The organism is Gordonibacter sp. RACS_AR68 (genome assembly GCF_030418485.1).
GTDB lineage: Bacteria > Actinomycetota > Coriobacteriia > Coriobacteriales > Eggerthellaceae > Gordonibacter > Gordonibacter urolithinfaciens.
Map to the genome: position 1 here is coordinate 57,396 of NZ_JAIPUP010000003.1, position 113,039 is coordinate 170,434.

105 protein-coding genes, 1 tRNA gene, 3 pseudogenes and 1 riboswitch (1 of these 110 only partly in view) are annotated in these 113,039 nt (G+C 67.8%); of the genes and pseudogenes, 24 read left to right on the forward strand and 85 right to left on the reverse strand.

What is annotated here, in order from left to right:
- From thiI to K9U15_RS07480, 7 genes are all read right to left on the reverse strand, one after another.
- Nucleotides 1-180 carry the start of a tRNA uracil 4-sulfurtransferase ThiI gene (gene thiI / locus K9U15_RS07450; RefSeq protein ID WP_087189726.1) on the reverse strand. The gene continues 1,080 nt to the left of window position 1, outside the view, so 180 of the gene's 1,260 nt are visible here — the first part of the coding sequence; its start codon is at nt 178-180; its stop codon lies off the left edge, out of view.
- Between the two features lie 264 nt (nt 181-444).
- Nucleotides 445-705, reverse strand: a complete 261-nt coding sequence (locus K9U15_RS07455; RefSeq protein WP_015540438.1) for a DNA-directed RNA polymerase subunit omega — start codon at nt 703-705, stop codon at nt 445-447.
- 7 nt (nt 706-712) lie between these two features.
- A complete protein-coding gene (gene gmk, locus K9U15_RS07460; protein WP_087189725.1) occupies nt 713-1,285 on the reverse strand; it encodes a guanylate kinase in 573 nt (190 codons plus the stop codon).
- Between the two features lie 7 nt (nt 1,286-1,292).
- Nucleotides 1,293-1,601 (reverse strand): integration host factor, actinobacterial type, encoded by a 309-nt coding sequence (mihF, locus tag K9U15_RS07465; RefSeq protein ID WP_041239777.1) that lies wholly within the window; start codon nt 1,599-1,601, stop codon nt 1,293-1,295.
- 224 nt (nt 1,602-1,825) lie between these two features.
- A complete protein-coding gene (pyrF, locus tag K9U15_RS07470; protein ID WP_096226558.1) occupies nt 1,826-2,551 on the reverse strand; it encodes an orotidine-5'-phosphate decarboxylase in 726 nt (241 codons plus the stop codon).
- Nucleotides 2,545-3,495 (reverse strand): dihydroorotate dehydrogenase, encoded by a 951-nt coding sequence (locus K9U15_RS07475; RefSeq protein ID WP_227115571.1) that lies wholly within the window; start codon nt 3,493-3,495, stop codon nt 2,545-2,547. The genes pyrF and K9U15_RS07475 overlap by 7 nt, the downstream gene beginning before the upstream one ends.
- The gene (locus K9U15_RS07480; RefSeq protein ID WP_096228536.1) at nt 3,496-4,305 is read right to left on the reverse strand and encodes a dihydroorotate dehydrogenase electron transfer subunit; all 810 of its coding nucleotides are present in this window, start codon (nt 4,303-4,305) and stop codon (nt 3,496-3,498) included. It abuts the gene before it with no gap.
- Nucleotides 4,306-5,112: 807 nt separating this feature from the next.
- Between K9U15_RS07480 and K9U15_RS07485 the strand changes: the two genes are divergently transcribed.
- Entirely contained in the window at nt 5,113-5,589 is a 477-nt protein-coding gene (locus K9U15_RS07485; RefSeq protein WP_096226559.1) for a hypothetical protein, read from the forward strand.
- 5 nt (nt 5,590-5,594) lie between these two features.
- Complete coding sequence (locus K9U15_RS07490; protein WP_301155848.1) at nt 5,595-6,470, forward strand: alpha/beta hydrolase; 876 nt, start codon at nt 5,595-5,597, stop codon at nt 6,468-6,470.
- 13 nt (nt 6,471-6,483) lie between these two features.
- Here the strand turns inward: K9U15_RS07490 and K9U15_RS07495 are convergent, their stop codons facing one another.
- A complete protein-coding gene (locus K9U15_RS07495) occupies nt 6,484-7,044 on the reverse strand; it encodes a YdeI family protein (protein ID WP_096226560.1) in 561 nt (186 codons plus the stop codon).
- A 99-nt stretch (nt 7,045-7,143) separates the two neighbouring features.
- Nucleotides 7,144-7,467, reverse strand: coding sequence for a multidrug efflux SMR transporter (locus K9U15_RS07500; RefSeq protein WP_096226561.1), 324 nt, complete (start codon nt 7,465-7,467; stop codon nt 7,144-7,146).
- A gap of 23 nt (nt 7,468-7,490) precedes the next feature.
- Nucleotides 7,491-7,555: riboswitch (guanidine-III (ykkC-III) riboswitch) on the reverse strand.
- Nucleotides 7,556-7,805: 250 nt separating this feature from the next.
- On the opposite strand from K9U15_RS07500, the gene K9U15_RS07505 reads away from it, so the two are divergent.
- A complete protein-coding gene (locus tag K9U15_RS07505; RefSeq protein ID WP_123674623.1) occupies nt 7,806-8,135 on the forward strand; it encodes a type II toxin-antitoxin system MqsR family toxin in 330 nt (109 codons plus the stop codon).
- Entirely contained in the window at nt 8,129-8,557 is a 429-nt protein-coding gene (locus K9U15_RS07510) for a type II TA system antitoxin MqsA family protein (protein ID WP_227115570.1), read from the forward strand. Before K9U15_RS07505 ends, K9U15_RS07510 begins: the two co-directional genes overlap by 7 nt.
- A 17-nt stretch (nt 8,558-8,574) precedes the next feature.
- On the opposite strand, the gene K9U15_RS07515 is transcribed toward K9U15_RS07510, so the two are convergent.
- Complete coding sequence (locus K9U15_RS07515) at nt 8,575-9,078, reverse strand: GNAT family N-acetyltransferase (protein WP_096226564.1); 504 nt, start codon at nt 9,076-9,078, stop codon at nt 8,575-8,577.
- A 98-nt stretch (nt 9,079-9,176) separates the two neighbouring features.
- Between K9U15_RS07515 and K9U15_RS07520 the strand changes: the two genes are divergently transcribed.
- Complete coding sequence (locus tag K9U15_RS07520) at nt 9,177-9,902, forward strand: AAA family ATPase (protein ID WP_096226565.1); 726 nt, start codon at nt 9,177-9,179, stop codon at nt 9,900-9,902.
- 3 nt (nt 9,903-9,905) lie between these two features.
- Here K9U15_RS07520 and K9U15_RS07525 read toward each other — a convergent pair whose 3' ends face one another.
- From K9U15_RS07525 to K9U15_RS07560, 8 genes are all read right to left on the reverse strand, one after another.
- On the reverse strand, nt 9,906-10,238 hold the full coding sequence (locus K9U15_RS07525; protein WP_157780519.1) for a type II toxin-antitoxin system PemK/MazF family toxin: 333 nt from the start codon (nt 10,236-10,238) through the stop codon (nt 9,906-9,908).
- A complete protein-coding gene (locus K9U15_RS07530) occupies nt 10,235-10,534 on the reverse strand; it encodes a hypothetical protein (RefSeq protein ID WP_301155849.1) in 300 nt (99 codons plus the stop codon). Before K9U15_RS07530 ends, K9U15_RS07525 begins: the two co-directional genes overlap by 4 nt.
- Nucleotides 10,535-10,661: 127 nt before the next feature.
- Entirely contained in the window at nt 10,662-13,886 is a 3,225-nt protein-coding gene (gene carB, locus K9U15_RS07535; protein ID WP_096226568.1) for a carbamoyl-phosphate synthase large subunit, read from the reverse strand.
- Nucleotides 13,879-15,252, reverse strand: a complete 1,374-nt coding sequence (gene carA / locus K9U15_RS07540) for a glutamine-hydrolyzing carbamoyl-phosphate synthase small subunit (protein ID WP_096226569.1) — start codon at nt 15,250-15,252, stop codon at nt 13,879-13,881. Before carA ends, carB begins: the two co-directional genes overlap by 8 nt.
- Before the next feature lie 294 nt (nt 15,253-15,546).
- Entirely contained in the window at nt 15,547-16,203 is a 657-nt protein-coding gene (locus tag K9U15_RS07545) for a molecular chaperone TorD family protein (RefSeq protein ID WP_301155850.1), read from the reverse strand.
- A gap of 15 nt (nt 16,204-16,218) precedes the next feature.
- Nucleotides 16,219-17,079, reverse strand: a complete 861-nt coding sequence (nrfD, locus tag K9U15_RS07550; RefSeq protein ID WP_096226571.1) for an NrfD/PsrC family molybdoenzyme membrane anchor subunit — start codon at nt 17,077-17,079, stop codon at nt 16,219-16,221.
- Nucleotides 17,080-17,709, reverse strand: a complete 630-nt coding sequence (locus K9U15_RS07555) for a 4Fe-4S dicluster domain-containing protein (protein WP_301155318.1) — start codon at nt 17,707-17,709, stop codon at nt 17,080-17,082.
- Nucleotides 17,710-17,721: 12 nt separating this feature from the next.
- The gene (locus K9U15_RS07560; protein WP_301155851.1) at nt 17,722-20,820 is read right to left on the reverse strand and encodes a molybdopterin dinucleotide binding domain-containing protein; all 3,099 of its coding nucleotides are present in this window, start codon (nt 20,818-20,820) and stop codon (nt 17,722-17,724) included.
- Between the two features lie 243 nt (nt 20,821-21,063).
- Here K9U15_RS07560 and K9U15_RS07565 point away from each other — a divergent pair, with 243 nt between their 5' ends.
- Entirely contained in the window at nt 21,064-22,578 is a 1,515-nt protein-coding gene (locus K9U15_RS07565) for a helix-turn-helix transcriptional regulator (RefSeq protein ID WP_096226574.1), read from the forward strand.
- A gap of 70 nt (nt 22,579-22,648) precedes the next feature.
- Here K9U15_RS07565 and K9U15_RS07570 read toward each other — a convergent pair whose 3' ends face one another.
- The 5 genes from K9U15_RS07570 to K9U15_RS07590 form a co-directional block, all read right to left on the reverse strand.
- Nucleotides 22,649-23,281, reverse strand: coding sequence for a molecular chaperone TorD family protein (locus K9U15_RS07570; RefSeq protein WP_301155852.1), 633 nt, complete (start codon nt 23,279-23,281; stop codon nt 22,649-22,651).
- A gap of 143 nt (nt 23,282-23,424) precedes the next feature.
- Entirely contained in the window at nt 23,425-24,366 is a 942-nt protein-coding gene (gene nrfD, locus K9U15_RS07575) for an NrfD/PsrC family molybdoenzyme membrane anchor subunit (RefSeq protein ID WP_096226576.1), read from the reverse strand.
- Nucleotides 24,367-24,371: 5 nt separating this feature from the next.
- Nucleotides 24,372-24,995 (reverse strand): 4Fe-4S dicluster domain-containing protein, encoded by a 624-nt coding sequence (locus K9U15_RS07580; RefSeq protein ID WP_087189709.1) that lies wholly within the window; start codon nt 24,993-24,995, stop codon nt 24,372-24,374.
- Nucleotides 24,996-25,010: 15 nt separating this feature from the next.
- Nucleotides 25,011-27,242, reverse strand: coding sequence for a molybdopterin dinucleotide binding domain-containing protein (locus K9U15_RS07585; RefSeq protein WP_096226577.1), 2,232 nt, complete (start codon nt 27,240-27,242; stop codon nt 25,011-25,013).
- Between the two features lie 111 nt (nt 27,243-27,353).
- Nucleotides 27,354-28,127 (reverse strand): hypothetical protein, encoded by a 774-nt coding sequence (locus tag K9U15_RS07590; RefSeq protein ID WP_087189707.1) that lies wholly within the window; start codon nt 28,125-28,127, stop codon nt 27,354-27,356.
- A gap of 245 nt (nt 28,128-28,372) precedes the next feature.
- Here K9U15_RS07590 and K9U15_RS07595 point away from each other — a divergent pair, with 245 nt between their 5' ends.
- Entirely contained in the window at nt 28,373-29,881 is a 1,509-nt protein-coding gene (locus tag K9U15_RS07595; RefSeq protein WP_227115415.1) for a response regulator transcription factor, read from the forward strand.
- 44 nt (nt 29,882-29,925) lie between these two features.
- Here K9U15_RS07595 and K9U15_RS07600 read toward each other — a convergent pair whose 3' ends face one another.
- The 14 genes from K9U15_RS07600 to K9U15_RS07665 all read right to left on the reverse strand — a co-directional run bounded on the left by K9U15_RS07600 (nt 29,926) and on the right by K9U15_RS07665 (nt 46,843).
- Complete coding sequence (locus K9U15_RS07600; RefSeq protein WP_301155853.1) at nt 29,926-30,909, reverse strand: DUF559 domain-containing protein; 984 nt, start codon at nt 30,907-30,909, stop codon at nt 29,926-29,928.
- A gap of 435 nt (nt 30,910-31,344) precedes the next feature.
- Nucleotides 31,345-32,637: a dihydroorotase gene (locus K9U15_RS07605; protein ID WP_301155854.1), complete on the reverse strand. Its 1,293-nt coding sequence runs from the start codon at nt 32,635-32,637 to the stop codon at nt 31,345-31,347.
- The gene (locus K9U15_RS07610; RefSeq protein ID WP_087189704.1) at nt 32,621-33,565 is read right to left on the reverse strand and encodes an aspartate carbamoyltransferase catalytic subunit; all 945 of its coding nucleotides are present in this window, start codon (nt 33,563-33,565) and stop codon (nt 32,621-32,623) included. Before K9U15_RS07610 ends, K9U15_RS07605 begins: the two co-directional genes overlap by 17 nt.
- Nucleotides 33,566-33,568: 3 nt before the next feature.
- The gene (gene pyrR, locus K9U15_RS07615; protein WP_087189703.1) at nt 33,569-34,156 is read right to left on the reverse strand and encodes a bifunctional pyr operon transcriptional regulator/uracil phosphoribosyltransferase PyrR; all 588 of its coding nucleotides are present in this window, start codon (nt 34,154-34,156) and stop codon (nt 33,569-33,571) included.
- Between the two features lie 360 nt (nt 34,157-34,516).
- Nucleotides 34,517-35,224 carry an NPXTG-anchored protein gene (locus K9U15_RS07620; RefSeq protein ID WP_096226581.1) on the reverse strand — a complete coding sequence of 236 codons (708 nt, stop codon included), beginning with the start codon at nt 35,222-35,224 and terminating at the stop codon, nt 34,517-34,519.
- 181 nt (nt 35,225-35,405) lie between these two features.
- Nucleotides 35,406-36,200: a class B sortase gene (locus tag K9U15_RS07625; RefSeq protein WP_301155855.1), complete on the reverse strand. Its 795-nt coding sequence runs from the start codon at nt 36,198-36,200 to the stop codon at nt 35,406-35,408.
- Between the two features lie 536 nt (nt 36,201-36,736).
- Nucleotides 36,737-37,561, reverse strand: a complete 825-nt coding sequence (locus K9U15_RS07630) for a hypothetical protein (RefSeq protein WP_096226583.1) — start codon at nt 37,559-37,561, stop codon at nt 36,737-36,739.
- 64 nt (nt 37,562-37,625) lie between these two features.
- On the reverse strand, nt 37,626-38,549 hold the full coding sequence (gene amrS, locus K9U15_RS07635; protein WP_301155856.1) for an AmmeMemoRadiSam system radical SAM enzyme: 924 nt from the start codon (nt 38,547-38,549) through the stop codon (nt 37,626-37,628).
- Nucleotides 38,542-39,969, reverse strand: a complete 1,428-nt coding sequence (gene amrA / locus K9U15_RS07640; protein ID WP_301155857.1) for an AmmeMemoRadiSam system protein A — start codon at nt 39,967-39,969, stop codon at nt 38,542-38,544. The genes amrS and amrA overlap by 8 nt, the downstream gene beginning before the upstream one ends.
- A gap of 170 nt (nt 39,970-40,139) precedes the next feature.
- The gene (locus K9U15_RS07645) at nt 40,140-40,892 is read right to left on the reverse strand and encodes a formate dehydrogenase accessory sulfurtransferase FdhD (RefSeq protein ID WP_301155858.1); all 753 of its coding nucleotides are present in this window, start codon (nt 40,890-40,892) and stop codon (nt 40,140-40,142) included.
- Nucleotides 40,893-40,910: 18 nt separating this feature from the next.
- Nucleotides 40,911-41,789 (reverse strand): formate dehydrogenase accessory protein FdhE, encoded by an 879-nt coding sequence (locus K9U15_RS07650; protein WP_301155859.1) that lies wholly within the window; start codon nt 41,787-41,789, stop codon nt 40,911-40,913.
- A 199-nt stretch (nt 41,790-41,988) separates the two neighbouring features.
- The gene (locus tag K9U15_RS07655; RefSeq protein ID WP_087189695.1) at nt 41,989-42,756 is read right to left on the reverse strand and encodes a cytochrome b/b6 domain-containing protein; all 768 of its coding nucleotides are present in this window, start codon (nt 42,754-42,756) and stop codon (nt 41,989-41,991) included.
- Nucleotides 42,756-43,682, reverse strand: coding sequence for a 4Fe-4S dicluster domain-containing protein (locus K9U15_RS07660; protein WP_224768066.1), 927 nt, complete (start codon nt 43,680-43,682; stop codon nt 42,756-42,758). Before K9U15_RS07660 ends, K9U15_RS07655 begins: the two co-directional genes overlap by 1 nt.
- Nucleotides 43,683-43,693: 11 nt before the next feature.
- Nucleotides 43,694-46,843 (reverse strand): molybdopterin-dependent oxidoreductase, encoded by a 3,150-nt coding sequence (locus K9U15_RS07665; protein WP_147611925.1) that lies wholly within the window; start codon nt 46,841-46,843, stop codon nt 43,694-43,696.
- A gap of 421 nt (nt 46,844-47,264) precedes the next feature.
- Here K9U15_RS07665 and K9U15_RS07675 point away from each other — a divergent pair, with 421 nt between their 5' ends.
- Nucleotides 47,265-48,593, forward strand: a complete 1,329-nt coding sequence (locus K9U15_RS07675; protein ID WP_123674497.1) for a Na+/H+ antiporter NhaC family protein — start codon at nt 47,265-47,267, stop codon at nt 48,591-48,593.
- A gap of 232 nt (nt 48,594-48,825) precedes the next feature.
- Nucleotides 48,826-49,941 carry a selenide, water dikinase SelD gene (gene selD, locus K9U15_RS07680; RefSeq protein ID WP_123674496.1) on the forward strand — a complete coding sequence of 372 codons (1,116 nt, stop codon included), beginning with the start codon at nt 48,826-48,828 and terminating at the stop codon, nt 49,939-49,941.
- 263 nt (nt 49,942-50,204) lie between these two features.
- Here the strand turns inward: selD and K9U15_RS07685 are convergent, their stop codons facing one another.
- The 7 genes from K9U15_RS07685 to K9U15_RS07715 all read right to left on the reverse strand — a co-directional run bounded on the left by K9U15_RS07685 (nt 50,205) and on the right by K9U15_RS07715 (nt 56,547).
- Entirely contained in the window at nt 50,205-50,456 is a 252-nt protein-coding gene (locus K9U15_RS07685; RefSeq protein WP_096226591.1) for a putative Se/S carrier-like protein, read from the reverse strand.
- An 11-nt stretch (nt 50,457-50,467) separates the two neighbouring features.
- Nucleotides 50,468-51,091, reverse strand: a complete 624-nt coding sequence (gene yedF / locus K9U15_RS07690; RefSeq protein WP_096226592.1) for a sulfurtransferase-like selenium metabolism protein YedF — start codon at nt 51,089-51,091, stop codon at nt 50,468-50,470.
- A gap of 170 nt (nt 51,092-51,261) precedes the next feature.
- Nucleotides 51,262-52,407, reverse strand: coding sequence for an aminotransferase class V-fold PLP-dependent enzyme (locus K9U15_RS07695; protein WP_096226593.1), 1,146 nt, complete (start codon nt 52,405-52,407; stop codon nt 51,262-51,264).
- Between the two features lie 177 nt (nt 52,408-52,584).
- Nucleotides 52,585-53,367, reverse strand: a complete 783-nt coding sequence (locus K9U15_RS07700) for an acyl-CoA dehydratase activase (RefSeq protein WP_301155860.1) — start codon at nt 53,365-53,367, stop codon at nt 52,585-52,587.
- A gap of 264 nt (nt 53,368-53,631) precedes the next feature.
- A complete protein-coding gene (locus K9U15_RS07705) occupies nt 53,632-54,015 on the reverse strand; it encodes a DUF3343 domain-containing protein (RefSeq protein ID WP_227115420.1) in 384 nt (127 codons plus the stop codon).
- 4 nt (nt 54,016-54,019) lie between these two features.
- Complete coding sequence (locus K9U15_RS07710) at nt 54,020-55,297, reverse strand: double-cubane-cluster-containing anaerobic reductase (RefSeq protein WP_096226596.1); 1,278 nt, start codon at nt 55,295-55,297, stop codon at nt 54,020-54,022.
- A 428-nt stretch (nt 55,298-55,725) separates the two neighbouring features.
- Nucleotides 55,726-56,547: a formate/nitrite transporter family protein gene (locus K9U15_RS07715; protein WP_096228538.1), complete on the reverse strand. Its 822-nt coding sequence runs from the start codon at nt 56,545-56,547 to the stop codon at nt 55,726-55,728.
- Between the two features lie 467 nt (nt 56,548-57,014).
- On the opposite strand from K9U15_RS07715, the gene selA reads away from it, so the two are divergent.
- From selA to K9U15_RS07730, 3 genes are all read left to right on the forward strand, one after another.
- A complete protein-coding gene (gene selA, locus K9U15_RS07720; RefSeq protein ID WP_096226597.1) occupies nt 57,015-58,559 on the forward strand; it encodes an L-seryl-tRNA(Sec) selenium transferase in 1,545 nt (514 codons plus the stop codon).
- Nucleotides 58,556-60,496 carry a selenocysteine-specific translation elongation factor gene (gene selB, locus K9U15_RS07725; RefSeq protein ID WP_301155861.1) on the forward strand — a complete coding sequence of 647 codons (1,941 nt, stop codon included), beginning with the start codon at nt 58,556-58,558 and terminating at the stop codon, nt 60,494-60,496. The genes selA and selB overlap by 4 nt, the downstream gene beginning before the upstream one ends.
- 456 nt (nt 60,497-60,952) lie before the next feature.
- Nucleotides 60,953-61,049, forward strand: a tRNA-Sec gene (locus K9U15_RS07730).
- A gap of 147 nt (nt 61,050-61,196) precedes the next feature.
- On the opposite strand, the gene K9U15_RS07735 is transcribed toward K9U15_RS07730, so the two are convergent.
- The 12 genes from K9U15_RS07735 to K9U15_RS07790 form a co-directional block, all read right to left on the reverse strand.
- Nucleotides 61,197-62,375 (reverse strand): putative ABC transporter permease, encoded by a 1,179-nt coding sequence (locus K9U15_RS07735; RefSeq protein ID WP_123674301.1) that lies wholly within the window; start codon nt 62,373-62,375, stop codon nt 61,197-61,199.
- Nucleotides 62,372-64,855, reverse strand: a complete 2,484-nt coding sequence (locus K9U15_RS07740; RefSeq protein ID WP_301155862.1) for a glycoside hydrolase family 3 C-terminal domain-containing protein — start codon at nt 64,853-64,855, stop codon at nt 62,372-62,374. Before K9U15_RS07740 ends, K9U15_RS07735 begins: the two co-directional genes overlap by 4 nt.
- Before the next feature lie 60 nt (nt 64,856-64,915).
- Nucleotides 64,916-65,629: a LytTR family DNA-binding domain-containing protein gene (locus K9U15_RS07745; RefSeq protein ID WP_161959766.1), complete on the reverse strand. Its 714-nt coding sequence runs from the start codon at nt 65,627-65,629 to the stop codon at nt 64,916-64,918.
- Between the two features lie 127 nt (nt 65,630-65,756).
- Nucleotides 65,757-67,133, reverse strand: a complete 1,377-nt coding sequence (locus K9U15_RS07750) for an APC family permease (protein WP_096226614.1) — start codon at nt 67,131-67,133, stop codon at nt 65,757-65,759.
- A 173-nt stretch (nt 67,134-67,306) separates the two neighbouring features.
- Nucleotides 67,307-68,698 (reverse strand): serine/threonine-protein kinase, encoded by a 1,392-nt coding sequence (locus K9U15_RS07755; protein WP_301155863.1) that lies wholly within the window; start codon nt 68,696-68,698, stop codon nt 67,307-67,309.
- Between the two features lie 74 nt (nt 68,699-68,772).
- On the reverse strand, nt 68,773-69,192 hold the full coding sequence (locus tag K9U15_RS07760; protein ID WP_041239651.1) for a helix-turn-helix domain-containing protein: 420 nt from the start codon (nt 69,190-69,192) through the stop codon (nt 68,773-68,775).
- Between the two features lie 113 nt (nt 69,193-69,305).
- Nucleotides 69,306-69,800 (reverse strand): DUF5067 domain-containing protein, encoded by a 495-nt coding sequence (locus tag K9U15_RS07765; RefSeq protein WP_157780526.1) that lies wholly within the window; start codon nt 69,798-69,800, stop codon nt 69,306-69,308.
- A 258-nt stretch (nt 69,801-70,058) separates the two neighbouring features.
- Complete coding sequence (locus K9U15_RS07770) at nt 70,059-71,336, reverse strand: CynX/NimT family MFS transporter (RefSeq protein ID WP_173011805.1); 1,278 nt, start codon at nt 71,334-71,336, stop codon at nt 70,059-70,061.
- A gap of 304 nt (nt 71,337-71,640) precedes the next feature.
- Complete coding sequence (locus K9U15_RS07775) at nt 71,641-71,859, reverse strand: hypothetical protein (RefSeq protein ID WP_154270594.1); 219 nt, start codon at nt 71,857-71,859, stop codon at nt 71,641-71,643.
- 56 nt (nt 71,860-71,915) lie between these two features.
- Nucleotides 71,916-72,275 carry an oxidoreductase gene (locus K9U15_RS07780; RefSeq protein ID WP_154270593.1) on the reverse strand — a complete coding sequence of 120 codons (360 nt, stop codon included), beginning with the start codon at nt 72,273-72,275 and terminating at the stop codon, nt 71,916-71,918.
- A 15-nt stretch (nt 72,276-72,290) separates the two neighbouring features.
- A complete protein-coding gene (locus tag K9U15_RS07785; protein ID WP_301155864.1) occupies nt 72,291-74,630 on the reverse strand; it encodes a molybdopterin-dependent oxidoreductase in 2,340 nt (779 codons plus the stop codon).
- Between the two features lie 280 nt (nt 74,631-74,910).
- Nucleotides 74,911-76,047 carry a hypothetical protein gene (locus K9U15_RS07790; RefSeq protein ID WP_154270591.1) on the reverse strand — a complete coding sequence of 379 codons (1,137 nt, stop codon included), beginning with the start codon at nt 76,045-76,047 and terminating at the stop codon, nt 74,911-74,913.
- Nucleotides 76,048-76,643: 596 nt separating this feature from the next.
- Between K9U15_RS07790 and K9U15_RS07795 the strand changes: the two genes are divergently transcribed.
- Nucleotides 76,644-78,272 carry a response regulator transcription factor gene (locus K9U15_RS07795; protein WP_301155865.1) on the forward strand — a complete coding sequence of 543 codons (1,629 nt, stop codon included), beginning with the start codon at nt 76,644-76,646 and terminating at the stop codon, nt 78,270-78,272.
- A gap of 67 nt (nt 78,273-78,339) precedes the next feature.
- Here the strand turns inward: K9U15_RS07795 and K9U15_RS07800 are convergent, their stop codons facing one another.
- The 5 genes from K9U15_RS07800 to K9U15_RS07820 form a co-directional block, all read right to left on the reverse strand.
- The gene (locus K9U15_RS07800; RefSeq protein WP_154270590.1) at nt 78,340-79,200 is read right to left on the reverse strand and encodes an aldo/keto reductase; all 861 of its coding nucleotides are present in this window, start codon (nt 79,198-79,200) and stop codon (nt 78,340-78,342) included.
- A 170-nt stretch (nt 79,201-79,370) separates the two neighbouring features.
- Complete coding sequence (gene rsgA, locus K9U15_RS07805; RefSeq protein ID WP_301155866.1) at nt 79,371-80,441, reverse strand: ribosome small subunit-dependent GTPase A; 1,071 nt, start codon at nt 80,439-80,441, stop codon at nt 79,371-79,373.
- Nucleotides 80,441-80,857, reverse strand: coding sequence for an RNHCP domain-containing protein (locus K9U15_RS07810; RefSeq protein WP_197702159.1), 417 nt, complete (start codon nt 80,855-80,857; stop codon nt 80,441-80,443). The genes rsgA and K9U15_RS07810 overlap by 1 nt, the downstream gene beginning before the upstream one ends.
- Before the next feature lie 214 nt (nt 80,858-81,071).
- A complete protein-coding gene (locus tag K9U15_RS07815; protein WP_154270589.1) occupies nt 81,072-81,848 on the reverse strand; it encodes an SDR family oxidoreductase in 777 nt (258 codons plus the stop codon).
- A gap of 1 nt (nt 81,849) precedes the next feature.
- Nucleotides 81,850-82,455 (reverse strand): TetR/AcrR family transcriptional regulator, encoded by a 606-nt coding sequence (locus K9U15_RS07820; protein ID WP_154270588.1) that lies wholly within the window; start codon nt 82,453-82,455, stop codon nt 81,850-81,852.
- A gap of 660 nt (nt 82,456-83,115) precedes the next feature.
- Here K9U15_RS07820 and K9U15_RS07825 point away from each other — a divergent pair.
- The 6 genes from K9U15_RS07825 to K9U15_RS07850 all read left to right on the forward strand — a co-directional run bounded on the left by K9U15_RS07825 (nt 83,116) and on the right by K9U15_RS07850 (nt 89,895).
- Nucleotides 83,116-84,084, forward strand: a complete 969-nt coding sequence (locus K9U15_RS07825; RefSeq protein ID WP_096226621.1) for a helix-turn-helix transcriptional regulator — start codon at nt 83,116-83,118, stop codon at nt 84,082-84,084.
- A gap of 74 nt (nt 84,085-84,158) precedes the next feature.
- Nucleotides 84,159-85,484, forward strand: a complete 1,326-nt coding sequence (locus K9U15_RS07830; RefSeq protein WP_096226622.1) for an MFS transporter — start codon at nt 84,159-84,161, stop codon at nt 85,482-85,484.
- 42 nt (nt 85,485-85,526) lie between these two features.
- Nucleotides 85,527-86,051, forward strand: coding sequence for a sugar-binding domain-containing protein (locus K9U15_RS07835; protein WP_301155867.1), 525 nt, complete (start codon nt 85,527-85,529; stop codon nt 86,049-86,051).
- 123 nt (nt 86,052-86,174) lie between these two features.
- Nucleotides 86,175-87,356, forward strand: coding sequence for a glycoside hydrolase family 2 protein (locus K9U15_RS07840; protein ID WP_301155868.1), 1,182 nt, complete (start codon nt 86,175-86,177; stop codon nt 87,354-87,356).
- Entirely contained in the window at nt 87,356-88,579 is a 1,224-nt protein-coding gene (locus tag K9U15_RS07845) for a galactokinase family protein (RefSeq protein ID WP_301155953.1), read from the forward strand. Before K9U15_RS07840 ends, K9U15_RS07845 begins: the two co-directional genes overlap by 1 nt.
- On the forward strand, nt 88,579-89,895 hold the full coding sequence (locus tag K9U15_RS07850; protein ID WP_301155870.1) for a UDP-glucose--hexose-1-phosphate uridylyltransferase: 1,317 nt from the start codon (nt 88,579-88,581) through the stop codon (nt 89,893-89,895). The genes K9U15_RS07845 and K9U15_RS07850 overlap by 1 nt, the downstream gene beginning before the upstream one ends.
- 108 nt (nt 89,896-90,003) lie before the next feature.
- Here K9U15_RS07850 and K9U15_RS07855 read toward each other — a convergent pair whose 3' ends face one another.
- Nucleotides 90,004-90,495 (reverse strand): flavodoxin, encoded by a 492-nt coding sequence (locus K9U15_RS07855; protein ID WP_123674288.1) that lies wholly within the window; start codon nt 90,493-90,495, stop codon nt 90,004-90,006.
- 77 nt (nt 90,496-90,572) lie between these two features.
- Nucleotides 90,573-91,064 carry a LysR substrate-binding domain-containing protein gene (locus K9U15_RS07860; RefSeq protein WP_161959763.1) on the reverse strand — a complete coding sequence of 164 codons (492 nt, stop codon included), beginning with the start codon at nt 91,062-91,064 and terminating at the stop codon, nt 90,573-90,575.
- On the opposite strand from K9U15_RS07860, the pseudogene K9U15_RS14525 reads away from it, so the two are divergent.
- The 4 genes and pseudogenes from K9U15_RS14525 to K9U15_RS07875 all read left to right on the forward strand — a co-directional run.
- Nucleotides 91,015-91,278 (forward strand): annotated as a pseudogene (locus K9U15_RS14525) (aldo/keto reductase); the annotation flags it as partial. The gene K9U15_RS07860 and the pseudogene K9U15_RS14525 overlap by 50 nt on opposite strands.
- 38 nt (nt 91,279-91,316) lie before the next feature.
- Nucleotides 91,317-91,517: an aldo/keto reductase gene (locus K9U15_RS07865; RefSeq protein ID WP_206670922.1), complete on the forward strand. Its 201-nt coding sequence runs from the start codon at nt 91,317-91,319 to the stop codon at nt 91,515-91,517.
- 45 nt (nt 91,518-91,562) lie between these two features.
- Nucleotides 91,563-91,823 (forward strand): annotated as a pseudogene (locus K9U15_RS07870) (aldo/keto reductase); the annotation flags it as partial.
- Between the two features lie 260 nt (nt 91,824-92,083).
- Nucleotides 92,084-93,991 (forward strand): MFS transporter, encoded by a 1,908-nt coding sequence (locus tag K9U15_RS07875; RefSeq protein ID WP_301155871.1) that lies wholly within the window; start codon nt 92,084-92,086, stop codon nt 93,989-93,991.
- A gap of 57 nt (nt 93,992-94,048) precedes the next feature.
- Here the strand turns inward: K9U15_RS07875 and K9U15_RS07880 are convergent, their stop codons facing one another.
- The 5 genes from K9U15_RS07880 to K9U15_RS07900 all read right to left on the reverse strand — a co-directional run bounded on the left by K9U15_RS07880 (nt 94,049) and on the right by K9U15_RS07900 (nt 96,550).
- On the reverse strand, nt 94,049-94,567 hold the full coding sequence (locus tag K9U15_RS07880; protein WP_301155872.1) for a flavodoxin family protein: 519 nt from the start codon (nt 94,565-94,567) through the stop codon (nt 94,049-94,051).
- Nucleotides 94,568-94,593: 26 nt separating this feature from the next.
- Entirely contained in the window at nt 94,594-95,013 is a 420-nt protein-coding gene (locus tag K9U15_RS07885) for a cyclophilin-like fold protein (RefSeq protein WP_301155873.1), read from the reverse strand.
- A gap of 13 nt (nt 95,014-95,026) precedes the next feature.
- Entirely contained in the window at nt 95,027-95,515 is a 489-nt protein-coding gene (locus K9U15_RS07890) for a cyclophilin-like fold protein (RefSeq protein ID WP_096226628.1), read from the reverse strand.
- Complete coding sequence (locus K9U15_RS07895) at nt 95,512-96,165, reverse strand: flavodoxin (protein WP_227115431.1); 654 nt, start codon at nt 96,163-96,165, stop codon at nt 95,512-95,514. Before K9U15_RS07895 ends, K9U15_RS07890 begins: the two co-directional genes overlap by 4 nt.
- 109 nt (nt 96,166-96,274) lie before the next feature.
- Nucleotides 96,275-96,550, reverse strand: a complete 276-nt coding sequence (locus K9U15_RS07900; protein WP_227115432.1) for a hypothetical protein — start codon at nt 96,548-96,550, stop codon at nt 96,275-96,277.
- Between the two features lie 195 nt (nt 96,551-96,745).
- Between K9U15_RS07900 and K9U15_RS07905 the strand changes: the two genes are divergently transcribed.
- A complete protein-coding gene (locus K9U15_RS07905) occupies nt 96,746-97,360 on the forward strand; it encodes a Type 1 glutamine amidotransferase-like domain-containing protein (RefSeq protein ID WP_123674284.1) in 615 nt (204 codons plus the stop codon).
- Between the two features lie 87 nt (nt 97,361-97,447).
- Here the strand turns inward: K9U15_RS07905 and K9U15_RS07910 are convergent.
- From K9U15_RS07910 to K9U15_RS07990, 17 genes and pseudogenes are all read right to left on the reverse strand, one after another.
- Nucleotides 97,448-97,753: pseudogene (locus K9U15_RS07910) on the reverse strand (peptide chain release factor-like protein); the annotation flags it as partial.
- A 108-nt stretch (nt 97,754-97,861) separates the two neighbouring features.
- Nucleotides 97,862-98,803, reverse strand: coding sequence for a HipA domain-containing protein (locus K9U15_RS07915; protein ID WP_123674283.1), 942 nt, complete (start codon nt 98,801-98,803; stop codon nt 97,862-97,864).
- Nucleotides 98,804-99,138: 335 nt separating this feature from the next.
- Entirely contained in the window at nt 99,139-99,858 is a 720-nt protein-coding gene (locus K9U15_RS07920; RefSeq protein WP_123674282.1) for an aminoglycoside 6-adenylyltransferase, read from the reverse strand.
- 37 nt (nt 99,859-99,895) lie between these two features.
- Complete coding sequence (locus K9U15_RS07925) at nt 99,896-101,569, reverse strand: AMP-binding protein (RefSeq protein ID WP_123674281.1); 1,674 nt, start codon at nt 101,567-101,569, stop codon at nt 99,896-99,898.
- 12 nt (nt 101,570-101,581) lie between these two features.
- Nucleotides 101,582-102,133, reverse strand: a complete 552-nt coding sequence (locus K9U15_RS07930) for a helix-turn-helix domain-containing protein (RefSeq protein ID WP_096226635.1) — start codon at nt 102,131-102,133, stop codon at nt 101,582-101,584.
- Between the two features lie 182 nt (nt 102,134-102,315).
- Nucleotides 102,316-102,852, reverse strand: a complete 537-nt coding sequence (locus K9U15_RS07935) for a 2-oxoacid:acceptor oxidoreductase family protein (protein ID WP_096226636.1) — start codon at nt 102,850-102,852, stop codon at nt 102,316-102,318.
- A complete protein-coding gene (locus K9U15_RS07940) occupies nt 102,849-103,697 on the reverse strand; it encodes a thiamine pyrophosphate-dependent enzyme (RefSeq protein ID WP_096226637.1) in 849 nt (282 codons plus the stop codon). The genes K9U15_RS07935 and K9U15_RS07940 overlap by 4 nt, the downstream gene beginning before the upstream one ends.
- Nucleotides 103,698-103,700: 3 nt before the next feature.
- Nucleotides 103,701-104,774 (reverse strand): 3-methyl-2-oxobutanoate dehydrogenase subunit VorB, encoded by a 1,074-nt coding sequence (locus K9U15_RS07945; RefSeq protein ID WP_123674280.1) that lies wholly within the window; start codon nt 104,772-104,774, stop codon nt 103,701-103,703.
- A 7-nt stretch (nt 104,775-104,781) separates the two neighbouring features.
- Entirely contained in the window at nt 104,782-104,988 is a 207-nt protein-coding gene (locus tag K9U15_RS07950; RefSeq protein ID WP_096226639.1) for a 4Fe-4S binding protein, read from the reverse strand.
- A 67-nt stretch (nt 104,989-105,055) separates the two neighbouring features.
- The gene (locus tag K9U15_RS07955; protein ID WP_301155875.1) at nt 105,056-105,781 is read right to left on the reverse strand and encodes a ParA family protein; all 726 of its coding nucleotides are present in this window, start codon (nt 105,779-105,781) and stop codon (nt 105,056-105,058) included.
- Nucleotides 105,778-107,559: an AMP-binding protein gene (locus K9U15_RS07960; RefSeq protein ID WP_096226641.1), complete on the reverse strand. Its 1,782-nt coding sequence runs from the start codon at nt 107,557-107,559 to the stop codon at nt 105,778-105,780. Before K9U15_RS07960 ends, K9U15_RS07955 begins: the two co-directional genes overlap by 4 nt.
- A gap of 134 nt (nt 107,560-107,693) precedes the next feature.
- Nucleotides 107,694-108,278 (reverse strand): helix-turn-helix domain-containing protein, encoded by a 585-nt coding sequence (locus K9U15_RS07965; RefSeq protein ID WP_087189656.1) that lies wholly within the window; start codon nt 108,276-108,278, stop codon nt 107,694-107,696.
- Nucleotides 108,279-108,585: 307 nt separating this feature from the next.
- Entirely contained in the window at nt 108,586-109,965 is a 1,380-nt protein-coding gene (locus tag K9U15_RS07970) for a transcription antitermination factor NusB (RefSeq protein WP_301155876.1), read from the reverse strand.
- Nucleotides 109,958-110,914, reverse strand: coding sequence for a methionyl-tRNA formyltransferase (gene fmt / locus K9U15_RS07975; RefSeq protein WP_096226643.1), 957 nt, complete (start codon nt 110,912-110,914; stop codon nt 109,958-109,960). Before fmt ends, K9U15_RS07970 begins: the two co-directional genes overlap by 8 nt.
- Nucleotides 110,915-110,916: 2 nt before the next feature.
- Nucleotides 110,917-111,462: a peptide deformylase gene (def, locus tag K9U15_RS07980; protein WP_087189651.1), complete on the reverse strand. Its 546-nt coding sequence runs from the start codon at nt 111,460-111,462 to the stop codon at nt 110,917-110,919.
- A gap of 165 nt (nt 111,463-111,627) precedes the next feature.
- On the reverse strand, nt 111,628-112,566 hold the full coding sequence (locus K9U15_RS07985; protein WP_087189650.1) for an SPFH domain-containing protein: 939 nt from the start codon (nt 112,564-112,566) through the stop codon (nt 111,628-111,630).
- Nucleotides 112,566-112,991 (reverse strand): NfeD family protein, encoded by a 426-nt coding sequence (locus K9U15_RS07990; RefSeq protein ID WP_096226644.1) that lies wholly within the window; start codon nt 112,989-112,991, stop codon nt 112,566-112,568. Before K9U15_RS07990 ends, K9U15_RS07985 begins: the two co-directional genes overlap by 1 nt.
- Nucleotides 112,992-113,039 lie beyond the last annotated feature (48 nt).

A 113,039-nucleotide genomic window follows, 5' to 3' on the forward strand; every position in this document is an offset into this window, starting at 1 on the left:
GGTGCCCTCGCGCAGGAACACGCACAGCCTCCCCGAGATGCGATGGATCGTGACCACGGGGAACGGCGCGAGCAGCGCCTCGAGGTTCTTCAGAAGCCGCGTCTCGAACGAGGCGCGGTTGTGCCCCTTGAGGCCGATCTCGTGGTAGTGGACGAGGATGATGCGTTGGAAGTCAGTCATGGGAGTCCCCCGGGTTCGCAGGTTCGAACGGTTCGCGCGAGCGCAGACGCCGCGCGTGCAGGTCGCCCGATTCGCGCGAAGCGCGAAAACAAGCGCGCCGGTTGGCGTAGTAAGTCAGCGAAAAGCCCTGAGGTATTCGGAATTGCCGCGTTGCGCGGCCGAGCGTGCTTCCGCACGTGAGGGCAAGCGCAAAAGCGGCAAGGCCGGATGCCTCAGGGCTTTGCGGCGTCGACGCGTTCCGCCGGCCGGTAGGCCGGCGGAACCCTAATGGTTCTTGATGTCGATGGAGTTCGGGTCGTACGAAACTTCGCCGCGGGCGATCTCGTTGAACGCGAGCGACAGCGGCTTCTTGTCGGCCGCGCGGGCGATCTCGACCGCCGTCTGCAGCTGGATGGCGCGATCGCGCTGGCCGCGCATCATGTCGTTGATGTCGTGCGCACGCTTCGAAGCGAGGGCGCACAGCAGGAAGCGGTCGTTGTCGGTCCTGTCCAGCAGTACGTCGATCTTGGGTTCGATGATACTCATAGAGCGTTTAACCTCGTGCTTTCTCGGCTTGCTCGTTGACGTAGCGCACCAGGGCATCGGTCGCTTCGTCAAGGTTGTCGTTTACCAGCCGCATATCATACTCCATTTTGTGCGAAAGCTCCACCTCGGCCGCCTTCATGCGCGCCTCGATCACCTCGTCGCCCTCGGTGCCGCGTCCACGCAGGCGCTCCTCGAGCACCCGAAGCGACGGCGGCTCGATGAACACGAGACGGGCAGCGGGCATCTTCTCGCGCACCTGGAAGGCGCCCTGCACGTCGATCTCGAGGACGACCTGCTCTCCGCAGGCCATGTGCTCCTCGACGGTCGCGCGGGGCGTGCCGTAACGGTTGCCCGCGTAGGTCGCCCATTCCAAGAGCCCGTCGGTGTCCACGAGATCCTGGAACTCCTCGTCCGACGCGAATTGGTAATGGACGCCGTCCACCTCGCCCTCGCGCGGAGCGCGCGTCGTAACGGAACGCGACACCCAGGCATCGGGCACCTCGCGCAACAGACGGGCCACCAGCGTGCCCTTGCCGGCACCTGATGGCCCAGAGATAACGAACAGATTACCGTGTCGCATGCAGCGTTTAGCCCAAACGCTCCAGCAAAGCGGTCTGCTGGCGCTCGCCCAAACCGCGCAGGCGGCGGCTCTCGGCGATCTGCAGTTCCTTCATGATCTTCTCGGCTTTGGCCTTGCCGTAGCCCGGCATGGTCTCGATAAGCGTGGAAACCTTCATGCGGCCGACCACGGGATCGTTCTTCATCTCGAGAACCTTCGCCAAGGTGAGCTTGCCGCTCTTCAGCTCGTCACGAACCTCGGCGCGCTTGATGCGGGCCGCCTTCGCCTTCTCCAGAGCCGCCTGACGTTCTTCCGGGCTGAGTTGAGGAATAGCCATCGTGTATCTCTCCTTCTTGTTCAAAAGCGATTCCGTGATACTATCACGCCTTTGTCCGTCTTGCCTTGTCAATCGCCGTAATTACAAAAAATTCCCGCGCGATGCCACACATTGTAGGAGCAGGCCCGTGCACCGGACCCGTTTCGTCGCACAACCGTTACGAACGGTCGCCTGCCGAGGTCGAACGGGGTAAACCGCTCCCCCGCCATCGTGCGCGAACGGCTCTACAGCTCGGCCGCGATGGCCTCGAAGGCGGCCGCCGGATCGTCGGCCTGCGTGATGGGGCGGCCCACCACGATATGCGACGCGCCGTTGGCGAAGGCCTCGGCCGGCGTGGCCACGCGGCTCTGGTCGCCCTTCGCGCTGCCTGCAGGGCGCACGCCGGGCGTGACGATGTAGGCGTCCGGGCCCAGGATCTCGCGCAGGCGCGCTGCCTCCTGCGGCGAGGCCACCACGCCGGAGATGCCGGCGCGCTTGGCCTGCTCGGCGAGCACGACCACCTGGTCGGCCATGGCGCGGGAAACGCCCGTCTCGGCCAGCGCCGCGTCGTTCATGCTGGTGAGCACCGTGATGCCGAGGGTGGCCGGCACGTCGTGGCCGTACTCGGCCGCCGCGCGCTCCGCGCCCTTCTGGGCGGCGGCCATCATGTCCACGCCGCCTACCGTGTGCATGGTGAGCATGTCGGCCCCGCTGCCGGCTGCGGCGAAGGCGGCGCCCTCCACCTGGTGCGGGATGTCGTGGAACTTGAGGTCGAGGAACACCTTGAAGCCGCGCTCCTTGAGCGCGTAGACGATGGCCGGGCCGTTCGCGTAGAACAGCGTCATGCCCACCTTCATCCACGTGGCCTTGCCCTGCAGCTGGTCGGCAAGGTCGAAGGCCTCCTCGATGCCGCAGTCGAGCGCCACGATCACGCGGTCGCGCGCGGGGACCTCCTCGAACGAATTCACCATTCCAACGCTCCTATCAGCTCCTGCACGTCTTCCACGCCGTGCCTCTCGCAATACTGCGCCATTCCGTCGATGATTTCAACCGTGGCGTGCGGATTCACGAAATTCGCGGTGCCGACGGCCACCGCCGTGGCCCCGGCCAGCATGAACTCCACGGCGTCGGTCGCGCACGAGATGCCGCCCATGCCGAGCAGCGGCACGTCCACGGCCTTGTGCACCTCCCACACCATGCGCAGCGCCACGGGCTTGACGGCCGGGCCGGAGAGCCCGCCCACGCCGCGCGCGAGCACGGGACGGCGGCGCTCCGCGTCGACGGCCATGCCGAGCAGCGTGTTGATGAGCGAGAGGGCGTCGGCCCCGGCGGACACGGCCGCGCGGGCGATCTCGGTCACGTCGGTGACGTTGGGCGTGAGCTTCACGATGAGCGGCCGCTTCGTGGCGGCGCGGCAGCGGGACACGACGGCCTCGACGCTGTCCGTCTGGCAGCCGATGGTCATGCCGCCCGCGTCCACGTTCGGACACGATATGTTCACCTCGTAGGCGTCCACCGGCGCGTCCTCGAGCGCCTCTATCACCTGCACGTACTCGTCGAAGCTGTGGCCCGACACGTTCACGATCGTCGTCGCGCCGCGCTCGGCGAGCCACGGCAGGTCGTGCGCTTTCAGGTGCGCGACGCCGGGGTTCTGCAGGCCGATGGAGTTGAGCATGCCCGAGGGCGTCTCGGCGATGCGCGGCGTCGCGTTGCCCTCCCAGCCGTTCAGGGACACGCCCTTCGTGGTGACCGCGCCCAGGCTGGCCACGTCCACGAAGTCGCCGTACTCGCGCCCGGCGGCGAACGTGCCCGACGCCACCGTGACCGGGTTCTTCATCTCCAGGCCGCCCAGGTTCACGGCCATGCGCACGCTTGCGGGGGCCGTCGTGCGCGGACCCGCGCCCATCGTCGCCATCTACCACACCACCTTCCGCGCATCGAACACCGGGCCGTCGACGCAGGCCCGCTTCTTGCCGTCCACCGTGTCCACCACGCACGACAGGCAGGCTCCGACGCCGCACGCCATGCGCTTCTCCATCGACGCCTCGCAGGGCACGCCGGCCTCCGCGGCCATGCCGGCCACGATCTTCATGAGGGGCTCGGGGCCGCACACGGCCAGGTAGCCGTAGGGCTCCCCTGCGGCCGCCGCTTCCGCCAGAGCCTCCTCCACGAGCGAGGTGCAGAAGCCCTCGCGCCCGAAGCTGCCGTCGTCGGTGGCGCAGCGCGGGGGCTCGTCGAGCAGCGCCTCGTAGCGCGCGCGGCAGGTGAGCGCGGCCTCGGTCTGCGCGCCCAGCACGACGTCGGTGCGCACCCCCGCGCCGACCAGCTGCTCGCACAGCATGAAGAGCGGGGCCGCACCCACGCCGCCGCCCACGAGCAGAGCGCGGCGGGCGTCCGCGGGCGGCTGCCAGGCGCGCCCCACCGGGCCGATAAGCTCCGCGCCCGAGAGGTGCTCGGCCCGCTCGGGCTCGATGCGGGTCATGTGGTCGGTGCCGAAGCCCACGGCCTGGTAGAGGATCTCGAGCGTTCCCGCGGCCGCGTCGCGCGCGTACACCGAGAACGGGCGGCGCAGGATGTGCGCCTCCATGTTCGGCACCTTCATGTGCACGAACTGCCCCGGCTCGATGGCCGCCGCGATGTGCGGGGAGGCGAGCTCCATGAGGTATAGGTTGGGGCCGACTTCCCCGTTGGCGAGGATGCGCGCCCGCTCGTTGACGAGTGCCACGTTATTGCCTTTCGATCCGTCGCCGCCGGCCTGCCGCCTGCGACGCGTCTTCGTCTCTCGGTGGCCGATTGTAGCATCTGCGCGGGCCCGCACGCATCTGACAGGCCGAAATGCCAAGGAAAAGACCATGGGTTCCCGGCTCGTTTCGCAGGCTCGGTTCGAAGACGTCGATTCGGCGAGGCAACGGAAAAGCTGTTCCGACTCGCCGCGGCTCTTCACGACGACCGCTTTTTCCGCATAATCGCGGCAGATCTCCTCAAAACGCTTTCGACGCGATCGCGTGCGACCTTTCCAAACCAGCCAAAGAACGAACTCCGCGTCGAGCCGCTCAATGCAGCCGTCAGCCATATCGGGGCGAACGCGATGCGCATAGCGGCGGGAGCGACGCCACGCTTGAAGCAGGCAGGTGCGACGTGGAGAAGCGAAGATCACGATGACGTCCGCCGCCTCCAGCCTACGCGCAAGAGAGAGTCTATGATAAGTCCCATCAACGACCCAGGCGTCGTTGGCGTCGAGGAACGCCTCGGCAAGGTTCCGCGCCTCCCCTTTGTCACGCTCCTGCCAATTTGAAGTGTAGAACACCTGGTCGAGATGCTGCACCGGAATGCAGAGCGCATCGCCCAGCCTGCGGGCGAACGTGGATTTTCCAGAACCTGCGTATCCGATGACGGCAACCTTCACGTTCCGTTCGAGGCGGTGCCCTTCCCTCTCGTCGGGCGAATCGGCTTGCCAATCTACCATCGGCTTGGCCGGATCGCTAAGCCGAGGGGTATACTGCCATCGACAGGCGACGCGAGAACGGGAGCGATGATGGAGAAGATGCCGCCTTTGGCGAAGGTATTCGAGGCGTGGAGCGCGCTGGCAGACGGGCGCGTGTCGCTCGACGGCGAGGATCGGCGCGCGACGGTGGCCTCGTCGAACGGCGCGAAGGCGTACACGGTGACGTGGAGCGAGGACGGCGGAACCTACTCCTCGAACGACAACGCCACCTACTGGCAGGGCTACGCGGGCTACCCCGTCATCGCCGTGCTCATGGCGCAGGGACGGCTGCCCTTCGACAACGATATGGCCGAGGGGTTCGCCCACGTGGACTGGACCGAGCTGAACGAGCGGCAAAAGCGCGACTACGCGGCGGCCGTGCGCGAGGTGGTGGATGAGCGCGGCTTGGACGCAGCCCAGGCAGACGCTGCCGCCCATGAAGTGCTGGACGCGCTCGCGGCGCTGGACGTGACCGTCAAGCGCGGGGCCGCCCGCCCTCCGAGGGCTAAGTCGAAGGAGGCGTGAGCGCCGTGAAATCCCTCTACAAGAGCGCCGAGGGCAAGCGAGCCGTCCTCGACCTGTACGACGAGCAGCTCTCCCGCATCGGCTGTCCATTCGAGGACGTCTACGTGGACACGGCGTTCGGGCGCACGCACGTGGTGGTCACCGGCGACCCGGAGGCGGTCCCGCTGCTCTCGTTCCACGGCGGCAACTCCACGACAGCGCACAACCTCATCACGTCCCCCCTCCTGCTGCGCGGCGACTTCCGCGTGTTCGCGGTGGACACCATCGGCCACCCCGGCAAAAGCGATGAGACGTGCCTGCCGCCTTCCGGCTACGCGTACGGCGAATGGGCCGCGCAGGTGATCGACGCCTTGGGGTTCGCGCGCATGCGCTGCATCGGCGGTTCGTTCGGCGCGGGCATCCTGGCGAAGCTCATGTGCGCCGCACCCGAGAAGGTGGAGCGCGCGGTGCTGTTCGTTCCCTCCGGCATCAAGAACGCGCCGGTGTGGCACTCGATGAGCATGATGGGGCCAATGGTCATGCATTTGTTCACGCGCCGGGAGGAGTGGTTCGTGAAGACGCTCCTGCCCATGGCCGGCGCGCCCGACGTCATCGACGCCGAGACGCTGGCTACGGCGAGGGCCACCATCGACCATGCGAAGGTGAAGGCCGGCATGCCCACCGACGTCGACCCCGAGCGCATGGCCGCCTGCACGGCGCCGACGCTCGTGATGGCGGGCGACGCCGACCGCCTCTTCCCCGCCGCGCGCGTCCTCCCGCAGGCCGAGGCCATCATCCCGAACGTCACGTGCCGCCTCATGAGAGGCCGCGCCCACATGGGCGCCTTCACCGCCGAGCAGGAGTGCGAGATCGTGGAGTTCCTGAAGGAGGGCGCGCGATGAAGGCGCGGCCCTGCTACATGGGCTTCAGGTTGCGCTCGAGGCGGTCGAGCATCCAGGCGAGGCGCTTCTCGCGGCCGGCGTCGGTCTTGGCGTCGAAGTACGCGCGCGTGTAGGTGCGCCGCACCGACGGCGACATGGCGCGGAAGTTCGAGGCCGCAGGCTCGTGGCCGGCTATGATCGCCTCGAGGGCCGCCGTGTCCTCCTCGGTGACGTCCGGGGCCTTCTTCGCGTCCCAGCTGCCGTTGCGCTTAGCCGCCTCGATGGCGCGCTTGCCCGCGTCGGCCATGAGGCCGCGCCGCTCGAGCTCGCGCGCAAGCGCTTTGTTCTTTTCAGACCACACGCTCTTCGCGCGGCGCGGGGCGAAGTACTTGCGGTAGGACGCGTCGTCGATGCGCTGCATGCGCCCGTCGATCCAGCCGAAGCAGAGCGCCTCCTCCAGCGCCTCGGACGCCTTGAGCGTCTTCGGGCCGCCGGACTTGCCGAACACGAGCCACACGCCGCCGCTCGCCTCGCCGTTATCGCCTAACCACGCCCTGAACTCGTCGCGGGTTGAGAACGTCAGCTCGTCGTCCATAAGGCGAATCTCCTCGCTCGTCGTGGTGTGGCACGCCTTTCGCTTCAGTATAAAGGAGGATGCCCGCGCAGGGACGGGAATGCGGAGGATCGCCCGATGTCATCCCGCGTCGTGAACGAGCTTCAGACCGACGACGCACGCGATGAGGCCTGCTATGAGCAGCACCTTCGCCACCGATACGGGCTCGGTTCCCGAGAGCATGCCGTAGACGACCGTGAGCGAGGCGCCGATGCCCACCCAGACGGCGTACGCCGTGCCCGTGGGCAGCGATTTGACCGCGTACGACAACCCCGCCATGCTCATGACGAGCGCGACGAGGAACACGAGGGACGGGGCGAGTTTGGTGAACCCCTCCGCCCGTCCGAGCGCGGTGGCCCACACCGCCTCCAAGACGCCCGAAGCCACCAGAACGATCCATGCCATGAGAAGACTCCCTTCCGTGAAGCAACGCGCCGTCTTTGCGATCCTGGTACGGCTGCCCTCGTCAGGGAATCATATGAAACAATGAGACGAACCAAGTGTAGCAAGCCCCGTCGTCCGCTGCGTATGTCCGCATTCGAATTCAAATAGTATGCACAAACATATGTTCCCTTATCGTTCGAATCATATTACAATACGTACATAAGTTCTATTGGTGGCTGGAGCGACCTCCTAACCCTCTCGGGGACAGCCGTGCTTCGACAGGGAGGTGGCGACATGCCCAGCCCTCTTGCAATTCGCGTGCCCGTTCCGTATACTGCAGATGGTAGCAAGGTGCTACCATGAAAGGGAAGGAGCCGCGCTACGACCTCGCAGAGGTGAAACGGTTGGTCCGGGAGGGCCGGTACAGCGCTTCGAAGAAGAGCACGTCCTGGCTGCGAAACCACGGTTTCAGCCCAATCCTCGCGCGACGCATAATCCTTTCCCTTCAGGAAAAAGAGTTCGTGAAATCGCTCAAGTCGAGACGCGACGACGGCTCTTGGGCGGACGTGTATTGCTGCGACTACAATGAAGATGGCGTCTCCGTCTGCTTATACGTGAAGTTCATCGTCGAAGGCGACGTAGCTACCGTCATGCTCATGTCGTGCAAGGAATGGGGTTGCGCATGGTAATGATGACAAAGTGCCCAGTGTGTGGCGGCAAGATCATGGATATCCATGGACCGATCGAGTGGGACGTCAAAGGCGAGCAGATCGTCGTAGACGATGCCGACTACTGCCTGTGCGCCAGCTGCGGCGAAATCTACCTCGAAGGAGGGATGGATGGCATCATCCACCGGCGCGCGGTCGACCAGTACAAGCGCGACAACGGGCTGCTCTCGGGCGACGAGGTGAGGGAGCTCCGGCAGGCCCTGGGACTCTCGCAGGCCAAGTTCGAGAAGCTCATCGGAGCGGGGCCGAAGACAGTCGTGCGCTGGGAGAGGGGCTCGGTGTTCCAGAACCGCACCGCCGACACGCTCATGCGCGTCGTGCGCGACTTCCCCGAGGTGGCCGCCTACCTGATGAAGCGCGTAGACGAGCCGCACGCGTCGTGACGCGCAGGAGCGGCTGCTCAGTCGAGCGCCTTCGCATAGCAGGCCTCGAGCAGGCGCTCGCCCGCGATTTCGACGGCGTTCTCGCGCTCGATCAGCTGGAACCCGCGCTTCTCGTAGAAGGCGCGCGCGGACGCGTTGTCGGCGAGCACCCAGAGATAGGCGTCCTCGAAGCCCTCGGTTGCGAGCGCCTCGAGCGCCGCACCGAGCAGCTTCGAGCCGATGCCGCGCCCCATGCGCTCCGGTTGCACGTAGAGCGACACGACCTCGCCCCATCCCGCGAACGCCTCGACGCGGGCGGGCCCGTAGGTGCACACGCCGACTATCTCGCCGCCTTCGCGGGCGACGAACGTGCGATCGACGCTCTGCTCAAGGCCCAGCTGCCAGAACCCTTCAGACAGCGTGTCGAGAAAGTCCTGCGGCACGATGCCCCAGTAGGCGTGCCGCCAGCTGCGCACGTACACGCGCGCCACCGCTGCCAGATCATCGTCCGCTGCGAGCCGTTCAACTTCGATGCCGCTCATTCCCTATCCTCCCGCCTATCCGCGCGTCATGCGAGATGGCGCTTTTGGAGCTATAGTAGCATTTGCGAAAAGACATAAGCGGATGAGAGGAGCACGCCATGCGCGACAACGTCTTCGTCACCTCGCTCGCCATCGACTGGGCGGACGTTCCCGACAAGGGCGTCTATCCGTTCAACGTGCCGGCCATCGCGAGCCTGCGGGCGCTCGACCTGGGACAGCCCATCACGTTCTTCTGCGGCGAGAACGGCACGGGCAAGTCGACGCTGCTGGAGGCGATGGGCATCGCCTACGGCCTCAACCCCGAGGGCGGCTCGCGCAACTACACGTTCTCCGTGCACGACGGCCATTCTGAGCTCTGCGACCACGTGCGCCTGCTCAAGGGCATCTGCCGGCCGCGCGACAGCTTCCTCGTGCGCTCCGACACGCTGTTCAATCTCATATCGGAGATGGACGCGCTCGAGGACGACCAACGCTACTTCGGCGGACGGTCGCTGCACGCCCGCTCGCACGGCGAGGGCATCCTCGCGCTCGTGTCGCGCCGCTTCGGCGGCGAAGGCTTCTACGTGCTCGACGAGCCCGAGACGGGGCTCTCGCAGCTGGGGCAGGTGGCGCTTCTGGCCGAGATCGTGCGGCTGGCCAACGCGGGGTCGCAGCTGGTCGTGGCCACGCACTCCCCCATCCTGCTCTCGGCGCCGGGGGCGGTCATCTACCAGTTCGAGGACGAGGTGCGCCGCGTAAGCCTCGAGCAGACCATGGAATGGGACGCCCTCCACCGCTTCCTGGAAGACCCCGACCGCCTGCTCGCGGAGTTCCTGAACAGCTAAGGATTAACGCAGCTCCAGCATTCCCCGAATGGAAGCGAGGATAGAGCGCACGGTTTCATCGTCTGCGCATCCGAAGTACTCGTACCCGCGTTGCCTTACGTCTATGGTCCGCAACAACTCCACGCAGGCGAAGCCTATTGAGCGCCCTGAGCACTTCGCAGGCAAATGAAGCGGGTACCCGTTGTCCTTGGTGGTTGTCGGCACGACGGCAACCAGGTTCGCACGCGAATTGAAACCGTAACCGCTCACCACAACAGCTGGACGGATCTTTGCCGGCTCATGGCCGATCGACGGGTTGAAATCGACCATGATGACATCGCCTTGCTCGAGGATCACGGAATCACCTCGGCGCCCAAGTCCTTGCCCCAATCGCATTCCCCTGGTTGGTAGTCCCCCGTGTGTCCCGCAAAAAGCTCGTCCATGGAAACATAGGGGATATCTCGATAGGCGCGATGCTCGGCTTCCTCGGGACGAACGAGCATGAACGAGCCGCGCTCGTCATGTCCGAGGCTCATCGTCAAGCGCGCGCCCACATCGATCCCCATGCGCTCGCACATGTCCTTGGGAATGCGGACGGCACGCGACGTGCCCCAGGCGCAAAGCTGCGTTACCTTGTCGGCGATCCTTGACATCCACGCACCTTTCTAAAGATATCTTTATAGATATCTTATCACCGATCGTGCTGTATGGCAAGCTCCATGCGTGGTGCCGGCAGCTGCTGACGAGCGAAGCTGCCGGCACTAGGTCATCCGCGTCTCCCTACCCCCACTGGGGCAGGTCTTGCAGGGCCACGACGGACAGGCCGTTCGCGCGGGCCATCTCCATGCCGGCAACCATGGCCTGGGCGCCGGCCAGGTTCGTGACGTGGGTCACGCCGTGCTTCACGGCCTCGAGGCGCAGCTCGTAGCCGTCGGCGCGCGTGGCATGGCCGAACGGCGTGTTGATCATGAGCGCTATCTCGCCGGCGGCGATGCGGTCGAGCACGTTGGGGGCGCCCTCGTGCACCTTCTTCACTTCCTCGCAGTCCACGCCCGCCGCGCGCAGGGCGCGGGCCGTGCCTCCCGTGGCCACCACCTTGAAGCCCAGGCGCACGATGTCGCGCGCGATGGACACGATGGCGCGCTTGTCGCGGTCGCACACGCTGATGAACACGGTGCCGCCCTCGGGCAGCGCGTAGCTGATGGCCAGCTGCGTCTTCGCGAACGCGGCCGGGAAGTTGCCGGCGATGCCCATGACCTCGCCGGTGGACTTCATCTCGGGGCCGAGCACCGTGTCCGCGCCGGGGAAGCGGCCGAAGGGCATGACGGCCTCCTTCACGCTGTAGTGCTCGAGGCGCCGGTCGTCGGGAGGCAGGCCCAGGTCGGCGATCCTCTCGCCCGCCATGATGCGCGCGGCCATCTTCGCCAGCGGCACGCCGGTGGCCTTGGACACGAACGGCACGGTGCGGCTGGCGCGCGGGTTGGCCTCGATGATGTAGATGACCTGGTCCTTGATGGCGAACTGGATGTTGATGAGGCCCACCACGCCCAGGCGCAGCGCCAGGTCGCGCGCGACGCTTCGCAGCTGCGACACCAGCGCCTCCGACAGCGCGAACGGCGGCGTGCAGCAGGCCGAGTCGCCCGAGTGGATGCCGGCCATCTCGATGTGCTCGAGCACGCCGCCCACGTACACCGCCTCGCCGTCGCAGAGCGCGTCGAGGTCCACCTCCACCGCCCCCTCGAGGAAGCGGTCGAGGTACACCGGGTGGTCGGGCGATATCTTCGCGGCCTCGGCCATGTACTTCTCCAGCTGCGCGCCGTCGTAGACGATGCCCATGCCGCGCCCGCCCAGCACGTAGCTGGGGCGCACGAGCAGGGGGAACCCTATCTGGTCGGCCACGACGCAGGCCTCCTGGTAGGTGGAGGCCATGCCGGCGGCCGGGTAGGTGATGGCCATCTCGTCGAGGATGGCGCTGAAGCGGTCGCGGTCCTCGGCCAGGTCGATCGCCTCCGGCGAGGTCCCCATGATGGGTACCCCCGCCTCCGCGAGCGCGTTCGCCAGCTTGAGCGGCGTCTGACCGCCCAGCGTGACCACCACGCCGTCCGGGCGCTCGACGTCCACGATGTCCATGACGTCCTCGAACGTGAGCGGCTCGAAGTAGAGCTTGTCGGACGTGTCGTAGTCAGTGGACACGGTCTCGGGGTTGCAGTTCACCATGATGGTCTCGAAGCCGGCCTCGGCAAGCGCGTAGCTCGCATGCACGCAGCAGTAGTCGAACTCGATGCCCTGGCCGATGCGGTTCGGGCCGGCTCCCAGGATCATCGCGCGCTTGCGCGTCTTCGGCGCGACCTCGGTCTCGTCGGCGTCGTAGGTTTTGTAGTGGTAGGCCGTGGAGCTAGGGAACTCGGCCGCGCAGGTGTCGACGGTCTTGAACGCCGGCCTCACGCCCAGAAGCTTCCGGCACGTGCGCACGGTGAGCTCGTCGGAGCCCGTGAGGTGCGCGATCTGCGCGTCGGAGAGGCCCATGCGCTTGAGCAGGCGGAACGCGTCGGCATCCAGCTCGTCGAGGTGCATGCCGCGCAGGTTCTCCTGCACGCGCACGATGTCGGCCATGCGCGCAATGAAGAAGGGGTCGATGCCGGTGGCCGCGCACACGCGCTCCACCGTCCAGCCGCGGCGCAGCGCCTCGGCCAGGTAGAACACGCGGTCGGCCGTGGGACGCGCCACGAGGTCGTCGAACGCCTCGCCGTCCGGCAGGCCCGCGTCCTTCCCGTCCGCGCCCAGGCCCGCACGGCCGTTCTCGAGCGAGCGCATGGCCTTGCCGAGCGCCTCCTCGAACGTGCGGCCGATGGCCATGACCTCGCCCACGGCCTTCATGCGCGTGGACAGCGTGTCGTCGGTGCCCTGGAACTTCTCGAACGCGAAGCGGGGAACCTTCACCACGCAGTAGTCGATTGACGGCTCGAAGCACGCCGGGGTGGCCTTCGTGATGTCGTTCACGATCTCGTCGAGCGTGTAGCCCACGGCCAGCTTCGCCGCCGCCTTCGCGATGGGGAACCCGGTGGCCTTCGACGCGAGCGCCGAGGAGCGCGACACGCGGGGATTCATCTCGATCACGATCATGCGCCCGTTGTCGGGGTTGACGGCGAACTGCACGTTGGAGCCGCCGGTCTCCACGCCGATCTTCTCCAGGATGGCGAGCGACGCGGCGCGCATGCGCTGGTACTCCACGTCGGAGAGCGTCTGCGCGGGGGCCACCGTGATGGAGTCGCCCGTGTGCACGCCCATAGCGTCGAAGTTCTCGATGGAGCACACGATGATGCCGTTGCCGGCATGGTCGCGCATGACCTCCATCTCGTATTCCTTCCAGCCCTCGATGCTCTCCTCCACGAGCACCTCGCCGGCCGGCGACAGCTCCAGGCCCTGGCCCACGATCTCGTGCAGCTCGGCCGGATCGTGCGCGATGCCGCCGCCCGCGCCGCCGAGCGTGAACGAGGGGCGCAGCACCACGGGGTAGCCGAGCTCGGCCACGATGGCCTCGGCGTCGGCAAGGGAGTAGGCGTAGCCCGAGCGCGACGTCTCGATGCCGAGCTCCGCCATGCACTCGTTGAAGAGCTTGCGGTCCTCGCCGCGCTCGATGGCGGCCAGGTCGCAGCCGATCATCTCAACGCCGTACTTCTCCAGCACGCCGGCACGCGCGAGGTCGACGGCCGTGTTGAGGCCGGTCTGGCCGCCGAGCGTGGGCAAAAGCGCGTCGGGGCGCTCCTTGGCGATGACCTGCTCCACGAACTCGGGCGTGATGGGCTCCACGTAGGTGCGGTCGGCCAGGCCCGGGTCGGTCATGATGGTGGCGGGGTTGCTGTTCACGAGCACCACGCGGTAGCCGTCGGCCTTCAGCACCTTGCAGGCCTGCGCGCCCGAGTAGTCGAACTCGCACGCCTGCCCGATGACGATGGGGCCGGACCCGATGACGAGGATAGTGTCGATGTCGGTGCGCTTAGGCATGGGAGCCTCCTTCCGCCCCCGCCACGGTGGCAGCCTGCTCGCCGAACGTCCAGCCGGCCAGGCGGTCGGCGGCGATATCGATGTCCAGGTAGTCCTCGCGGCCGTCCATCAGGCGGCCGAAGGCGGTGAACAGGTAGTGCGCGTCTGTGGGCCCGGGCGAGGCCTCGGGATGGTACTGCACGCTGAACGCGGGGATGTCGAGGAAGGCGACGCCCTCGGCCGTGCCGTCGTTGAGGTTCACGTGCGTGAGGCGGATGCGGCCGAAGCGCTCGTTGTCCACGACCGGCGCGATGCCGGAGCGCGCCCAGAAGCGCAGGTCGTCCTCGTGGCCCTTGAAGCCGCCCGAGAGCTCCGGCACGAGCGCGCCCAGGCTGGGGAACAGAAGGCCGAAGCCGTGGTTCTGCGCCGTGATCTCCACGCGGCCCGTGAGCAGGTTCATCACGGGATGGTTGCCGCCGCGGTGGCCGAACTTGAGCTTCTCGATCCCGGCGCCGGCGGCCTTCGCGATCATCTGGTGCCCAAGGCAGATGCCGAACACGGGCACCTCTCCCAGCAACTTCTCCACCTGGGAGTACGTGCCCTCCACGGCCTCGGGGTCACCGGGGCCGTTCGACAGGAACACGCCGTCGGGTTCCATGGCCAGCACCTCTTCCGCCGGCGTGTCCCACGGCACGACCGTGAGCTCGTAGCCCGAGCGCACGAGGTTCTGGAGGATGGAGCGCTTCGCGCCGCAGTCGTAGGCGACCACGCGGTGGCGCGCGGACGCGGCCGGCACGACGGCGAACGCATGGCTCGCGGGCAGGTCGCCCGCGCCCACGGCGTACGGCTCCGCGCACGACACCGTGGCGGCGAGGTTCTGCCCCACGAGGGGCTCGCTCGCTCGCACCTTCGCCAAGAGGCTCGCCTCGTCCACGTCGACGGTCGAGAGCACCGCGCGCTGGGCGCCATGGTCGCGCACGTGGCGCACGAGCGCGCGGGTGTCCACGCCCTCCACGGCCACGACGCCGTGCTCGCGCAGGTAGTCGGGCAGGCTCTGCGCGCTGCGCCAGTTCGACGGCACCGCGCACATGTCGCGCACCACGAGGCCGCGCAGCGCGGGCTCTCCCGCCTGGGCGTCATCGGGGTTCACGCCGTAGTTGCCGATCTGCGGATACGTCATGGTGATTATCTGGCCGGCGTAGGACGGGTCGGTTATCACCTCGAGGTAGCCCTCGAGCGACGTGTTGAAGCAGATCTCGCCGTACACCTCGCCGGGCGCGCCGCACGCCGTGCCGCGGAACACCGCGCCGTCCTCCAGCACGAGCGCCGCCGGCCGGGGCGCGGGCTTCGACGTTCCCTCCAAGAGCTTGTTCGCTATCTCGCTCAAAATCATCCTTCCGCTCGGGCAGCATATACGAAAAAACGCCTTCGTCGGGGACAAAGGCGCACGTTATCCTGGGAAAGCTATGCTGCGCACCTTGTCGGTCTCTCCGTACCGCCTTAAAGGTCGAGGATTAGTATACGACTTTTGCAGGGATTATGAGCGCGATTTGCATTATTTTCGGTGTTTCGGCAAGAAATATGCAGTTTCGCAAAAAGGAAGCAAGCGCGGGGCCGCCGGCCCCGCGCCTGTTGATCGGCACCTTCTAGCATCGGCGACCCGCAGCTGCGCAGAGCACCATTATGCCCCGATCGACCCCACCGCATCCGCGGCCAAAGCGGCCGTGCGGGCGTAGAGGTCGTCGGCGCCGGCAGCCAGCAGGCGGGCGGCCCTCGGCAGCCACGCGTTCGCATGCTCGCGGGCGAACTGGCGCAGCAGCTCCGACGCGCGCTCGGACGCCGCCGGGTCCTCCCCCGCCGCTTCGGCGGCCGCGCGAGCCAAAAACGCCATGAACGCGAGCTCGGCGGCCAGCGAGTCGGGGCGCAGGCTGCCCACGGCCGGGCCGAAGCCCGCGAGCGCCCGGTAGTCGAAGCCGACGGCCCGGTAGCACCTCAGCACGTGGTCGGCCCGGGCGCCCGAGACGGGCGCGTACCGCACGCGGCCCTCCTCCTCGGCCGCGCCGCGCACGCTGCACTCGGAGAGCGGCACGTAGAGCGGGCCCGTCGGCACGAAGAAGCGCTCGCTGTAGCGCTGCCGCAGCGCCTCGTCGGCAACGACGCCGTCGAGGCGGCCGTCGCCGAGCGCCCGCGCCACGCGGGCCACGTCGTCCACGATCCGCGCGGAGGGCTCGTTCAGGAACGCCTCGGCGCAGGCCTCGGCGACGACGGCGAAGCCTCGCAGCTCTTCGGGCGAGCGCGCCTTCGGAGCATCCTTCATGATCGGCATCGGGTCAGCCATATTCCAGCCGCCTCCCTAGGCGAACATCGGCACGGCAGCCATGATGACGGCGTAGCGGAATGCGAAACCGCCCGTCAGGATGCACACGGCCTCGGCGACGCCAAACCAGCTGGGAGCCGCCTCGCCCTTGCGGGTACGCACGAGGGCCAGGGCAAACGGCGCCGCGAGGCCCACAGCCACGACCCCGCCCCAGAACACGACGGCATTGCTGCCGGTGAGTAGGTTCGCTACCGACTGGATCGCGTACGGAGCCGCACTGCCCGTCGTAGCGGACACCACCACCAGAAGCGCCACAAGCGCCACTACCTCGAGCACGGGCAGGACGAGCGCCACCTTGCCCGTCCAAGCAGGCAGCGCCGTGCCGCTCGGCAGCGTAAAGCGAGCTGCCAGCGCGTAGGCGGCGTAGCCCGTGTAGGCTGCCGACACCACGAACGCCACCGGCAGCACGGCCAGGTTCCACAGCGGGAACGCCGGCGCGGTGCTCAGGAGCACGCCCGTGTACAGCGACACGCCCACGCCCAACACGGCCGTCACCACCTCCAGCGCGCGCGGCACGTTGCGCTTCAGCACCAGCAGCACGCCACAGACGAACGCACCCACCAAAAACAGGCTGATGAGCACCACGCCCCAGGTCATGACAGACCCGAAGTTGCCCAGCAGGTTGAAGTAGCGCAGCGGGTTCAACAGACCCCCGCGCGCGTCGACCGCCAAGATGAGCGCGCCGAGCGCCACGGCGACGAACGCCACCGCCACGCCCGCGAGCTTTGCTTTCCTCGACGCATCATCCCTGCCTGCAGCCAGCACCGCGAACACGAACGTCCACGCGCCCATGCCGGCGAAGAACAAGTCGCAGGCGACTATGCCGTCCCAAACCATTTACTGCCTCCCCTCGTAGGGCGTCTTCACGTTGCCGCCCTTATGCACGGCGCTCACGCGCTCCATGCCCATCATCTTGTCCAAGCCCAGGTAGTGTACCGACGGGTTCATGCCCATATCGGCGAAGAGCACCTGGGCGTCGTCCGCCTCGGCAAGCCGTTTGGATACGTCGCTCTCCGGATCGTTCAAGTCGCCGAACAGGCGCGCGTGGGTGACGCACGTTCCTGCGCAAGCGGGCAGCAGGCCGTTTGCCGTGCGGTGGTGGCAGAACGTGCACTTGTGCACATCGCCCGTCTCGTCGTTGGTGTAGCGCACGCCGAAGGGACAGGCGGCCATGCAGTATTTGCAGCCGATGCACTTGCTCACGTCGATCTGCACCGTGCCGTCGTCGGCAACGTAGCTGGCGCCGGTCGGGCACACGCTCACGCACGCCGGGTTCTCGCAGTGGTTGCACAGCTTGGGCAAATTGGCGCGGCTGATGCGTCCGCCGTCGTCAACATCCCAGCTCTCCACCCACGTGTTGAATTTGGTGAGGGGTACGTCGTTCTCCTGCTTGCAGGCCACCGCGCACGCATTGCAGCCGATGCAGAGCGCGAGGTCAACGACCATGCCCAATCTCTGTTTGCTCATGGTAGGTCCTCCTTACGCTTTCTCGATCTTGAACATGCCGCCGGAGCGCCCGGGGCACGAGGCGTCGTTGTCGGCGATGATGCCCATCACGCCGTCCACCGTGACGGTGGGGTCAAGCATCGTGGTGACGAAGGTGCCGGTGGCGATGGCGGGATTGCCCTTCACCAGCGTGCCATCCACCTCGACATCCTGGGCGCCGTAGGCTCGGTGCCCGTAGCCAAACGACGAGCTGAACGCGCCCTTCACCTGACCAGCGCGCACCATGGCCTCGCCCGTGCTCACATCTCCCAAGGGGTTCGTGATCTTCACCGTGTCGCCGTCGGCAATGCCGAGGGCGGCGGCGTCCTCCTCGTTGATCTCAACGTAGTTGTGATCGCACAAATCGCGCATGATGGGGCTGTTCGCCAGCATCGACACCGAGCGGAAACGGGGCTTGTGCTCAGAGGCCGTGAAGGGGAATTCCTCGGTCGAGAACCGGTCGGTCATGCGCGACAGGTCGCTGAACGTCTGGGGACGGTAGTGCAGCGTGCCGGGCAGACGCTCGCCGGAATAGCAGTTCTTCGTCAGCGCGCGCTTCTCGCTGTACACGAAGGCACAGTAGTTGTCCTTGTACCACTTGCTACGGCCACCGTCGCCGTAGATATAGGACATGGGCCAGTAGCGCCCGCCGCGCGAGAGCACGCTCTGCACCTTCGGCCACTCCGCCTCCGACACTGCGGCCGAAAACGCCTCGGGCAGCTCGTCGAGGCCCTGCAGGCGCGCTTCCTCGGCGGAGAGGTCCTCCACCGGCGTCTCGCCGTAGGCAAGGTTCGCCACCGCTTTCAAGTAATAGTCACACGCGTCGTTGAGCGGCCAGGCGTTGCCGTCGACATCCTTGATAGCGCCCTCTCCCCAACCGGGCAGCTCGCATGCCTTGGCCACATCTGTGAGGAATGCCTCCCAGCTGGCATGGCGTCCGTCGGCCAACTCGATGCTCTCAGGCACCTTCACCTGCCAGCGCACCGTGGAGCCGTAGCCGGTGAAGGCGGTGCCCACCTGGGGCACGCCGAAGCTCTCGTACTGGCTCACATCGGGCACGATGTAGTCGGCGTACTGAGTGCCCTCGCCCACCACCAGGTCGCATGCGATGTGCAGCGGCACGTACTCCGGGTCCTTGAAGCGCTCGATCACTTCGTCGCGCATGGCACCCGGCGTGGCCTGCAGCACGTTGTTCATCCACGTGGTGAGGATCTTCGCCTGATAGGGATAGCGGTTGACGATAGACATGAGCGTCTGTGCGTCGGAAAGCGGCGCGTTGGGATACCAAGGCAGCGCAGGGGTGGGATCCTTCTCGCCGGCCGCCACGCGATTCTTGTACTCGGCCGTGGTCTCCCACGCCTTACCGGTACGGGAGATGGCGGCGGCGTTCTTGGCCGACACGTCGGGCTTGCCCGCAATGTCGCCCAGCTTGTAGCGGGCGCCGTTGCCCATGGCCACGGGCGTCATGCTGTACGGCACGTTGCCGCCGGTCATCTGGTTCGATCCGATGAGGGCGCGCAGTGCCACCGTGCCCATGGAGGCGTCCAAACCGTTGACCGCGATGCAGGAGCCGCCGTTGGCCCAGATGCTCGTCTTCACGCCATGGTCGGTGTACTCGTACGCGATGCGCTCAAGCTCATCTACCGGGATGCCCGTGATCTCGGCGTACTCGTCCATGGTGTAGGCGCTCACCGTGTCTTTGAACATGAGGAAGCCCGTGCGCACCTTCACGCCGTTGACCTCGCCCTCGTACTCGAGCACGCCCGCGGCGCTCTGCGAATGCGCGCTGGGCGCGTTCGTGGCTGCGTCGATGACCACGTACTGCTCGACAGGCTTGCCGGTCTTATCCTTGACGTCCGGCACCTCAATGCCGGCGTCCGCCGCGCGCATGAGCTTGCGGAAGTTCGGATGGGACTCGTCCACGATAACCAAGTAGCTGGCGTTCGTGTGCGACGCGTAGCCACCCGCCACCGCCGCCTCCTGGTTCGGGAACGCGAGGAACTGCGCGTTGTGGCGCTTGTTGTCGATAATGCTGCGCGTGAGGGCCGAGGCGAACGCGCCGTTCGTGGCCGGCTTGATAGGCACCCAGTTGATGCCGGGAATGGTGGGCGTGACCGCACCGTTTGCAAGCGTGGGATCGATGACGTCGATCTTGAGCTTGCCGGCAGCAAGGTTTTTCGTGGTGCGCTTGGCCGAGCTCTGGAAGTTGATGCCACTCGCACCAGGGAAGCCACCGAACCACAGCGCGTACTCGGCCTCTTCCGGGTCGGGCATCATAGTGTTCACGGCTTCTTGCAGAAGCGATCCGGCCCCGTTGGCACCAGCGCAGCTCGACACGTGGCCGTACTGGTTGAGCGTGCCGAACGTGGCGGCAAAGCGGCTGCTGAACGCACCGCGGCCGTCGGCGCGACCGCCGAGCATGACAAGCTGGTTCGACACGGGGCCGAGGTCGGGCTGTTCGGGGTTCATGGGCGTCTTGGTATCGCAGAGAGCCTTGAAGCCCTCGATGTCGCGATCCTCACCAATCTCGGCGAACAGCTTGCCGCCCTCCGTAACTTCTTTAATAAGCTGGTCCCAGCCGATGGCCTTCCATTTGCCCTCACCGCGGGCACCGGCGCGCTTGAGCGGCACGGTGATACGGTCGGGCTGGCTCACGGCGTCGAGCGTGCCGTTGCCGCGGCCGCACACAGTGCCGTGCAGTTGGTTACCCTTGCCGTGTGCGTAGCTCATCGAGCGGTACGCTTCCTCGAGCGGCTCCTCGTGATTCAAGTACGGATACGCGCACGCAGGGTTGTAAGGGTTGCCACCCACACCCAGCACGCGCCCGGTGGCACGATCGAGCTTCACGCGGTTGCCACACGAGCTGTAGCAGCCCACGCAACCCGAGTAGCGCACGATAACGTCCTCATTGACAGCCACGTCGCCGGTCTTGGGATCAACCTTTGCCTCGATGGGCTTACCGGTTGCCGGTGCCGGAAACGCGGTGTCTGCCGCGATGGCTGCCGAAGCCTGCGATCCTAGGCCCACGCCTGCGAGCGAGAGCGCGCCAAGCGCACCCATCGCCCCGACGAACGTGCGTCGATCTATGTTCATTTCCCCCATTCTTCCTCCTCCTAAGATATTCGGGGTTTTCCAAGCGCAGATTCTAGGAGAGCAGAAAAGCGGGCACATCACCTAGTCGAGGGATATTGATGCGGACAAGCCGTGTTTTCTGCCTCACCTGATCGAGTGATATTTACATCGCACCTGTTCAGACAATCATTACCCTCATTGTCAGACAATGGTTCCCGTCAGGGCACCGGGGCCGGTGCCCTATAATCTTCGCCGGGAGGAAACATGAGAGAATACTGCGTCCGCTACAAATCGCTCTACTTGCGTGAGACCCTCGGTTTCGCGCTCTTTCTCGCTTGGGTGTTCTGCAGCCTGTTCGGCTGCGGCCTGGCGAGTTACGAGAATTCGCCCGTCGGCGTGACAACCGTGTACAATCTGGAGCACGTGTGGATGGTCAGCGGACTGTTCGAGGCGCTCGGAGGCCTGGCGGGGATCGTGGCAGCTCGGTTCCACCCGGCGCCCGACCGGCTGCTGCACGGCCGCACGGTCGGGGTGCTGGCGCTCCTGTGCGCCGTGGCGGGCAACTACGTTACCATGGTGGCCTGGGCCGACTTTCCCGGCCTATTCTGGCAGCTCTACCCTGTGGGAGGTGCGCTCACCGGCCTCGCCATCGCACTGTTCGTGGCGCTGTGGGGCGCACGGCTCGGTTCCTACGACGAGGCGTACACGGAGTTCGCCGTGCCGCTTTCGTTCACGCTCGCCTTCGCGCTGTACTTCGTGCTGCTGCTGACGAAACAGGGGCACGAGCCCTTCTTCATAGCGCTTGCCGTCATGATAGCCGCCTCGGCATTCTTCGCGGTGCGCGAGCGCGCGGACTCGGCCGCGCCGGCCTGCACGGCGCGGCGGGATGCTCCGTGGACGGACGGGCGGCAGGGTCTGCTCTCGTTCGCAGTGCTCGTGGTGGTGTCGTGGGTGCAGGTGGCCTTCTTCCGCATCATCTCCACGCCCGAGCTCACCGGCGACCGCTTCACACACTACCTGCTGCCCTTCTCGTTCGCCTGCGTGCTCTCGCTCGTCATGTTCCTGCTGTGCCTGAGGATGTCGCGTTACCTGAACATCTCGCTGGCTTACCGCTGGAGTCTGCCGTTGTTCATGCTGAGCTATCTGCCCCTGTTCGCCGACTACGGCAATCCCGAGCTGCGCATGCTGGCCTACGCCATCAACTTCCTGGGCATGTTCGGCGTGCAGTTCGGCTGCTGGATAGGCATCTGCAAGCACCTGCACCGCTCGAACGGCGGCGCGCTGCGGCTGTTCGGCACCTATGCGCTGGCCGAGGGGATCGGCATCTTTGCCGGCTGCATCATCGGGCTGTACGTGATGGGATCGATGGACGAGCACGGCATGATGCAGGTGTCCATCGGGCTCATGGCCGCCGTCATATTCGCTGCTATGGTCACTGGGTTCAATCCCACTTGGGTGTTCAGCCGCCCGAGCGAGAGGCATGCGACGCAGGGTTCAGACCCCCTTGAGGGCACATCCGGCGCAGGCAGGCCGGACGCGCCGCCCTGCCTGCAAGAAGCTCGGACGCTGCAGGCGGCCTACGGACTCACGAATCGCGAGACGGACGTAGCCGTGCTGCTGCTGGAAGGCCGCAGCAGGCCGTTCATCCGCGACGAGCTCGTGGTGTCCATCAACACGGTGAGCACGCACGTGCGCAGCATCTTCGCGAAGTGCGGCGTGCATTCCCAGCAGGAGCTCATGGTGCTCGCGCGCAATGCCCGCAGCGCCAACGAGGACTGAGCTCCCTTCCCCTTGGCTACCTGCCATCACGCGGCGAGCCGCCGGCAGGGATCCTTTCGCGAGGGACGGCCTACTCGGCGATCGACCCCACCGCATCCGCGGCCAAAGCGGCCGTGCGGGCGTAGAGGTCGTCGTCGCCGGCAGCCAGCAGGCGGGCGGCCCTCGGCAGCCACGCGTTCGCATGCTCGCGGGCGAACTGGCGCAGCAGCTCCGACGCGCGCTCGGACGCCGCCGGGTCCTCCCCCGCCGCTTCGGCGGCCGCGCGAGCCAAAAACGCCATGAACGCGAGCTCGGCGGCCAGCGAGTCGGGGCGCAGGCTGCCCACGGCCGGGCCGAAGCCCGCGAGCGCCCGGTAGTCGAAGCCGACGGCCCGGTAGCACCTCAGCACGTGGTCGGCCCGGGCGCCCGAGACGGGCGCGTACCGCACGCGGCCCTCCTCCTCGGCCGCGCCGCGCACGCTGCACTCGGAGAGCGGCACGTAGAGCGGGCCCGTCGGCACGAAGAAGCGCTCGCTGTAGCGCTGCCGCAGCGCCTCGTCGGCAACGACGCCGTCGAGGCGGCCGTCGCCGAGCGCCCGCGCCACGCGGGCCACGTCGTCCACGATCCGCGCGGAGGGCTCGTTCAGGAACGCCTCGGCGCAGGCCTCGGCGATGACGGCGAAGCCTTGCAGCTCTTCGGGCGAAAGGGGCGCTGCATCGTCCATGGGAAGTACCTCCATTGCTCCAATAGGAAAACAAGTCTGTCTGGCGCGGCAGCCGGGCGCCCTCCCGAGCGTCCGGCTGCCGCGCCGGGCAAGCCAGGCGGGGACGAGGGCCCGCAGACCCCCGTCCCCCAGCATAGCATACGCTAGGCGAACACGACTGCCAGCGCCGCCATAATCACCAGGTAGCGCAGCATGAAGCCGCCCACGAGAACGCCGGCCTCGCCCACGAGGGCGAGCGCCCTGCCCGAGCCCGCCGCCGCGGCGGCGGAGCCGTCAGGGCCGGCGCCCGGCGCCGCATCGCCGGCGGCCGCGGCTGCCTTCGGCGCCCGGGCGCCGCGGTGCGCCGCGAGCTCCAGCGCGAACGGCAGCACCAGGCCCACTCCCACGAACCCGAGCCAGAACGGCACGGCGTAGGCGCCGGACACGAGGCTCGCCACCGAGGCGGCGCCGGCGGCGGCGCCCGATCCCGACGTGCCGGCCGTCACGCCCAGCAGCACCGCCACCAGCACCAGCTCGAGCACCGGCAGGACAAGCCCGGCCTTGGAGAGCAGCGGCAGCGCGCCGGCCTCCTCGGGGGCCGCGATGCGCGTGGCCAGCAGCACCGCGGCGATGCCCGTCGAGGCGGCCGACACCACGAACAGCACCGGCAGCACGGCCATGTTCCACAGCGGGAACGCGAGGCCCGCGTCGCCCAGCAGCACGCCGGTGTAGGCGGCCACGCACACGGCCAGCACCATGCCTGCGATGTCGAGCGCCTTCGGGGTGCGCTTCTTCACCAGCAGCAGCACCAAGTCGACGATGCTCACCGCCAAGAACACGCTCAAGATGATGACGCCCCAGGCCATGACGGAGTTCAGGTTGGACACCAGCATGAAGAAGCGCAGCGGGTTGGCGAACCCGGCCTTCGCGTCGATCACCAGCACGAGCGTGCCCACGGCCACGGCCACCGGCGCGATGATGAACGCGATCCTCTTCATGCGCGCCGCCGGCTTCTTCGCCCAGTTCGTGAGCGCGCCTAAGACGAACGCCCCCGCGCCCAAACCGGCCAGGAACAGGTAAATTGCTATGAATGCATCCCAAACCATCTCGATCACCCCTCGTACGGCTTCATGACGTTGCCGCCGCGGTGGATGGCGGACGCGACCGGCATGGCCTCGGTTTCCTTGAGTCCGATATAGTACAGCGAGGGGTTGAGCCCCAGATCCTCGTACAGGACGTCGCCGCCGTCCGCCTCGGCCAGGCGCTTCGCGATGTCGCTCTCCGGGTCGTTCAGGTCGCCGAAGGTGCGGGCGTAGCCCACGCACGTGCCCACGCAGGCCGGCAGCAAGCCGACGCTCGTGCGGTGGTGGCAGAACGTGCACTTCTGCACCTCGCCGGACTCCACCTGGTAGCGCACCTGGTACGGGCACGCCGCCATGCAGTACTTGCACCCTATGCACTTGTCCTGGTCGATCTGCACCGTGCCGTCCTCAGCGCGGTAGCTCGCGCCCGTGGGGCACACCCGCACGCAGGGCGCGTCGGCGCAGTGGTTGCACTGCTTGGGAACGTTCGCCCGGGCGATGCGCCCGTCGGGCCGCTCCACGTCGAAGCTCTCGATCCAGGTGTTGAACGCGCCCAGGGGCACGTCGTTCTCGCGCTTGCAGGCCACGGTGCACGCGTTGCAGCCGATGCACAGGGATAGGTCAATCAGCATGCCAAGCTTTCTCTCACTCATGATCGCTTACCCCCTTCATGCCTTCTCGATTTTGAACATGCCGCCGCAACGGCCGGGCGAGGCCGCGTCGTTCTCCGCGATGATGCTGATGACGTCGTCGCCGGTGACGCCCGTGACCGTGGGATCGAGCATCTGGTGGATGCGCACGCCCGCGGCGATGGCCGGGTCGCCCTTGGTGGTTTGGCCGTCCACCTCGATATCCTGGGCGCCGTAGTTCTGGTGCTCGTAGCCGAACGCCAGCGCGAACGCGCCTTTCGTCTGACCCGCGCGCACCATGGCGATGCCCTCGCTCACGTCGCCGAGCGGCGTGATGGCGCGCACCTTGTCGCCGTCCTTGATGCCCAGCTCGGCCGCGTCCTCACGGTTGAGCTCGATGTAGTTGTGGCTGCACAGGTCGCGCATGACCGGGCTGTTCGACAGCATGGAGATGGAGCGGAAGCGCGGCTTGTGCTCCGAGGCGCCGAACGGGTACTCCTCGCGCGAGAAGTGGTCCTCCATGGGAGAGAGGTCGGTGAACGTCTCGGGGTTGTAGCGCAGCGTGCCGGGCAGCTGCTTGCCCGAGTAGCAGTTCTTGTTCGTCGCGCGTTTCTCGCTGTAGAAATATGCCTGGTTCTCGTCCTTGTACCCGCGGCTGCGACGGCCGTCGGCGTCGTGCACGTAGGACATGGGCCAGTAGCGCCCGCCGCGCGACAGCACGTTCTGCACCTTGGGCCACTCCTCGTCGGATACGGCTGCCTTGAAGCTGTCGGGCAGCTCGTCGAGGCCCTGGAGCTGCGCTTCCCGCGCGTCGATGTCGGCCACCGGCTCCTCGGCGTAGGCCAGGTTCGCAACCGCCTTCAGATAGAAGTCGGCGGCGTCGCGCAGCGGCCACGCCTTGCCGTCCACGTCTTTGATGGCGCCCTCGCCCCATCCGGGCAGGCCGCACGCCTCGGCCACGTCGGCCAGGAAGGTTTCCCAGCTGGCATGGCGGCCGTCGTCCAGCTTCATGCTCTCCGGCTCCTTCACCTGCCAGCGCACGGTGGTGCCGTAGCCGGTGAACGTGGTGCCCGTAGTGGGCAGGCCGAAGCTCTCGTAGGGGGTGACGTCGGGCACGATGTAGTCGGCGTACTGGGCGTGCTCGCCTACGAACACGTCGCACACGATATGCAGCGGCAGCACCTCGGGGTCGCACAGGCGCTCCACGACCTCGTCGCGCATGGCGCCCGGCGTGGCCTGGATCGTGTTGCACATGAAGGAGGTGAGTATCTTAGCCTGGTAGGGATACTTGTTCACGATGGAGAGCAGCGCTTGGCTGTCAGAGGCCGCGCCGTTGGCGAACCAGGGCATGAGCGGCTTGGGGTCCTTCTCGCCGGCTGCGACCCGGTTCTTGTACTCGTCGGTCTTCTCCCAGGCCTTCACCGTGCGCGAGATGTAGCACGCGTTCTTCGTGGAGACGTCGGGCTTACCCTCGATGGCGCCCAGCTTGTAGCGCGCTCCGTTGCCGGCAGTGGTGGGAGCCGGGCTGTTGGGCGCGTTGCCGCCGATCATCTGGTTCGCACCCACGATGGCATGGAGCACCGCGGCGCCCATGACCGTGTCGATGCCGTTGACCGAGGCGGCCGAGCCGCCCTTGTGGCAGATGCCCACGCGGGTGCCGTGAGAGGTGTACTCCTTGGCAATGCGCTCCAGGTCCTCCACGGACACGCCGGTGATCTCGGCGTACTCGTCCATGGTGTACTCGTTCACCGTCTCCGTGAGGAGCGAGAAGCCCGTGCGCACCTTCACGCCGTTCACCTCGCCCTCGTACTCGAGCGTGCCCTTGCTGCACGCGGAGTGCAGCGCCGGCTGCCCGGTGGCGGCGTCGATGACCACGTACTGCTCGACGGCCTTGCCGTCCTTGTCCTTCTCCTCGGGCGCATCGATGCCGGCGTCGGCCGCGCGCATGAGCTTGCGGTAGTTCGGATGGTTCTCGTCGACGATGACCAGGTACGTGGCGTTCGTATAGGCGCCGTATCCGCCCTCGACAGCCGCCTTCTGGGTGGTGAAGGAGATGGCGTCGGCGTTGTAGGTCTTGTCGGCGATGATCTTCTGCACGAGCGCGGCGCAGAACGCGGCGTTCGTGGCGGGTTTGATGGGTATCCAGTTGATGCCCGGGATGGTGGGCGTCACGGAACCGTTGGCGAGCGTGCAGTCGAGCACGTCGATCTTGAGCTTCCCGGCTGCGAGGTTCTTGAGCGTGCGCTTGCCGGAGCTCTGGAAGTTGATCATGCTGCCGCCTGGGAAGGCGCCCAGCCAGATTGCGTACTCGGCCTCCTCCGGCTCGGGGGTGAGGCCGTTCTTACCTGCTTGTGCCAGCGAACTCGCTGAATTGGCGACCGCTCAACTGCTGGCGTGCCCGTAGGCGTTGATCGTGCCGAACGTCGAGGCGAAGCGGCTGGAGAAGTTGCCGCGGCCGTCCGAGCGGCTGCCCAGCATAACCAGCTGGTTGGACACGGGGCCGAGGCCCGGCTCGTCGGGGTTCATCGGCGTTTTCGTGTCATGCAGCTCTTTGAAGCCCATGATCTCGCGGTCCTCGCCGATCTCGGCGAACAGCTTGCCGCCCTCCGTGACCTCCTTGATGAGCTGATCCCAGCCGATGGCCTTCCACTTGCCCTCGCCGCGCTTGCCGGCACGCTTGAGCGGCACGGTGATGCGGTCGGGCTGGGTATAGCCGTCCAACGTGCCGTTGCCGCGGCCGCATACGGTGCCGCGCAGCTGGTTGCCCTTGCCGTTGGCGTAGCTCAAGGACTGGTACGCCTCGGTGAGGGGCGCCTCGAAGTCCAGGAACGGGTACGCGTCGGCGGGGTTGTAGGGGTTGCCGCCCACGCCCAGCACGCTGCCCGTCTCGCGGTCGAGCTTCACGCGGTTGCCGCACGAGCAGTAGCACCCCACGCAGCCCGAATAGCGCACGACCACGTCCTCGTTGACGGTCACGTCCCCGGTCTTCGGGTCGACGCTCGCCTCGACGGGCTTGCCCTTGCCCGGCGCCGGGAACGCCGACTCGGCCGCGACGGCCGCGGTCGGCTGGCCGCCGAGCGCGGCGCCGGCTACCGACAGCGCGCCCAGGGCGCCCATCGCGCCGACGAACGTGCGTCGGTCGATGCTCTTTCCCATACTTTCCTCCTCCTTATGCCAGAGAACGAACACAACAGCCTTCGAGTCTAGGCGGGAGGGCGGCGCGCTTCATCACCTGATCGAGGCGTTTTGGCGGGACAATCCCGCATAAACCCCTCACCTGATCCAGGTGAAGTTTGCATTTTACCTGTTCATACTCTAGTTAGGTGGAGTGGCAGTCGGTAGGTTGCACGCAGGGCGCAAGCGCACCTATACTATAATCAGCCGCTGGGAGGTGAGGGCGTTTGAGAGAGTACTATCGGCGGAACCTTCCGCTGTACCGGCGCGAGACCATCGGCTTCGCGCTTTTTCTGGGATGGGTGTTCTGCACGCTGTTCGGCTGCGGGCTGGCCACGCACGATGCCGCCATCGACGGCACGCTGACGAACTACAACCTGGAGCGCATCTGGATGGTGAGCGGCCTGTTCGAGGGACTCGGCGGGCTGGGCGGCATCGTGGCGGCGAGGTTCGTGGCCGATCCTGCGCGGTTCGTGCGGCGGCGCGCCTTCGGGGCCGTGGCTCTTGCATGCGCCGTGGCCGGCAACGTGCTCACCTGGCTCGCCTGGACCGACCGCTTCGGCGCCGTGTGGGCATTCCACGTGCCGGGCGGCGCGCTCACGGGCATCGCCGTGGCGCTGTTCGCCATGCTGTGGAGCGACCGCCTGGGATCCTATGACGAGGCGCACGTCGAATTCGCCATACCCCTCTCGTTCACGGTGGCCTTCGCGCTGTACTTCGTGTTGCTGCTGACGAAGCGGGGGTCCATCCCCTTCCTCGTGCTGTTGCTGGCCATGATAGCCCTCTCGTTCTGGCTCGCCTGCCGCCACGGCGGCGAGGGACGCCCTCCTGCCGCCGCGTCGCGGCCGGGGCCGCGCACGCACCGCGGGCTGCTGTCGTTCGGCGTGCTCGCATGCGTGTCGTGGGTGCAGGTGGCGTTCTTCCGCGTCGTGGCCACGCCGGAGATCATGGGCGACCGCATCGCCCACTTCCTCATACCGTTCACGTGCGCCTGCGTGCTGTCGCTCGTCATGCTGGCACTGTGCCTGCGTATGTCGCGCTACCTGAACATATCGCTCGCCTACCGGTGGAGCCTGCCGCTGTTCATGCTGAGCTACGTGCCCATCTTCATCGACTACGGCAACCCCACCCTGCGCCTCGCCGCCTACGCCATCAACTTCCTCGGCATGTTCGGCGTGCAGTTCGGCTGCTGGCTCGGCGCGTGCAAGTACCTGCGGCGCACCGGCTCGCCTGCGCTCACCGTGTTCGGCGTGTACGCGCTCGGGGAGGGGCTCGGCATCTTCGCAGGCTGCCTCGTGGGGCTCTACGCCGTGCTGACGCTTGACGTGAAGGGGCTCATGGTGTTGTCGTCGGTGCTGCTCACGGCCGTGGCGTTCGCCATCATGGTCACGGGCTTCAACCCGCAGTGGGTGTTCAACCGCACCCGCGACCGCAGCGAGCGGGACGCCTCGGGCAGGCCGGGCGCGAAAGGCGGCGGGCCCGACCTGGATGCCCTGTTCGAGCAGGAGGCCCGCACGCTCCAGGCGACCTTCGACCTGACGAGCCGCGAGACGGACGTGGCGGCGCTGCTGTTGGCGGGCCGCAGCCGTCCCTATATTCGCGACGAGCTCACCGTGTCCATCAACACGGTGAGCTCGCATGTGCGCAGCATCTTCTCCAAATGCGGCGTGCACTCCCAGCAGGAGCTCATCGACCTCGCCCGCAAGGGCGCCGGTACAGCTGGCGATAAGGCGTAGCACCAGAGCAGCGCCGTAGCCGCTTGCGCAGCTTGCTTCAGCCCTCACCCCACGCCCAGCCCCAGCTGACGCCTGAGCTTGAGCTTGCGCGCATGGAGGTCGTCGATGCGAAACTGCGAGCGTTTGCCGAGATGCCGCCGTATCGTGCGGGCGATTGTCTCGGTCGCCGCGAGGCTGTCGAGCTCGTCGTTGGTGACGCCGACCACCGTCCATCCCATGGCCATGAGGGCATTCGTCCTGCGAGAGTCCCGCAGGCGACTCGCCTCGCCCTCATGCGCGAAGCGGCTCTGGTACTCAACGTCGAGCTTGGCCTCCGGCCAGCACAGGTCGCACCGAAAGCTCGACCTCCCCGCGATGGCCCGCGCCGCCGGGCTCGCGCGCACCACGAAGTTCATGCGGGGGATGCCCAGGCCCTCGCCGCCCTGGCGCAACGGAAGGCCCAGCACGAGCGCCTGCTTCGTCTCGCGCGGCGAGGCAGAGCGGTCCGCCGCGTAGCGCAGGACGCGGCCGAGCTTGCCTGCGCCGGCGAGCGAGGGGTTGCGCGCGACGAAGGCGCGCAGGTCGTCTACGCAGGCGAGCGGGGGCACGTCGTAGGCCGACTCGACACCCGTGCGCCGCGTCTGGTACGTCCCGCACGCCTCGTACACCAGCTCGAGCAGGGCGATCGGGCTCTTCTCGTCCATAGCGATCTGAACGAGGGCGAGGGCGGCGCCCGCCGAGAACGCACCCTCCGCCAGACGGCAAAACTCCCTGCCCGCCAGAGGCGCCGCGCACACGTGCTCGCGGCAATCGGGCGCCAAGCGTCGGTGCGCGGCCGTGCCCACGAGAACATGGACGGGCTGGTCGATGCGAATGCCGTGATGCGCCGCCCCCAGGCGCTCGACGATCTCGGCAAGCTCGGCCGCGCTCGGCGCACGGTCCGGCAGCGCGCGCGAGGAACCTTGCAGCTGCGCGCGCCCGGTCGGGCTCGACGTCCGCAGCAGCTGGAGCGATGTTCGATGGCTGAAATAGACCCGTGTGCCCGCCATAGGCGCACTACCCCCTCCAAACGCCCTGTTGCGAGGAGGATCTTGCAGGCGTGGTGAGGGAAGCGAGGGCATCGCCGCTTCCGCATGGGCGGCCTCCATAGAAGGAGCGCACCTGCACTGGCTCTTTGATGCGCTCATCATACCACGCGAAATCATGCGTTCATCATACCGCTCGAAAAACGGACGCGCGAGTCACCGTTTTGGCCGCTGTGAAGCTTTCGCACGCCCTCCACAGCTTTCTCGCGCCAACTACGCACCTGCCACAGGAAACGAGCGCTTGCTCGACCTGCGGTTTCTTCGAGAGCGCATTCAGGCATCAGTTCGAGGGTCCCGGCCGGGCTTCACAGCGGCCAAAACCGTGACTTCGGAGCCCCGAAAAAGCGAAGGACCGCACCGGACGTGCCCGGTGCGGTCCTTCGGCTGCTTGCAGACGGGTTACTCGACGATCGCGCCGTCCTCGAGGGTGGCGTAGCCGCCCACGTAGACGTCGGTGGCGCGGCCCGTGAGCTCGGCGCCGATGAAGCCCGAGTTCACGGCCTTCGAGAGGAAGTCGGCCGCGTCCACCGTCCAGGCGGCGTCCGGGTCGATGACCGTGAGGTCGGCCGTCGCGCCCGGTTCGAGCGCCACGCGCTCGACGCGCAGGATCTCGCGGGGACGCACGGCCATGAGCTCGACGGCGCGCTCCCAGCTGATGATACCGGGCGCGACCAGATTCGTGATGACGAGCGCGAGCGCCGTCTCCAGGCCGATCATGCCGAAGGGAGCCAGCTCGAACTCGGCGTTCTTCTCGAAGTCGTTGTGCGGCGCGTGGTCGGTGACGATGGCGTCCACCGTGCCGTCCTTCACGCCCTCGACGAGCGCGGCGGCGTCGTCGGCCGTGCGCAGCGGCGGGTTCACCTTGAGGAAGGTGTTGTAGTCGTCGCCGATGGCGTCCTCGGTGAGGAACAGGTGGTGTGGCGTGACCTCGCAGGTGACGGGCAGGCCCTCGGCCTTCGCGGCGCGCACGAGCTCGAGCCCGCGGGCGGTGGTGAGGTGCTGCACGTGCAGCGGGCAGCCTGTGAGGCGGCAGATGGCGATGTCACGGGCGATCTGGATCTCCTCGCCCTCCGCCGGCCAGCCCAGCATCCCGAGGCGCGTGGACACGACGCCTTCGTTCACCTGGCCGGCGCCGACGAGGTCCTCGTCCTGGCAGTGGCTCATCACCACGCGGTCGAACTGCGCGGCGTAGTCCATGACGCGGCGCATCATGCCCGCGCCCTGCACGCCGCGACCGTCGTCGGTGAAGGCGACGGCACCGTGGGCCACCATGTCGCCCATCTCGGACAGCGTGTCGCCCGCGAGGCCCTGCGAGCAGGAGCCGGCCACGTGCACGCGGCACTTGCCGACGGCCGCAGCGCGAGCCTTGACGTACTCGACGCCCACCGCGTTGTCGATGACGGGCTTCGTGTTCGGCATGCAGCACACCGCCGTGAAGCCGCCGTGGGCCGCGGCGCGCGTGCCGGACGCGATGTCCTCCTTCGTCTCGTAGCCGGGCTCGCGCAGGTGCACGTGGATGTCGACGAGGCCGGGGACGACGATCTTGCCGCCCAGGTCGCGCTCGACGCCCTTCTCCATCGCGAGGTTCTGGCCGATCTCGACGATCTTGCCGTCGCGCACGAGGATGTCGGCCGTTTCGTTCAGACCGACCTGCGGGTCGATCACATGGGCGTTCTTAAGCAGTAAGGCCATCTTCGCTCCCTCCCAGAAGAAGATACATTTCCGCCATGCGCGTGAGGATGCCGGCGTAGACTTGATCGAGAATGACCGAGCGCTTCGGATGGTCGGCCATGTAGCTGTCCAGCTCGACGCCGCGGTTGATGGGGCCGGGATGGCAGATGAGGGCGTCGGGCTTCATGAGGGGCTCGCGCTCCTTCGTGAGGCCGTACAGCATGTTGTACTCGCGCAGCGACGGGTACGGCGCGCCTTCGAGGCGCTCGCGCTGGATGCGCAGCATGTACACCACGTCGAGGTCGGGCAGCACCTCGTCGAGCTTCGTGGTGACGTGGTCGGCGCCGAGGATGTCGGGACGCGCCGGCAGCAGCGTCGGCGGGGCAACCACCGTCACCTCGCAGCCCATGATCTTGAGCGCGGGGATGAGCGAGCCGCACACGCGGGAGTGGCCGATGTCGCCCACGACGCCCACCTTGAGGCCGGCCAGGTCGCCCTTGACCTCCCAGATGGAGTACAGGTCCAACAGCGCCTGCGTCGGGTGCTGGTGCTTGCCGTCGCCCGCGTCGATGACGTGCGCGCCGGAGACGTCGGCGATCTTGCGGGGCACGCCCGCGTGCTTGTCGCGGACGATGATCATGTCGATCTTGTAGGCGCACAGCGTCTCCACCGTGTCGACGAGGCTCTCGCCCTTCACCGTGGAGGTGGAGCTGCCGCCGAAGTTCAGGCTGTTGGCGGAGAGGCGCTTCTCGGCGATCTCGAACGAGGAGCGCGTACGGGTGGACGGCTCGTTGAACATGTTCACGACCGTGACGCCCTTGAGCGTGGGGACCTGCTTGATGCGGCGCTCGTTGACTTCCTTGAAGCGCGTGGCCGTCTCGAGGACGGTCATGATATCCTCGGCGGAGTACTCCGTGATATCGATCAGATGCTTGTGATTGAAGGCCATGCCCTATTCACCTCCCAGCGGTGCCGAACCCGCGCGGGAGCCCGGTGCGATTTCCAGAATCTCGACCTCGGACTTGCCGTCCGTCTCCTCCAGGAAGAGGCGCACGTTCTCGTCCGCCGCCGACGGCACGTTCTTGCCCACGAAGTCGGCGCGGATGGGCAGCTGACGGTGCCCGCGGTCCACCAGCACGGCCAGCTGCACCGTGGCCGGGCGGCCGATGTCCATGAGCGCGTCGAGCGCGGCGCGGATGGTGCGGCCCGTGTACAGCACGTCGTCCACGAGGACGATGTCCTTGCCGTCGAGATCGAAGAAGATGTCGGTGGAGTGCACCTCGGGAGCGAGATGCGTCGCGAAGTCGTCGCGGTAGAAGCTGATGTCGAGCTTGCCGAGCGGCACCTTCGTGCCCTCGATCTGCTCGATCTTCTCGGCCAGGCGCTTGGCGAGCAAATCGCCGCGCGTCACGATGCCGACGAGCGCGATGTTGTCCGCGCCCTTGTTCGCCTCGAGGATCTGATGCGCAATGCGCGTCAACGACCGCTCGATCTCGTCCGCGTCCATGCAGACGGTCTTGACTGTGCCGGTGTCGGTCATGCACCCACCCCTTCCGTTCGGGATGGTACAGGCGACCCTCACCCCGTCGTGCGGTTCGCGCCTTCGCGCTCCCCCGCCTCGCAGGCGCCTGTCGCCGGGCAAGAAAAAAGCCTCCGCGACAGACAAAGGCTTCGACTCCGCGCGCTCTTTTCCGGGCGAGCGCTTGGTGGCTGTTACCTTGTCGGTCTCTCTGTACCGCTTTTAAAGGACTGCTCGCAGTATATGCGGTTTACCCGCGATATGTAACCCCTTTTATGCAGAAATTTACGAGAACGTGCATAATCGAATTTCCGGTCGCAGCGCGAGCGGCGGCTCGCGCGAGCCGCCGTTCAGATGGCACACCGGATGTTCGAAGCGTTTCTACGCGAGTTTGCGGCGCAGCGCGAAGGCCACGACTCCGGCGGCGGCCAGCATGCCGAAAGAGGCGCCCGCCACCGCACCGGCATCCATGCCGGTCTTCGGCGAGGTCGCGCCCGTGTCGGTGCCGGACGGCAGCGCGGCTGGGTCGTCGACGGCCGGTTCGTCCGCATCCACCTTCGAGGGAACGAGCGTCATGATGAAGTCGGCGTTGTAGAAGGCATCGGCCGTCTGGTCGCCGAGGTTGAGCATCTCGGACGTGAAGTTGAAGCTGCTCTGGCTGGCGGCCCTCGTCACCTCGAACGTCTTAGCGGTGCCGGCGCTGCCCGCGCTCGGCTTCACGTGCACCTCGAGTTTGTTGCAACCAGCGTATTTACCGCCTGCGATAAGCGCCGCGCCGAAATCGATCTTCTTGGTCGCGCTCTCGGCAACGACCCTGAACGAGGGCATGCCGTCCAGAGCGTCGTCGGCCGTCTCGCTCGTAGCGATGATGGCAAACGAGGCTGCCCTCGTCTCGCCAGAGAGGACGAACGAGCCGTCCTCGTTCGACGCGCTCTCCTGCCACGGCCCGATCGAGCGGGTCGCTGCTCCCGTCTCCTGCGCGGTCGCCTGATCCGCCGTCGGCTCAGCCGCTTCCTCGGCCCATGCGAGCGCAGGGAGCGCGCACGCGAGCATTCCGGCGCACAGAAGCGCCGCCAGTTTCTTCCTCATCTCACACCTCTCTCATTGGCGCGCCCCCACAAGAAGGCGCGTGCGAACCACAGCTTCCTCATGCTAAAGCACAACCACACGCCAATCGACCCGTAAGACGAAAGCAGACTTCTCCTCTGCGAAATAGGAAAAGTTTCAGCAATAGCAGCAGCACGGCGAGCGACGTTTTGGCAGAAAACCCCTATGCAGCCGCAGTTGTTTGGTCGTCAGTCAGCACACCGGTAACGAGGTAGCGCACAGGATCACTCGTGAAGGCCGATCGGCACGTGCTCAGCTGGACGAGCTTGCTCTCGGCGTTAAGAGCGATGCCCTCGCGCACGTTGGCTTGCAGGTCGTCGGGGGCGAGCACGGAAGCGAAATAGTTCTCGCGCACCACCGAATCGGCGAAGTCAAATGAATTCAGGATATGGCGGTCATCGTATTCATAGGCCGCCGCCACGCGATACGTGAGGATATGCCCGGGAATGTAAACATAGAATGCCTCGTTCGCCGCAAAGAAGGCGGGATCTTCGAAGCTATGCAGCGTGGCGAACATGCCATCGTTCACGATGTTGTGACCATAGAGCACCGTGACCGGGTCGGTAAAGTCCTTGGCATTCGCCATCTGAGAGAACACAGCGCCCTCTACGGCGCAGTTGCCGCGGTAGTCGTGGTCCAGGTAGAAGAAGTCGTCCCCGGCGCGCTGCGCCACCGGCAGGTTGACGTTCGTGTTCGGCACGTAGATCCACGCGTACAGGTCGGGATTCTCCGCCTTTAGGGCGGCGAAGTCGATGGGGTTCTGCGGTCCGGCCTCCTGCGCCTCCACCGCGGGTTCCACGGCGGGCAGCGGCGTCTGGGCGACCTCCGCCACGGCGCGGTCTATCTGCCGCTGCTGCCACACCAGGAAGCCGAAACCGGATGCCGCGGCCCCCAGCAGCACGACGAGCAAGACGGCCAGGACAACGGCGGCCCGTGGCCGCGCTGGGCGCTTCTCCACCGAACATCCTCCCACTCGACACGCCGCGGACGGGCGCGTATCGGACACGATCCGACCTATCCTAGACGCCGCCGGCCACCGCCGTCAACGAGCCGGGCGAAACCGGGGCACTGCACCGCGAAAAGGGCGGGGAGGCATCTGCCCGGCAAAGGCGCAGCAGGCGAAAGTGCAGGGCGCGGAGGCGCAGGAAGCGAACGGGAGAGCCTACGGATCGCGTAGCTGGAACGCAGGACACGGCGCTGGCAGGAACGCAGAGCAGTGCAGCGGGATCGCCCGGCCGAAGCGCGGCCGCGGCAGGGTCGGCGGCGCGCGCCGCCGGCAGCTCAGCCCGTTCACGTTGAGACGCAGGCCGGGATGCCGGCGTACCATGAGCACGCCGTCTGCCAGCGCTTGCTCCATTATCCAATTGCCCAGGTCGTAGAAGCATGGGTCCTGCTCGAGCCACGGCACGAAACGCCCGGGCAGCACCTCGCCGTAGGGCTCGCCGCAATTCCGGACGGCTTTACGTGGCTATCCGACCGTGCGCCGCACGGTGGTCACTTGCCGAGCTCCGCGAGGCGTGCGCGGGCTTCGGGCACGGCGGGCAGGCGATTGCCGTTCTCGACGACGAAACGAAGGCACTCCCGCTCGCGCGCCCCGTCGCCCTGGCGCCGGCGGACGGCCGCCTCGTCCGCAGCGGCCAGCACGCGCATGCGCAGCGGATAGCCTTCGGTCTCCCTCACGTGCGCGAGCTTCGGGGCCAGCACGCCGTCGTCGCCGGACAGGCGGGCTTCCAGTACGCCGCGCTCCCAGGCAAGGAAGTTACGGCGCTGGGCGGTCTCGGCGGACGAGTCACCCTCCAGCAGGCGCTCGGCCTCCTCCACGGCCCCGAGCGCCGGTCGGGCGCCCAACAGCCTCTGCACGACCGGCTCCATGTTCACGAGCAGCGCCGCACGCTCGCGCTCATCCTGCGCCTGCGCGGCGCTCGCGCGCAGGCCCTCGCCGATGCGCGCCGCCTCCTCGACCTGGCCGCCATCGGCAAGCGCCAGCGCGTAGAACGACAGGAACCACGAGCCCGCCTCCGTGTACGGCTCCCCGATGGCGCGGGCGGGCGCGGCGGCCTGGGCGCGGAAGGCGTCCGGGTCGCATCCGTCGTTGTAGAGCGAGACGAGCTGCTCGGCCTTGCGGTCGGCCAGCTGCCCCATGAGGCGCGGCATGACGTACAGGCACGCGAAGAACAGCATGAGCGACGAGAACAGCCCCGGCAGCGTCTTGACCACGTTGCCGCCCATCACCAGGGAGAAGGCGGCGAGCGATGCCGCGGGTATCAGCACCGACAGCGCGTAGGCGGCCCAGACGTACTTCTTGAAATAGCGCAGCATGGCTCTCCTCGGTTCGCGGGTTAGGAGCCAGTATAGCGGAACCGCGGGAACGGAGGGAGGGCGCTCAGCAGTTGCCCAGCAGCACGTCGTCCAGGTGGCGCCGGGCAACGTCGGCCAGGCGGCGCAGGTCGGCCGCGGGCGTGGGCGGGCGGTCGGTCAGGCGGTGGCAGGGGAAGAAGCGCGTGAGATGGTACGGGATGGCGGGGTCGAGCGAGGCGAGCCAGGCGGCGGCCGCGTCGATGGTCGCCTCGTCGTCGTTCAGGCCGGGGACGACGAGCGTCGTCACCTCCAGGTGGCAGCCGGGTGCCGCGGCCAGCGCGGCGATGGTGCGCCTCACGGCCTCGAAGTCGCCGCCCGCCACGTCGTAGAATTCCTGCGAGAACCCCTTGAGGTCGATGTTGGCGGCATCCAGGAGCGGCACGAGCCCGGCGAGCGGGCCCGCGTTCACCATGCCGTTGCTCACGAGCACGTTCGCCATCCCCCGCCCGCGCACGAGGCGCGCGGTGTCGGCGACGAACTCGATGCCCACGAGCGGCTCGTTGTAGGTGTAGGCCACGCCCACGCAGCCGCGGTCCCGCGCCTCCAGAGCGAGGTCCGCCAGCTCGGCGGGCGCCATCGGGCGCCACGGCACGTCGTCCGGCCCGGCGCAGGCGATGGAGGCGTTCTGGCAGAACGGGCAGCGCAGGTTGCAGCCGTAGGAGCCTGCCGACAGCACGAGCGAGCCGGGGTGCCAGCGCGCGAGCGGCTTCTTCTCCACGGGGTCCAGCGCAAGCGACGTCACGCGGCCGTAGCTCTCGCAGACCACCTGCTCGCCGCGGGCGACGCGGGCGCGGCAGAGGCCCTGCCGGCCCTCGGCGGGCGCGCAGGCGTGCGGGCACACGCCGCAGACGGCCCGGCCGCCGTGCGGCGCATCCTCGGCGGAGGACCGGGGCGCGCCTGCGCACCCCTCGGGCACGGCCCCCGGCTTAGCTGCTCCCGGCTCAGCCACGGAGGGCCTCCCCGCCGCGGTCGTGGCGCACGACCTCGAAGCGCTCGAGCCGCACACCGCCCTCATCAGGCGCGATGCCCGCCTTCGCGCGGGCGATGGCAACCTGCTGGGCCGCCGTGTCCACGCCCTCCAGGTTCGGCAGCAAAAGGCCGCGCCGGCGCCCGAGCGTCACGATGACGCCGTAGCGCGCCGGGTCGAGCGCGGCCTCCGAGTCCACGGGCTCCGGCGGGAACAGCACGTCCACCGAGTACGACAGCGCGTCGAGCTCGCCGGCGCCCACCGGCGGGAAGCGCGGGTCCTCGCTCGCGGCCGCCGCGCCGTTGCGGATGATCTCGTCGGCGATCGAGCCGGTGACGGGCTCGACGGTGCCGATGCAGCCGCGCAGGTCGCCGCCCTCGTGCAGCGACACGAACACGCCGGCGCGCGCGTCGGCGAGCTCCGGCGGCAATCCGTCGGGGCGCGCGAGGGGCCGTCCCGTGCGCACGAAGTCCTCCACCGCGGCGCGCGCGAGCGCGACGAACGGGTCGGCCCCGTCCCGCTCAGCGGCCGCTGCGTCCTCGGCCCCGCGCGCGTCGGCTTCCGCGTCCACGCCCGCGGCAACCGCTCCATCGCCCTTCGGCCCCTGCACCTCGAAGGCGGCCACGGCGTAGCCAACGCCGAACGGCCCCTCGTAGCTCAGCAGCTCGTGGGTAACCGGCACGCCGTCCAGCGCGCCGGCCATGATCTGGAACGAGCCAAGGCCGCACTCGGCCGCCGCCTCGCGGAACGCCGCATCGATCGAGAAGAGCCCCTCGAGGTCGCCCTCGTCGAAGAGGCCCGTGACCGTGCGGTCGAACACGGGGCCTTCGGGCGCAAAGCCGTAGGGGCCGTCCTCCTTCAGCTTGTGGGACAGGTCGCCCGAGGCCACGAGCACGCAGGTGCGGTCCAAGTCGCAAGCCGCCTCGGCAACGCAGCGCCCGACCTCGCGGTGATCGGCGGGGGTCAGGCCCGAGAGTCCCACGCGCACCAGGCGGTAGCCGGCATAGCGCTCGTTCACGAAGTGGAGCGGCACGAACGTGGCGTGGTCGAGCTCGCCGTCGCGCATGCCGCTGCCGCAGATGGGCACGCCGCGGGCGCGGGCGCAGGCCGATACCGCTGCGGCGAAGGAGGGGTCGTACGGCACGTTCATGGCGGCCTCCCACGCGTCGAACCGCCCCATGTCGCCGTGGGCGGCGTCGCCGGTGGAGATATGGAAGCAGTCGTAGTAGAGCGGCGCATGCGGCGAGACCACGACGATGGTGTCGGGCGCATGAGCGGCGATGCGGCGGGCCACCTCCTCGTAAGCGTCGACGGTGGCCTGGATGGCGCGCTCCTGGCCGTGCCCCACCGCCGGCACGATGAGCGGGGGATGCGGTACGACGTAGGCGGCGACGATGCTCATGGGCGGCTCCTAACCTTGCAGGCTCGGCCCGCCGCACGGCACGTCCGGCTCGGGAGGCTGGCGGGCGCTTTTCCGCCATTGTACAACGCCGGGCCGCGCCCTGCGAGCCTTGCGCGCGGCCGCAGGCGATCCGGCACGCAAGCGTTGCCGGGCGCCCCGTCCGCCGAAGCCTAGCCCGCGATGCGGTCGGGGCAGGACAGGACGCGCAGGCGGCCGTCGCGGCAGTGGGATACCAGCGTCACGCCCAGCTCCTCGGCACGCCGGGCCGCCTCGTCGGTGGCGGACTTGCGGCTCACGAGCACGGGGCAGCCGGCGCGGTGGGCCTTGAGGGCCATCTCGCAGCTGATGCGTCCCGTGATGAACAGGGCCTTGTCGTCCAACGGCACGCGGTCGAGCCACGCCTGGCCGATGAGCTTGTCCATGGCGTTGTGCCGCCCGATGTCCTCGCGCACGAGCAGAAGGCCCCCCGTGCGGCCGTCGCCCAGGCCGCAGCCATGCACGCACTCACCGGTGTTGCGTCGCGGGCTGCGCTCGCAGAGCTCGTCCATCTGGGCGAGCAGGGCATCGGCGTCGAAGCGTGCGGCGGTCTCCAGGCGCCGGGGGCTCGGCACGCCCCCGCCGTCGGCCAGGAGCGCCGAGCGGGCGCAGCCGGCCGAGGTCACGCGGTGCAGCGGCACGTAGCCCTCCGCGGCGCGCTCGCCGCTGGCCACGTACACGGCCGCCGCCTCGGGGTCGGCCGTCACCTCCACGAAGCGCTCGCGGTCGGCGATGAGGCCCTCGGACAGGAGGTAGCCCACGGCCAGCTCGGCCAGGTCGTACGGGCTGCCCTGGCTCACCGCCACGGGCGCGTCGTTCAAGAATATGCGGATGGGCCGCTCGGCCGTCGTGCGCGGCGCGAACGGGCGGTACTCGATGACGGCCATGCGCCCCCCTTCCCTTCTCTAGCCCCGCTCAGCCGCGATGGCGTCGAGCCGGGCCATGACCACGTCCTCCACCTCGAACGAGAACGGCGCGAGCGCGTCGTCCGCGTAGACGGTGCGCAGGTAGCCGCCGCACTCGTCGCAGGTGGCGATGCGGTGGGCGTCGTCGCCCTCCACGTTGTAGTAGTGCAGGTGCGCCTGGTTCTGCGTGCCGCAGCGGGCGCAGCGCACGCGCTCGATCTCCCACGACGTGCCGCACTGAGCGCACCAGAGCGTCTTGCCGCGCCCCTGCGTCGAGTTCTCGCCGCCCACGCGACCCGCGGCCGGGGCGCCGCCGCACACCGGGCACGCAAGGGGGTGCGGCGCGTCGCAGCCCGCCTGCCCGAGCGCGCGAGCCGCCGCACGGGCAGGCTCCTTCAGCTGCGAGCGCAGCGCAAGCGCCGCCACCAGCGCGGCCGTGCGTGCCTGGTCCTCGGTCATGCCGTCGTCTGCCAGCAGCTCGGCCAGGGCATCCAGATAGGCTGCCGGGTCGCTGCCGGCCAGCCCGAGCGGGCTCGCGGCAACGATGCGGTCCCACCTCGTGCGGCCGAGCGCCTCGGCCGTGCCCGCGGCGAAGCCGCCGTGCTCGGCCGCGCAGGCAGCCGCGCGCCCGAGCGCTACGGCGAACGGGGCGGCCCCCACCGTTGCCGGCGCGTGCGCGAGCACCGGCTCGCCCGCCGCGAACCAGGTGCGCAGGTCCTCCGCGCACGGCGCGTCCCAGCCCTCCGCGGCGGGCGCGTCGGCCGCCGCCTCGTCCAGGGCGCCCCACAGCTTGCGGAAGAACGCGAGGCGCGCCATCTCGCCCTCGTCGAGCTTCTCGCGGTAAGCGGCCAAAGCCGCGTCGATCGCTTTCAAATTCATGCCGTATCCTTGTCAGTCAGTTGCGTCGATCCGTACCGTCCGGGCCGTCGGCGTCGCTTCCTCCGCCCGTGCCCGGCCTTTCCTCGGCGCGCCCTTGGCGCTGGCCGTTCGCAGGGGCTCTCCCCCGAGCGCCCCTGCGAACGGCCAGCGGAGCAGCCGGGGCACGATCCGCCCCGGCAGCCCCGCAAAAGCGGCTCCCTTAAGCCTTCTTCTCTATCACGTTCTCGCCGGAAGCGATTTCCTTGCGAGCCCAGTGGCCCCAGTGGTACAGGGCGTCGGACTCGGAGACCGTGCCATCGCCGAACATGAGCTTGTACGTTCCCCGGTACGGCTGGAAGATGCCCGCACCCAGGAAAATGTGCGCCAGCCCGAACACCGCGATCAGCAGAAAGCCGATGTCGTGCAGGAACAGCGTCACGCCGTGCACGCCCGACCCGAAGTCAAAGAGGGTCGTGCCCAAAAGCAGGATGACGCCCGTGATGCCCATGAGCGCGCCCGCGAACCACAGCATGCCGTCGGCGAAGCGCTGGCCGCTCTTGACCTCGCGCTGGTCGGGCATGTGGATCCACTTGGCCATGAACAGGTAGGGGAAGAACAGCATCATCCACTTCTTGTCGTCCGAATCCCACCGGTCGAACAGGTTCTTGAAGATGTGCTTCACACCCTTGGGCGCCATGATGGCGCTGATCAGGGGCACGATCACGAAGATGACGCCGATCACGCGGTGCGACATGCGGATGGCGAACACCGTGTCCGCCCCCGCCGCGGCCGCCAAGGCCGGAACGAACACGAACAAGCCCGAGATGCACAGCAGGATGCACGCGATGATGGTGATGCCGTGCGTCCAGCGCGCCTGCTTGGAGTGGCGGCGGATGTAGCGTTCCGTGCCGCTGGCCGCCATCTGCTCCAAGAACGCCTTGTTCTTGGCGGTTTCCTCGGCGGAAACCATAACGGGTCCCTTGCTCATCAGTTGCCTCCCTTCTTGCCCGGGAGGTTCTCGGTAATGTGCTCCATCACCGTCTCCTCGTCCTGGCCGTCGCCATGCTTGACGACCTGGCCGGTGTCGACGGAGATCGTGTCCTCCGTCTCGGGGTTGTACGCCAGCTTGTCGCGCTTGTAGCCGACGCCGAGCGCGAACATGGCGGCGAGGCCCGCCACGGTGAGCCCCGTGACGGCGCCCGTGATCGGCTTCATGATCTGCGTGAGGCCCACCACCGGGTTAGCCTGCGGGTTCTCCACCTGGCCATGTGCGGCCACGCCGTACTTCAGCACCTGGATGACATGCAGGCCGCCCATCTCGTCCTCGCCGTAGACCACCGCGTCCTCGTAGCCGCGGGCCTTGAGGAAGTCGGCGCGCTCGTGCGCCAGCGCTATCATCTCGTCGCGGTCGCCGAACACGAGGGCGTCCGGCTGGCACGTGGTGACGCAGGCGGGCTCCCTGCCCTGCTCGATGCGGTCCACGCAGCCCGTGCACTTGTTGACGGTCGTGCGCAGGCCCTCCTGGTAGCGGGGGACGTCGAACGGGCACGCCGTGGAGCAGTACTGGCAGCCGATGCACTTGGACTCGTCCACCGTCACCAGGCCCGTGGCCTCGTGCTTGGCAATGGCTCCGGCCGGGCAGATGGTGGCGCACGCGGCGTCGGTGCAGTGCTGGCACGAGCGGCGCCCGAAGGCCCACTTCACGCCCTTGTCGCCACCTGCCTCCTCGTTGAAGGAGATCAGGATGCGGGTGGTGCCGTTCAGGTCCATCGGGCTCTGGTACGAGCCGGTGGACGGGTTGCCGTTCTTCTCGAGCGTCGACGGCAGGTCGTTCCAGCATTTGCAGGCCACCTGGCAGCCGCGGCATGCGCTGCAGCGCGAGGTGTCGAACAGTATGGCTTTGTCACTCATCATTCAACACCTCCCTAGATCTTCTCGATGTCGACGAGGAACGCCTTGTACTCGGGCACCCAGCAGTTCGGGTCGCCCACGTTCGGCGGCAGGTCGTTCACGATGTCGCCGGTGGCGTACTCGCCCGCCCAGCCGAAGTGGTGCGTCATGCCCACCTGGTGCACGGTCTCGCCGTTAACCGTGAACGGCTTGAAGCGCGGCGTGACAAGGGCCATCACCTCGACGGAGCCGCGGTTGTTGCGCACGCGGACCTTCTCGCCGTTCTTGATGCCCTTCTCCTCGGCCAGCTCCAGCGACATCTCCACGAACTGCTCGGGCATGGCCTCGTTGAGGGCCGGGCACGTGCGGGTCTGCCCGCCGGTCTGCCAGTGCTCGGTGACGGAGTACGTGGTCACCGCGATGGGGAACTCGGAGCGGTCGCCGCGCTTGACCGACTCGAACTCGGCGAAGCGGACGCACGGCGAGTTCTGCCGGCCGTTCATCTGGTTGTCCGCCGGGCTCTCGAAGGGCTCGTAGTGCTCGGGCAGGGGCCCGTCTCCCATGCTGTAGCTCTCCAGGCGCGCGTTCTGCTCCCAGAGCATCATGAACGCCTTGTCGTTGGGGGGCACGGGCTTGCCGTTGGACACGGCCACGAAGTCACCCACGTCGTTCTGCACCCACTTCTCGCCCGTCCACTCCACGAGCGTGCGCTCGGGGTTCCACGGCTTGCCGTTCAGGTCGGCCGAGGCGCGGTTGTAGATGATGCGGCGGTTGAGCGGCCAGGCGAACGACCACTTCGGATGCAGGCCGAGGCCGGTCGGGTCGTCGGCCACGCGGCTGCCGATGGCCTGCTCGGCCGGATCGAGGGGTGCCTCGTTGTTGGCCCAGAAGCCGGTGTAGATCCACATGCCGCAGGCCGTGGAGCCGTCGGCCTTGAGGTTCGCGAAGGTGGAGAGCAGCTCGGTCTTCGGGGCCGCCGAGGTGGTGTTGCACTCGGTGCCGTCGTACACGTAGCCGTTGAGGGCCCAGGCCACGGGACGCGGGTCGATCTTGCCGTCCACGTAGTAGTCCCACTTCGTGTTCACGATGGGCTCCGCCGCGACGCCGCCCTCCTTCTTGTAGAGGTCGACGATGGCCGTCCACAGCACGTCGCAGATCTCGTAGTCGGGCTTGGCCTCGTCCCACGGCTCGACGGCCTGGTAGCGCCACTGCAGCCAGCGGCCGGAGTTCAGGATGATGCCGGGCTTCTCGTAGATGAGCGCGGCCGGCAGGAAGTACACCGTGGTGTCGATATCGGCCGGGTTCATGTCGGGGGCCTTCCAGAAGGTGGCGGACTCCGTCTCCACCCAGTCGGCCACCACGAGCCAGTCGAGGTTCGCCATGGCGCGGCGCACGTTGCTCGCGTTCGGCGCGGAGTGGCAGGGGTTCATGCCCCAGTTGAAGTAGCCCTTGATGACGCCCTGGCTCATGAGCTCGAACGAGCCGATGATGGAGTAGTCGGGGCTCTTCGGCACCTTCGGCCACCAGTCGTAGCCGTAGTCGTTGTCCACCGTGGCCGCGTCGCCGAACCACTCCTTGAGCGCGGAGACGACGAACTTGGGCTTGTTGGTGTAGTAGCCATCGGAGTAGGTCTCCTTCTCGCACCATTTGCGCAAAGACGGCGTGCCGTATTCGGTGGGCCAGTTCAGGTAGCCGGGCTGGTTCGCCACGAGCATGCCCATGTCGGTGGCGCCCTGGACGTTGGGCTCGCCGCGCAGCGCGTTCACGCCGCCGCCGGCCACGCCCACGTTGCCCAGCAGCAGCTGCAGGATGCCCATGGAACGGCAGTTCTGCGCGCCGTAGGTGTGCTGCGTCTGCCCGAGGGCGTAGAGGATCGTGCCGGACTTGTCGGGAGCGCCCGTGGAGGCGTAGGTGGCGTACACCTTCTCCAGCAGGTCCTTGTCCATGCCGCACACGCTGGACACGGTGTCCAGGTCGTAGCGGGAGTAGTGCTTTTTCATCTGCTGGAACACGCACATCGGGTCCTGAAGCGTCATGTCGCGCTTGGGCACCTCGAGCGTCGGGGGCGTGAACTCCGGCACGCCGGGCGCTGCGGCCCACGCGTAGGCGCCGCCCTCGGAGGTGTCCCAGGTCTTCGTCGTCTCAACCTGGTAGTGCCAGGTCTTGGCGTCGTAGGCGGCCGTGTCCTCGTCGAAGCCGGAGAAGATGCCCTCGTTCACGTCGAAGGAGTACTGCTCGTCCAGCAGGTAGGAGGCGTTCGTGTAGTTCAGCACGTACTCGTGCTGCCACAGGTCGTGCTCGATGATGTAGTTGAACAGGCCGCCGTAGAAGGCGATGTCGGTGCCCGAGCGGATGGGGCAGTAGATGTCCGCCATCTCGGCCGAGCGCGTGTAGCGGGGGTCGACCACGATCCACGTGGCGCCGCGGTCGAGGGCCTTCTGCACCCACTTCGACGACACGGGATGGTTCTCGACGTTGTTGGAGCCGATGGTCATGATGACGTCGGCGTTCTGCATGTCGCAATAGTGGTTCGTCATGGAACCGCGACCGAATGTTGCTGCCAGACCGGCAACCGTGGGGCTGTGTCAAACACGAGCCTGGTTGTCGATGGCTATCACCCCTAACGACCTCATCATCTTGTTGATGAGGTACTCCTCCTCGGAGTTCTGCTGGCTGCCGCCCAGGCTGGCAATGCCGTGGCAGCGGTTTACCGTGATGCCGTCGTGCACGGTCTCGAAGGTCTCGTCGCGGGTCTTCTTGACCCACTGCGCTATCTCGGCGACGGCGTCGTCCCAGGTGATGTTCTCCCACTCGGAGGCGCCGGGGCGGCGGACCATCGGCTTGGTCTTGCGGTTGGTGTTCTTGATGATCTCGCGCGTCTCGGGATCGACCACGTTGCGCAGCTGGAACATCGTCGCGCCCTTCGGGCACAGGCCTCCCTGGTTGATGGGGTGGTCGGGATCGCCTTCGAGGTTGACCAGCTCGCCGTCGCGCGTCGAGCAGATGACGCCGCATCCGCCCGAGCAGTAACAGCAGATGTTCGTGTACTCCTCGGTGTTCACGAGCTTCCAATCGGGCGACGTCTCAACGGCAAACGCCTCCGACTTCGAGGACAGCTCGAACGCCATGGACGTGGCGAACGCAGCACCGGCGGCTTTGAAGAAGCCCCTGCGTGACAGGTTCATGTCCTCTCTCTCTCCTTCCTTCTCGTCCTATGGGAACGTGCAGTGAGTCGCGCGGCAGGGCGGGGAGCCTGAGGGCATGGGAGGGCGCCCGGCCCCGCTGCGTGATCCCGGTGGTGACACCGGGGAAATGCCCTCGTCACCCGGCGAACTGATCGTACCATAGGGGGCGCGCCGGGCCCGTCCTGCGCACTGCAGCTCCTTTGCAGGCCTTTCGGCGAACGGTGCATGAGCCTATTCCCACCAGGGCGAACGGCGGTCAAGCCAGGGCGAGCGGCTCCAACCGGGCAGGTAAAGGGAGCCAGTTCCGCGGCAAGCGGAAACACGCGGGCGGCGCGAAACGTCGATGAGCGGGCTCGGGGACGCACGCACGCCGCATTGCGCTACAATAGGCGGGTTGCTGGTTCGGAGGAAGGGGAAGTTCATGGAGAAGGGCAACGTCAAGGCGCTCCTGCCCATCGGGGTGTTCTTGGTGCTGTATCTAGGGCTGGGCGTGTTGTTCGAATACGGGATGGGCATCCCCATGGGTTTCTACAACATACCCATCGTGGTTATCTTCCTGGTGGCGCTTCTGGTGGCGTGCGTTCAGAACCGCAAGCTGCCCTTCGACGACAAGCTGGTCGTCATGGGTCGCGGCATAGGCGACAAGACCATCGTCACCATGGTGCTCATCTTCATGGCGGCCGGCATCTTCGTGGGCACGGTGGGCCGCGACAGCGCCGAGAGCGTGGCCTACCTCATGCTCTCCGTCATTCCCGCGGAGTTCTCCGTGCTGGTGCTGTTCGTGGTGAGCTGCTTCGTGTCGCTGGCCATGGGCACGTCGGTGGGCACCATCACGCTCATCACGCCCATAGCCGTGGCGGTGTCGACGGCCTCGGGCTTCGACCTGCCGCTGTGCGTGGCCAGCGTCATGGGCGGCGCGATGTTCGGCGACAACCTGTCGTTCATCTCCGACACCACCATCGCGGCGTGCCAGGGCCAGGGCTGCCAGATGAAGGACAAGTTCCGCGAGAACTTCAAGATAGCCGTGCCGGCCGCCTTGGCGACGCTCGCCATCATCCTGGCGCTGTCGCTCGGCTCGGACATCAGCGGCACCGTGAGCCATGACTACGACCTGATCCAGCTCGTGCCGTACCTTATCGTGCTCGTGGGCGGCATCGTGGGCGTGAACGTGTTCGTCGTGCTTTTGCTGGGCATCCTCTCCGGCTCCCTCATCATGGTGGCCACCGGCGCCACCGCGGCCACCGACCTTCTGGCCAGCATGGGCTCGGGCGCGGCCGGCATGTTCGAGACCACGATGGTGGCGGTGCTCGTGAGCGCCATCTGCGCGCTCATCCGCGAGTACGGCGGCTTCACCGCGCTTCTGAACGGCATCAAGAGCCTGTTCAAGAGCAAGAAGGGCGGGCAGCTGGGCATGGGTCTGCTGGTAGGCGCCATGGACATCGCAACGGCCAACAACACCGTGGCCATCGTCATCGCGAACCCCATCACCGCCGACATGGCCGAGACCTACGATATATCGCGGCGCAAGACGGCGTCTATCCTCGACACGTTCTCCTGCGTGTTCCAGGGCGTCATCCCCTACGGCGCGCAGATGCTCGTGGCCATATCGGCGGCGGCGGAGCTGGGGTATGCGGTGTCCGCGTTCCAGATCATGCCCTTCCTGTTCTACCCGTTCCTGCTGCTGGCAAGCTCGCTCGTGTTCATCTTCCTCGTGCCCGACAAGCGCGGCCACGAGAGCGAGAAGGCGTAGCCGGCGTGCGGCTCGGGCTGCTTGCCGCTCCCACGTTGCGCAACGCAAACCCCCGCGCGGCACGGCGCCCGGAGCCGGGAAGGCGATAGCCCGTCGCATGCCGACGGGGCACGTGACGGGCGGCTGACCGCTGGCAGGCGCGGCATGCGGGGGCGCGGCGGGCTGCTATACTGTCCGACGACGAAAGAGGCCCGCCCGAGGCGGCGAGGCGCGGCATGCGGAAGGAGGCACCGTGGACGAGATCGAGCGCATCAGGTTGACGAAGCTCACGTCGAAAGGCGGTTGAGCGGCCAAGTGGGGTCCGGGCGACCTCGACGACATACTGGGCGCGCTTGCGGCCGCTGCCGGCGGCGGCGCGTCGGGCGCAGGCGGACGGGACGCTGCCGGCGACGCGGGCAGCGGGGCCGGACGGCTGCTGCTCGGCTTCAACACGTGCGACGATGCCGCCGTGTGGCAGCTCTCGGACGACTCCGCGGCCGTGCTCACCGTGGACTTCTTCACGCCCATCGTGGACGATCCCTACGAGTTCGGGCGCATCGCGGCGGCCAACGCGCTCTCCGACGTGTTCGCCATGGGGGCCGAGCCGCACGTGGCGCTGAACCTGCTGGCGCTCGACTGCGCGCTGGGCGCGGACGTGGCCGGCGCCATCCTGCGCGGCGGCGCGGACGCCGTGCGCGAGGCGGGCGCGCTCGTGGCCGGGGGCCACACCATCGACGACGCGGAGCCCAAGTACGGCCTCGCGGTGTTCGGCACCGTGCGCCCCGACCGCATCGTGCGCAACGCGGGGGCGGTGCCGGGCGACGCGCTGTACCTGACCAAGCCGCTGGGAACCGGCATCATGGTGGCGGCGCGCGCCTGCGACCTCGTGGACGACGCGGGCCTGCGCCCGGCCGTGGAGTCCATGATGGAGCTGAACGCCGCCGGCGCCGCCGCGCTCGCGGAATCCGGCGTGCACGCGGCCACGGACGTGACCGGCTTCGGGCTGGCCGGGCACCTGCACGAGCTCTTGGAGGCGAGCGGCTGCGCCGCCGCGCTCGACTTCGAGGCGCTGCCGCTGTTCGAGGGCGTGTGGGACCACGCGCGCGCCTACTGCCGGCCGAACCGCCTGTTCACCATCATGGACCAGGCCGAGCGCTACGTGGCGCAGGGCGCGCTTTCCGACGAGGAGTACGACAACCGCCTGGCCGTGGTCTGCGACCCGCAGACCTCCGGCGGCCTGCTGGCCGCCGTGCCGCCCGAGGCGGCCGGCGCCTTCGAGCGCGCCTTCGAGGCACGCGCCGGCCGGCTGCCCGCGCGCATCGGGCGCGTGGAAGCCGGCGAGCCGGGGACGATCCGCTTCGCAGGGTGAGGCTGGGGGAGGGGCGACGCCGGCGCCCCTCCCCTCTTGCCACAAGTCGCGCCCTACCTTCTCTCCGAGGCGCCCCCTTCCCCTTCTCGAGAAGCACAGTTTTCACCGATTCCTGCATTCTCGGAGACAAGATCGCGCCTCTCGTTCGCCATGGATGGCCTATGCGGGACGTTCTGCCCGTTCGTCGAAAGCGAGTCCGGCCATACGCGGGGCAATCATGTCAAAAAGCGGTGATTACTGTGCCGGACGCCGGCATCCCCCGCCTACAGCTTTTCCAGCAACACGTACTCCCCCGCCTGGTCGGCGTAGAGGGCGGCAAGGCCGCGGGCTTCGGGCACGGCGACGGCGAGGGCGCGGGCCGCGGCTGCGTCCTCGGCCTCGAAGCGCAGGGTCATGCCGCAGCTCGCGGTGATGGCGCGCGGGGTGGGGATGACGGCGGGGTTCACGGCGGCGAGCGCCTTGTTGGCGGCCATGGCCGCATGGGTGGACTCGAAGGCCAGCAGGTAGCGGGGCACGTCCGTCCTCCCTATAGCGTGATGACCTTGGCCGCCTCCTGCATGCGGCCCAGGATGTCGTACATGTTGGAAACCTCGCCCACGGCCAGCTGGTCCTTGCACCCGTAGAAGTCAAGGCACGTGCCGCATACGAGCACCTCGGTGCCCTTCTCGGCGAGCGCGCGCACGCTGTCGACCACCTGCTGCTCGCCGCCGGCCACGAGCTTCACGCCCGCGTTCATGAACAGGAGCGACGCCGGCACGTCGTCGGATTCGGAGAGCGTGTACAGCGCCATCTTCATGAGGTTGTACCCGAGCTCCCCGTCGCCCGCGCCCACATGGTCCTTGCCGACGAACACGGCATAGCCGCACCCGCCGCCCGCCGCGCACGACGCGCCTGCGGCGACGGGAGCCGCCTCGGGAGCCGGGGCCGGGGCCGCCGAGCCGTCTCCCTCGGCGAACGACACGAGCCAGCCGCCCTCGATCTCGTCCACGGACACGGCCAGGCCCGTCTTGCCGCCCAGGCGCGTGAGGTTCTTCACGGCCGTCTCGTTGTCCACCTGCACGGACAGCTCGCGGCAGCCCGCGTCTATCTCCTTCTTGGCCAGCACGAGCGGCTTGGGGCACTGCATGCCGAAGGCGTCGATTATCTTCATGGTAGGTTCCTTTCCGTCTTTTCCCGTTTCCCCGCCCGCCCTGCGCGTCGGACGGGGCTATTGCGCAGTCGCACGAGTCGTGCCGGCCGCGGTTCGACCGGCGCGAAACAGGGCCGCGATGCGGGCGACCCCGTGGCCCGGCGGCGGCCCTGCGCGCGACCCGGCGGCCGTCAGCCTGCGTCGCGCGCGACGGCCGCAAGGGCCGCGAGGCCCGCTTCGATCTCGTCTTCCGTGGTGAAGCTGGAGAAGCTGAAGCGCACGGCGCCGCGCTCCTCGGTGCCGAGCGCGCGGTGCATGAGCGGGGCGCAATGGGCGCCTGCGCGCGTGCAGATGCCGAAGTCGCTGGACAGCCGGTCGGCCACGAGGGCGGAGTCGGCGCCCGCCACGTCCACCGCCACGATGCCGCACCGGTCGATGCCGCCGTGCCCGCCCAGCACGCGCACGCCGGGCACGGCGGCGGCGCCGGCCTCGAAGCGCTCCGTGAGCGCCTGCAGGCGCGCGGCCACGTTGCCCACGCCCGTGCGCTCCAGGTAGGCCACGCCGGCCGCCAGGCCCGCCAGCCCGTGGGCGTTCACCGTTCCGGCCTCCAGCGCCTCGGGCATGAAGCGCGGATGCCGTTCGTCGAAGCTGTGCGTGCCGGAGCCGCCCTCCAGAAGCGGCGGCACGTCCACGCCCTCCGCCACGGCCAAGCCGCCCGTTCCCTGCGGCCCGTACAGGCTCTTGTGGCCGGTGAAGCACACGATGTCGGCGCCGAGCGCGCCCATGTCCAGCGGCAGCGCGCCCGCCGTCTGCGCGGCGTCGAGCACGAACAGCGCGCCGGCCTCGTGCGCGAGGCGCGCCATGCGGGCCACGTCGTACACGTCGCCCGTGAGGTTCGACGCGTGGGTGGCCGCCACGAGGTCGGCGCCCTCTTCCAGCAAGCGCTCGTAGGCGGCGAAGTCGAGGGCGCCGTCCGGGCCGACGGGCGCCACGCCAACCGCGCACCCGCGCTCGTCGCGCGACTTGAACAGCGGCCGCAGCACCGAGTTGTGCGAGGCAGCCGTCGTCACGGCGCGGCCGCCGGCGGGCAAAAGCCCCGCGATGGCGATGTTGAGCGCCATGGTGGCGTTGGCCGCGAACGACACACGGGCCGCCGAGGGCGCGCCCAGGAGCCGCGCCATCTTGTCGCGCGCGTCGTACACGGCCATGCCGGCGTCGATGGACGCCTCGTGCACGCCGCGCCCCACGCCGCCGAACGAGCCGATGGCGCGCGCCACGGCCTCGGCCACCTCGGGCGGCTTGCGCCGGGTCGTGGCCGCGTTGTCGAAGTAGATCATGGGAGAGCCTTTCCGTCATTCTTCTTCCCGCATCATACCAGTTCCCCGCCTTGTGCCGAAAACGCATCCGCACCTGCTACGGAACCGACAGGAAAAACGGGTCTCCGCCGCGCCGCCGAGCCTCCGCCGCGGAATCCTTCCGTCGCGCCGGCGCCCACCCGAACGCGCGCAGGGCGCTCACCGTCTTCCAGCGCCCCCCTGTGCCGCCTGCTCCAGCGCGCAGAGCGCCGCGCCCAGAGCGCCGGCGAAACGGGCCTCGGGACAGGTTTCCACCGGCTTGCCCAGGCGCGCGGCGAGGCGCTCCACCACGTAGCCGTTGTCGCACAGGCCGCCTGTGAGGAAGTAGGCCTCGCCCGGCATCTGCGCCGCGAGCGCGGCCACGCGGGCCACCACGGACTCGATGACGCCGTTGGCGATGTTCTCGCGCGGCTCGCCCTTTCCCACGAGCGAGATGACCTCGGACTCGGCGAACACGGTGCACATGCTGGAGATGACGGTGGGCGTGCCGGCGCGCGCGAGGCGCGCGAGCTCGTCCTGGTCCACCGCCAGGCGGTCGGCCATGATCTCCAGGAAGCGCCCCGTGCCGGCGGAGCACTTGTCGTTCATGACGAACTTCCTCACCGCGCCCCCCGCCAGCGCGATGACCTTCGTGTCCTGGCCGCCCACGTCCACCACCGTGCCGTCGCGCCCGAACAGGCGCGCGGCGCCGCGGCCGTGGCAGGTGATCTCCGTGACCACCTTGTTCGCGTAGGGCACGGCAACCCGGCCGTAGCCGGTGGCCACGACCGAGCTCCCGTCCGCGTCGATGCCCGCCTCGGCCAAGAGAGAGCGCACCCGCCGCGCGGCGTCCACGCTGCTGAACCCCGTGGGGCACAGGAACGTGCGCGCGAGCGCGCCGTCCCCGTCCAGCACGGCGACCTTCGTGGCGGTGGACCCCACGTCGATGCCCACGTAATGCATGGCCTTCCTTTCCTGGTACGGTCTCGGACGCCCCGAAAACCGGGGCGCTCCGCGGTTTGCCCGTAGGGGGCGTGTCAAAAGTCCCAGAGCGCAAGTTCGCCAGGGAACCGTCTCGTAGGGCAAGGGCTCTGCCCTTGCCGTAACCTGCGAGGCGACCCCGCTCGCCGGCAAGGGCAGAGCCCTTGCCCTACGAGCGACCTGCCAGAGGCGGCGAGGCGGAGCTTTCGATACGGCCCCGCACGGGCATCCCACGAGGGCGGTGCCTCAGCAGTAGCGGTCCCGGTCGGGGCGTATCTGGCGCGGCAGGCGCGCCACGCCCTCGATGTGCGCGCCGCATGCCTGCGCGACCGCGCGGATGCGCTCCTCGTCGTCGCACGACACGAGCAGGCTCATGCCGCACTCGGCGCGCGCGGCGCGCGGAGTGGGCGAGATGCGCGCGTCCACGCCGGTGCCCTTCAGCGCGCCGAACAGGGCCAGCCCGTCGGTGTGCCCGCGGAACAGCACGTAGCAGTCCACGGGCGCCCCGGACTGCGCGTCGCCGTCCGGGGCGCCGGGGGAACCGGGGCCGTTGCCGGGAGCCTCCGGCGCATCGGCAGCGCCCGGGCCTCCCGCCCCCTGCGCGGCGGGCTCGCCGCCGACGGGCTCCACGGGCCTACTCCCCCAGCATTTCCACGAACGCGCCCACGCGCGTGCGCAGCTGCTCGGCATCGTTGTCGGTGTAGTCGGTCTCCAGCGCCAGGCAGGGGATTCCCTCGGCCTCGAGCGCTGCGGCCAGGCTCGGCTTCTCCACGTCGTAGAGCGTGCAGAACTTCAGGTTCGCATCGATCACGCCGTCCACGTGGTACTCGCGCGCCATGCGCACCACGTCGGCGATACGGCCGGGGTTCGGCGTGAAGCAGGCGCAGTTGTTCTTCATGTAGCGCTCGGACAAGGCCTGGAACTGGCCTTCCAACGTATCGGCGGACTCGTCCACCAGGTTCTCGAAGTAGCGCGTGCCCGTGCACATCTCCTCGCATACCACGGCCGCGCCGCTCGTCTCGATGATGTGGTGCAGCTTCCAGTTGGGGATGGCCAGCGGCGTGCCCGTGACCAGGATGCGCTTCGTGCCCGCCGGGAACACGCTCACGCCGTCGGCGATGCGCTGCTCCAGCTCGTCGGCCAGCTTGTTCGCCATCTCGGCGCAGCGGGCCGGATCGTCGAAGAACGCGATCTGCATCATGAGCAGGGCGTCCTTGCCGCTGATGGGAATGCAGCCCTCCGCCTTGCGCGCCTCGAACACGCGCGCGAGCGCACGGCGCTTCTCGTTGATCAGCCCGATGGCCGCGCCCAGCGCCTCGGGCGTGAGCGCGCGGCCGGTGACGTCCTCCACCTCGCGCGCGAACTCGGCGATCTCGCCCGTCCACTTCTCGATGTCCTTGGGGCGCTTCATCTGCGGCATGTCCATGACGTAGGTGCGCTTGTCGGCGCCGAGTATCTCGTAGGCCTTCTTCTTGCCGTCGCACGTGGTCTCGCCCACGTACATATCCGCCACGCTGAAGTAAGGGCAGGTCTTGCCGAAGTGCGCGCCGAGCGACGCCTTCACCAGCGGGCACAGGTCGCTCGGCAGCACCTTCTCGCCCTCGGGCACCCAGAACTGCGAGCCGCCGCAGAGCCCGGTGACGGCGCCGCCGCAGGCCACCACCACCTCGTCGGGCACGAACACGCAGAACGTGCCGAACACCTTGCCGCCCTTTTTCTGCAGTTCGATGAGCTCGGCGGGGCGCACGCCGTGGATCTCGGACACGACGAAGTCATAGAAGGCCATGTTCTCGGGACGGTTCTCTTGGGAGAGGTACGTGTCGCCGAAGGCGGCGGGCAACACGGCGCACAGCTGGTCGTGCGTCTCCAGGTCCATGTCCAAATCGGTCCACATCTGGCGGTAGTCGGTCATAGGGGTATCCTCCTTCGCAGGGGTCTGCGTCTCGTCTTCTCGTCTGTCGATGGAGCCGAGCCCGGGGCAGACGGGAACGCCGCCGGGAACGGCGGTGCAGAACAAGCGGGCGCGGGGGCAGAGGCGCGTCCGCCGGCTTCCCTTGAAGCACGGTGGGTGGACGGCGATGCGGCCCCGATGCAGAAGGGGGACGCGCCTTTGGCAGAAGGTGCGCGTCCGGCGGGCAGGCTGCCGTCGGAAACCAGTATAGCGCAGGCAGGTCGGCCGCGCGCAGAAAGAGCATGACCCGTTCGGCCAGGTGTCGCCGGGGCAGGCCGCCGGCACCGCAGGGCTGCAGCGACAACAGGGCGCGACCGAGGGCGCGCACGCCCACAGCGCTGCAGCCGCACGCGGGCGCACGCTGCTGCAAGCTGGATCTCGCTCGCCGCCTAGCGCGCTTCCCTGCCCCGGTAGGCGTACCAGTACGCGAGCCCCACCAGAACGCCGCCCGCCACGTTGCCGAGCGTGGCCAGCACGAGGTTCGCCGCCGCGCCGCCCAGCGACACGGCCCCGGCGGCCCCCACTCCGCCCAGAACGTTCAGCAGGATGCCCGTGGAGAGGAAGAACATGTTCGCCACGCAGTGCTCGAAGCCGCACGCCACGAAGGCGGCGATGGGCAGCAGGATGCCCACGACCTTGTCCGTCACCGAGCGCGACGCGAACCCTATCCACACCGCCAGGCACACCAGCACGTTGCACATGACGGCCTTGAAGAACAGCTCCACGGGGCCGAGCGACGCCTTGGCCGAGGCAACCGACACGAACGTCGCGCCCACCTCGCCGCCGTTCATGCCCTGCACGTTCGCCAGCAGCACGAGCGCCATCGCCGCAAGCGAGCCGGCCAGGTTCCCCAGCCACACCAGGCCCCAGTTTCCCAGCACCGCGCGCCACGGCACGCGGCCCGAGACCCTCGAGCACACCATGAGCACGTTGCCGGTGAACAGCTCGGCGCCGCAGCAGAGCACGAGCACGAGGCCCAGGCAGAAGCACACGCCGCCTACGAGCCGCTGCACGGCGAAGGGCAGCGTGGCATCGGAGAGGAACGTGCAGAAGAACATGCCGCCGAACCCGATGAACGCCCCGGCGAGCATTGCCGAGACGAAGCACCTGCCCATCGGCAGGGCAGCCTTCGCGCACGCCGCGTCCTCGACCCGCTTTTCCACCTCGGTCGGCGAAAAGGCCTCCAACTTGAGCCCCGCGCCTTCTTGCATCACCGCCACGTCGAATCCCCTTCTCCCTGCTCTTCCCTTGCTGCGGCAAAACGCCCGCCGGGCCTCACCCGGCGGGCGTTTTGGCCCGCGAACGCACCATTATCGCAGATTCGGGCCCGGTTCGCCCCAGAAATTCCCACCATCTTCCTTCCCGCCTTCCAGCCCCGAGCGCATGCGCCCGGCTGGCTGTTCGGAATGCACCCGAGGAGGCCCCCCTCCCCCACCGAAGCCGCCTCCGGGATGCCTCGTCTCCGAATGCGCCCCACGTCGGCGGGACGCGCCCCGCGCCGCCCCTTCCGCGCGCCCTTCCCTCTGCCGGCCCCTCTCGCGCAACGCGCGCTGCCTTTCCCCTCCCCGTCCTGCGGGGATTCGTCGCACGCCGCCGTTTCGGGCCGGCGGCCCGGTCCGACATTGGTATACTGCTCGGGAAACCTTGCGTCCGGCCCGCTTATCGAGAAAGGCATCCCATGGCACCCACGCCCGCCCGCGACTTGCTGCGATCCCTGCCCCCCGTAGAGGAGGTGCTGCGCTCCCCCCAGGTGAGCGCGCTCGCGCCGCTGCTCCCGCACGACATCCTGGCCGACTGCGTGCGCGATGCCGTCGATGCCGTGCGCAGCGCCATATTGGCCGGGAGCCGGGAGCCGGTGGACGGCGCCGCCCTCGCCGACGACGCGTGCGCCCGGGCGCTGGCCTGCCTGCGCCCCTCGCTCAGGCGCGTGGTGAACGCCACGGGCGTGGTGGTGCACACGAACCTGGGACGCAGCCCGCTGGCAGACGAGGCCGTGCATGCCGTGACGGAGGCGGCGCGGGGCTATTCCACGCTGGAGTACGACACGGACGCGATGGCCCGCGGCAGCCGCCACGACCACGTGGAGGGCCTGCTCTGCGCGCTCACCGGCGCCGAGGCCGCCATCGCGGTGAACAACAACGCCGCGGCCGTGGTCATGGTGCTGGCCGAGTTCGCCCAGGGGCGCGAGGCCGTGGTGTCGCGCGGCGAGCTCGTGGAGATCGGCGGGTCGTTCCGCATCCCGGACATCATGGCGTTCTCGCGCGCCCGCATGGTGGAGGTGGGCGCCACGAACAAGACGCACGCGGCCGACTACGAGCGGGCCCTCACCCCGGACACGGCCATGCTGCTGAAGGTGCACCCTTCCAACTACCGTATCGTCGGGTTCTCGGAGCAGGTGGGCATGCGCGAGATGCGCGCCCTCGCCGATGCCGAGAACGAGCGCCGCCGCGCCGCGGGCGTGGAGGACGAGGTGCTGGTGTACGAGGACCAGGGCTCGGGCGCGTTCATCAACCTGGCCTGCTTCGGCGCCTACGCCGAGCCCACCGTGGCCGAGTCGCTGCGCGGGGGATGCGACCTGGTATCGTTCTCGGGCGACAAGCTGCTCGGCGGCCCGCAGGCTGGCATCGTGGTGGGGTCGAAGCAGCTTATCGACCGCCTGAAGAAAAACCCGCTCGCGCGCGCCATGCGCCTGGACAAGATGACGCTGGCCGCGCTCGAGGCCACGCTGCGCCTGTACCTGGACCCCGAGCGCGCGCTTACGGCCATCCCCACGCTCCGCATGCTTTCCGAGCCCGACGGAGCCGTGCGCGTACGCGCCGAGCGCCTGGCCGACGCGCTGCGCCGGGCCGTGCCCGCGGGCTGCGCGCGCATCGAGGTGGTGCCCGAGGTGGCGCGGGCCGGCGGCGGGGCGCTGCCGCTGTGCGACATCCCCACGTTCGCGGCGAGCATCTCCTTCGAGCGCGGCGACGCGCAGGAATGCGAGGCCTTCCTCGTGTCGAAGCGCGCGGTGCCCGTCATCGGTCGCATCAAGCGCGAGGCCGTGCTGCTGGACGCGCGCACCATCGGGGAGGACGACATCGCCGAGATCGCCGAGGCGGTGCGCGCCTACTTCGAGGGGCCGGGCGCTGCGGCGGCGTCGGCCGGGATAGCGGAAGGGGCAGCGGAAGGCTCCCCTGCCCCGGCAGCGCCCGCGGCCGGCCGCTCGGCGGGAGCGGGCGCATGAGCGCCGCCGCGGGCGGCCGCCGCGTCGTGCTGGGCACGGCGGGCCACATCGACCACGGCAAGTCCACGCTCGTGCAGGCGCTCACCGGGGAGGACCCCGACCGCCTGGCCGAGGAGAAGCGCCGCGGCATCACCATCGAGCTGGGCTTCGCGCAGCTGGAGCTGCCGGACGGCAGCGCGCTCGGCGTGGTGGACGTGCCGGGCCACGAGCGCTTCGTGCGCCAGATGATCGCGGGCTCCACGGGCATCGACCTGGCGCTTCTGTGCATCGCAGCCGACGACGGCGTCATGCCGCAGACCGAGGAGCACCTGGCCGTGCTGGAGCTGCTGGGCATCGCGCGCTGCGTGGTGGCCCTCACGAAGCGCGACCTGGTGGACGAGGAGTGGGCCGCGTTCATGGCCGACGAGGTGCGCGGGCGCCTGGCGGGCGGCCCGTACGCCGACGCGGCCGTCGTGCCGGTGTCGGCGCGCACGGGCGAGGGCCTGGACGAGCTGCGCGCGACGCTGGCGGAGGCCGCGCGCGGCCTCGTGCGCGCGAAGGACGGCTCTTCCGCGCGCCTGCCCGTGGACCGTGCGTTCAGCATCAAGGGCTCGGGCACCGTGGTCACGGGGACGCTCTGGAGCGGGCAGGTGGCGCCGGGCGACGAGCTGGAGGTGCTGCCCGGCGGCACGCGGGCGCGCGTGCGCTCCGCGCAGATACACGGCCAACCGGTTGAGCGCGCCGAGGCCGGCAACCGCGTGGCGCTCAACCTGGCGGGCGTGGACACCGGCGAGGTGCGCCCCGGCATGCTGCTGGCAGCCCCCGGCACGGTGGAGCCCACCGACCGCTTCGACGCCTGGCTCACGTACCTGGGTGCGCCCGGCGCGCCGGAGGCGCTGGAGACGGGCACGCGCGTGCGCGTGGCCCACGGCACCGCCGAGGTGCCGGGGCGCGTGCTGCTCATGGGCGGCCGCGCCGCGCTCGGCGCGCGCGAGGGCGCCTACGCGCAGATCCGCCTGGACGAGCCGCTGCCGGTGTCCCGCGGCGACCGCTTCGTCGTGCGCTCCCTGACGCCCGTGCACGTGGTGGGCGGCGGCCAGGTGCTGCACGCGCACCCGCGCCGCCGCACGAACCTGAAGCCCGGCGAGGAGGCGCTGCTCGACGCCCTGCGCGCCGGCGACGAGGACGGTGCCTGCGATGCGGCGCTCGCGCTGGCGGCCGCGCCCGTCACGGCGGCCGAGCTGGCCGCGGCGGCGGGCATCCCGGCCGCAGCGGCGGGGCGGCGCCTCGGAGAGCGCTGCAAGCAGGGTCTCGTGCGCCTGGGCGACGGGGCGGGCGCTCACTTCGCCGAGCGCGCCGTGCTGCAGAAGCTGGACAGCGCGCTGGAGAACGCGCTTCTGCGCTTCCACGCCGAGCAGCCGGCGGCCACGGGCATCTCGAAGGGCGCGCTCGCCGCGCGGCTCCCCGGCGCGCTGTCCGATGCCTGCATCGACGCGCTCGTGGAGCGCGCCCGCACGGACGGGCGCGTGGTGGTGGACGGCGGCCTCATCGGCCACCCGCGCGCCGGCGGCGGGGCGCGCAAGCTCGAAGAGCAGGCGGCCGAGGCGCTCGCGTCGGTGCTTGCCGCAGCCGCAGCCGCCCCGCCTACCGTGGCCGAGCTCGTGGCGCAGGCGGGCGTCGATGCCTCTGTCGCGCACCGCGCGCTCGGCGCGCTCGAGAAGGCCGGGCGCATCCGCCGCGTGAGCGGCGAGCTGGCCTTCGACGCGGCCGCCTACGAGGCGCTCGAGCAGGCGGCCGTCGCGCTGCTGCGCGGCCAGGGCGGCGCCACGGCGGCCGAGCTGCGCGACGCCATGGGCACCACGCGCAAGTACGCCATCCCGCTGCTGGAGCACTTCGACGCCCAGGGCGTCACGCGCCGCGACGGCGACCTGCGCGTGCTGGGCCCCAAGCGCGCGTAAGCCCCCGCCCTCCGGCCTCCATCCTCCCGACCCCAACCCTGCAACGGTGCCGCATCCTGTCGCAGGGTTGGGCGCCCGGGTTCCCTGCAGGAGGAAGTGCCTCTCCCCACCGGCCTTTCTGCACAGAAATCACCGGTTTTTTACGCATTGTCGGCCCTTGGTCGGCAAATTGGGCACCCATCATTTCGCCATCAGGGAAAACGTTGGGCGCAAACGTCCGGGTCCAAGCTACAGCAGCACGCTGAGCCCGCGAATCCGCAATAATCGGTGATTTCTGTACAAGTCCCCCCCCCCGCTGCGACAACGCACATATCGCCTCGGCCAAGTCGGGGAAGGAAGCGTTTGCGGCAAGCCCCTTCGGAAACGGTCCCCTTTCGGCAAGATGCCACTTTTTTTGCATTTTGCAGCGTTTTCGGCCGTTTTGCCTTATTATAGTCAACGTTGTCTTTTGCTCTTGGAGATGGATGGGTCCTGGTGGGCCCCGCGGCCTTCAAAGCCGTTGTGAGGCGCGCAGAACGTCTCGGGTGTGTTCGATTCGCACGCATCTCCGCCAAAAACCACGAGCGCCCGCGCCTCCCCCGAGGCACGGGCGCTTTCTCATTGAGCGACCGGACACACTGCCGCGACGAAGCTCGGCTGCCCGGTCTCGAGGCCATAGCGTTCTCCCCCAGGCACAAGCGGCCCCGGCCCCGCCCCGCCCCTAACGGTCGGCGCGGGTGGCGTCGTCCACGTTCATGGTCATGGTCTGGAAGCGGTTCTGCATGAAGTCGTTGTCGTAGTGCTTCGCGTAGAACTGCTCGATGGGCGTGTCGGGCGCCTTGCCCGCCATGCGCTGGTACCAGCAGTCTATGGACCGCACGGTCATCACGCCGTCCAGCAGCATGAGCGCCGCGCAAGCCGCCGTCACGCCGTAGCGCCAGTTCCACGGGATGAGGTTGATGAGCTTCAGCAGCTGCGGCAGCAGGAGCTTGATCCACGCCACGCCCAGCACGCCCCACATCACCATGAACACGAAGTTCGTGCGCCCGTCGATGGACAGGAACGTGCCCGAGTAATCCCACGCGCGGATGCCGAACGAGAACTCCATGATCCAGCTCGTGAAGTACTCGAACGCCCCGCCGATGACGGCGCTCACGAGGAAGATCACCCACACGGGCTTGTCGTGGAAGCGGTTGAGCGCGATGGTCATGAGCAGCGCGCCGAAGCCGTAGATAGGCGAGAACGGCCCGAACAGCAGGCCCGCGCGGTCCTGGTACTCGTGGTACAGCGCGAAGTGGAACAGCACCTCGATGATGAGCCCCAGCACGCAGCACACCACGAAGATCCAGAACAGGTTGAAGAAGTTCAGCGTGATGAAGCCGCGCTTCGGCTTAGCCTCGGCGGCCCGACGCCGCTCTTCGCGGCGCTGCTCCTTGTCCATCTTGCGCAGCTTGCGCTGCAGCGCGCGCTCCTCGGCAAGCGACGGGTCCAGATAGCTCGTGACCGCGATGAGGATGACGAGCTGCACCAGGTAGCCGATATGGTGCGCCGACAGGCCGAACAGCATGAGGGTGCCGATGATGGAAAGCACCGTGAGCGCCGCCAGCGTGTTCGCCGTGGCCGCAGCGTGCTTCCGACGGTTGAGCAGAAGGCGCACGCCCAGGAACACGAACAGCACGGCCGACGCCGCGAGCACCGCCATGAGCGCGGCGAAGATGGCGACGGAGGCCGTGCGGTAGCCGGCGCCTCCCAGCCCCTGTACGAGCGAGACGGCCACCGGCACCAGGTCGCCAAGCGAGGCGAGGCCCCCCAGCACGCACAGCGCGCCGAACAGCTTCAGCGGCAACGGCACGCGCTGCCCGTCGGGCATGCGCCCCTCGTCGTTGCGATCTTCGGTCATACGTTGTCCCCTTCCCTCTCGGACGGCGCCCCCGCACCGCCGGGCGGCGGGGCGGGCTTGAGCGCACGCAGCTTCTTGAAGCCGCGGATGAAACGGTAGTTCAGAACGTCCACGGCGGCGCCCACCAGGTTCATATTCGTGCCCGACATGGCCAGCGTCCGCAGGGGCGTCTCCATGACGGCCAGCTCGGCCTGGGCGCGCCGCTCGGCGTCGCCTGCCAGAAGCAGCCTGAGCTCGCGGCGCAGCAGGTAGTGCACCAAGCGCCCGACGAGCGACGCCTTCAAATCGCCTACCGTGGCGTTGGCCGTGTAGGGCCGCATGGGCACGACGACCCTGGGCAGCGCGCGGCCGTACAGCTTCCTGAACGCCTCGTCCGAGAACCCGCCGGGCCGCACGCGATGGTAGGCCTCCGGGGCGCCGTCCTCACGGCGCGGCGAGCCCGCCACCTCCACCCGCGCGCTCAGGCGCACGTCGCGGCTCGAGGCGGCAATGCGCACCTCGTAGGCGCCGGCTTCCACATCCCAAGCACGCATATCCGCATCGTAGTGCGCGAAGGCGCGCCTCGGCAGCGGAAGCGTCACGCGACATTCCTCGCCCGGCGCAAGCGCCGCCTTCGCGAAGCCCTTGAGCTCCTGCGGCGGCCGGAACGCTCCCGGCTCGAGCGGGGCCACATACAGCTGCACGGCCTCCCTGCCGGCGCAGGGGCCGTCGTTGCGCACGAGGCACGACACGGAAAAGCCCCCGTCGGGAGCCTCTCCCACCTGCAGGTCGCGGTAGGAGAACTCCGTGTACGACAGCCCATGGCCGAACGGATAGGCCACGTCCGCGCCCGCAGCGTCGTAGTAGCGGTAGCCCGTGTAGACGCTCTCGCGGTAGCGCGCCTGGCGGCCCTTCTCGGGGAAGTGCTCCGCGCACGGCGTGTCCGCCAAGCGCACCGGCCACGTCTCGGCCAGCTTGCCCGAGGGGTTCGCGCGCCCCAGCAGCAGGTCGGCCGCCGCCTGCCCTCCCCGGCAACCGGCCAGGTAGCACAGCAGGACGGCGCGCGGGCGCCCGCGCCAGGGAAGCTCCACGGGGGAGCCGCCCTGCAGCACCGCCACCGTGTTCGGGTTCGCGGCGCACACGCGCTCCACGAGCGCGTTGTGGCCGGCGGGCAGCGCCATGTCGACCCGGTCGGCGCCCTCCGACTCCGAGGCGTCCGGGAGCCCCACGAACACCACGGCCACGTCCGCCGCGGCCGCTATGCGCGCAGCCTCGTCCAGCAGCGCCTCGTCCGCCTCCCCCGTGGCAGCATCGTAGCCGGGCGCGTAGGAGGCCGCCGCGCCGGCTGCCGCGAGCGCATCCCAGGCGCAGTCGAGCGACACCGGGTTGATCTTCGACGAGCCCGCGCCCTGGTAGCGCGGCTCGCGCGCGAAGGCCCCGATCACCGCCACGCGCGCACCCGGCACGAGCGGCAGCGCACCGTCGTTCTCCAGGAGCACGGCCGAGCCCTCGGCCACGGCGCGGGCCACGTCCAGGCGCTCGTCCAGGCTCCGCACGACAGGCGTGCCCGCCGCAGCCGCATGCTTGGCGTGCAGCTCCAGGATGCGGCGGACGGCCGCGTCGAGGCGCTCCTCGGAGAGCTCCCCCGCCTGCACGGCAGCGGCCACGTCGGCGCGGTAGTCGGCCCGCGGGCCCGGCATGACCAGGTCGAGGCCCGCGGGCAGGCTCGCCTTGTTGTCGTACTCGGCGCCCCAATCGCTCACGTACGCGCCGTCGAAACCCCACTCGTCGCGCGCCAGCGCCAGAAGGCGCGCGTTCTCGGAGCAGTACGCGCCGTCCAGCAGATTGTACGCCGTCATCACCGTCCAGGGCCGGGCCTTCTCCACCGCTATGCGGAACGGCTCCAGGTACAGCTCGTGCAGCGCGCGCTCGTCCACCACCGCGTCCACGATCAGCCGGTTCGTCTCCTGGTTGTTGCAGGCGAAGTGCTTGAGAGACGTTCCCACGCCCCGGCTCTGCACGCCCTCGATGTAGGCGGCCGCCAGCTCGCCGGCCAGGTGCGGGTCCTCGCTGAAGTACTCGAAGTTGCGGCCGCACAAGGGGCTGCGCTTCATGTTCGCGCCGGGCCCCAGCACCACGGCCACGCCCTGCCTGCGCGCCTCGTCGCCCAGCGCCTCGCCCATCGTGCGCACAAGGTCCGCGTCGAAGGAGCACGCCGCGGCGCTCGCCGTGGGGAAGCACACCGCCGGCTCGCTGCCCGCGAGCCCCAGGTTGTCCGCCGTGCCCGCCTGCCGGCGCAGCCCGTGGGGGCCGTCCGACACCGTAATGGGGTCGATTCCCAGGCGCGGGCACCCGCCCAGCTCCCAGTAGCCCTCGCCCGTCAGGCACGCGCATTTCTCCTCAAGGGTCATGGCCGCCACGACGGCATCGACATCGAAGAGCGACACACCCCCTTCAGCCTGCCCCTCGTTCACCATCCGCCTCGCCTTCCCCTCGAACATTGCCGAGCCGAGCCTTCCTTTATCCCCACATGATTGTAAAGGTTCTTGGCTCGGCCGCCCCTATCCGACGCTGAGCGCATCGGTGAAATAGCGGTAATAAGCCTCGTGCATCTTGCGGCGTTCCTTCACGCGCACGGGCACGCAGGTGCCGTCCCGCAGGATGAAGTCGTCGCGCACATCCACGATGAAATCCATGTTCACGATGAAGCTGCGATGGCAGCGCAGGAAGCGGGGATCGCGAAGCTCGTCGGCCACGTCGTCGAGCTTCGCCAGGCTGCGATGGCAGGAGCCGTCGGACCGATGCAGCAGCACCGCATGGTCGCGGCTTTCCAGGTAGACGATGCTGCGGTAATCGAAATAGCGGCGCGCAGAGCCCACGCGGAACGCGAGGCGCGGCGAGGTGGCCGGCAGCACACGGTCGAGCACGGCGGCCAGCTTGCGCGGGTCCGCCGGCTTCACGAGGTAGCCCGTAGCCTGCACTTCGTAGCTCTCCACCGCATGTTCGCGCGATACGGTCAGAAACACGAGGGGCACGCTGGGATCGTGCTCGCGCAGCTTCCGCGCCACGGCGATGCCGTCCTCGCCCTCGAGGTATACATCGAGGAACACCAGGTCGAACGGATCGGCACCCGCGGCCACCTCGGCGACGAGCGGCCCGCCGCCCGCATACTCCTCGAAGCGGGTACGGTAGCCTCGGGCGACCAGATGCCGGTCCACCGCCGCCCTCAACTCCCGCCGTTGCGCCCCGTCATCGTCGCACAGCGCGATTCTCAAGCCCATCCTCCTCGTGTTCTTCCCCGGTACAAATCACGTTTTCCTATTGTCCAGCCAAGGGGGCTTTGCTGTCCAGTGCCGCTTTCGCAGGCTTCGCGGCCGTTTACGCAACAGGGAAGCCGCGCGCTCACCCGCCAAGCGTCACCTCGCGCTTGAGCACGAAGCGCAGCACAAGGTAGTAGGCCGTGCCCGCGGCCATCCACACCACGCCGAGCACCTTTGCCGGCACGTCGAGCCCCCACCATGTGTAGCCGATGACCGCCAGGCCCGCCAGCGGTACCAGCAGGTGCGCCACCCAGCGCCCGTCGCGCTTCTTGACGAAGAAGTACCAGATGACGGTAACATGAAGCAAAAGAAACGCCGTGAGCGCGCCGAAGTTCACGAAGAGCGAGATGGTGTCGGTGCCCAGCTGCCCGAACGTCAGCACGAGCACGAGCGTGAGCGCGCCCACGAAGAGCGTGGCCACGTAGGGGGTGTGGTACTTCGGATGGATGCGCGCGAGCGCGTGCGGCAGCCCGCCGTCGCGCCCCATGGCGAACAGGATGCGCGACACGGCCGTCTGCGCCGCGAGCGCCGTGAAGATGCCCCAGGCCAGCGCCGTGGCCACGGCGCACACCACGTAGAGCCACCGTCCTCCCACCACCTGCGCCACCAGGTAGAACGCATTTCCCTTGTCGTGCGCGAACACGGCGCCATCGGGGCTGATGCACCCGGCGATGTACGTCTGCAGCACGAACAGCGCTCCCACGATGGCCAGCGACGCCATCATGGCGCGGCCGGGGCCGCGGCGGCCGTCCTCGGCCTCCTCCGACAGCGTGGCGATGCCGTCGAAGCCCAAAAACGACAGCACGCCCAACGACACGGCGCTGAACACGAGCGGTAAGCTGAACGTGGCGGGGTTGTAGAGGGGCTGCAGCGTGAAACCGTGCGAGGCGGGGTCGGACAGGAGCCAGCGCACGCCCAGCACCACGAACACGGCCAGCACCAGCACCTCCAACACGAGCGCGATGCGGTTCACGATGTCGGTGAGCGCGATGCCGCGGATGTTCACGAACGTGTTCGCCACCACGAACACGATGGAGAAGGCCCACGGGGGCACCTCCGGCACGATGCCCGACAGCGCCGTGGAGGCCACCACGTACATGAGCACGGGGATGAGCAGATAGTCGAGAAGCAGCGTCCAACCCGACACGAACCCGATGCCCTTGCCCAGGCCGCGCGAGGTGTAGGCGTACACCGAGCCGGACACCGGCCACTCGCGGATGAGCATGCCGTACGACAGCGCCGTGAACACCATGGCCAGCGTGCCCACCACGTAGACGAGCGCCGGCATGCCGCCCGACTCGGAGAACACGCCGCCGTAGATGCCGAACGGCGCGATGGGAACCATGAAGATGAGCCCGTACACGATCATGTCGGGCACGCTGAGCACCCGCGCGAGCTTCGGCTTGCCCGAGCCCCCTTTCGAAGGGGTGCTGCTCGGCGCGGAAGGGGCGTTCGCCATGGGCCGGCTCCTTTCGGCAGGTCGGAAACGGCGCGCGCACCGCGCGCCCGCCGGCCCCATCGGCCGGCCGTCCGTCCCACTCTAGCGTTCCCCGCGTGCCCGCCCCGGCGCAACCGCACGCCGTCATCGACCCGTGGCGGGAGCGTTGACGGGGCTCGCGGCCAGCGAGCGCCCTAGGTGCGCGGCAGGAAGCCCGTGGCCACGGCCACGACGACGAATCCGATCGCGAGAAGGGCAAGGCAGGCGGCGACCTGCGTCTTGAGCGGGACGCGACCCAACGCAGGCACGAGGCGAACGAGCGGCCGGCGGTCGCTCGCCAGGAAGAAGCCGGGCAGGAACATGAGAACGGCGATGCCGTAGTAGGCCGCAACCCGCGCGGCGAGGGGACCGCCATAGCCCGTGTCGCCCGGCTGCGGCGAGAACGCCAGGTCGGTGGCCACGCAGAGGAAGAGCACGGAGAGCAGGGCCAGCGCCACGTCCCACGCGACGCCCGCCCAGCGCGGCACGCGTCCCCAGAACGCCCCGCCCCCGTGCGCAGCGGCGCGCGAGACGGCAGGAAGCGGAGCAGGCCGTATCGGAAGGGCCTTCGAAGACGCCAAAGGCGCAGCTCCCGCGGGCTCGGGCACCACCGCCGTCTGCCTTCCCGCCGCGGGGCCCGCCGACGCAGCCTGCGCCTGCGCTGCCGCCGCGCCCTTCGCCTCCCCTGCGGCCACCGCCGACCGCCCCGGCGCCATCCCTGCCGCCCTGCTGCCGCCGGGAGGGAGCACACGGCGCGCGGCTTCCCCGAACGCTTCCTCGAGCTCGCGCACGCTCGCGTAGCGGTCCCGAGGATCGAACGACGCCGCACGTTCCACCACCGCCCGAAACGGCTCGGGGATGCCCTCGTCGCGGTAGCCCGCTCGACGCGCCTTGGCGTCCGGAGTCCTCTCCGTCAGGCAGAAGTACAGCAGCATGCCCAGCGCGTAGACGTCGGTGCGCGCGTCGCTCTGCCCGTAGCCGAACTGCTCGGGCGGCGCGTAGGCCCTCGTGCCGAAGTGGTGCGTGTCCTGCTCTGCCGCCTCGTCGAAGGAGCGGGCGATGCCGAAGTCGATGAGGGTGAGGTTGTCGCGCGTCAACATGACGTTGGAGGGCTTGAGGTCGCGATGGATAAGAGGCGGGTCGAACGCCTCGTGCAGCTCGCGCACGGCCCCGCAAAGCTTCGGGAACACGTCGCATGCGAGGGCGACGGACGGATCGCAGCGGTACACGACGTCGGCGAGCGTCTCGCCCCGAACGAACTCCATGACCACGACGCGCCGGGAGCCCACCGCATGGCAGTCGAGCACCAGGGACAGGTGGAGGAACCGCCGGCCCGAGCGCTGGGCGCGCCAGAGCCTCTCGTAAGCCGCGCCGAGGCCCGCGTCGCCGTCAAGGTACTTGCGCACGTACGGCCCCTGCTCCGAGCCGTTCGCCCCCACGAAGTACACGAGCTGCGTGGTCTCGAACGCGCTCTCCTTCATGACGGCGTCCACGCGGTAGCAGCCGTCGCGCGCCAGTGCATCGAGATGTTCCGAAAGCTCGTCCATGACAGGTACATGGTAGCAGAAGGAGCCGGGGGCGCACCGGACGCCGGAGCGGTTCGCGCAGGCTCCTCGCAGCCTCAGCAGATCGTGTCCTCGCCGAAGCGGTAGAGCTCCTCGTCGGTCTTCTGCAGGCTGTAGCCGTGGTCGAGGCAGAAGATGATGATGGCGTCGCGGCGATCCTTGCAGTACAGCCCGCTTGCGCCAGCTGCCTGGAGGAGCCGGTCGGCCTCCTTGAGCGTGAGGCCCAGGGCGAAGGCCAGCTGCAGCACCTTGTTGCGCGAGGCGCCGCGCTGCCCCATGAATATCTGGTAGCCGAACGTGTCGTTGAGGCCCGCCCGGCGCACGACCTCGGCCCGCTCGAGGCCTTTCTCGTCGAGCAGCTGCTGCAGGTAGTCCGGCAGGCTGCGCCGGCCGATGCGGTGCCGCTCGGCAAATGCACGCGGATCCGGCGCATCCAGCAGCTCCTGCAGCAGCTCGTCGGTCAAGGGCTCTTTCACGCGGCGCTTCCTTCTTCTACGTTTCGTGTCCGGTCTCATGGTATCAGACGGCCGCCGGAACCGGCCATGGCGTCGCGAGGGCGCCCGCCCCGGTTCCGGCGGCCGGCACGGCCTTACGCCACGTCGAACGTCTTCTCGGCGAGGACGGTGTCGTCCAGGCTGATGAGCTCGGTGCACTCCACGCTCACCTGCGACTGGTCGTCAAGCAGGTAGGCCTGCTGGACGGTGGTGGTGGCGCCGGGCTTGATCTCGTTCATGGAGCTCTGGGAGTCGATGTCGCTCACGATCGCCGTGTCGAGCTGTACGCCGTTCTGAAACGCCTTGGCCGACACGGCCGTGAAGAACGGCACGGCCTTCTCTGCGTTGTTGGTGAACGTGTACGTCACCACGATGGCCGCCTTGCCCGCATAGTCCTGCCCCACCGTGCACTCGTCGATAGTCACGGCGTACTTCGACTCCTTCTGCTCGGGCTCCTTCTGCGCGGCCTGAGGGGCGTCGTCCGCCTTCTCGCCGCTCGGTGCCTCCGAGCCGCCCGACGAGCAGCCGAACAGCCCGACGCAGGCGGTTAGAGCGCAGGCCGCCGCCAAAGTACCGATGTTCTTCCTCATGGTCCCTCCTTGCTCCGGTTTACCCATCGGAACAAGGGTATCGAAACCGCCCAGCCAAAACATTAGCTGGCAGCTAAGTTCCCGCCAGCGGGGCAGGGGCGGAAAACCCCCGCTACCATGGGCTTTCCGCTCGGCGAGAACACCAACACAGGAGTCAAACACGAGAAAACCCAAAGCGCTCGCACGTTGATCGGAAATGCGGAAACGGCCTCGAAGAGGCCGCTTCCGCTCACACGAGCAACTGGCATTCTCGGAATGCTAGATACGCAGGGCCTCGCCCTTCGCGTTGTACATCTTGACGAGCGCATAACAGATGGTTGCCACCAGCTGCGCACCGCAAACCATGTAGGCAAGGGCACCGTAATCGCCTGTGAACATATCGATGAACCAACCGCCCAATGGCGATCCCAGCATCATGCCCAGGTCGACCGCCACGGTGAACATGGCCACCATCGAAGCGCCCGCCCTTGGATCCGGCACCGCCTGCGGGCAAAGGGTCCACATTGCCGCACAGTATGCGGACTCGATAACCGAATAAGCGATCAGCATGATGATGGCGCCGGGGAACCCGGCGACATGGAAGATAAGGAAGAACGCCACGGCCCATATCAAGGAATCGATGACCATGAAACGACGGCGCTTGGTAATGGCGTTGAGGACGAAGCCGAACACGATGCAACCGATGCATTCGATGAGGTACATGGCGCCAGTCATGTTGTTCGCCATGATGGCATCGGCTGTCCCGGACGCCTGCCAAAACGGCGAAATCCACGCGATGACGGTCGAGTTCGAGATGCCGAACGCAAAACCAGCCAAAGCCATGATCCAGGCATTTTTGTACTTGCATGCAGCGAAGATGCTCACCTTGCCCGCAGTCTCGTCGTTAAGATCCGCATGGTTCTCCCCCTCCGGAGGAACCTTGACGAACACCGCATATATGACGATGGCCACGACGAGCAAGATAAGGCCGACGACCCAGAGGTTCTTCCACGCATAGCCGAACGCATCACCGAAGGCGTTCGTAATAGGAATTCCGAAGAAGAACGAGCCGCAGATGCCCCACATCTGCCATGAGCTCCAGATGCCCATAGGGGCGCCGCGCTTCTCGATCGGAAACCACATCGCGATCGCCGAAGGGGCGATGACGCCGATGAAGCCGAGGCCGAAACCCTCGATGACGCGTGCGATGATGATGGCGGCGGCGTTGTCGGCGAAAAGCCCGACCACGCCTCCCACGATGGCGAATGCGAGTGCCGCGAGGCCACCAACTTTAATCCCCCATTTCTTGATGATTGCAACCGCGGGAAAAGCCAGGAAAATGCCGACGAGGGTGAACAAGCTCAACAGCCAGCCGGCCGTCGCGTTGTCGAGCACCAAATCGCGGGCTATTGATGGAGCAGTAGGGTCGGGCGAAGCCAAAACCCCTGTGACCTTGTACTGGGCAAAGGCCATGACGATCCCGGCAAGGAAAACTCCGAGCATGACCACCCATGCCGTCTTCGACACCCTTGGCTTTCCCTCTTTGTTTTCTACCATGGTATCCCCTCTCATGGATAAAGGTTACTTCGGCGCCCCCGGAGCCTTGGGCGCGCTCGGCGCCTTCGGAGCGCTCGGAGCGCCCGCAACAGGCACCGATGGAGCGCCCGCAGCCGTCATCTCGGGCATGTCGCCCTTGCAATGCGGACACTTCTTCAAGACAACGCCGCCCATAATGGGCACCTTTTCGCCGCAATGCGGGCAGACAGGCACCGTATCTGCCGAAGCAGGTCTGAAGCACATAAGCACATCCTTTCCCAAGCTGGGCCGGCAACAGGCCAGCCCAGCCTCGAACTTCAAATTTCTACCAAGCGAAGCCGTTGTCCCCGCGACCGGGTTTCGGCTTCACCTCGTTGCCGAGCTTGATCAGGCCCAAGCCATATGGCTCGGATTGACCGGCCTCCTTCTTCGTCAAATCCAAGCTGGCGAGGATGTCCTCGTACGACTCGCCGTCCGCCAGTCGGCCGTTGAAGTAAGCGATGCGCTCCTGCATCGGCATGTTGAAAATGGTCTCACGGTTCATCTGATACCCCCTTGGTCTTAGTTTTGGGTACGCCGAGCCGACGCACCCGCTCGGCATTATCGAACCTTGTATATTGCAACCTTCTCGCCCAGATCAGCGGCTTTCTTGGCAAGCACCTCGATCGGCCCGTAGTCCATGCAGAAGGTCAGGCAATGCTTGACGCACATCGGTTTCTTGCCAGCGTCCAATCGCTCGGCGCACATATCGCAGCGGTCGGTGGGCACGGGGATGTAGTCCCAATCCCAGCCATCCTCCATCGTGGCGTCGTCCTTCTTCCAAGGGCCCTTCTCGAAGACCTTGATGCCGTACTGGTCGGCCGCGAGCCCCTTCTCTTCTTGGCAAGCGACCACGCATGAGCCGCAGTTGTCGCAGTACTTGTAATCGATCAGAAGACCGTAGTTGCTGTAGTCAGCCATCTTCCTCGCCCCTTTCTAGATAATGCGGCCGTGGTTTTCAATGAGGACCGGAGGAATCTGCTGGAAGTTCTCCTCGTTCTGGTCCTCTTTGCTGTCAACCTTGCGGATGTTGGCCATAATGCCCTTGGCGGGACAGCCGAAGCCGAGGTTGCCGACATTGAAGTGGGGGATCAGCAGGTTGAAGTTCGACTTGAACACGCCGTAGAGATTCGGGGCGCTCCCCTCCTCCTCCGGGAACCACCAGCCGTGCTGGCAATGGATGGTGCGCTCGTCGATCGTCGGGGTGACGCGGGCTCGCCAGTTGCCCTTGCCGAACATGTTGTAGACCTGCACCCAGTCGCCGTTCGCGATGCCGTACTTCGCAGCGGTCACGGGATTGATCTCGACCTCGGGATCGGGGTTTAGGGCGCGCAGTTTGGCGATCTGGCGCTGCTCGGAGTGGAAGAATGCGGAGACACGGGCCCCCGACGTTGCCATTAGCGGATACTCTTCGGCAAGCTCCGGCTTGGAGACCTGGGAGTAGGTCGGCTCCTCGTAGTACGGCATGGGATCCTCGCCCCACGCGTCGTACAGGACCGAGTAGAGCTCGAACTTGCCGGAAACCGTGTTGAAACCGGGCTCGCCGTCGTTGCGGAGCATGCCTTTCTCGTACTTGCGATAGGTCATCGGCGGGAAGTACACGCCCATTTCCTTGAACTCATCCCACGTGAAGGGGAGCAGCGGCTCGTCGTCGAGCTGCTCTTCCAGCCATTCGGTAACGTCGTTGTACTTCGACCAGTTGGCATGCGGTGTGACGCGGCGGCCCACCTCGTAGCAGATTTCCAGGTCCGACTTGGTATCCCCGGTGCTGAATGCCTTGGCCATGCACCCAAGCCATACATTGTTGGACATGTAGTAGGGGATGACGAAGCCATCGTGCTCGGCGAACGTGCTCATGGGAAGGAACAGGTCGGCCAAACCCTCGATGGTGGGATTCATGTACAGGTCGGTGGCAACCGTGAACTCCATGGGGAGCAGGGCCTTGTACCAACGATGGTTCTGGTCGGAGCAGGTAGCCGAGACGAAGTTGGAGGAATTGATCCAGGCCATCTTCGGAGCATAGGGGACGCCCGTCTCGAGCGTCTCGAGCGTCTCGTCAGGATGGGTCGAGGCCATGGTTGCCGCAAATGCCGGCCACTTGTCAACGCCGATGCGCTTCTCCCATATCTCGTCGGAGAGGTACTGGCGCGAATCCGTGCACCAATGCCCGAGGCGAACCGACGGATCACCTACGGTCAGGCCGCCAGGAACGTCGATGTTGCCGGTAATGGCCATGATCGACAGGATGGCATGCCCAGCCTGCACGCCGTTCTTGTTCTGGTCGATGGCAAGGCCCCACAGGATGCACATCGGATGCGCATTCGCCATGATGCGGGCAGCAGCGCGGATCTCCTCTGCCGGCACCCAGGTCTGCTTCTCCACGAGCTCCAAGGGATACTCGTTCACACGTTCGGCCAGCTCCTCGAATCCGTAGCACCAGTTCTCGACGAAGTCGTGGTCGTACAGATCCTCGTTGATGATGACGTTCAGGATGCCGAGGGCAAGCGATGCGTCGGTTCCGGGCTTGAGCTGCAGGGTCATATTGCCCTTGCGGGAGCCGAGCCAGGTGACACGCGGGTCGACGCAGATGATCTTCGTGCCGCGCTTCATCATATCGATGAGCGAATGGCCGAAGAAGCCGTCGCCATTCGACCAGAGGGGCATCTTGCCCCAGCACACGGCGACCTCGGTCAGCTCGTACTCGGGATTGTCCATGCGGTCAGGGAAGTACCCGGTATCGATCTCGGGATAGCCCGCGCCGAGGATGTAGTCGGCGACGGAGGAACGGGGGCCGTAGCAAGACCAGCCGGACTGCGCATAGCACAGGTTTGGGGTGTTGAGCACCGAGAAGGCCATGGGATAGTAGAACATGCAGGCCTCGCGGCCGGTGCCGCCGTACACGATTATGGCCTCGCGGCCGTACTTCTCCTCGATGTCGGCGACGCGCTCCTGTATGATCTCATAAGCCTCGTCCCAAGAGATCTGCTCCCAGGCGTCGGGCATACCGCGCTTGGCGGGATCGCGTTTCATCGGGTAGATGATGCGCCGAGGATCATACGTGTAGTCCTTGAGCGCTAGGCACCGGGGGCACAGGCGGCCCTGCGTGATGGGATGGGTCTCGTCGCCCTCGACATGGACGAGCTTGCCCTCCTTGACATGCAGCTCCACGCCGCACCCCACCGGGTGATCTCCCGGAGGGGACCATGCACAGGTCCTGAAGATAGTCGAGCCGTCCGGCTGTGGCGTTTGCCACTCATGGTCAAACTGCTTCTCCATATCACACCTTCCTCTACGTTTCCTCAAGGCGGTCACCCGCCTTAGCGACCCTCTCGTCTGGAGCCGATGGCACAACCATAGGCGCGGCGCGTGTTCTTTACGATCAAGTAAAAAGTAGTATTTAACAGCGCCTCGAACCGCTGGTATGAGGCTTGCCGAGCTTAAGAAGCGCTGTGTTTTGCCTGCAGAACGAGGGCAAGCAAAAAAGGAGCCGAAGCTTTGCAAGCTCCGGCTCGAAGGAGTGGAAACACGATCCCGACCGCAAGGGCCATGCAAACCCTCAACAGGAGACCAAAGGGGGCTTCAGCATCGGGTCGGAGGTGGCATGTGCGCGAACCATTCGCTGCTTGCGATATTTCAGGTCGATGTCCTGCTTGAAATCCTCATCAACCCGCCCGTCGGACTTCAAGAAGACGGTACCGCGGGTAACATGCTCGGCGGTTTTTGCACGTAACGCGAGGTCTTCGAAAACTTCGATCTGACCCGACTGCTCGGCTTCGATTCGAGCTTCGTAGGTCCTTTCGGGCGTCGGCTCGCCGAACATGAAGTCCACATCGCAGCTCTCGAGCTCTACCCCATAATGGGCCGCCCAAGAGGCAAGCGAGATATCCTGCGCCACCCTTTCGCGGGCATCCCGAGCGATCTGCTCGGCGAAGTCCACATCGCCGATACCCTCGATGGACAGATACGACGCGCGATCCAGGTCGTACTGCTCCACAAACTTATCGAACTCGCGAATCATCTGCTTCGTCACGCTCTTCACCACTTCTTCGGGAATCTCTTCCACAAGGCGCTTGGCAAGCTCCCCCATTACCAGATGCTCGACGTTTTTTGTATAGTCGCGACGACGCTCCCTGAGCAACCTTGCAGCGGTCTTCTCCCTGAACTCTCGCACCGTGTTCGCCAGGGCGATGTTCTGCTCGACCCATGCGTCGGTGATATCGGGCGTAACGAACCTGCGTAGCGCAAGTATTTCCACACGAGACGTTAATAGCATCTCGTCAGGCTCGCCGGTTTCCCCCGCCCCGCACCCTCCGTCAGCCGGAGACTCGCGGTCGGAAGCGACCTGCGAGTAATCTACGTATCCGAAGGTCGCCTCCACGGTATCGCCGACTTCGTGTCCGAGAAGGGCTATCTCCACCTCTTCGGGAAGCGAGCCTACACCAAGCTGCACATCCACATGATCGTGGGTCAACCCGGGGAAAAGGCTCTCCCCCTCTCTGGTCTCAATATTGATGAGGACCATATCGTCCGCATGAATGGGATGCGGCCCGACTGTGATATTCGCAGAATGCCGCGAAGCGATCCGCTTCATTTCCGCCGCCACCTCCTGCTCCGATATGGTGAACTCCGGCAGCGTCAGCACCACCGGATCGTACGAGCTCAATGTGAAGTCTCCATACTTCTCTTTAATCATCGGCCTTTCCTTTCCCTTGTTCCATCCGGTCTTCTTGCCACTACCTGTTTTTTGCAGGGATCATCCGTCGCCCTGCGCCCGCGCTCCCTTCGACGGCAGGGATACGCACATTCAATGCCGCTGTACTTGCACGTCAGAGGGTGAATAGTAGCCCTGACGACGCCTTTCAGGTCAGCTCCGCAATGCGGGCAGGAAAGCCTTTTTTTGTCGCCATCTCCTCCCCGTTCGCCTGCCTTGCCCTCAGGACCCTTCCAATATCCAAGAGCGCAGAGGCAATCAGCGCGAGAGAGGACGGTTGCCTTTCCGCACGACCCGCATGACAAGGCCCTCATTTCCGGCGGTTTGCATCTATCGCACATTTGGCTGCAATGCATGCACACAATACGACCCCCCTCCCCCGATCATGAGATCTGAACAAAGCGTGTAATTAACAGCGTGCCACGTTGGCGCGTTTGTTCAATCGGGCATAAGGGTTGAACGCCTTTGCCGACAAGCCCGAGCACGGCAAGTTTCATACCGTATGCCTTATGCGTCAGTTGCGCTTTTACGATAGCTTCTTAGCATGCAGTAGTTCTTTTATCGGGGGGAGGGGAACGATGAATCCAAAGGTCAGCGATAGAAAGCATGCTACCATCATCGGCGCTATCCAGAAAAGGGAAGAAGGACTCCTCTCGTTCCTCGGAGGATTCGTCAGTCTGTCTTTGATGCTCTTCGCCGTGTTTCTCCTGCTGTTCGACTCTCGGGTATTCCTCGGCAGCACCTTTCTTTTCGATATCGCGATACCCCACCAAGTCGCTCTCGTCTTTCTTTGCTTCATCATGCTGCTGGTCTTGAAAAAAAGCTGCGCATTCTTCTCGTCGAGAAAAGGGAAGCCGGTCATCGTCGCCGCCTCGGTGCTCGGAACCTGCATCGGACCCCTTTTATTCGAGCTCGGTTTCCCGATGGTTTCATTGCCGCTCGTCGCCATCGGTATCGTGTGCACGGGCTTTCGCTGGTGCTTGCGTCTTTGCGAGTACTCGCACATCCTTCTGGTCTCCCTCATCTCCCTGGCTTTTGCGTGCGCCATTTCGGCAACCGGACTGGTTTCGATGATGCCGCTGGATGGCCTCGAAGTGGCTACCCTAGATTGCTGTTTGGCGCTGCTCTCGTGGGCGCTCCTTCGAATCAACAAGACGAAAGCCCATGAAGAGCTCATGTCCGTTAGCGGAGCCGAGTCGAGAAAACGGGCGATGACCGCGAGCGCAGACCGATGGACGTACACGACCATTGGCTTGGATTTCGGGTTCGCCCTCGGGCTTATAGGCGCACAGCGCCAGGCAATGACTGAAGTGTACCCAGCTGAGGGGCCGGCATCGATCGCCGTGTTCGTATTGCCCATTGTAGCTGCCGGTTTCGTTTTGTTGGCGTTTCACCGAAAAGGCGATTATCTGATCGAACGATACTCGAAAGACTATCTTGCGCTTACGATAACGCTCGGTGTCTTGCCGTTGTCCATTGCCCCGGCACCAGCCAAGTACCTTTGCTTGATGTTCTTGCTATTCGTGGTATCCATCCAGATCATCATCGTTATCAATGCCAGCATCGAGTTCATTCGCTTCGAGGAGCTCAATCCCGCATGGTACATGGGCGAAGAGGCGTTCGTTTGCGGGGGAGCTGGTGTGGGGCTGGCCATCTCGTTGGCAGGGGCGGCGAACGGGTTCGATTCCCCCCTGCTGCTGGTCGCGTGCAGCCTTGTCGTGGTATTCAATATCTTCGCGCAAACGTTCATGAACAAGGGTGCCTATCCTACATCGGATCTGTTCGAAAACGACAGCAAGGCATGCTTCGACATCCCTCTCGCCGACATCCCCCCGGCAAACCACGGTTTCGACGAACCATCGTCCAAACCCATAACCATCCCCATAAATACAGGGGACCGGCTTCTGACAATGAGCAAATCCCAAGAGCGCGTGGGCTCGTGGCGGTTCAAGGTTGCCTACATCTGCAAGAAGTACGACCTTTCCCCGCGTCAGACCGAGATATTCGAGCTGCTGGCAAAAGGACGCGATGCACGTTATATCGAAGAGACGTTCTGCATCTCGAAAGCCACGACAAAGACGCACATCTACAATATCTACTGCAGGCTCGACATCCACTCGAAGCAGGAGCTCATAGACATGGTCGAATCGGTAACGCCCGATGAGATGCGGTCCATGTCTTCATCGTCACGCAATGCGGCAAGCTAGCAAATCAAGGGCGGCGCTTCTTTCCGTGGCAAGGCGCGTCCATGACGCGCCTTGCCTTGTCTCGCCCCTAGAAGTCGATGGTGTCCGGGTCGAGGCCGCTTTGGCCGAGGGGGTCCAGCTCGTCGATGCGCTGCAGGTCCTCATCGGTGATATTGAACCAGAACACGCGGGCGTTCTCGGAAATGCGCCCGGCGTCCGTGGACTTCGGCAGCGGGATGGCGCGGCGCTGCAGGCACCAGCGGATGCACAGCTGCGCCACCGTGCAGCCGTAGCTGGCCGCGATGTCGATGAGCAGCTGGTTCTCCAGCACGCGCCCTGCGCCGAGCGGCGACCAGGCCTCCACCACGATGTCGTTGCGGTTGCAGAAATCGCGCGTGGCCTCTTGGTTGCAGCCCGGGTGCAGCTCTATCTGGTTCACCATGGGCAGGATCTCGGCGGAGTTCATGAGCGGCTCCAGGTGGTGGGGCTTGAAGTTGCTCGTGCCGATGGCGCGCACCTGGCCGTCCAGGTAGAGCGTCTCGAGCGCCCGCCACGTCTCCTGGTTCGTGCGCTGCCAGTCGTCCTCGGCGCCCTGCGCCGCCGGCCAGTGGATGAGGTAGAGGTCCACGTAGTCCAGGTGGAGCTTCTTGCGGGATTCCTCGAACGCCTTGAGCGTGGGCTCGTAGCCACGGTCGGTGTTCCATACCTTCGTGGTGACGAACAGCTCCTCGCGCGTGAGGCCGGACGTGGCCAGAGCCTTGCCCACCGTGGCCTCGTTGTCGTAGGCCGCCGCCGTGTCGATGTGTCGGTAGCCGTCGGCGAGCGCCTGGTGGACGGCATCGATGCCCACCTCGCCGTCCGGCATCTTCCACGTGCCGAACCCGATGCACGGCACGCCGTAGCCGTTGCGCAGGGTGATCTTGTCTTGCGGGCTTTGCAGGTCTGCCATGAGTGCCTCCTCGTTCGCAGGCGCGCCGCCCCGAGCAGCGGGTCGCGGCGCGCCGTTGTCTTCGCGTACGCGCCCACGATACCTGCCCGCCGCTCCCGCCCGGGCGCGCGCGGCCGAACCGTCACCCGGTTGTAGGGCCGTCGGGGCGGCGCCGGGGCGGGCCCCGCACGTCAGCGCTTCGCGGGCAGGCGCCTCACGGCCTTCGAGATGTCCTTGTACCTGCGTTCCTTTTGGGCGAGGTAGCCCGCCTTGTCCTCGGCGAACGCGGCCTCGGCCTTCAGCTTGCGGTACGCCTGCCAGCGGCGCTCGGACAGCTCGCCGTCCGCAATGGCCTCGTAGACGGCGCACCCCGGCTCGGAGGTATGGGTGCAGTTCGAGAACCGGCACGAGGCGAACAGGCGCTCCACGTCGGCGAACCCCTGCTCGAGGCCCCGGGCAACGTCCCCCAGCCCCAGCTCCCGCATGCCGGGCGTGTCCATCACGAGGCCGCCGCCCGGCAGCAGCACGAGCTGGCGGCGCGTGGTGGCATGACGGCCGCGGCCGTCGGCGCGCACGGCGCGCGTTTCGAGGACGTCCTCCCCCAGCAAGCGGTTGACCAGCGTCGACTTGCCCGCGCCCGACGAGCCCAGAAGCGCGACGGTCGTGCCGGGCGCAAGGTAGGGGCGCAGGGCCTCGCAGCCGCCCTCCTCCATCGACGACACGGCCAGCACGTCGACGCCGAGGGCTGCCGACTGCGCGGCCTGCAGCCGTCGCCCCAGGTCGTCGCACGCATCGGCTTTCGTCAGCACCACGACGGGCACCGCCCCGCCCTCCCACGCGAGCGCGAGGTAGCGCTCGAGCCGCCGCAGGTTGAAGTCCCCGACGAGCGACATGCACAGAAACGCGGTGTCGATATTGGCCGCCACCACCTGCCGCTCGAACGTTGCGCCGGCCGCCTTGCGCACGAAAGCGCTCGTGCGCGGAAGCACCTGCGAGACGATGGCGCGGCCGCCCGCGTCGTCCGCGCGGTCCAACAGGACGAAATCGCCAACCGCCGGGAAGTCGGCGGCCGAACGGGCGGCATGGCGCAGCTTGCCCGCCGTTTCGGCGAAGAGCTCGCCCTGCTCGCCGACGACGCGGTACAGCTCGTGGGCCTGGGACAGGACGCGCCCCACGACGGGATCCTCCAAGCCGAACGCCTCGCGCGCCCGTTGCATGATCGCGTCGGTCGCGCCGTACGCGCGCACATCGACGGCCGCCATCACGCCTCGCCTCCCTCGCGCGCCTGCGCGCCGGGCGCGTCCGCCCGCAGGCCCTCGAGGGGAAACGGCGGCTCTGCCAGCGGTTTCACGGCGATGGACATGAGCTTGACGGGGTTGTCGTCGGCGGCGATGCGGTTCGAGCTCAGGTGACCGCAGCGCTTGCAGCGGTGCACGATGGCCCATTCCCCGCCTTTGCGCACCCACACGCTGATGGGCTCCATGATGCTTTCGCACACGGACGCTCGGTCGCCGGGCCGCTCGTCGACGTGCAGGCTGTGCAGGCATTGAGGACAGTGGTTGCGATGGCGGCTCCCCGCCTCGTCGGGCGTGACGAGCTGGCCGCACTGTTTGCAGATGAAGCTGTCCATGCAGGCGTGCGCCTGGTAGAAGGCGGTGCCTCTCTTGATTTTTTCCACGGTGGTTCTCCCAAAACGTTGGTGGTCGTTGCCCTGTTTGGGAGGTTCCAGCGGAGACTAGCGCTCGCAAACCTCCCGGCTTGCGACAATCTCCACGCTACATCCTTGTGACAAAAGTCATGCTCCTCAAGTAGTGTTGACGCCGTCGTTTATACCACAGGAGGGCGAAGGGCCGCAAGGGGGCCGCCGCGCGCGTCGAACGGCCGGCGCGCCCTCAGCCCCCGTAGCGCTTCAGCATGCGCAGCCACGTGGCCATGACGAGGCGCTGCGGCACCGCCTTCGCGGCCACGTGCAGGTACTTCGCGTACAGGGGATGCACCGACAGAGCGCGTCCCCGCCGCGCGTCGCGCAGGGCGAGGGCGGCCACCTTACCGGGCGGCACGAGGCCGGGGAACGCCACGCGGCGACCGTTCACCTCGTGCAGGAGCAGGTCGGTGTCCACCCAGCTCGGGCACACGGCGCACACCGTCACGCCGGTGCCCGCCAGCTCGGCGCCGAGCGCGCGCGAGTAGCTGAGCTCGAACGCCTTCGTAGCCGCGTACAGGCCGAGGAAGGGCGTGGGCTGGAAGGCCGAAGCGGAGGACACGTTCAGGATGCGGCTCCCCCGCCCCATGAACGGCAGGCAGATGCGGCAGAGCGCGGCGACGGCCGTGCAGTTGAGGGCAACCGTGCGCTCGATCTCGTCGACGGGGAACTCGGCCCATGCGCCCATCTTGGCCGCGCCCGCGTTGTTTACCAGGTAGGCCACCGTGGGACGCTCCGGCTGTGCGAGCAGGGCGCGCTCCACGGCGCGCAACCCCTCGGCGGTCGAGAGGTCGGCGGCGAGCGGCACCGCGCGGCCGCCCAGATCGCCGCGCAGGCGCTCGAGCTTCTTAGGGGTGCGGGACACCGCCCAGAGCTCGTCGATGCCCTCGTCCTCGAGCAGCCGCTCCGCGAAGGCGCGGCCGATACCGCCGGTCGCGCCCGTGAGGACGGCGATGCGCGCGCCCATGCTAGCGTCCTCCCTTGAGCAGCGTGCGATCCAGATCGGCCGCGTCGATCATGGCGTAGCCTGCCGTGAACAGCCGCTTCAGCGCGTAGAGGTACGCGACGCCCCAGTAGTAGTCGGCCAGTTTGAGGGGATCGCCCGCAACCACGCTGCCCTCGCGCTGGCCCTGCTCGACGATGCGCGCCGTGTGCACGTAGAGCTCCGAGCGGTACGGGGCGGGCCGGCCGTCCGCGTCGGATTCCTCCTCCAGCATGAGCTGCGTGTTCAGCACCACCGAGGCCGCGAACAGCTCGTCGTCGGCCAGGCGCCCCAGGATGGAGGCGGAAAGGCGGCCGATTTTCGCCTTCGCCGTCAGCGGCAGCCGGGCGAGCAGCTTGAGCTCCCGCACGTCGGCGCCGTTCGCCACGAGCTCGCGCAAGGCGGCGAACAGGTCCTCCTTCGAGTCGAAGTAGCGGTAGATCGTCCCCTGCGCGATGCCGATGCCGCGCGCGAGGTCCGCTATGCGGGTGCCCGCGAACCCGTTGCGCGCGAAGTAGCGCAGCGACTCGCGCAGTATCCGCGCCCGCATCTCGCCCCGCAACTCCGCGCATCGCTCCGGCGATTTCGGCATCTGTCCCCCCTACCTTTAAATGAATTATTTTTCATTCATAAGATACGCCATAGCAGACGAAGAATCAAGGAAGGGGTCCCAAGCGAGAAGAAGAATGGCCCTTTCTCCAAGCGAGCCGTTTGAAGCCGCACGGGATTAGGCCAGGACGGCAGCACCCATAACCGATGCATACCCGAAAATGGCAGAGATCTTGAGGTATGCGACTTTCGATTTAGCATGTTCAACCCGAAACGACCAGATAGCAAGCATCGACCTAGTCTTTTACTTGCACACATCCACTTCCGACGATTCTATGACAGAGAAAATCTCACCTACCTCGGAATCTTTGCTAGATTGGAGGCCTTGCGATGCTGGAACGTGGACGCCCTGCGCGCTCGACACAGGGGAAAGCCCGTCGCCTTCCAAGCCGAGCATCGCCCCCGCTGCGAAGGCGGCAAGCTGCGCCACGAGTACGACGGCGCCTCCTTCGACGTGGACGTCGAGACCATGCGCCGAACGGGAGGCTCCGACCGCTTTCCCCCGTTCGTTTCCGTCGAGCAGTAAGGCGGCCCGCGCCGAGAGCCCGCGGGCAACGTTCGCAAGTCGGATCAAGCGCGCGTGCCCCGCGTGCCGTATAGTGCAGCTCAGCGCGCGCTGACCGGCAAGGAGAACGGACAAGACATGCACGAATGGCGAAGGCAGGTGCAGCAGATCGTCGACGCGATCGACGAGAGCATCGCGGCCCGCGACGACGAGGCGCTCACCCTGCGCGCCTTGGCGGAGCTGCTCGGGTACTCCGAGTTCCACACCACGCGGAGGTTCAAGGAGGTCTCGGGCATGCCGCTGCGGGACTACCTGCGGGGACGTCGGCTGGCGTTCGCGCTCAAGGAGGTGCGCGACGGCGACGCGAGCTTGCTCGATATCGCACTTTCGCACGGGTTCTCTTCGCACGAGGCGTTCACCCGGGCGTTCAAGCGCGCCTTCGGCGTGACGCCGAGCGCGTACCGGGCGGACCCGCGGCCCGTGGTGCTGCGCACGAAGATCACCGCCTTCGACCGCTACGTGCTGGGAATGGGAGAGATCGGCATGACGGACGAGAACGAGAACGTGGAACCTTATTTCATCACGGTGCCCGCGCACCGGTTCCTGCATGTGGCCAACCGAGAGAGCAACGGCTACTGGGACTTCTGCCAGAAGCAGAACGAGATTCCCGGGCAGGACATGGCCACCGTCTGCGGCCTGCTGGACAGCGTGAAGGGCAAGCTCGACGATGAGGGCGGCGCGGAGGCCAACGCCGGCGGCGGCCAGGTGATGGCCTACGTGAGCGACCCGGCGGGGCGCCTGTGCGCCTGGGGCTTCCCCCGCGTCGAGTGCCTGGGCGCGCGCCTGCCCCGCGACTGGGCGGGCGAGGTGCCGCCGAACCTGCGCCTCATGGACGTGGAGGCGGGCGAGTACGCCGTGTTCGAGCACGGGCCCTTCGACTACGAGCGCCAGATGCGCACGGTGGAGGACAAGATCGAGGCCGCGATGGCCGCGTTCGAGGCCGCCGATAACGGCTGGCAGTTCGACACGGCGCCGGGGAAGGTGATCTACCTCTACTTCGACCCCGCGCGCTTCTGCAAGTACGTGCGGCCCGTGCGCAGGGCGTAGAAGGAGGGTGCGCCGGGGCGCGGAATCCGGTAGGATGGCACCAAGTTGTTTCCTCCGAGAGAATCGACGATGCCATGCCTGCCGAGCACGCCTCCCTGCCCCGCCCCGGCCTGACGAGGAAGTCGTGGGCGCTCATCATCCTGCTGTCGTTCTTCGGGCAGGTGGCCTGGGCGCTCGAGAACAACTTCTTCAACCTGTTCATCCAGGACGCGTTCGGCGCGTCGCTCTCCGACGTGGCGCTCATGGTGTCCGCCTCGGCGCTCACGGCCACGGCCACGACGCTGTTCGCGGGCGCGTGGTCGGACCGCGTCGGGCGGCGCAAGGCGTTCATCGGCGTGGGCACCGTGCTGTGGGGCGCTTCCATCATCGTGTTCGCCTACCTGCAGTCTATCTCGTCGGCGCTCGCCGGCACCGCGGCGGCGGCCATGGCGTTCGGCGTGACGCTCACCATCGTGTTTGACTGCGTGATGACGTTCTTCGGCAGCCTGGCGAACGACTCGTGCTTCAACGCCTGGATCACCGACATCACCTGCGAGGAGAACCGCGGGCGCGTGGAGGGCGTGAACTCCGCCATGCCGCTGCTCGCGATGCTCGCGGTGTTCGGCGGCGCGCTGTTCTTCATGATCGTGCGGCCCGACGGCACGGTGACCTACGACTACCCGCTGTTCTTCACCATCGTCGGCGTCGCGGTGATGGCGCTCGGCGCGGGCGTGCTCCTGTTCATGGACGACTCGGCGCCCGGCCGCGCGCCTACGGGCGGCTACCTGGCAAGCGCGCTCTACGGCTTCCGCCCGCAGGCGGTGCGCGAGAACCGGATGCTTTACCTGGTGCTTCTGGGCTACCTCGTGTTCGCCACGGCGCTGCAGGTGTTCATGCCCTACTACGTGCTGTACCTGCGCCTGCCCTACATCCTGGGCGAGAGCTACGTGTTCGTGATGGCGCCGGGCATCGCGATCGCGGCCGTGTTCACCATCCTCTACGGCAAGCGGGTCGACGCCTGCGGGTTCCGGCGCGCGGTGGTGCTGCCGCTTCTGCTGTTCGTGGCGGGGTGCGTGGTGCTCACGCTGCTCACGGGCATGGCGGGCGTGTTCGCGGGGTCGGTGCTGATGCTCTGCGGCTACCTGGGGGCGGTCGCTTGCTTCGGCGCGGAGGTGCGCAACAACACGCCCGCCGGGCGCGTGGGGTCGTTCCAGGGCGTGCGCATCTTCATGGCCGTGCTCGTGCCGATGCTCGTTGGGCTGTGGATCGGCTCGGCTTTGAGCGCGGGCTCGGGGGCGCTCGGGTTCGGCGTGGTGGGCGACGGGTTCACGCCGTCGTCGCTCATCTTCCTGGGCGGTGCGGCCGTGGCGCTGCTCACGTTCGCCGTGCTGCCGTTCATCAAGAAGAGCAAAATGTCATAGAAGGGGACTGTCCCTTCTATGACATTTTCGGAGGAGGCGAAAATGCTCGATATCAAACGCGTGCTGGCGAGCGCGCCGCGCAAGCCGGAGGACGCGGAGCTGCGGGAGCTGCTCACGCCGTGGGGCGAGGCGCTGGCGGCGGGCGGGGAGCGGGCGAAGGTCCATCCGCGGCCGCAGCTCGCGCGCGAGGCCTTCGAGCTGCTCGACGGGTGGTGGGACTACGCGATCGCGGCCGTCGCCGATGCGGGGGGCGCGTGGCGCGACGCTCCCCCGCCCGCCGCCTGGGACAGGCGCATCCGCGTGCCGTTCTCGCCGGAGGCGCCGTTGTCGGGCGTGCGCCGGCAGGTGCGGCCCGACGAGCTTCTGTGGTACCGGCGCGCGCTGTCCTGCACGAAGCCCGCGGGCGGCGAGCGCGTCATCCTGCATTTCGACGCCGTGGACTGGGCGTGCGCGTGCTACGTGAACGGGACGCGCGTCGGCGAGCACAGGGGCGGCTACCTGCCGTTCTGCTTCGACGTCACTGACGCGCTGGCCGATGGAGAGAACGAGGTCGCGCTGTGCGTGTAGGACCCCAGCGATGCCGGCACCCAGCTGCGCGGAAAGCAGCGGCTTGCGCGCGGGGGCATCTGGTACACCGCGCAGAGCGGCATCTGGCAGAGCGTCTGGCTGGAAACGGTGCCCGAGGAGCACGTGGTCGCGCTGGTAATCGACCCGCGGCCCGACGAGGGGAAGCTCATGCTCTCCGCAGCCGTGCGCGGCGAGGCGACGCTGGCCGTGCGGCTGCTCGATGACGACCGCGAGGTGGCGCGCGGCGAGGCGCGTGCGGAGAACGGCCGTTGCGAACTCGCGCTGGACGTGCCGAACCCGCATCTGTGGAGCCCGGACGACCCGCATCTCTACGACCTCGAGCTCTCCTTCGGCCGCGACCGCGTGAAGAGCTACTGCGCCTTCCGCACCGTGGGCGTCGAGCCCGACGCGCAGGGCGTGCCGCGCTTCTGCCTGAACCACGAACCTCTCTTCCTGCGCGGCGTGCTCGACCAGGGCTACTGGCCCGACGGCCTCATGACCGCGCCGGACGACGAGGCGCTCGCCCACGACGTGCGCGCGATGCGCGAGGCGGGCTTCAACCTCTTGCGCAAGCACATCAAGGTGGAGTCCGACCGCTTCTACTGGTGGTGCGACAAGCTGGGGATGCTCGTGTGGCAGGACATGGTGAGCGGAGGGGCGGCTCCAAACCCGTGGCACTCGAGCTACAAGCCCACGTTCTTCCGCAGCTCGTGGGGCCGCTACGCCGACGACGACCCGCGCCGCTTCCCCGGCCTGGCCGCCGACGACCCGGCGTTTCGCGCGGAATGGGCCGAAACGTGCGCGGGAACGGTGCGCCATCTGCGCAACCACCCCTGCGTCGTCGCCTGGGTGCTGTTCAACGAGGCGTGGGGGCAGTTCGACGCATGCCGGGCCGTGGAGGCGGTGCGCGCGCTCGACCCGACGCGCCCCATCGACGCGGTGAGCGGGTGGTACGACCAGCGCTGCGGCGACTTCCTCAGCGTGCACAACTACTTCCGGCCGCTCGAGGTGTACCCCGACGCGGCCCAGCCGCCGCGCGCGTTCGTCATCTCGGAGTTCGGCGGGCTGTCGCATCACGTGGACGGGCACTCCTCGCTGGAGACGTCGTACGGGTACGGCTCCTCGGGCGACCTCGCGTCGTTTCGGGGCGCCGTGCGCGCGACCCTCGCCCAAGCCGACGCGCTCGAGGGAGAGGGGCTCGCGGGCTACGTGTACACCCAGCTCTCCGACGTGGAGGAGGAGACGAACGGGATTCTGACGTACGATCGGCGCGTGAACAAGCTCGCGGAAGGAGGCGCGCCGTGATGCGGACCGAGGAAGAGGCGTTTGAGTGCTTGAAGGGGCGGTTCGCGGATCGTTTCGGCAACATGGCCGGCCGAGCCCTCGCGTTCGCGTCCGCGCCGGGGCGCGTGGAGCTGGCCGGCAACCACACCGACCACCAGGGCGGGCGCACGATATCTACGGCCATCGACCGGCGGATGTTCGCCTTGGCCGCGCCGAACGGCGAGGACGTGATCCGCGTGAGCATGGAGGGCTTCGGCGAGGCGGCCATCGACGTGGGAGACCTCGAGCCGCGCGCGGAGGAGCGCGGCTCGTCGGCGGCGCTCGTGCGCGGCATGGCGGCCGCCTACGTGCGCGCGGGCGGCGAGCTGCGCGGCTTCGACGCCGTGACGTGCTCGGACATCCCCGCCGGATGCGGAGTGTCCTCATCGGCCGCCTTCGAGATGCTGACGGGCCTGCTGATCCGCGCGCTCTGCGATCCGGAGGGCCTGGACCCGCGCCGCAGCCTCGTGCGGCTCGCTCTCGACGGGTCGTGGGCCGAGGACGTCCACTTCGGCAAGCCCACGGGCGCCCAAGACCAGCTGGCGAGCGCCTTCGGCGGCATCGTGGCCCTCGACTTCGCCGGCGCCGAGCCGTGCGTCTCCCCCGTTTCCTTCGACGTGCGCGCAAGCGGGCACGCCCTGTTCCTCGTGGACAGCCGCTGCGACCACTCCCGCCACACCGACGAGTTCGTGGCCGTCCCCGCCGATATGTTCGCCGTCGCGCGGCACTTCGGGCGCGAGCGGCTCGAGGACGTGCCCTGCGAGGCGTTTCTCGAGGACCTCGCGGGCGTGCGCGCCGAGCTGGGCGACCGCGCGGCCCTGCGCGCTCTCCACTACTTCGAGGAGACGCGGCGCGTGGCGGCGCAGCGGCGGGCGCTCGAAAAGGGCGACTTCCCGATGTTCCTCGCGCTCGCGCGCCAGTCGGGGATGTCGTCGGCGCAGTTCTTGCAGAACGTGTCGCCGCGCGCCGACGCCTCGGGCGCCGAGCAGCCCGCGATGGTGGTGCTCGCGCTGTGCGCGCACCTGTTGGGAGAGAAGGGCGCGTACCGCATCCATGGCGGCGGGTTCGGCGGCAGCGTGCTCGCCTTCGTGCCGGACGCCGAGGCCGAGGCGTTCCGCGCGCAGATGGACGCGCTGCTGGGCTTCGAGGCCTGCCTGCCCGTGGCCATCGGCGCGCCGGGTGCGTGCGCGCGGAGGATCGGCTGATGGGCGCGCCGCTGCCCGCGCCGGAAGAGGTGCGCGCGGAGTTCGACCGCCTGCTCGCGCAGGACGCGGAGGCTGCCGTCGCTTACCTGCACGACCTGGGCGCTTCGAGCGGCTACCTCGACGAGGCGGCCGTGGCGCGCACCATCCGTTGGACGGCGGCGAGCCCCTACGGCGAGCTGGAGATCACCATCAACCGGTCCAAGCCCGAGAAGGACCCGCGCGCCATCGCCGCCGCGGCGGCGCGCAGCGCGGTAGCGGACGCTCCCACGGGCCCCGGCGTCCCCCGCTGCGACCTCTGCTGGGAGAACGAGGGCTTTCCCGGCGCGCCCGGGCGCCCGGCCAAGCCCGGCCTGCGCATCGCCGCCATCGAGCTGGGTGGCGAGCGCTGGGGCCTCCAGTTCTCGCCGTACGCGTACTTCGACGAGCACTGCATCGCGCTCTCGGCCGAGCACCGGCCCATGAGGATCGACGCGCCCTGCCTCGAGCGGCTGCTCGATTTTGCCGACCTGTTCCCGTTCTACTTCATAGGATCGAACGCCGATCTGCCCATCGTGGGCGGATCCATCCTCTCCCACGACCACTTCCAGGGAGGACGTCACGTGTTCCCCCTGATGAAAGCCCCCGTCGAGCGTGAGGTGGCGCTCGCGGGGCTGCCTCAGGTGGGCTGCGGCGTCGTGCGCTGGCCGGCCTCCGCGCTGCGGCTGGCCTCGCATGACCGCGCCGCGCTCGCCCGCGCTGCAACGCGCATCCTGGAGGCGTGGCAGCGCTTCTCCTTCGAGCCGTGCGGCATCGTCGCACATGACGCGGACGGCCCGCACAACACGCTCAACCCCATCGTGCACCGCGAAGGCGCGCTCTACGTGATGCACCTCGTCCTGCGCAACAACCGCGTCGACGACGCGCGGCCGTGGGGCGTCTTCCACCCGGGCGCGCAGCTGCACCATCTCAAGAAAGAGAACATCGGCCTCATCGAGATCATGGGCCTCGCCATCCTGCCGCCGCGCCTCGCCCGCGAGCTGCCGGCCGTGGAGCGGGAGCTCGCCAAGGCCGCGCGGGCAGGCCGGACGCCGCAGGAGGCGGAAGCGCTCCTGCTCGAGCGCGAGGCGACCGCGTCCCACGCCGCCTGGGCCGTCAGCGTGCTCGCCCGACGAGCGGCCGAGCTGGCCTGCGAGGACGCGCGCGCCGAGGCGATCGGCCCCGTCCTGCGCGAGGAGGTCGGCGGGGCGTTCGCGCGCATCCTCGCCTGCACCGGCGTGTTCAAGCGCGACGCTTCGGGCCGCGCCGGCTGGGACGCGTTTATCAAGAAGCTCGGCTGAGCGTCCAGGGCAAGGCGGGCAGCCTCGGGCCGGAGGCGTCGTAGCGTTTCGGGCGGGCCGGGCGCGGGCTGCGGCACAGCGCCGTTGCAGCCCGCGCCCGCCTGCGCGTTACAGCCCGAGGCTTTCCACCCAGCGGGCCACCTCGGCTTCGCTCGCACGGCTCGAGAGGCGCTTGCCGGGCTTCCACGTCGTCTCCGGCGAGCAGCGCTCGTGCAGGATGGACTCGGTGCCGCCCAGGCCGCTGCCGCCCGACGTGGCGAAGGGCACGACCGTCTTGCCCGAGAAGTCGTAGGCTTCCAGAAACGTGCTGACGATCGTCGGCGCCACGTACCACCAGATGGGGAAGCCGACAAACACGATGTCGTAGGCGTCCATGTTGCCCACGCGGCTCGCGACGGCCGGGCGCGAGGAGGGGTCGTTCATCTCGATGCTGCTGCGGCTTCGCTTGTCGTTCCAATCGAGGTCGGCCGCCGTGTAGCGCACGGCGGGCTCGATCTCGTGCAGGTCGCCGCCCGTCGCCTGCGCGATCGTCCGCGCGAGCCGCTCCGTCTCGCCGCTTGCGGAAAAGTACGCCACGAGGGTTTTCTTGTCGTTCGCCATGATGGGATCTCCTTTTGATCGGACCGGTTGCGAACCTATCGTAGCTCTTGGAGCGCACTCCAAGTCAACAGGAAATCTCACGGGAGCGCGGACAGCCCCAGCCGACGCTCCAGCCAATCCATCAGCTCGCCGAGCGGGCTTCCCGGCCTCTCGCGCATGGCCAGGTAGAACGTCACGTGCACGTCGTCGTCTTCGAGGGGGACGGACACGCGATCGAGACCGGCGCGCATAAGTTCCGATTCGCCCGTAACGAAGCTCGGCAGCGGAGAGGTGCGCGCCAATTGGCTGAACACCAGGTAGTCGTCCTGCGTGACGTAATGGGCGCGCGGCATGAGGCGCTCGCAGATGCCGCGCCAGAAACCGATGCCGGCGTACAGCAAAAAGGTCTCGCCGTCCAACTCCGCGAGCGTGAGGGAGGGACGACCCGCCAGCGGGTGCGCGCGCGGGAGGGACGCGTACAGGTCCTCGCGCATGACGACCACGCTGCGCACGCCCTCTCTTTCCGGCCGAAATGGCAGGATGGCGAAATCGAGGGTGCCGTCCAGCAGCCTGCGCTCGAGCTCGGCCACGGGCATCGCCCTGGAAACAGGGTATCGCCACATCGACACCGCCCAAGCGTACTACAACGAGGAGGGCGTCGGACGGGCCGTCGCGAAGAGCGGCGTGGCGCGCGACGAGCTGTTCCTCACCACCAAGGTGTGGATCTACCACGCCGGCGAGAAGAACGCGGCGGCCTCCATCGACGGATCGCTGCGCAAGTTGGGATGCGACTACGTCGACCTGCTGCTGGTCCACCAGCCCTTCGGCGACTACTACGGAACTTGGCGGGCCTTGGAGGCCGCATACGCTCCGGCAAAGCACGCGCCATCGGCGCGTCGAACTTCTACCCGGACCGCCTGGTCGACCTCTGCCGGTTCAGCGAGATCAAGCCCATGGTGGACCAGGTGGAGACGCACGTGTTCCAGCAGCAGCGCGCCGCGCGCGAGGTCATGGACCGCCACGGGGTGGCGCACGAGTCCTGAGGGCCGTTCGCCGAGGGCCGCAACGGCCTCTTCGCGAACCCGGCGCTCGCGGCCGTGGGCGCGAAGCACGGCAAGACGGCCGCCCAGACGGCGCTGCGCTTCCTCATCCAGAGCGGCGTGGCCGTCATTCCCAAATCCTCGCGCAAGGAGCGCATGGCCGAGAACTTCGAGGTGTTCGACTTCGTGCTGGACGCGGAGGGCCTGGACACGATTCGCGCGCTCGACCAGGGAGAAAGCCTTTTCTTCAGCCATTATGACCCGGAATTCGTCGAGTCCATGGCCGATTTCGGCCATCGCGTGCTGTAGCGAGGCCAAGCCTCTCCGAGCCTGCCTTCGCACATTCGGCCGCTCGGAAATTCTCGCTTGATTTTTCGCGAAACCGACCGATATAATACGAGGGCTTCAAACAACTGAAGAGGTATTGCAAACGACACATGTGGTGCTTTCCGGCACGTAAATCTGATCACGGTACAAGATCTGATGACGGAACCGGCGCGCTGCATGTGTCTTTTTTTGCACCGGGTGCCCGCGCCCCGGTGCGTGGGCAGGAAAAGGAGGTATCGGCTTTGACTGCAACACTTCGCGAACCCTCGACCATCGTGGCGGTGGCGGCGTTCGCCGCGTTCCTCGCCACGTTCAACGAGACGTTCCTCAACGTGGCGTTCGCGCCTATCATGGCAGACCTGGGCGTGGACGTGTCCACCGTGCAATGGCTTGCCACGGCCTACATGCTGGGCGCAGCCGTCATGGTGCCGGTGTCGGCGTTCGCCTACCGCAGCGTGCCCACCCGTCCGCTGTTCGTGGCCACTGTGGCGCTGCTGGTGGTCGGCAGCGTCATCGGCGCGCTGGCGCCGAGCTTCCCCGTCCTGCTGGCGGGACGCATCGTGCAGGCGCTCGGCACGGGGCTGCTCATCCCCATCGGCATGAACATCACGCTCGAGGTGGCCCCGCGCGAGAAGCTGGGCACCTACATGGGCATCATGGGCGCCATGACCACGCTCGGCCCCTCGCTGTCGGTCATCGTGGCCGGCGTGCTTCTGGCCGCGTTCGACTGGCACATGCTCATGGCGGTGTTCGCGGTGCTCACGGCGGCGTGCCTCGTGTTCGGCGCCGTCATGCTGGGCGACGTCGCGAAGCTCACGCATCCCAAGCTCGACGCCCCCTCGGTGGCGCTCGTGGGCATCGCGCTCATCGGGCTCATGTACGGCGTGTCCACGGCGTTCTCGGGCAGCATCGCCGTGGCCGCAGCGGCGGTCGTCGTCGGCGCTGCGTTCCTCGCGCTGTTCGTGCGGCGCCAGAAGCGCCTCGAGCAGCCGCTCATCGACCTGCGCCCGCTGTCGGTGCGGCCGTTCGCCGTGGGCGTGGTCGCGAACATGCTGTCGCTCGTCACCATCTTCGCCATGAACATCATCGTGCCCACCTACCTGCAGAGCGTGCTGGGGATGGACTCGCTCGTGGCATCGCTCGCGCTGTTCCCGGCCATCATGCTGTCGTGTGCGGCCTCTCCTCTGGCGGGACGCATCTACGACAAGCACGGCGCGCGCGTGCTGCTGCCGGTCGGGTTCTTGCTCATCGGCGTGTTCGCGGCGCTCGTGTCGCTGTTCATCTCCACCGGGTCGGTGCTGCTCATCGCCCTGCTCTACATCCCCGTCATCTGCGGATCGGCGCTCATCATCGGGCCCGTGCAGAGCTTCGCGCTGTCGCACCTGGACCCCGAGCTGAACCCCCACGGCGTCACCGTCATGAGCACGGGCTTCCAGATCGCGGGCTGCATCGGCTCGTCGCTGTTCACCGGCGTGTACGCGGCGGTGCTGGGCGGCCGGGCCGCAGCGGGGGCGTCGGCGTTCGACGCAGCGAGCACGGGCTTTTTGGCAGCCGGCCTTCTGGTGGCGGCCTTCGCGCTGGCGGGCTTCTTGCTGGCGCTGCGCGTGCGCTCCTACGAGAAGGCGCAGGCCGCAAGCCGCACGGCCGCGGCGCGCACGGCCGGCGCACCTGCGGCCGCGCCGCTCGCCTCCATCATGAAGGCCGACGTGTGGGCGCTTCCCGCCGACGCCACCGTGCTCGACGCCGTGCGCCTGTTCTCCGAGCGCGGCATCTCGGGCGCGCCCGTGGTGGACGGACGGGGCGACGCGGTGGGCTTCGTGTCCGACGGCGACGTGATGCGCACGCTGGCCGACCAGACGCCGGCCTTCAAGAGCGCGTACTCGTTCGTGGTCGAGCGGGGCAACGCCGACTTCGACCAGACGGTGGCCGCCGTCATGGGCCAGCCGGTCACCGAGATCGCCACGCGCCACGTGATCAGCGTGGATTTGCACGACGAGCTGGGCGGCATCTGCAAGGTGCTGGCCGACCGGCACCTGAAGAAGGCGCCCGTGATGGACGGCGGGCGCATGGTGGGCATCGTGAACCGCTCGAACATCGCGCGCTACTCCATGGCCACCTACCTCGACGGCCTCGCGCCGGAGGCGTCGTAGCGCGGCCCGCGGCGGGCGCGAGCCGCGGGCGGGCTGCGGCTGCGCCCCCTGCCTCGCCTACAGGGAGCGGCCGAAGGCGCGCAGCTCCTCCAGCTTGGCGCTCGAGCGGTTCTCCGCGCCCGCGGCGGTGAAGACGCCGCAATCCTCCGCCCCGAAGTAGCCCTGGATGAAACCGTGGTAGATTCGCTCGGAGGCCGCGTACACGTCCGCCGCGCCCGAGCTGAGTATGAGCGCCATCTTGCGCGCACGCTCAGGCACGCCGAGGGCGTAGGTGCGGTGGATGGCGCAGTGCAGCTGTCCCGAGAACGAGCCGTAGTATACAGGGCTCGCCAACACCAGCATGTCGGCCTCGTTCCAGCGCGCGTACACCTGCTCCATGTCGTCGCGCTGGACGCAGGCGCCGTCCCCCCTCGTATGGCAGAACTCGCAGCCCTTGCACCCGGCGATGTCGAGCGCGGCCACGTCGATCACCTCCACTGCGTGGCCCGCCTCGCGCGCGCCTCCCGCGAACGCGCACACCAGCGCGGCGGTGTTCCCGTTCGGACGTGGGCTTCCGTTCAATACGAGGATATCCATGATCTCGCGCTCCTTGTCCCGGCCGCTCACGCGACCGCCTCGATACGCAGGGCGAACGCGCCCTCCAGCTGCTTAAACACGGAAAGCGGCCCGTCGACGGCGCCCATCGTCACCTGGTCGTCGTAAGCCGCGGACCCCTCTTCCCCTCCGAACAGCACGGCGAGCCAGCCGCCGCGCGGGTTGTAGTTCAAATCGCCGTTCGTCCAACCGTCGTGCACCTGCGCCTCGTCGTAGAGCAGCGAGAACGGTAGGCGGCCGCAGAAGTCGACGCCCGTGCCGCTCACGTCGACGGTCACGGGCAGCCGCGCGGCGAAGGCCCGTGCCGTTTCCGTGCCGTTCAGGCGCGCCGGCACCTCCACGTCGCCGAAGCGCAGCACGATAGCCGTGGCCCCGTCCGCCTCGCTCCCTTCCCCATCGTCCATGCGAATTCTTCTCTCGTCCTTCATGCAAGTTCCTTTCTCAGATGGTTACAAACGTCACGTCTACGCTCGGCGCTGCGGCGAGGGCCGCGAGGGCCGCCGCATCCTCGACGCGCCCCAGGCGCGTGTATCGGTACGGGGTGTCGAACGACTCGTAGAACAGCACCGCGCAGTCGTCGCCGTAGAGCATGAGGTCGCCCGCCTCGACGCGGCCGGGAGCGTACGGGCTCGTCGGCAGCGGCGCGTCCAGGGCAGCGAACTTCTCGTTGCCGTTCAGGTCGTCCATGGCCAGCTCGAGCGGCAGCAGGGCGGCGAACGCGCGAGCGGCCTCGCCCTCGTCGAGCACCGCCTCGACCGCGGCACCGTCGAACGAGAGGCGGATGCGGGGCACAGGCTCCTGCGCGGATAGCCGCGCGCCGCCGTCCGGCCCCGGCGCGCATCCGGCCAGCATGCCGCCCACGAGCGCGGACGCGCCGACGCCGGCCGACCCCATCACGAACGTGCGCCGGTCGAGAACGCTCTTCCTCATGCAAGCCCCGATCCCTCGAGCCACGGCCCCACCTCGTCGAGCGCGTCGGGCAGGCTGCCGCGCGTGAGGTGCAGGGCGTCGCGCACATCGGCCGCAGGGCACAGCTCGCGCAGGGCGTCGAGGGCGACGGCGTTGCCGCTCGAGCTGCTCGTGGAGAACGGGGCCGCCGTCTTGCCCGCCAGGTCGTGCTTCGCGAGGAACGACCGCACGACGTGCGGCAGCTGCCCCCACCAGATGGGGTGGCCCAGGTACACGGTGTCGTAGGCATCCCAATCCTGCACGGCGGCTGCCAGCGGTGGCAGATAGTCCTCGTCCTGCTCGCGCTGCACCTGCGCCGTCATGGCGTCGTAGTCATCGGGCCACGCGTCGGTCGTCTCGATGCGGAAGAGGTCGGCCCCCGTCGCCTCGGCGATGCGCTCAGCCACCGTGAGCGTGGTGCCCGAGTACGAGAACACCGCCACGAGGGCGCGTCCGCCGCCGGCTTTCGGCTCGGGGGCCGCCGCAGGCTCGGACGTTTCGGGCGCCGCTACGGGTTCGGGCGCTTCGGGTGCCGCGGACTCGTCGCCCGCCGCGCACCCGGCCAGCATCCCGCCGCCGAGCACTGCCATGCCGAAGCCGAACGACCCCATCACGAAGGTCCGCCGATCCATGTCTCGCTTCTCCATACCTGTCTCCCATCGCTTGCGATCGTCTGATCCGCCTTGAACTCTACGCTTTGGAGCTTGCTCCAGGTCAAATGGAGATTGCATGTGCGCAGGCTCATCGCAGTATGCGGACGAGCTCGATGCCCTCCGCCTCGTCACGGTCGCGGCTGTAGAGACGCTCGACCGCGTTGTTCCAATGCTCGTGGACGCCGAGGCTTCCCACCGGGTTGCCCTCGCCGTCGCGGTAGGCCGCGCCCGACGGCGGCGCGGCGACGAGGGCGGCCTCGTGCAGGTAGTTCTCCACGCCCAGGTTGCCGTCGAGCGCGGCGTTGCGCGACATGACCGCCGGCTGGTTGATGAGGAAATCGGCGCCCACCGAGTCGAGCGCCACGCACAGCTGCCCAGCACCCCGCCCGCCAGCGCCGCCGCCCCGAGCGCGGCCGCGCCCATGACGAACGTGCGCCGATCCATGCGCGCTGCCTTGCGAGCGCCCTTCATCTCGTTCATCGCGACCCCTTTCGTCGTCGGCTTCCTGGTACCATAGCGGCTGGAGCGCACTTCAGGTCAAGCGGGAAAGGACGGTTTTATGGAGAAACTGCTTCTCGTTTCCCTGTTTCAGAACGTCACGGGCCTCCTTAGGCAAGTCGAACCCGCCCTCAAAGGTAAATCCGTCACCTACATCCCCACGGCCAGCTTCGCCGAGAGCCGGGGGTTCCTCGCCCGCATGAGCCGATGGGTGCTGCGCGGCATGGGCCTGCGCGTGGACACAGTCGACGTGTCCACCGAGCCCTACGAGACCATGCAGCGCGCGTTCGAACGCAACGACCTCGTCTTCGTCGTGGGCGGCAACACGTTCTACCTGCTGCAGGAGCTGAGGAAATCGGGAACCGACGAGCTGCTGCGCGAAGCGGTGCGCGCAGGAAAGCTCTACATCGGGGAGTCGGCCGGGGCCATCGTCGCGGCGCCCGACATCGCGTACTCGCGCGCCATGGATCGCCCCGATCGCGCTCCCGACCTGCACGACACCGCCGGGCTCGGCCTCGTCGATTTCTACCCGGTGCCTCATGAAGGCAATCGCGAGCTCGGGGCGGCAGCCGCGCAGATCGTCCGCGAGCATGCCGAAGCCCTCGACGTGCGCCCGTTCAATGACAAGCAGGCTCACTACGTGGAGAACGGCGTGGCGCGGGTACTCAATACGTAAGAAAAGCCCAGCAAGAAACAGCTCAGCGCAGAGGGCCTCGCCGACGGCTGCGCCCGCGAGGCCGCGGAGCTCCCCTGAGCAACGCCCTCACTCCCCGTCCACGGGGCGCCGCTGCGCCTTCACCTGCGCGCGGCGATGCTTGTCGGCGAGGCGCGCCTCCCTGGCTCGGCGCGAGGGCTTCGTGGCGCGGCGAACCTTCGGCGGGCGCGCCTTGGCCTCGAACAGCCGGCGCAGCTTCTGCAGGCACAGCTGCCGGTTGCGGAACTGGCTGCGCGACTCGCGGGACGTCACCGCGATGCCGCTCGGCCCATGCACCATGCGCACGGCGGAGTCGGTGGTGTTCACGCACTGCCCGCCCGGCCCGCTCGCGCGGAACACCTGCACGTCGCAGTCGCGCGCGATCTCATCGAGCGTCATCTGCGCCCAGCGGGCGAAATCGCGGTATGTCGGGGATTCGGAGTCCATGCGAGCATGATAGCGCAAACGGGCCGCGCGCAGAGCCTATCCGGTAATCCGCCGATAGACGGGCAGGAAGCCGTCCTCCAATCGACGGCGGAGCAGCAGTTTATGCGAGGATCGCACGCCTTCTGTCATAAGCACCCGACCGAAAGCCTCTGCCGGAACGCTGTCGATAAGGGCGCAGACGGCCTCCATGTCCACCGTCTCAACGAACCTAACGAGCGCCGCGTCCAAATCGGGATTGCGCGTAGAGGCTAGGTACTCGAACGGATGGATGGCCCTGCCTCGACCATCCTCGCTCGGCAACCGATAGCAAGACACGTTCGTGCCGAAGGCGTCCTGCTCGATATTTTCATCGCCTGTCAGACGGCTCTCCGCAAGCGAGGGACTCCTCTTGCTGAACAGCGAGCTTCCCAGATCATATACCGGCGCCAGCTCGTAGGAGCGGCCGACGTCCATGAGCAAGCCCCAGTTGCCGTTGTTGCGATCAGGGTTCTTGATGAAGGCATCGACCACGAACATATCCCAGAAGCGCTCTCGCACGCCCGGCATCGCGCGCAGCAGGTCAGACGTCTCGATGGTAGCAAGAACATCGCCCAAGTACACGCTCTCGCCATCGGACGGCGCAGAGTTGAACCCCGCGTCATCGTCAGAAAGCGCGTTCTTGATCTCCCGGAATTCGAACAGGCGCTTGTCGGGATAAGTGAAGTCTTTGCAGGCGCACACGACCTTCCCCGCCCGATAACCCAGCATCGTCTCATGCACAGGGATGCCCAGCGATGCGTAGATACGAGCGCCCACGTACTCGGAAACCGGACTCGAGGTGTAGGGCGGCAGGTGTTTCCCTTCCAGATCGCGTGTGGTACGGGGGTACTTTGCGATCCAAGGCTCTCCGTCGATGAGGATGCCCTCCTTCTGCCCGGCGCGCCCGCCGTAGAACAAGCCGCTTTTGCCGCAATCTCGCAGATCGACGATTTCAACCATGGTTCACACCTCCCGTTCCGTTGCCCCGCCCGCGTTGCGCTCGATTGTACCAGAAGGAAGCAGACGGGCGTGTCTTCGTCGCCCGGTCGAAAGAAATCGGATCAGGTTCGCCCTTCCACGCCCGATAGGCAAAGCGTCTAAAAAGGCCTGCCCTTTTCGGATACGACCCGCTCGGCCGCCGTCGCACCAAAGAACATGAGGGCCTATCGCAGGTCCTTGAGGGTTTCCAGGTAGGCGTCGATCTTCGGACGGTCGTTCGGGCACTCGTACGAGAGAGCTTCGCACGCCTCCGCCATCGACGCCTCGAACAGATCCATCGCGGCGCGCAGGGCCTTCTACGCCGCGTCGACGGAATCGAGCCGGTACGTGCCGAGCAGGAGCTCGCGCTCGGCCGGCTCCAAGAGGCGGGGCAGCAGCTTGTCGTGCTTGCCCGCGTTCAGCGGGAAGCCGTGGCGCGCGCCGGCCGCGTAGCCGAGCATGCGGAGCAGCTCGACGCGCACGATCTGCTCGAACGTCCAGTTCGCGCACAGCAGCTCGTCGCGCAGCAGCCCGCGCGCCACGTACGTGCAGGAGAGGTAGAATTCGTTCGCGCAGTCCCTCGCATGCGCCGACGGGGGCCGCTGCACCCAGAACCGCTCGTCGGACGGCCGCAGCGCGTCGGGGCAGAGGCCGTCCTTGTCGAGCAGCACGCGGATGAGCGGATCCTGCGCGAAGTACGCTTCCCCGTCCTCGAGGGGGACCAAGGTGAGGTCGATCTTCACGCCGTCCGAGAACAGCATGAGGTACGAGAACCACCCTGTGGGGAAGTCGGGCGGGAACAGCTCCATCGCCTCCGGCTTCTGCATGAGCACGATGTCGCCGAAGCGTCCGAGCCACCCGTCGGAGCACGTGAAGCCCTCCACGTCCGAGACGAGGAAGGTCACATCGTAGTCCTGCCAAGCGTCCGAGGTAGCGTTCGGGTTGGCGCGGCTCCCTTCGAGCGTCATGGCGCGGATGCGCTCGTCCGCGCAGGCGATTTCCTCGAACAGCGCGAACATCTCGGCAGGCGATCTCATGCGTGCTCCTTGCGGTTCTTCAGGCGCGGCGGAGCCCCTAGTCCTCGATGCCGTCGTTGTTGCGGATGAGCTTGCGCTTGATCTTGCCGCCGATGGTCTTCGGCAGCTCGTCCACGAACTCCACGATGCGCGGGTACTTGTACGGCGCGGTCGTGTGCTTCACGTGGTTCTGCAGCTCCTTGACCAGCTCGTCGGAGGGCTCGTAGCCGCGCGCCAGCACCACGGTGGCCTTCACCACCTTGCCGCGGATGGGGTCGGGCGCGGCCGTGACGGCACACTCCACCACGGCGGGGTGCTCGATGAGCGCGCTCTCCACCTCGAAGGGGCCGATGCGGTAGCCCGAGCACTTGATCACGTCGTCGTTGCGGCCCACGAAGAAGCAGTAGCCGTCCGAGTCGCGCCACGCCATGTCGTGCAGGTTGTAGTACTCCCCGCCCACGGCCTCGCGCGTGCGCTCCGGCTCGCGGTAGTAGCCCGTGAACAGCCCCGGCGGGTACGCCTCCTTGAGGCCCGTGACGCAGATGGCGCCCTCCTCGCCGTCGGGCACCTCGATGCCCTCTTCGTCGAGCAGCTTGATGTTCAGCAGCGGCGACGGCTTGCCCATCGATCCCGGGCGCGGCTCGATCCACGGGAACGTGGCCAGGAGCACCGGGCCCTCGGTCTGGCCGAAGCCCTCGCGGATGTTCTTGCCGGTCAAGCGCTTCCACGCGATGGTGACCTCGGCGTTGAGCGGCTCGCCCGCCGTGGCGAAGTTGTGCACGCTCGACAGGTCGAAAGAAGCCACGTCCTCCTGCAGCATGAAGCGGTACATCGTCGGCGGCGCGCAGAACGTGGTCAGCTGGTAGTCCTGGATCTTCTGCAGCAGCTTCGTGGGCACGAACTTGTCCATGTCGTAGGCGAAGATGGTGGCGCCGGCGATCCACTGGCCGTAGATCTTGCCCCAGCCGAACTTCGCCCAGCCGGAATCGGTCACGCTCATGTGCAGCGTGTCCTCCTCCACCTGCTGCCAGTACTTCGCCGTGATGATGTGGCCCAGCGGATGCGCGAAGTTGTGGCACACGGCCTTCGCCATGCCGGTGGTGCCCGACGTGAAGTAGATGAGCATGGTGTCCTTGCTCGTGACGCCGGCCTCGCCCATCGGGCGCTCGAACTCGTCGGACTCGCCGGCGATCAGCTCGTCGAACGGCGTCCAGCCCGCGCGCTCGCCTGCCACGATGATGCGGTTCTCGATGGACGGCGAATCGGGCAGCGCCTCCTCGGTCTGCGTGCACACGTAGTCGTCGTCCACGCACACCATCATCTTCACCTGCGCGGAGTTGGCGCGGTACGCGATGTCCTTCTTCGTCAGCTGCAGCGACGCGGGGATGATGGTGGCCCCCAGCTTGCACAGCGCCACGGCGCACACCCAGTACTCCCAGCGGCGGCGCAGGATCATCATGACCACGTCGCCCTTGCCGATGCCCAGCTTGCGAAACGCGTTGGCCGCCTGGTTCGACAGGCGCGACAGGTCGGTGAACGTGAAGGTGCGCTCGTGGTCGTGGTCGTCGCACCACACGAGCGCGCGCTTCCCGGGCTCGACGCGCGCCCACTCGTCCACCACGTCGAAGCCGAAGTTGAACGCCTCGGGCACGTTGATCTGGAAGTTCTCGAAGAAGTCCTCGTAGGAGTCGAACTCGATGCGCGGACAGTACTTTTTCAGGATATGGTTCACGGGTCGCGCTTCCTACTCTGCGATGATGGTCACGAATTTGGCGGGCACGTCGCTCCCGCAGCGCTGGCCGTGCGGGTGCTCGGGGTTGAAGTAGATGCTGTCGCCGGCGTTCAGCTCGAACTCCTTGTCCTCCCACGTCACCACGACGGTGCCCTCCAGCACCAGGTTGAACTCCTGGCCGGTGTGCGTCACGAGCTTGGCCGGCTCGTCGGAGGGGTCCAGCACCACCAGCAGCGGCTGCATGATCTTGCCGGTGTAGCGCCAGGCCAGGTCCTCGAAGTGGTAGCCCGGGTAGCGGTCCACCTCGCGGCCCTCGCCGTTCTTCACCACCTGGTAGGTCTGCAGCTTGGCGGCCGTGCCGGTGAGGATCTCGGTGAACTCCACGCCGAAGTGGTGCGCCATGTGGTAGATGGCCGAGATGGGCACGTCCGCGCCCGTGGCCTCCCATTCCTCATACGTCTCCACCGGCACTTCCAACTCGGCCGCCATGTCCTCGACCGTGACGTCGCACGCCTCGCGCAGGCCCTTGATGCGCAGCCCTATCTCGGCGAATTCGGTTACCATCGTGTTCCTTTCCAACCTCATAGGTCCATATCAGTCAGCGAGGCTTCCCGTGGTGCCCGATCTCGCCCCGTTTCGCGGCCGAGCGTGCTTCGCACGTGAGGGCAAGCGAAGAAGGGGCGAGATCGGGCACCACGGGAAGCCGCAGCATCGACCATTCCGCCGGCCGGCAAGCCGGCGGAATATCATGCTTCCATGCCCAGCGTGAGGGCCTTCTTGTTCATCTCCAGCATGGCGGCCTTGCTGGCCGGCACGCACTTCTCCATGGCCTTCCACAGCGTGTCCTCGGCGCAGAAGCGCGTCTCGGCGAACAGCTTGCCGGCCATGATGATGTTGGCGAGCTTCTTGAAGCCGGCCTCCTCGGCCATGGCGGTGGCGGGGATGGCGCACACGTTCACGCCCGGCACGTCCGGGATGTCCGCGATGAGCGTGGAGTCGGCCACCACGACGCCGCCCTCGGTCACGCTGCGCTCGAACTTGTCGAGCGAGGGCTGGTTCATGGCGATGAGCGCGTTCGGCGCGAGCACGAGCGGGCTTCCGATGGGGTCGTCGGACAGGCACACGCTGCAGTTCGCGGTGCCGCCGCGCATCTCGGGGCCGTAGGAGGGAAGCCACGACACCTCGCGGTCCTCGAGCAGGCCGGCGTAGGCGATCAGCTTGCCGGCGAACAGCACGCCCTGGCCGCCGAACCCGGCGAGCACGATGTTCAGGGAGCGGCTCATCGCGCACCTCCTTCCGCCTGCGGCGCGGGGTTCGCGATCGGGCAGTCCGCAGCGCGGGCCGCCGCGGCCTCGGCCGCGTTCGCGAAGCCCTCGGCGCGCACGTCCTTGTACACGCCCAGCGGGTAGTACGGCAGCATGTTCTCGCGCATCCAGTCGAACGAGTCCTGCGGCGTCATGCCCCAGTTCGTGGGGCACGTGGCCACCACCTCCACGAGCGAGTAGCCCGCGCCGTCGATCTGGGTCTGGAACGCCTTCTTGATGGCCTTCTTCGCCTTGCGCACGTTCTTCGGGCTGTCCGCCGTCACGCGCTCGAGGTACGCCACGCCGTCGAGCGAGCTCATGAGCTCACACACGCGGATGGGGAACCCGGCCGCGTCGGTGTCGCGGCCGTAGGGCGAGGTCTGAGTCACCTGGTTCGGCAGGCTGGTGGGGGCCATCTGGCCGCCCGTCATGCCGTAGATGGCGTTGTTGATGAAGATGACGGTGATGTTCTCGCCGCGTGTGGCCGCGTGGATGGTCTCGGCCATGCCGATGGAGGCAAGGTCGCCGTCGCCCTGGTAGGCGAACACGACGTTGTTCGGGTGCACGCGCTTCACCGCCGTGGCCACCGCCGGGGCGCGCCCGTGCGCGGCCTCGATCATGTCGCAGCCGAAGAAGTCGTAGGCCATGACGGAGCAGCCCACGGGGGCCACGCCCACGGCGTCGCCCTCCACGTCCAGCTCGTCGAGGCATTCCGCCACGAGGCGGTTGATGATGCCGTGCGTGCAGCCCGGGCAGTAGTTCGTCACCACGGGAAGGAGCGCGTGCGGGCGCTCGAACACCACTTTGGTCTCTTTCTCGGCCATGGGTTACTCCCCTCCCTTCATCATGCGATCGTTCAGGTCCTCGATCTGGGCCAGCACCTCCACGGGCGTCGGGATGACGCCGCCGGTGCGGCCGAAGAACTCCACAGGGCACCGCCCGTTCACGGCGAGGCGCACGTCGTCCACCATCTGGCCCATGTTCATCTCCACGGTGAGGAAGGCCTTGGCGGTGGGCACGGCTGCCTCGAGCGCGTCCACGGGGAACGGCCACAGCGTGATGGGGCGGATGAGGCCGGCCTTCACGCCCTTCGCGCGCGCCTCGACCACGGCGCTGCGCGCCACGCGGGCGCTCGCGCCGAACGCCACGACCACCACGTCGGCGTCGTCGACGAGGAACGTCTCGGCGCGCTGCTCGTCGCGCTCGATCTGGGCGTAGCGCTCGTAGCGCTCGATGTTCAGGCGCTCCAGCTCGTCGGCCGTGAGGTAGAGCGAGTTCACCACGTTGTGCGGCCGCGCATGCTTGTGGCCGGTGGTGGCCCAGGGCTTCTCGATCTGCTCGTCGCGCGGCTCGGGCATGACCACGGGCTCCATCATCTGGCCGAGCATGCCGTCGGCGAGGATCATGACGGGCGTGCGGTACTTGTCGGCCACGTCGAAGGCCGTGAACGCGTAGTCGGCCATCTCCTGCACCGTGGAGGGCGCGTACACCACCACGCGGAAGTCGCCGTGGCCGAGCGCGCGCGTGGCCTGCCAGTAGTCGGCCTGGGACGGCTGGATGCCGCCGAGGCCCGGGCCGCCGCGCTGCACGTTGATGATGACGCCCGGCAGGTCCGCGCCGGCCATGTAGGAGATGCCCTCGCCCTTGAGCGAGATGCCCGGCGACGAGGACGACGTCATGACGCGCGCACCCGCAGCGGCCGCGCCGTACACCATGTTGATGGCCGCGATCTCGCTCTCGGCCTGCAAAAACGTCCCGCCCACCTTGGGCATGCGCTTGGACATGTAGGCCGCGAGCTCCGTCTGCGGCGTGATGGGATACCCGAAGAAGAAGCGGCAGCCGGCGCGCATGGCCGCCTCGGCCAGCGCCTCGTTGCCCTTCATGAGCACTTTCTCTGCCATGCCCAGCCTACCTTTCCACCGTGATGGCCACGTCCGGGCACATCGTCGCGCACGACGCGCAGCCCGTGCACGCGTCCATGTCGACGCAATGCGCCGGGTGGTAGCCCTTCGCCGTGATCGTGTCGTCGTCAAGCTCGATGATATGCACGGGGCATGCGTCCACGCACAGGCCGCACCCCTTGCAGAAGGAGTCGTCTACGCTGATTCTCGCCATGATCCGCCTTCCTCGTCTCGTCAGTCATGCACGCTCGGCGCCGCCGAAGCGCCGCCGCTCTCTCGTCTTATTGCCAGGGAGTTTTCACATATACTCGCACAGGATAGGGCGCGCCCGCCCCTCCGTCCCGCCCAAAGCGGGGAAATTGCCGGTCAGCGTCCTGGCCGGCCGCATCGGCAGGCACCGTGGTGAAGGCCAGCGGCAGGCCCGCGAGGCGCGCGACCTCCTGGGCGAAGGGGATGCCCGCGGCCACCACGGACGCGTCGGTGTCCTCCTGCAGGTGCGTGTTGTTGGCAACGGCCGTGGCGGCAAGGTGCGACTTCGCCTCGATCTCGCGCAGCACCTCCACCGCCTCGGCGGGCTCCTGCGTGAGGTTGCGGCTGCGGTTCACCACGTAGAGCATCTCGTAGGGCCCGGCCGCCACCGTCTTGGCGAAGCGCCCGAGCGCCGTGGCGCCCAGGCCGTCGCCGCCCGCGTCCACGATGAGCAGCCGCCCCTCCCCCGCGCGCGCCTGCTCGACGGCCGGCAGGATGGTGCCCGACAGGCTCGGCCCGTCCAGGTTCGTGCCTGCGAACACCGGCGCTATCACGCGCGCGCCCGCCTCGTCCAAGAGGCCGCGGTAGTCGCTCGAGCGGAAGAACGGGTTCACCACGTCCAGGTCCACCACCGTGACCTCCAGCCCGCGCGCCGCCGCGTCGAGCGCCAGGTTGAGCGAGAGGTTGGTCTTGCCAACGCCGTAGTGGCCGGTCACCACCAGGACGGGCGCGGCAGGCGCCCAAGCCGCGGGCGTCACACCAGCCCCTCGGGGGTCTTGGGCTTCTCGTCCTCCTGGCGGATGGCGGCGCGGCGGATCTTGCCGTTCACGGTCTTGGGCAGCGCGTCCACGTACTCCACGATGCGGGGGTACTTGTAGGGCGCGGTGCGCTTCTTCACCCAGGTCTGGAGCTCCTTCGTGAGCTCGCTCGTGCCGGCGAAGCCCTCGGCCAGCACCACGGTGGCCTTCACGGCCTTGCCGCGCACCGGGTCGGGCACGCCGGTGACCGCGCACTCGCGCACGGCCTCGTGCTCGAGCAGCACGCTCTCGATCTCGAAGGGCCCGATGCGGTAGCCGCTCGACTTGATCACGTCGTCGTTGCGGCCGACGTACCAGAAGTAGCCGTCCTCGTCGCACCAGGCGGTGTCGCCGGTGTGGTACCAGCCGTCGTGCACAGCCGCGGCCGTCTTCTCCGGGTCGCGGTAGTACTCCAGCATGATGCCGGCGGCCTTCTCGCGCACGTCGATGCACACCTCGCCCGTCTCGCCCGTGTCGCAGCGGCTGCCGTCCTCGCGCTGGATCTCCACGTTGTACAGCGGCACCGGCTTGCCCATGGAGCCCGGGCGCGGGGTGGATCCCGTGAGGTTCGCGATGGTGAGCGGCGTCTCGGTCTGGCCGAAGCCCTCGTAGATGGTGAGGCCCGTGTGCTCCTTCCAGAAGTCGAACAGGTCGGGGTTGAGCGCCTCGCCGGCGGTCGTGGAGTACGCGAGCGTGGACAGGTCGTAGGCGTCCACGTCCTCGGCCATCATCATGCGGTACATCGTGGGCGGGCAGCACAGCGTCGTGATGCCGTACTTCCCGATGAGCGATAGGATCTCGGAGGGATGGAAGCGGTCGAAGTCGTACGTGAACACGCACGCCTCCATGAGCCACTGGCCGTAGTACTTGCCCCACACGGCCTTGCCCCAGCCGGTGTCGGCGATGGTGAAGTGCAGGCCGTCGGGCTGCACGTTGTGCCAATGCTTGGCTGTGACCAGGTGCGCGATGGCGTACTCGGAGTCGTGCAGCACCATCTTCGGATTGCCCGACGTGCCGCTCGAGAAGTACATGAGCATGGGGTCGGCCGCCTTCGTCTCCACGCGCGCGAAGTCGGCCGAGGCCGCGCGCACGCCCGTGTTGAAGTCGAGCCAGCCCGCGCGCTCGGCCGGGGCCGCGCAGACGCCGTCGGGGCCGGAGAGCGCGGGCCCGAGCGGCAGCCCGTCGTCGGGGAACACGAGGTTGCCGTCCGCGTCCTCGGGCGTGAGGCCGCCGCCCGCGCCGTTCACGAGCATCCTCACCTGAAGCGTGGGGCACGCGTCGGCCACGTTGTCCACCACGTTCGCGATGTCGCCGAGCGACGTGGCGATGATCGCCTTGATGGACGCGCCGTTCAGGCGGTACTCAAGGTCGTGCTCCTTGAGCATGAAGGTGGCCGGCACCATGACCGCGCCGAGCTTCGCGAGCGCCGTGGCCACGAACCAGAACTGGTAGTGGCGGCGCAGGATGACCATGACGTAGTCGCCGCGGCCGATGCCGGCGTCCGCCAGGTAGTTCGCGGTCTTGTCCGACCACTCCTTCATGTCGGCGAACGTGAACGCGTGCTCCTCGCCCTCGGGGTTGCACCACACCATGGCGCGACGGTCGGGGTCGGCAAGCGCGATGTCGTCGACCACGTCATAGCCGAAGTTGAAGCTCTCGGGGCATTTGACGGCGAAATCGGTCAGCAGGCCTTCCTCGTCGTAGGTCTCTTCGACGAAGCGGAGGTTGATGTTTCTCATGGGTGTTCTCTTCCTTGGAGGCAATGCGGCGGGCAGCCCGCCGCGAGGCGGATACGATCATCGATGCGTCGGCGCCTGACCTGACGCCCGCCTCGGCCCATCAAGGGCGACGAGCCGAGGAGAGGTGGCGGCGCCTAGATAATCGCGTCCCCGTGGGGCTTCATGACGATGGCCAGGAACGTGCACGGCTCGCCGCCGGTGGCGATCATGCCGTGGCCGCGGCCGGAGTCGTACATGAGCAGATCGCCCGCTCCCAGCTCCTCGATATGGTCCTCGTAGGCGAAGCGCATCTTGCCCGACAGGATGAAGTCGAGCTCCTGGCCCACGTGGTAGGACAGGTGGATGGGAGCATCCTGCTCTTCCTCGAGGTAGGGCGCAGTGACCAGGAACGGCTCGGCCAGCTTGTTCTTGAAGTGGGGGGCCTTGTGCAGGTACTCGAAGCCCGCGCGGCGCTTGATGGACAGCCCGTCCGCCGCGCGCGTGAGCGAGTAGCCCGACAGGTGAGGGTTCTCGCCGGTGAGCAGCTCGATGACGTCCACGCCCAGGCGCTCGGCGCACTTGTAGAGGAACGTGAACGACAGGTCCTGCGCGCCCGATTCCTGGGCGGCGTACTCGGCAAGGGTGCGCCCGGTGGCGTCCGCCATCTCCTGCTGGGTGATGTCGAGGTCTTCGCGCAGCGCCCGAATTCGCCCTGCCACCTCTTCGATATTCGGCTCCATAGTCGCTTGACCTCCTTCTCAACGTCGCGGCAGCGTCGCTTGGATGGGGGGCGGCCCTGCCTTGCCTGGTAAAAAGTTTTCCCATTGTATAGCAAATCGGTCGGCTTCGGCCCCAGAAGGCCGAAATCTCCGCAGGCGGACGCGCAATAAACCGGAGGAAGGGACGCCGTGCGTCCACGGCCGTCCGGCAAAAAACGCCAGTCGGCCGATAAGCGGAGCACGGCGCTTGCGGGTCGACCGAGAAGCCCCAACCGGCCGGCCCCGGGAAAGCGTCGCAGGTGCCCGGCGCGCCGGCCGGGCATGCGCCCTATCGCTTGCGCACGAAGCGCACGGCGAAGTGCGCGTCGGGGGTTCCGGGCGCGAGGCGCGTGGCCACGCACGCCTTGCCAGCGATGGGGGCCAGCTCGAAATCGGCACCCTCGGGGCTCTCCAGGAAGCGCTTAACCACGGCGTTGTTCTCCGTATGGGTCACGGTACAGGTGGCGTAGGCCAGCTGGCCGCCGCGCGCCACCTGGCCGGCCGCCGAACGCAGGAGCGACAGGCCGAGCGCGGCCAGCTCGCCCAGATGCTCCTCGGTCAGGCGCCAGCGTATCTCGGGATGCCGCCGCAGCGTGCCCAGGCCCGAGCAGGGGGCGTCGATGAACACGGCGTCGAAGCGGCGACGTCCCAGCACGGCGCCGAGCATGGTGGCGTCGCCCGTGACCGCGTCGGCCACGTGCACGCCGTACTCCACGGCCCGCTCGCGCAAGAGGTCGGTCTTGAACGCGTGGTTGTCCAGCGCCACGAGCTCCATCTGGCTGCCGTAGGCGCGCAGGGCGCCGCTCTGCAAGAGGATGGTCTTCGTGCCGCGCCCGGACCCTATCTCCAGAAACGACGCGGGCATGTGCGCGGGCAGCACGCTCGCGGCCACGAGCTGCGAGGCCGCGTCCGACACGAGCAGCTTGCCCTGCGAGAACAGCCGGCGCACGCGCCCGTCCTGCAGCGCGCGCGGCTCGGCAACCTGCAGGCAGCCCGGCACCTCCACGCCGTCGATGGACACCGGGCGCACGTCCGCGCCCGCCTCGCCCAGGGCCGCGCGCACCTCCTCCGCCGTCGCCTTCGCCTCGTTCACGGCCACGAACAGCGGCGCGGGCTCGTTCGAGGCGCGCATGAGGTCCACGGCCGCCTGGGGGCCCAAGTCGACTATGAGGCGCTTGGCCAGCCATAGGGGGAACGCATGCAGGCGCGCGAGCGCCGCCACGTCGCGGGAGGGGTCGCCGAAGGGGAAGTCGCGTTTCAAGGCAACCACGCGGCGCAGCACGGCGTTGGCAAGGCCGGCGGCGCGGGGCTGCACGGAGCGCACGAGCTCCACGCCCTGGTCGACGGCCGCATGCGGCGTCTTGTCCAGGAACAGTATCTCGTAGGCGGCAATGCGCAGCGCGTCGCGCACGTCGTCCTGCACGTCGCCGGGCTTGTCGAGCGCGCGGTCCAGCACCTCGTCGAGCGTGCCCCAGCTGCTCGTCACCCCCAGCGCGAGGCGCGTGGCGAACGCGCGGTCCTCCGGGCTCATACGCGAGCCGTCGATGCGCCGGGCGATGACGTCCTGCGCGTAGGCGTCGCGGCGGCGCACGTCGCCGCCGACGGCGAGGGCCGCGAGGCGCGCCGGGCTCGCCTTCGACGGACGGCCCGCGGTCTTCTCGTCACTCATGCGCAGCCTCCCATGAAAGCGTCTCCTGCTTGATGCCCTGCACGCCGGCGGCGAACGCCTTGGCGTCCATGGCCTGGCGGCCGTCGGGCTTGACGGAAGCCACCTCGGCCGCACCGTCGGCGAAGCCCAGGAACAGCCGCTTTCCGGCGAAGCGCACCTCCCCCGCCGCCAGCCCCCCTGCCAGCTCGCACCCGCGGGCGTCTTCCACGGAACGCAGCGCGAGCACCGTCACCGGGCGGGCGGCTACGACGGCGCGCGCGGGGTGGGCGCCGCTCGAGGCGCGCACCTTGCGGACAGCCGCCTCGGCCGTATCCCGAGGGTCCAGGTCCAGCTCGCGCTTCCCCACCTTCGAGGCGTAAGTGACCTGCGACTCGTCCTGCTCGGTCCACTCGGCCGCGCCGCTCTGCACGTGGACGAGGGCCGTGAGCAGGGCGTGCGAGCCCAGGTTCGCCAGCTCGTCGGTGAGCTCGGGGGCCGTCTTGCCGTCGATGCGCGCCGTGCGGCACACGCAGTAGGCGCCCGTGTCCAGGCCCTCCTCCATGCGCATGATGCACACGCCCGCCACGGCATCGCCCGCGAGTATCGCGCGCTCCACCGGCGCCGCGCCGCGCCAACGAGGAAGGAGGGACGCATGCACGTTCAGGCAGCCGAAGGGCGGCAGGTCCAGCACTGCCTTCGGCAGGATGGCGCCGTAGGCGGCCACGCAGATGACGTCGGGCTCGAACGAGGCCAGCTCGGCCTGCACGGCCTCGTCGCGCAGCGTGCGCGGTTCGAGCACGGGCAGCCCCAGGCGCTCGGCGGTGCGCTTCACCGGCGACGGTTCCAGCTTCCTGCCGCGCCCGCGCACGGCGTCGGGGCGGGTGTACACGGCCGCCACCTCGTGCTGCTGGGACAGGTCCTCCAGTATGGTGGCCGCGAACTCCGGCGTGCCCATGAACACGACGCGCATGGTCAGCGCACCCGCGTATCGAGCGACGTCTCGCCCGGCTTCGCGCCCGCGGCGCGCGCCAGCTCGTAGTCGCGCAGCGCCTGGATGCGCGCGATGGGATCGCAGCGCTCGAACATGGTGACGCCGTCCAGGTGGTCCAGCTCGTGCTGCAGGCAACGGCCCAAAAGCCCGTCGCCCTCGATCTCCCACTCCTCGCCGTCCAGGTCGAAGTAGCGCACGCGCGCCCACGGCGGCCGCGCGATGGGCACGGAGATGCCGGGGCATGACAGGCAGCCCTCGCCCTCCACCACCGGGTCGCCCTGGGTGTCCACGAGCACGGGGTTCACCAGCACGATGGGGTCCTGCTCGCCGGACTCGGCCTGGTCGCAGTCCACCACCACGAGGCGCTTCGTCACGCCCAGCTGCGGCGCGGCCAGGCCGCAGCCGTCGTTCTTGTACATGGCCTTGGCCATCTGCTTGGCCAGCTTGCGCAGGCCCTTGTCGCCCAAATCGCACGGCTCGCAGACCGTGTTCAGCAACGGGTTCGGTGATTGCACGATGGTTATCACGAAGACACGTCCCTCTCGTTCCTTATCGCACGCGTCCCGGCGCAGGCCGGGACGCGGAAAAGCTCCTTATGGGGACATTGTGCGGTTTCGTCTGCCCCTTGTCCAGTAGCATGCGGGAAACATCCACAAAACCCAAGGTGAGAAGGGGAAGAAAGCAAGCGACTCCTACTTGTCCACCACGATCTCCTTCAGGCTGGCGGCGAGGCCGGCCACGCCCTGGATGTCGGAGGGAATGATGATCTTCGTGGCCTGGCCGTCGGCGACGGTCTTCAGGGCCTCGAAGGCCTGCAGGGTGAGCACGGCGTTGTCGGCGCCGGCCTCGCGCACCATGCGGATGCCGTCGGCGGTGGCCTGCTGCACGTTCAGGATGGCGGCGGCCTCGCCCTCGGCCTCGCGTATCTGCTTCTCGCGCTCGGCCTCGGCGGCCAGGATCACGGCCTGCTTCTCGGCCTCGGCGGCCAGGATCTGCGCCTGCTTGTTGCCCTCGGCCACGGTGATGGCGGACTGCTTCTCGCCCTCGGCCAAGAGGATGGCCTCGCGCTTCTCGCGCTCGGCCTTCATCTGCTTCTCCATGGCCTGCTGGATGGCGGCCGGCGGCGTGATGTTCTTCACCTCCACGCGGTTCACCTTGATGCCCCACGCGTCGGTGGCCTCGTCCAGGATGGAGCGCATCTTGGCGTTGATGGTGTCGCGTGACACGAGCGTGGTGTCCAGCTCCAAGTCGCCGATGATGTTGCGGAGCGTGGTGGCGGCCAGGTTCTCGATGGCCACGAGCGGGTTCTCCACGCCGTAGGCGTAGAGCTTCGGGTCCATGATCTTGAAGAACACCACCGAGTCGATGGACATGGTCACGTTGTCCTTCGTGATGACGGGCTGGGGCGGGAAGTCGGCCACCTGCTCTTTGAGCGTGATGCCCGCGCGCACGCGGTCGATGAAGGGGATCTTCACATGCAGGCCGTTGTTCCAGGTGGTGAGGTACGAGCCCAGGCGCTCCACGATGGCGGCCTGCGCCTGCGGCACGATCTTGATGCACGTGACGGAGAACAGCACCACGAGCACGACGACCACGACGATGGCGATGGTGAGGGGGTTCAAGGGGAACATCAGCGTTTCCTTTCGACGATGAGCTTGACGCTTTCCTGGCTCACGATGCGCACGACCTCGCCCGCGGGGATGGGGAGGCCGTCCGCGGAGCGCGCGGCCCAGGTCATGCGGTTGTCCGTCTCCACGCGGCCGGTCATGCCGTCGTTGTCGACGTCCTCCACCACGACGGCCGTCTGGCCGACATGGGTGGGCTCCTCCTGCTTGCCGCGGTCGCGGTACTTCACGAACACGGGGCGCAGGCCCACGAGGCAGGCCACGGAGACGACGAGGAACACGACCAGCTGCACGACGAGGTCGGCGCCGAGCAGGCTCGCGGCGAACGCGACGAGCGCGCCCACGACGAACCACATGGTGATGAGGCTGAGCGAGACGATCTCGACGACGCCCATGACGGCGGCGACGCCCAGCCAGACGAAGGGACTCATGGCGACTCCTTTCTCTTTGCTCGAGTATACCATGTCGTCCGTGCCGCC

Excerpts from the sequence above, each read along its gene's own strand:
- K9U15_RS07455 (WP_015540438.1), bottom strand. The coding sequence starts at position 705 with ATGAGTATCATCGAACCCAAGATCGACGTACTGCTGGACAGGACCGAC.
- gmk (WP_087189725.1), bottom strand. The coding sequence starts at position 1,285 with ATGCGACACGGTAATCTGTTCGTTATCTCTGGGCCATCAGGTGCCGGC.
- mihF (WP_041239777.1), bottom strand. The coding sequence starts at position 1,601 with ATGGCTATTCCTCAACTCAGCCCGGAAGAACGTCAGGCGGCTCTGGAG.
- pyrF (WP_096226558.1), bottom strand. The coding sequence starts at position 2,551 with ATGGTGAATTCGTTCGAGGAGGTCCCCGCGCGCGACCGCGTGATCGTG.
- K9U15_RS07475 (WP_227115571.1), bottom strand. The coding sequence starts at position 3,495 with ATGGCGACGATGGGCGCGGGTCCGCGCACGACGGCCCCCGCAAGCGTG.
- K9U15_RS07485 (WP_096226559.1), top strand. The coding sequence starts at position 5,113 with ATGATGGAGAAGATGCCGCCTTTGGCGAAGGTATTCGAGGCGTGGAGC.
- K9U15_RS07495 (WP_096226560.1), bottom strand. The coding sequence starts at position 7,044 with ATGGACGACGAGCTGACGTTCTCAACCCGCGACGAGTTCAGGGCGTGG.
- K9U15_RS07500 (WP_096226561.1), bottom strand. The coding sequence starts at position 7,467 with ATGGCATGGATCGTTCTGGTGGCTTCGGGCGTCTTGGAGGCGGTGTGG.
- K9U15_RS07505 (WP_123674623.1), top strand. The coding sequence starts at position 7,806 with ATGAAAGGGAAGGAGCCGCGCTACGACCTCGCAGAGGTGAAACGGTTG.
- K9U15_RS07510 (WP_227115570.1), top strand. The coding sequence starts at position 8,129 with ATGGTAATGATGACAAAGTGCCCAGTGTGTGGCGGCAAGATCATGGAT.
- K9U15_RS07515 (WP_096226564.1), bottom strand. The coding sequence starts at position 9,078 with ATGAGCGGCATCGAAGTTGAACGGCTCGCAGCGGACGATGATCTGGCA.
- K9U15_RS07520 (WP_096226565.1), top strand. The coding sequence starts at position 9,177 with ATGCGCGACAACGTCTTCGTCACCTCGCTCGCCATCGACTGGGCGGAC.
- K9U15_RS07530 (WP_301155849.1), bottom strand. The coding sequence starts at position 10,534 with ATGTCAAGGATCGCCGACAAGGTAACGCAGCTTTGCGCCTGGGGCACG.
- carB (WP_096226568.1), bottom strand. The coding sequence starts at position 13,886 with ATGCCTAAGCGCACCGACATCGACACTATCCTCGTCATCGGGTCCGGC.
- K9U15_RS07545 (WP_301155850.1), bottom strand. The coding sequence starts at position 16,203 with ATGGCTGACCCGATGCCGATCATGAAGGATGCTCCGAAGGCGCGCTCG.
- nrfD (WP_096226571.1), bottom strand. The coding sequence starts at position 17,079 with ATGGTTTGGGACGGCATAGTCGCCTGCGACTTGTTCTTCGCCGGCATG.
- K9U15_RS07555 (WP_301155318.1), bottom strand. The coding sequence starts at position 17,709 with ATGAGCAAACAGAGATTGGGCATGGTCGTTGACCTCGCGCTCTGCATC.
- K9U15_RS07560 (WP_301155851.1), bottom strand. The coding sequence starts at position 20,820 with ATGAACATAGATCGACGCACGTTCGTCGGGGCGATGGGTGCGCTTGGC.
- K9U15_RS07565 (WP_096226574.1), top strand. The coding sequence starts at position 21,064 with ATGAGAGAATACTGCGTCCGCTACAAATCGCTCTACTTGCGTGAGACC.
- K9U15_RS07570 (WP_301155852.1), bottom strand. The coding sequence starts at position 23,281 with ATGGACGATGCAGCGCCCCTTTCGCCCGAAGAGCTGCAAGGCTTCGCC.
- nrfD (WP_096226576.1), bottom strand. The coding sequence starts at position 24,366 with ATGGTTTGGGATGCATTCATAGCAATTTACCTGTTCCTGGCCGGTTTG.
- K9U15_RS07580 (WP_087189709.1), bottom strand. The coding sequence starts at position 24,995 with ATGAGTGAGAGAAAGCTTGGCATGCTGATTGACCTATCCCTGTGCATC.
- K9U15_RS07585 (WP_096226577.1), bottom strand. The coding sequence starts at position 27,242 with ATGATCAACTTCCAGAGCTCCGGCAAGCGCACGCTCAAGAACCTCGCA.
- K9U15_RS07590 (WP_087189707.1), bottom strand. The coding sequence starts at position 28,127 with ATGGGAAAGAGCATCGACCGACGCACGTTCGTCGGCGCGATGGGCGCC.
- K9U15_RS07600 (WP_301155853.1), bottom strand. The coding sequence starts at position 30,909 with ATGGCGGGCACACGGGTCTATTTCAGCCATCGAACATCGCTCCAGCTG.
- K9U15_RS07605 (WP_301155854.1), bottom strand. The coding sequence starts at position 32,637 with ATGGCCTTACTGCTTAAGAACGCCCATGTGATCGACCCGCAGGTCGGT.
- K9U15_RS07610 (WP_087189704.1), bottom strand. The coding sequence starts at position 33,565 with ATGGCCTTCAATCACAAGCATCTGATCGATATCACGGAGTACTCCGCC.
- pyrR (WP_087189703.1), bottom strand. The coding sequence starts at position 34,156 with ATGACCGACACCGGCACAGTCAAGACCGTCTGCATGGACGCGGACGAG.
- K9U15_RS07620 (WP_096226581.1), bottom strand. The coding sequence starts at position 35,224 with ATGAGGAAGAAACTGGCGGCGCTTCTGTGCGCCGGAATGCTCGCGTGC.
- K9U15_RS07630 (WP_096226583.1), bottom strand. The coding sequence starts at position 37,561 with ATGCTGCGCTATTTCAAGAAGTACGTCTGGGCCGCCTACGCGCTGTCG.
- amrA (WP_301155857.1), bottom strand. The coding sequence starts at position 39,969 with ATGAGCATCGTCGCCGCCTACGTCGTACCGCATCCCCCGCTCATCGTG.
- K9U15_RS07645 (WP_301155858.1), bottom strand. The coding sequence starts at position 40,892 with ATGGCCGTCATCGAGTACCGCCCGTTCGCGCCGCGCACGACGGCCGAG.
- K9U15_RS07650 (WP_301155859.1), bottom strand. The coding sequence starts at position 41,789 with ATGAATTTGAAAGCGATCGACGCGGCTTTGGCCGCTTACCGCGAGAAG.
- K9U15_RS07655 (WP_087189695.1), bottom strand. The coding sequence starts at position 42,756 with ATGAGCAAGGGACCCGTTATGGTTTCCGCCGAGGAAACCGCCAAGAAC.
- K9U15_RS07660 (WP_224768066.1), bottom strand. The coding sequence starts at position 43,682 with ATGATGAGTGACAAAGCCATACTGTTCGACACCTCGCGCTGCAGCGCA.
- K9U15_RS07675 (WP_123674497.1), top strand. The coding sequence starts at position 47,265 with ATGGAGAAGGGCAACGTCAAGGCGCTCCTGCCCATCGGGGTGTTCTTG.
- yedF (WP_096226592.1), bottom strand. The coding sequence starts at position 51,091 with ATGAAGATAATCGACGCCTTCGGCATGCAGTGCCCCAAGCCGCTCGTG.
- K9U15_RS07695 (WP_096226593.1), bottom strand. The coding sequence starts at position 52,407 with ATGATCTACTTCGACAACGCGGCCACGACCCGGCGCAAGCCGCCCGAG.
- K9U15_RS07700 (WP_301155860.1), bottom strand. The coding sequence starts at position 53,367 with ATGCATTACGTGGGCATCGACGTGGGGTCCACCGCCACGAAGGTCGCC.
- K9U15_RS07710 (WP_096226596.1), bottom strand. The coding sequence starts at position 55,297 with ATGACCGACTACCGCCAGATGTGGACCGATTTGGACATGGACCTGGAG.
- K9U15_RS07715 (WP_096228538.1), bottom strand. The coding sequence starts at position 56,547 with ATGCAAGAAGGCGCGGGGCTCAAGTTGGAGGCCTTTTCGCCGACCGAG.
- selA (WP_096226597.1), top strand. The coding sequence starts at position 57,015 with ATGGCACCCACGCCCGCCCGCGACTTGCTGCGATCCCTGCCCCCCGTA.
- selB (WP_301155861.1), top strand. The coding sequence starts at position 58,556 with ATGAGCGCCGCCGCGGGCGGCCGCCGCGTCGTGCTGGGCACGGCGGGC.
- K9U15_RS07735 (WP_123674301.1), bottom strand. The coding sequence starts at position 62,375 with ATGACCGAAGATCGCAACGACGAGGGGCGCATGCCCGACGGGCAGCGC.
- K9U15_RS07740 (WP_301155862.1), bottom strand. The coding sequence starts at position 64,855 with ATGTTCGAGGGGAAGGCGAGGCGGATGGTGAACGAGGGGCAGGCTGAA.
- K9U15_RS07750 (WP_096226614.1), bottom strand. The coding sequence starts at position 67,133 with ATGGCGAACGCCCCTTCCGCGCCGAGCAGCACCCCTTCGAAAGGGGGC.
- K9U15_RS07755 (WP_301155863.1), bottom strand. The coding sequence starts at position 68,698 with ATGGACGAGCTTTCGGAACATCTCGATGCACTGGCGCGCGACGGCTGC.
- K9U15_RS07765 (WP_157780526.1), bottom strand. The coding sequence starts at position 69,800 with ATGAGGAAGAACATCGGTACTTTGGCGGCGGCCTGCGCTCTAACCGCC.
- K9U15_RS07770 (WP_173011805.1), bottom strand. The coding sequence starts at position 71,336 with ATGGTAGAAAACAAAGAGGGAAAGCCAAGGGTGTCGAAGACGGCATGG.
- K9U15_RS07775 (WP_154270594.1), bottom strand. The coding sequence starts at position 71,859 with ATGAACCGTGAGACCATTTTCAACATGCCGATGCAGGAGCGCATCGCT.
- K9U15_RS07780 (WP_154270593.1), bottom strand. The coding sequence starts at position 72,275 with ATGGCTGACTACAGCAACTACGGTCTTCTGATCGATTACAAGTACTGC.
- K9U15_RS07785 (WP_301155864.1), bottom strand. The coding sequence starts at position 74,630 with ATGGAGAAGCAGTTTGACCATGAGTGGCAAACGCCACAGCCGGACGGC.
- K9U15_RS07790 (WP_154270591.1), bottom strand. The coding sequence starts at position 76,047 with ATGATTAAAGAGAAGTATGGAGACTTCACATTGAGCTCGTACGATCCG.
- K9U15_RS07795 (WP_301155865.1), top strand. The coding sequence starts at position 76,644 with ATGAATCCAAAGGTCAGCGATAGAAAGCATGCTACCATCATCGGCGCT.
- K9U15_RS07800 (WP_154270590.1), bottom strand. The coding sequence starts at position 79,200 with ATGGCAGACCTGCAAAGCCCGCAAGACAAGATCACCCTGCGCAACGGC.
- rsgA (WP_301155866.1), bottom strand. The coding sequence starts at position 80,441 with ATGGCGGCCGTCGATGTGCGCGCGTACGGCGCGACCGACGCGATCATG.
- K9U15_RS07815 (WP_154270589.1), bottom strand. The coding sequence starts at position 81,848 with ATGGGCGCGCGCATCGCCGTCCTCACGGGCGCGACCGGCGGTATCGGC.
- K9U15_RS07820 (WP_154270588.1), bottom strand. The coding sequence starts at position 82,455 with ATGCCGAAATCGCCGGAGCGATGCGCGGAGTTGCGGGGCGAGATGCGG.
- K9U15_RS07825 (WP_096226621.1), top strand. The coding sequence starts at position 83,116 with ATGCACGAATGGCGAAGGCAGGTGCAGCAGATCGTCGACGCGATCGAC.
- K9U15_RS07830 (WP_096226622.1), top strand. The coding sequence starts at position 84,159 with ATGCCTGCCGAGCACGCCTCCCTGCCCCGCCCCGGCCTGACGAGGAAG.
- K9U15_RS07835 (WP_301155867.1), top strand. The coding sequence starts at position 85,527 with ATGCTCGATATCAAACGCGTGCTGGCGAGCGCGCCGCGCAAGCCGGAG.
- K9U15_RS07845 (WP_301155953.1), top strand. The coding sequence starts at position 87,356 with ATGCGGACCGAGGAAGAGGCGTTTGAGTGCTTGAAGGGGCGGTTCGCG.
- K9U15_RS07850 (WP_301155870.1), top strand. The coding sequence starts at position 88,579 with ATGGGCGCGCCGCTGCCCGCGCCGGAAGAGGTGCGCGCGGAGTTCGAC.
- K9U15_RS07855 (WP_123674288.1), bottom strand. The coding sequence starts at position 90,495 with ATGGCGAACGACAAGAAAACCCTCGTGGCGTACTTTTCCGCAAGCGGC.
- K9U15_RS07880 (WP_301155872.1), bottom strand. The coding sequence starts at position 94,567 with ATGGATATCCTCGTATTGAACGGAAGCCCACGTCCGAACGGGAACACC.
- K9U15_RS07885 (WP_301155873.1), bottom strand. The coding sequence starts at position 95,013 with ATGAAGGACGAGAGAAGAATTCGCATGGACGATGGGGAAGGGAGCGAG.
- K9U15_RS07890 (WP_096226628.1), bottom strand. The coding sequence starts at position 95,515 with ATGAGGAAGAGCGTTCTCGACCGGCGCACGTTCGTGATGGGGTCGGCC.
- K9U15_RS07895 (WP_227115431.1), bottom strand. The coding sequence starts at position 96,165 with ATGGATCGGCGGACCTTCGTGATGGGGTCGTTCGGCTTCGGCATGGCA.
- K9U15_RS07905 (WP_123674284.1), top strand. The coding sequence starts at position 96,746 with ATGGAGAAACTGCTTCTCGTTTCCCTGTTTCAGAACGTCACGGGCCTC.
- K9U15_RS07915 (WP_123674283.1), bottom strand. The coding sequence starts at position 98,803 with ATGGTTGAAATCGTCGATCTGCGAGATTGCGGCAAAAGCGGCTTGTTC.
- K9U15_RS07920 (WP_123674282.1), bottom strand. The coding sequence starts at position 99,858 with ATGAGATCGCCTGCCGAGATGTTCGCGCTGTTCGAGGAAATCGCCTGC.
- K9U15_RS07930 (WP_096226635.1), bottom strand. The coding sequence starts at position 102,133 with ATGGTAACCGAATTCGCCGAGATAGGGCTGCGCATCAAGGGCCTGCGC.
- K9U15_RS07935 (WP_096226636.1), bottom strand. The coding sequence starts at position 102,852 with ATGAGCCGCTCCCTGAACATCGTGCTCGCCGGGTTCGGCGGCCAGGGC.
- K9U15_RS07940 (WP_096226637.1), bottom strand. The coding sequence starts at position 103,697 with ATGGCCGAGAAAGAGACCAAAGTGGTGTTCGAGCGCCCGCACGCGCTC.
- K9U15_RS07945 (WP_123674280.1), bottom strand. The coding sequence starts at position 104,774 with ATGGCAGAGAAAGTGCTCATGAAGGGCAACGAGGCGCTGGCCGAGGCG.
- K9U15_RS07950 (WP_096226639.1), bottom strand. The coding sequence starts at position 104,988 with ATGGCGAGAATCAGCGTAGACGACTCCTTCTGCAAGGGGTGCGGCCTG.
- K9U15_RS07960 (WP_096226641.1), bottom strand. The coding sequence starts at position 107,559 with ATGAGAAACATCAACCTCCGCTTCGTCGAAGAGACCTACGACGAGGAA.
- K9U15_RS07965 (WP_087189656.1), bottom strand. The coding sequence starts at position 108,278 with ATGGAGCCGAATATCGAAGAGGTGGCAGGGCGAATTCGGGCGCTGCGC.
- K9U15_RS07970 (WP_301155876.1), bottom strand. The coding sequence starts at position 109,965 with ATGAGTGACGAGAAGACCGCGGGCCGTCCGTCGAAGGCGAGCCCGGCG.
- fmt (WP_096226643.1), bottom strand. The coding sequence starts at position 110,914 with ATGCGCGTCGTGTTCATGGGCACGCCGGAGTTCGCGGCCACCATACTG.
- K9U15_RS07985 (WP_087189650.1), bottom strand. The coding sequence starts at position 112,566 with ATGTTCCCCTTGAACCCCCTCACCATCGCCATCGTCGTGGTCGTCGTG.
- K9U15_RS07990 (WP_096226644.1), bottom strand. The coding sequence starts at position 112,991 with ATGAGTCCCTTCGTCTGGCTGGGCGTCGCCGCCGTCATGGGCGTCGTC.